This window comes from Amycolatopsis mongoliensis, assembly GCF_030285665.1.
Classification (GTDB): domain Bacteria; phylum Actinomycetota; class Actinomycetes; order Mycobacteriales; family Pseudonocardiaceae; genus Amycolatopsis; species Amycolatopsis mongoliensis.
On record NZ_CP127295.1, the window covers coordinates 4437267 to 4550561 of the forward strand.

Here is a 113295-nt window from a genome sequence, read left to right on the forward strand (position 1 = left end):
GCCGAACGCGACGCTGGTCGCGCCGAGCGGGCCGCCGGACACCGGTTCCGGGCCGGCCGGCGGCGGTCCGGGTGCCGGTCCGGACTCCGGCCGCGCGGGGGACGGTTCCGGCCCGTCGGCGTCCTCGAAGGCCGCCGTGCTGTGGTTGCGCTTGGGCGCGGCGGCGGCCGCGATCGTGCTGGTGGTCCTCGCGCTGCTGAACCCGGAGCGGCTGCCGCACCAGGCGTCCCCGACGTTGCTCCTCGGCACCAAGCCCGTCACGACGCCGGTCGAGGTGGACCTCAGCAAGCCGCTGACGCTGGCCGGCACCGGCAACCCGGGTCCCGTCGCGCTCACGCTGTCCGCGGCCGGGATCCCGCTGAGCTCGGCCGAAACCGACGCGAAAGCGGCCGGCAACGGCTTCACCGCGCAGCTCACCCTGCCGGCGATCGCGCGGTGGGTGGTCGGCGGCGCGGTCACGGCGACCGTGCGGACCGGGCCGGTCACGCAGACGTTCACGCTGCTCACCAGCCAGCACCCGCTGGCGAGCGCGATGGGCGCGGGCAGCCTCATCCTGGCGCTGTTCGCGCTCGCCTACCTCGAATCCGGGCTGCGGACCATCCGCAACGGCCACCGCTGGCGTGGTGCGTCGGTCGGCGGGCCGGTGCTGGGCCTGCTGTTCGGCGCCGTGGCGTGGCTGTGCTTGTCGGTGCTGCGCGAGCACGAACCGGCGCCGGGGTTCGGCGCCGGCTGTGCGGTGGCGGGCGCGGTCGCGGCCGGGCTCGTGGTCGCGGCGGCGCGGCGCCGGGCGTCCACAGTGGTCAGTCGACCATCCGGACGGTGACGTGCGGGCTGTAGCTCTTGCGCCGGCTCCACCCGGTTTCGGCGCAGAGGCTCAGCTGGATGGCGCGGTCGGCCGGCGCCCAGTAGCCGGTGCGGACGAAGTAGCCCTCCATCGTGGTCAGCGCGCCGAGGCGCTTGCGGGCCGAACACATCTCCCAGCCCCACTGGCGTCCGGTCTTCTCGACGCCGTTGCGCCGCACGGACAGGCACGGGTTGCCGACCGCGCGGATGTCGGCGTCGCCCTCGGTGACGTAGACGACGCCGTCGATCTTGTAGAACCGGTTGTTGTCGAGCAGCGAGACCTGCCCGGAGAGCGTGACCCCGACCCGGCCGCCTTCGTCGCCGGTGAGCGTCCAATCGAGACAGAATTCCTGGACCGGGAGTTCCAGCGACTGGGTCATGGCGAGTTCCCCTGTTCTAGCAGTGCGTCCTTCCAGAAGATAGGGAAAATCCGGACGCCGGGAAGGGGTGCGGACGATCTTCACCCGAAGCGGTTCCGGAGCCATGAATGCCTTGCCGTGCATGGGTTTTCAGGCGAGTGGGTGACTTCGGGCACGAGAGGTGACATCGGGGCGTCTCTCCGGGTGGCGTCGGCCGCACGGTCGGGTCTGCGTCGGTCTCGATCACTCTCCGTGAGGTAAAGGTAAAGGAACCATTACCTTCGGCGGGGCGTTGACGGGGCATGAGCGAGACCACGGTGATCGAGCTCGGGCCCCGCGACCTGCTCGTGGTGGCGGGCCTGCCCGGCGCGGGCAAGACGACGATGCTCCGCCACGCCGCGCCCGGCCTGGTGGTGCTGGACTCCGACCAGGTCCGCGCCCGGCTGGCGGCGGTGCCCTTGCCGTACCGGTGCTACCGGCCGGTGGTCCACGCGTGGCACCGCGCGCGAGTGGTCCGGCGGGCGATGGCGGCGGGGCCGATCGTGGTCCACGAGCCGTCGACGCGGGCTTCCACCCGGGCGTTGCTGGCGCTGGTGGGAGCGGTCAGCGGGCGGCCGGTGCGGTTGCTGTTCCTGGACGTGACGGCTGCGCAGGCGCTGGCCGGCCAGCGCAGCCGCGGGCGGGTCGTGCGGCCGCGGTCGTTCGCCCGGCACGTCCGGCGGGCGGGGAAGTGGCGGGAGGCGCTGCTGGCCTCGCGGGTTCCGGTGGGGTGGAGCAGCGTCCAGGTGATCGACCGGGCTCGGGCGGGGCGGACGCGGGTGGTGGTGAAGCAGCTGGTGGAGTGCTGACGGGGGCGCGTACCTGGGCGGTCGGCTCGCGTGCCTGGAGGGTCGGTTCGCGCGGTGGTGGATGTAGTGAATGACTCATTCCTGTCGTCTGGCGACAGGAATGAGTCATTCACTACGTTGCGGGCCGGGCAGGCGTCCGGGAGGTAGGCGGCGCGGGGCCGGTCGTCACCCTCGGTTGGTCTGGACATTTTACATATTGGTCTAGACAATATCGGTATCTCCCCGACTGGAGGACCCGATGAGGCGTTCCAGACTGTCCGCAACCCTCGCCGCCTTCGTCCTGGCGCTCTCCGGTCTCGCGGCCGGTCCCGCCGGTTCCGCCGAGGCGGCCAACCTCCTCGCCAACCCCGGTTTCGAGGCCGGCTCGCTCTCCGGCTGGACCTGCGCCAACGCCACCACCGTCAGCACTCCCGTGCACGGCGGGAGCCACGCCCTCGCCGGCACCCCCGTCGGTGCCGACTACGCCCAGTGCTCGCAGACCGTGTCCGTTCAGCCGAACACCACCTACACCGTCTCCGCCTGGGTGCGCGGGAACCCCGTCTACCTCGGCATCACCGGCGGCGCCTCGACCTGGTCGGGCAACGCGAGCGCCTACAACCAGCTGTCCCTCACCTTCACCACCGGCAACCAGACCTCCGCCCAGCTCTACCTCCACGGCTGGTACGGCGCCGGCACCTACTACGCCGACGACGTCGTCCTCGACGGCCCCGGCGGCAGCACCCCCGGGACTCCCGGTGCGCCAGGCACCCCGGCCACCGGCGCCGTCACGAACTCCTCCATCGCCCTGAGCTGGGGTGCCGCCGCCGGGGCCGTCACCGGGTACCGCGTCTACGAAGGCAGCAGCGTCGTCGCCACCGTCACCGGGACCAGCGCCACGATCTCCGGCCTGAAAGCCTGCGAAACCCACAGCTACGCCGTCGCCGCCTACAACAGCGCCGGTGAGTCCCCGAAGAGCGCGACCACCAGCGTGACCACCACCGGCTGCGTCGACACCGGCCTGCCGAAGCACTCGCTCATCGGCTACCTGCACTCCAGCTTCGCGAACGGCTCCGGCTACGTCCGGATGGCCGACGTCCCCGCGGCCTGGGACATCATCGACCTCGCGTTCGGCGAACCGACGTCCGTCACCTCCGGGGACATCCGCTTCACCCGCTGCGCCGCCACCGAGTGCCCGAACGTCGAGAGCGACGCGGACTTCACCGCCGCGATCAAAGCCAAGCAGGCGCAGGGCAAGAAGGTCCTGATCTCCATCGGCGGGCAGAACGGCCAGGTCCAGCTGACGACGACCGCCGCGCGCGACAAGTTCGTCAGCTCCGTCTCGGCGATCATCGACAAGTACGGCCTCAACGGCCTCGACGTCGACTTCGAGGGCCACTCGCTCTCGCTCAACGCCGGCGACACCGACTTCCGCAACCCGACCACGCCGGTGATCGTCAACCTGATCTCCGCGCTGAAGTCGCTCAAGGCCAAGTACGGCTCGGGCTTCGTGCTCACCATGGCGCCGGAGACGTTCTTCGTGCAGGTCGGCTACCAGTTCTACGGCGGCTCGGGTACCGGCGACGCGCGGACCGGCGCCTACCTGCCGGTGATCCACGCGCTGCGGGACTCCCTGACCGTGCTGCACGTCCAGGACTACAACTCCGGCCCGGTCATGGGCCTGGACAACCAGTACCACAACATGGGTGGCGCGGAGTTCCACATCGCGATGACCGACATGCTCAAGGCCGGCTTCACCGTGGCGAACACCGGGCAGTTCTTCCCCGGGCTGCGGCCCGACCAGATCGCGGTCGGGCTGCCGGCGGCGGTCAGCGCGGGCAACGGCTACACGTCGCCCACGGACGTCCAGACGGCGGTGAACTGCCTGGTCGAGGGCAGCGGCTGCGGCTCGTACACGCTGCGCGGCGGGACGTCGCCGGCGCTGCGCGGGCTGATGACCTGGTCGATCAACTGGGACAAGTACTACAACTGGGAGTTCCAGAACAGCCACGAGCCGTTCCTGAACTCGCTGCCGTGACGCCGGGCGGTGTGCCCCGCTCCGGTGGGGCACACTGCCTGACGTGGTGAAACGCGACTCCGTGCTGACGCGCGTCGTCCGGATCTTCGAGACGTTCGAACCGGACGCGCCCGCGTTGCGCGTCACCGACATCGCGCGGCGGGCCGGGCTGCACGTCGCGACGGCGTCCCGGCTGATCGACGAGCTGGTCGGGCACGGCTGGCTGCGCCGCGACCCCGATCGGAGGATCCGCGTGGGCGTGCGGTTGTGGGAGCTGGCGTCGCGCGCGTCGCCGACGCTCGGGCTGCGCGAAGCCGCGATGCCGTTCATGGAGGACCTGCACGCCGTCGTCGGGCACCACACCCAGCTCGCGGTGCTCGAGGACCGCGAGGTGCTGTTCGTCGAGCGGCTTTCCGCGCCCGGCGCGGTCGTCAACGTGACGCGGGTGGCCGGGCGGCTGCCGCTGCACGCGTCGTCGTCCGGGCTCGTGCTGCTCGCCCATGCGCCCGCCGACCTGCAGGAACAGGTGCTGGCCGGCCCCCTCGGCCCGTTCCGCCGGACCACGCTGACCGACCCGGCGCGGCTGCGGCGCTTCCTCGCCGACGTGCGGCGGGACGGCTACGCGTACTGCGCGGGCTTCATCGACGAAGAGACCACCGGGATCGCCGTCCCGCTGCGGGGCCGCGGTGGCGACGTGGTCGCGGCGCTGTCGGTGATCGTGCCCAACGACGACTCCGCGCGGATGCAGATCCCGGCGTTGCGCGCGGCGGCGCGTGGAATCTCGCGGACGCTCTCTCAGTGAATGAGAATGTCGTAGTGGCCGCCACGGTCGGTGGCCCATGCTCGGACTCTCCGCGTGAAAGGACGTTGCCGTGCGCACCCAGGTCGTCATCGTCGGCGCCGGCCCGGCCGGGCTGCTGCTGTCCCACCTGCTCGGCCTCGAGGGAATCGACTCGGTGCTGGTCGAACGGCAGACCGCCGAGCACGTCCAGGCACGCATCCGCGCGGGCATGCTCGAGGCGGGCACGGTCGAGCTGCTGCGCTCGGTGGGGCTCGGCGACCGGCTCGACGCGGAAGGCATGGAACACCGCGGGATCCACCTGCAGTGGCCGGGGGAGCGCCACCACCTGGACTTCGTCGACCTCGTCGGCCGGTCGGTCACCATCTACGGGCAGACCGAGATCACCAAGGACCTCATGGTGGCGCGGGAAAAGGCGGGCCGCCCGGCGTACTACTCGGCTTCGGACGTCTCCCTGCACGACGTGACGGACTCGCCGTACGTGACTTTCGTGGACGCCGACGGTGCGGCGCAGCGGGTCGACGCGGACGTGGTCGTCGGCTGCGACGGGTTCCACGGGCCGAGCCGGCTGTCCATTCCGGACGCTCAGGTGCGGGAGCGGGCGTACCCGTTCGCGTGGCTGGGGGTGCTGGCCGACGTCGCGCCGTCGGCGGACGAGCTGATCTACGCCTGGCACCCGGACGGCTTCGCGATGCACAGCATGCGCTCGCCGCGGGTGAGCCGGTTCTACCTGCAGGTGGCGCCGGACGAGGACATCGCCGAGTGGAGCGACGACCGGATCTGGACGGCGCTGTCCACGCGGCTCGCGTTTTCCGGCTGGACGCTGGAGACGGGCACGATCACGGAGAAGAGCGTGCTGCCGATGCGCAGTTTCGTGTCGACGCCGATGCGGCACGGGAACCTCTACCTGGCCGGGGACGCCGCGCACATCGTGCCGCCGACGGGGGCGAAGGGGCTGAACCTGGCGGTCGCGGACGTCTCGCTGCTGGCACGCGCGTTGACGGCGTCGTTCCGCGGCGACGACTCGCTCGCTTCGGCGTACTCGGAGACGGCGTTGCGGCGGGTCTGGCGCTGCACGCACTTCTCGTGGTGGATGACGTCGATGCTGCACCGCCACGGTGACGACTTCGACGCCCAGCTCCAGCTGTCCCAGCTCCGCCGCACGGTGAGTTCGGTGTCCGCGGCCACGGAGCTGGCCGACAACTACTCGGGCATCCCGCTCTGACGACGTGAATGACTCATTCCTGTCGTCAGGCGACAGGAATGAGTCATTCACTACATCCACTCTTGACGTCCGGACCCTGCCCAGCGCACCCTACCCGCGTAGTAATTCGAATTATCAGCGCCGGGAAGGCTTCATGAGGGAACTGGACACGGAGATTCTGGTGGTCGGCGGGGGACTCGGCGGGGTCGCCGCCGCGCTGGCCGCGGCGTCCCACGGCCGGCGGGTCGTGCTCACCGAGGAGACCGGCTGGCTCGGTGGGCAGCTCACCGCCCAGGCCGTGCCGCCGGACGAGAACCCGTGGATCGAGCGGTTCGGCTCCACCCGCACCTACCGCGACCTGCGCACGGGTATCCGCGACCACTACCGCCGCCACTACCCGCTTCGCGCCGAAGCCGCGAAGCGCCCGGAACTGAACCCCGGCGCGGGGCGAGTCAGCAAGCTCTGCGGTGAACCCCGGGTGGCCCTGGCCGTCATCGAGGCCATGCTCGCGCCGCACGTCAGCGCCGGGCGGATCCACGTCCTGCGCCACCACCGCCCGGTCGAGGCGCACACCACCGGTGACCGCGTCGACGCCGTGGTCCTCGAAAGCGGCCAAGACAAAGTCACCGTCCAAGCCCGGTACGTCCTCGACGCCACCGAGAACGGCGACCTCCTGCCGCTCACCGGCACCGAGCACGTGACCGGCGCCGAAGCCCGAAGCGAACACGACGAACCGCACGCGCCCGAAGAAGCCGCCCCGGCGAACCTCCAAGGCATCACCTACTGCTTCGCGGTTTCCCACCACGAAGGGGAAAACCACGTCATCGACAAGCCGGAGACGTACGGCTTCTGGCGCGACTACCAGCCGGACTTCTGGCCCGGCCCGCTGCTCGGTTTCGCCGCGCCCGACCCCCGGACGCTCGAGCCCGTCAAGCGCACCTTCGTCCCGAACCCGCCCGGCGACCCCCTGGCCGTTTCCGCCGACCAGAGCGCCGACGCCGGCGACAAGGAACTGTGGGCCTTCCGCCGCATCCTCGCCCGGAACCTCCACGCCGACGGCGCCTTCGACTCCGACATCACGCTCGTCAACTGGCCGCTCAACGACTACTGGCTCAAGCCCGCCCTCGCGATCCCCGGCCACACCACCGAAGCGGACGTGGCGACCGCCCACCACGAAGCCAAGCAGCTGAGCCTGTCCGTCCTGTACTGGCTGCAGACCGAAGCGCCCCGCGCGGACGGCGGCACCGGCTTCCCCGGCCTCAAGCTCCGCCCCGACGTCACCGACACGAAGGACGGCCTCGCGAAGTCGGCGTACGTGCGGGAAGCCCGGCGCATCAAGGCCGTCACGACCGTCACCGAGCACGACGTCTCGGCCGAGATCCTCGGCGTCGACGGCCGCGTCCGCCGCGAGGACGCCGCCGGGGTCGGGAGCTACCGGATCGACCTGCACCCCTCGACCGGCGGGGACAACTACATCGACGTCGCCAGTGTCCCGTACGAGATCCCGCTCGGCGCGCTGCTGCCTGTCCGCACGGCGAACCTGCTGCCCGCCGGCAAGAACATCGGCACCACGCACATCACCAACGGCTGCTTCCGGCTGCACCCGGTGGAGTGGAACATCGGCGAGGTCGCCGGGCTGCTCGCCGCGTTCGCCATCGGCGAGGACGTGGAACCGCGGGACGTCAAGACCGACAGCCGGCTCTTCGAGGACTTCGCGCGCGTGCTGGACGCCGCCGGGGTGGAACGCCGGTGGCCGGAAGTGCGGGGGTACTGACGTGCCGCCGGTAAGGTCTCACGGAGACGAGCGGGAGGGAGCCAGGGATGACGGCGGGTTCGGGCCGGGTCACGCAGGCCCAGGTGGCGCGCCTGGCCGGCGTCTCGCAGGCCGTCGTGTCGATGGTGCTGAACGGCTCCGACAGCCTGCGCATCACCCCGGAGACCCGCGACCGCGTGCAGCAGGTGCTCCGCGAAACCGGGTACACCGTGGACATCATGGGCCGCCGGCTGCGCGGCGGGACCAACCAGATCCTCGGCGTCTTCACCTACGAGTCGGTGTTCCCGTCCGGCGTGGCCGACTTCTACCGGCCGTTCCTGCTCGGCATCGAGGAGGAGGCCGAGGCGCAGGGCTTCGACCTGCTGCTGTTCACCAGCGGTGGCCGCCGCGACGGGCGCCGCCGCATCTACGAGGCGGGCACGAACCGGCTGCGCATCGCCGACGGCTCGATCCTGCTCGGCCGGCACAACGACCCGCAGGAGCTCGCGCAGCTCGTCGAGGAGCAGTTCCCGTTCGTGTTCGTCGGCCGCCGCGAGTCGCCGACCGGGCCGATCAGCTACGTCGGCGCGGACTACGTCGCGGCCACCCGTGAGGTCCACGACCGGCTGTGGGGCCTCGGGCACCGCCGGATCGGCCTGCTCAGCGTGACCGAAGAGAACGAGCCGACCCTCGACCGCCGCGCCGGCTACGAAGCCGCGGTGCGCAAGTACCGCCGTCCGCCGTTGGTCTTCCTCGAGGAGGACCCGGCGCTCGCGCTGCGGCAGGCGCTCGACGAGGGCGTCACGGCGTTGCTCGTCGAGAGCTCGGCGATGGCCGACGGCATCCTGGCCCGCGCGCACGAGCTCGGCCTGGGCGTGCCCGGCGACCTGTCGATCGTGGTGCTCGGGGACGCCGACCCGTCGCAGCAGCCGCACGCGCACGCCGTGCCGAGCACCGGCACGGACTGGTCGATGTTCCGCATCCCGCGCCACGAAATGGGCGCGCACGCCGTGCGCGTGCTCGTCGGGCTGCTGAAGGACCCCCAGCCCCGCCAGCTGCTCCTGCCGTGCACGATCCACGAGGGCGCCACCACGGCCGGACCCTCCACACCAGACTCCCGCTGAGGCCGAACGGCCTGTTGACAGCGCTGGCGGCGGAACCTACCGTCGCTGCTAATTCGAATAACCAGGAGGCATCGTGGCCTACCGTAGAACCCGGCTGCTCGCCGCCGCGGCCCTGTCCGCCGTCGCACTGGCTTCGACCGCCTGCTCCGGCGGCGCCGGCGACGACAAGAACATCGCGCTGCGCATGACGGTCTGGACGACCGACAAGAACCAGCTGGCCCTCTTCGACTCCATCGCCGCCGAGTACCGCACGGCCCACCCGGAGGTCGCGTCGGTCAAGTTCGACGTCGTCCCGGGGGACACCAGCGCCTACTCGGCCGCGCTCACCACCCAGCTCTCCGGCGGCAACCCGCCCGACCTGGCGTGGATCCTCGAACGCGACGCCCCCGACTTCGTCCAGTCCGGTGCGCTCACCGACCTGAAGCCCACTTTGGACGCGGCGGCCGGCTACAACGCCGGTGAGCTGGTTCCGTCGGCGACGAAGCTGTGGACCAAGGACAGCGGCCTCTACGCCTACCCGTTCTCGACGTCGCCGTTCGGCATGTTCTACAACAAGAACCTGCTCACCCAGGCCGGCATCACCGAGACACCGGACCAGCTCCTCGCGAGTGGACGGTGGACCTGGGACGCGGCCAGGCAGATCGCCACCCAGGTCGCCGCGAAGGACACCGGCAAGGCCGGCCTGGTCATCCGCGAGTTCGAGTACAAGCAGTGGGTGCTGCTCGCCTCGGTCTGGCGCGGCTTCGGCGCCGACGCGTGGGGCCCGGACGGCAAGACCTGCGGGTTCTCCACGCCGGAGATGACGTCCGCGATGACGTTCCTGCACCAGGCGATCTTCACCGACAAGGCGCTCCCGGGCCCGGGCACGACGGCGGACTTCTTCGCCGGCGAATCCGGCCTCACCATCGCGCAGATCAGCCGCGCCGGCCTGCTCAAGGCCAAGCCGTTCGAGTGGGGCATCGTCCCGCTGCCCGCCGGGCCGAAGGCGAACGCGCAAGTCATCGGGCAGGCCGGGATCGGCGTCCCGGTGAAGGGCAAGCACGCCAAGGCCGCCGCGGACTTCCTGGCGTTCTTCACCGACCCGGCCAACTCGGCGAAGCTCGGGCAGTACTTCCCGCCGGCCCGCGACAGCCTGCTCAACGCGGCCACCCTCGCCAAGGCGAACCCGCTGTTCAGCCAGGAGCAGCTGCAGAACGTCGTGGTGAACGGGATCAAGACGGGTGCCGTCCTGCCGTCGCACACCGGGAGCGCGCGGATCGCGTCGCTCGTCCAGTCCGCTTTGGACCCGATGTGGAAGCCGGACGCGGACGTGCCCGCCGCGCTGGCCGGCGTCTGCCAGGCCATCGACCCCGCGCTGAGCCAGTGACGCTGACTTCGAAGAAGCGCGACGAGCTCGCGGGGTGGCTCTTCATCGCCCCGCAGGCTCTCGGCTTCCTCGCCTTCGTGGTGGCGCCGCTGGCCGCGGTCGTCTGGTACAGCGTCCAGGACGTCAACCTGCTGGCCGGCACGTCGACGTTCGCCGGTGCGGACAACTACGCGAAGCTCTTCGACGACCCGACCGCGCCGAAGGTCGCCCGCGCCACGGCGATCTTCTGCGTCGGCCTGGTCGTGCTGAACCTGGCGCTCGCGCTTTCCCTCGCGTTGCTGCTGAACCTGAAGCTGCGCGGCACCACGGTGTTCCGGACGATCTTCTTCTCGCCGGTGGTCGTCACGCTCGTCGCGTGGACGATCGTGTGGAACTTCCTGCTGCAGGACAACGGCGGGATCAACGCACTGCTGCAGGCGATCGGCGTCGACGGCCCGAACTGGCTGCGCGGCAACGGCACCGCGATGCTGTCGGTGATCGTGGTGCAGGTGCTGAAGAACGTCGGGCTCAACATGGTGCTGTTCTTGGCCGCGCTGCAAGGCATTCCGACGTCCATCATGGAGGCGTCCCAATTGGACGGTGCCGGCCCGTGGCGGCGGTTCCGCTCGGTGATCCTGCCGATGATCAGCCCGACCACGCTGCTGACGGCGATCATCACGGTGGCCGGCGCGCTGCAGGTGTTCGCGCAGATCCAGGTGCTGACCCTCGGCGGGCCCGCCGACAGCACCAACGTGCTGGTGTTCTACTTCTACCAGCAGGCCTTCGCCAACCACGACCTCGGCTACGGCTCCGCGCTGGCCGCCGTGCTGTTCCTCGTCATCCTCGTGCTCACGCTGCTGCAGTGGCGGATGCGGAGGCGGTGGGTGTTCCATGAGGCGTAGGGCCAAGATCGCCTGCTACGTCGTGATGGGCGTGCTGGCCGTGCCGTTCGTGTTCCCCACGTGGTGGATGATCACGGCGTCGCTGCTGCCGGCCAACGAGGTGCTCGCGTACCCGCCGAAGCTGTTCCCGGCGTCGCCGCAGTGGGAGAACTACAAGACGGCGTTCACGGACTTCCCGTTGGCGCAGCAGTACTTCAACAGCCTGTACATCGCCGTGCTCGTCACGCTCGGCACGATGTTCTTCTCTTCGCTCGCCGGGTACGCGTTCGCCCGCATCCGGTTCCGCGGCGAGAAGGTGTTCGGATTGATCCTGATCGGGCTGATGGTGCCGAGCGAGGTCACGATCATCCCGCTGTTCCGGCTGGTCGACGACCTCGGGCTGACCAACACGCACTGGCCGTTGATCGTCGTCCCGATCTTCGGCGCGCCGAGCGTGCTGGCGACGTTCGTGATGCGGCAGTTCTTCATCACCATCCCCGGCGAACTGGAGGAGGCCGGCCGGCTCGACGGGCTTTCGCGGTTCGGGCTCTACCGGCGCGTCGCCCTGCCGATCGCCAAGCCCGCGCTGGCCGCGGTCGCCATCTTCACGTTCCTGAACACGTGGAACTTCTTCCTGGAACCGCTGGTCTACCTGACCGACAAGAGCATGTTCACGCTGCCGGTGGCGCTGACGCAGTACGTCGACGTCTACGGCGGCCACCTCTGGAACGTCCAGCTCGCCGCCGCGACCACGACGGTCGTGCCGGTTCTGGTCGTGTTCATCATCGCGCAGCGCCAGTTCGTCGAAGGGCTCGCCCAGAGCGGCCTCAAAGGCTAGGAGAGGTCGTGAGTGAGAAACAGGGTTAGAACACTGTTTCTCACTCACGACCTCCCACCGGCAACCCTTAGGAGGCCGCACGGTGATCACGCTCGGCTGGGGCACGTCCCTGAGCGCGACCGCCACCGCCACCGCCGTCACCTTCCTCCGCGACGGCGCCCGGCGGCTGCACGTCCTGCGCGTCCCGCACCCCGGCATCCTCACCACGGAGATCCGGCTTCGGTAGCCGGACGGTGAACGTCGACCCGGTGTCCACTTCGGACTCCGCGGCGACGGTGCCGCCGTGCGCCTCGACCAGGTGCCGCACGATGGCGAGGCCGAGCCCGCTGCCGCCGGTCTGGCGGTTGCGGGACTTCTCGGCCCGCCAGAACCGGTCGAACACGTGCGGCAGGTCCTCGGCGGCGATGCCGGTGCCGGTGTCCGCGACGGCGATCACCACCTCGTCCACAGTGGACGAGACGTGGATCGTCACGCGGCCACCGGGCGGCGTGTGCCGGACCGCGTTGGTCACCAGGTTGGAGACGACCTGGCGCACCCGCACCGGGTCGGCCTCGAAGCCCGTCTCGCCGCGCGCGGAGACGGTGAGCGTGACGCCGGCCGCGGCCGCCCGGTCGGCGTGCGCGGCGGCGACGTGGCCGGCCAGCTCGGCCGCGTCCACCGGCTCCGGGTGCAGCCGCAGCCAGCCGGCGTCGGCGGCGGCGAGGTCCTGCAGGTCCTCGACGATGTGCTGCAGCAGCACGGTCTCCTCGAGCAGCGACGCCGTCAGCGCGTGGTCGAACGGCAGGTGGCCGTCCTCGGCGGCCTCCAGGCGGCCGCGGATGACGTTGAGCGGGTTGCGCAGCTCGTGGGCGATGTCGCCGACCATCGCCTTGCGCTGCTCCTCGATGCGTTCGCGGCGGGCGGTGAGGTCGTTGAAGGCGGCGGCGAGGTAGCCGACCTCGTCGCGGGACTTCACCGGCGCCGGCCGGTCCTGCTTCGCCGCTTCGGTCAGTGCGCGCAGCGGCCGGGACAGCCGGCGCGCGACGAGCACCGTGATCGCGGCCGCCAAGACCAGCACGCCGCCGGTCACCGCGAGGATCCGGGTGAGGTTCTCCCGCGACAGCGTGAACGTCGGCAGCGGCGACCCGCCCGGGCCGAGCGTGAAGAGCAACGCGGGTGGCGCGACGAACGGCGTGAGCTGTTCGCGGCGGGCCGAGTCGAGGCAGCCCTGGGTCGGCCGCTGGTCGGTGGTGCCGAGGACCTCCAGGTCGAGGTCCAGCTTCACCGGCTCCGCGCCCTGGCCTTGCAGGCAGCGGTTGACGGCTTCGTTGAGGCTGTCGAGCGCCGCCTGCTCGGTCGGCGTCGGCTCGGCCAGCTCGTAGAGCCCGCACTTGCTCGCGAAGTAGCGGGCGGACAGCGGATCGAGGCCGGTGAGCTGTGCCCGCCCGCTCGGCGAATCGCGCACCTGGCTGGGGAGACCGACCGTGGCCAGGCAGCCGGCGACCTTCGTGGCCAGCGTCGTGAGGTCCTCGCGTTCGGGCGGCGGCAGCCGGAACGGGCCCACCGCCCGCGGGTCGATGCCGCTGGTCCCCGCCTGGGGCAGCAGGACCGGGTCGACGTGCAGCGGGTCGACCGACGCGGTCGCCTTCACCGGCAGCGTGACCGGCGCGCCGCCGGAGTCGCCGAGGACGTGGCGGTCGAGGGTGGTCAGCACGATCCGCCGGCCGGTCTGGTCCGACAGAGTCTTGAGCTTCGGCCCGACCTGGCTCCAGGTGTGGTTGGCCGCCGCGAAGCCGAGCACTTCGGTGTAGATGGTCGCGTCGCCGGAGAGCGCCTGGCCCTGCTCCTGCTGGATGGCGCGGGTGGTGGTCTGCACGGCGAGCCACGCGGTCGCGGCGATCGAGCCCAGCGCGATCAGCAGGGAGACGGCGGTCAGCCGGACGACGAGACTGCGCCTGAGCGGGAAGCTACGTGTCATCGTCCGCCGTCAGCTTGTACCCGACCCCGAACACGGTCCGCAGGTAGACCGGGCTCTGCGGGTCGGGCTCGAGCTTCTTGCGCAGGTTGAGCACGTGGACGTCGATGATCCGGGTGCTGACGAACCGGTCGTCGCCGCGGGTGAGCTCCAGCAGCTGCCGGCGGGTGAACACCCGGCCCGGCTGCCGGATCAGCGTTTCCAGGAGCTGGAACTCGCCCGGCGTCGTCTCGACCGGCCGGCCGCCGACGGACACCTCGTGCCGCACCGGGTCGAGCCGCAGCGCGCCTGCACGCAACGCCGTGTCCGGCGGTTCGCTGCGCGTGGCCGTCCGGCGCAGCAGTGTCCGGACGCGGGCCATCAGCTCGCGCGGGCTGTACGGCTTGGTCAGGTAGTCGTCGGCGCCGAGGTCGAGGCCGAGCAGCAGGTCGTCCTCGGTCGCGCGGGCGGTGAGCATCAGCACCGCGACGTCGGACTCGCCGCGCAGGATCCGGCAGACGTCGAGGCCGTCGACCTTGGGCATCATCACGTCGAGGACCAGCAGGTCGGGGCGCTCGCGGCGGGCCTCGTCGAGTGCTGCCCGGCCGTCCGGGGCCAGCACGACGGTGTGGCCCTCGCTTTCGAGGTAGAGCCGGAGGACCTCGGCCTGCTTCTCGTCGTCCTCGGCGACCAGTACACGTGCGCACACGGCGTCGAGGTTAGGCGCCCTGACACCGTTGCCACCCGATCCTGACCGGATCTTCATACCTCCGGGCACGAGCCAGGTCTTTGTCAAAGTGTTGACCCCGAGCCCGTCCGCAGGCAAAGGTCGGATGAAATGGTCGGCGTCGATCGGGAGGCACCCGGTGCGGTTCAGGTTCATGGCGGCCCTCGTGACGACGGCGGTGATCGGGGCACCCGCCGTCGCTTCGGCGGCTCCGACAACGATGTCACCCGGGTCTCCGCTGGTCAGTGATCCCTCGGCGTACGTCGATCCGCTGATCGGGACCGGCCGGGGCGGCAGCTCGGTCGGCGAGATCAACAACTTCCCCGGGCCGGCGGCGCCGTTCGGGATGATGCAGTTCTCGCCGGACACGCAGGGCGCGTACGCCGGCTACCAGTACCACTCCGACCAGATCCGAGGTTTCAGCCTCGACCACGCCTCGGTCGGCTGCAACGCGTTCGGCGACGTGCCGATCCTGCCGGTCACCGGCGACGTCGGCAGCGCGCCCTGGAACCGCGTCGAGCACTTCGCCCACGACGACGAGAAGGCCGAGCCGGGCTACTACGCCGTGACGCTCGCCGACTCGAAGGTCCGGGCCGAGCTGACCGCGACCACCCGGACCGGGCTGGCGACGTTCACCTACCCCGCCGGGTCGACGCCGCAGGTGCTGGTCAAGGGCGGCGCGAGCCTCGCCGGGAACTCCGCCGCCACGGTGAAGATCACCGGTGACCGCGAGGTCAGCGGGTCGGCCACCACCGGCAACTTCTGCGGCAAGCCGAACAAGTACACGGTGTACTACGACATCACCTTCGACCAGCCGTTCACCGCGCACGGTACGTGGGACGGCTCTTCGGTGAAGCCGGACACCGACAGCGTCGACTCGCCCAAGGCGGGCGCCTACCTGACCTTCGGGTCGCAGAGCGTCGTGCACGCCAAGGTGTCGATGTCCTACGTGGGTGTGGACGGTGCGAAGGCCAACATGGCCGCGGAGGTCCCGGGCTTCGACTTCGCCGCCGTCCGGAAGTCCACCCGGGACAAGTGGACGCAGGCGCTGGGCAAGATCCGGGTCGCGGGCAAGGACACCGCGCAGCTCAAGACGTTCTACACCTCGCTTTACCACTCGCTGATGCACCCCAACACGTTCGACGACGCGGACGGGCGGTACATCGGCTTCGACGACCGGATCCGGACCCTGCCGAAGGGGCGGCACCAGTACGCGAACTTCTCCGACTGGGACACCTACCGCTCGCTCGCGCCGCTGCACGCCATGCTCTTCCCGAAGGAAGCCAGCGACATGGCGCAGTCGCTGACGAACGACGCCGTGCAGGGCGGCTGGTGGCCGCGCTGGCCGATGGCGAACGACTACACCGGCCAGATGACCGGCGACAGCTCGGTCGCGCTGATCTCCAACCTGTACGCGTTCGGCGCCCGCGACTTCGACGTCAAGACCGCGCTGAAGTACCTGGTCAAGGGCGCGACCTCGGTCGACGACACGCCCGGCGCATACCAGGAGCGCCGGGGTATCGCGGACTACGTCGCGCGCGGGTACCTGCCGAACAACGACGCCTCCCGCGGCGACCACGCCCGTGTCGGCGCGTCGATCACGCTGGAATGGGCCATCGACGACTTCGCCATCGCGCAGTTCGCGCAGGGCATCGGCGACCGCGACGTCGCCCGCGAGTTCACCAAGCGCGGCCAGAACTGGCAGAACATCTTCAACCCCTTGACGGGGTACCTCCAGCCGCGGGCGCAGGACGGCCGCTTCCCGGACGGCCCGGCGTACGTCCCGCCGCCGCCCGGCAAGTTCGGCCAGGACGGCTTCGACGAGGGCAACGCCGCGCAGTACACCTGGCTGGTGCCGCAGGACCCGGCCGGGCTGGTGACGGCGATGGGCGGGCCCGCGGCGGTGTCACAACGGCTGGACACCTTCTTCGAGAAGCTGAACGTCGGCCCGAACGAGCCGAACATGTGGGCCGGCAACGAGCCCGACTTCGGCGTCCCGTTCCTGTACAACCACGTCGGGCAGCCGTGGAAGACCCAGCAGGTGGTCCGCGAGATCGCCACGACGCTGTTCAGCGCGACCCCGGACGGCGAGCCGGGCAACGACGACCTCGGCGCGCAGTCGTCGTGGTACGTCTGGGCGGCGCTCGGCATCTACCCGGCGACCCCGGGGACGCCGGACCTGGTCGTGGCCAGTCCGCTGTTCGAGCGCGCGGTGCTCTCCCTGCCCACCGGCCGGACGATCGACCTCCGCGCGCCCCAGGCGTCGGCGACCACGCCGTACGTCCACGACCTGGCGCTGAACGGGCGGGACTGGGACCGCACGTACCTGCCCGCGAACACCGTGCGCGACGGCGGGCGGCTGGACTTCTCGCTGGCGTCCACTCCGGACCGGCGGTGGGCGGCGAACGCGGCCCCACCGTCCTACCGGGACAGTGAGAAGCCGTTCTTGGCCTCGGTGACCAACCAGGTCGTCGTCGAGCCGGGCACCAGCGGCGAGTTCACGGTGAGCGGGCAGCGGCTCGGCGGGCACGACCGGGTGCTGGACGTGTCCACGCAGGCCCCGGCCGGACTGACGGTCAGCGGGCCGCGGCAGCTGCGGCTCGACGACCGGACCGGCAGCGGCACCGCGAAGCTGACGGTCGCGGTGGCCGCCGGGACGCCCGAGGGCTACTACCAGGTGCCGGTGACGGTCCGCGGCGGCGGGACGTCCGTTCCCGGCTCGGTGATCGTGCTGGTCGCGCCGAAGAACGGCCTCGCGGCGGCGTACTCGAACGTCGGCATCTCCGACGACGGCGACGCCGGCTCGGCCGACATCGACGGCGCCGGGAACAGCCTGTCGCGGCAGGCCCTGGCCGCGGCCGGACTGGTCGGCGGTCAGCGGGCTTCGGCCGTCGGAACGTCGTTCGTCTGGCCCGCCGCGCCGGCCGGACGTCCGGACAACGTCGTCCCGGCCGGGCAGACGATCCGGCTGTCCGGCACGCGGCTGTCGTTCGTCGGCACGGCGTCGAACGGCGACCACCGGGCTTCGGCGACGGTGACGTTCACCGACGGCACCACCGGCCAGGCGGACCTGTCGTTCGGCGACTGGGTGTTCCCGGGCGGCGGCACGGACCCGGTGTTCGGCAACACCCTGGTGGCCCGCACGGACCACCGCAACCAGCCGGGCGGCCAGGGCGGCGGGGCGTCGGTCTACGCGACGACGCCGTTCGACGCGCCCGCCGGCAAGCAGATCGCCTCGGTGACCCTGCCCTCCGACGCCAACCTGCACGTGTTCGCCATCGGCCTCGCTTAACCCCGTCGTGAGTGTTTAGGGCGGTTCTAACCGCCCTAAACACTCACGAGGTCAGGCAGGAGGAACGAGTGCGGTGGAAGGGGAACGGGCTACGCATCGCGTGGCCGCCCGGTGTGGCGCCAGCGGAACGCGTAGCTGTCCAAAGTGGACGACAGGTCGGCCGGCGGCGTCGCGTGCACGACGACCACGGGTTCGCCGCCGTCCAGCTCGACGGTGATCCGCACGTCGCCGAGTCCCAGCGCGGCGGCTTCGTCCTCGGCCACCCGGCGCAGCGCGTCTTGGCGCAGCGCCGGTTTGTACTGCTTGCCGACCACCGTCAGCGGGATCTCCGGGACCACGTGGACCGCCTTCGGCACGGCCGCACGCTCGGGAACCCGCGACGCGGCCCACTCCAGCAGCTCCGGTTCGGGGGTGGGGGCGTGCAGTGTCACGTACACCACCGGGACCTCCCCGGCGTGCCGGTCCGGGCGGCCCACCGCCGCCGCACCGGACACCGCCGGGTGCGCCAGCATCGCCTCCTCGATCACCGCCGGGTCGATGTTGTGGCCGCCGCGGATGATCAGGTCCTTGGCCCGGCCGGTCAGCCGGACGAACCCCTCGGCGTCGACGCTGCCCAGGTCACCCGTGTCGAGCCAGCCGTCGACGACCTTGCCGGCCGGGTCCGGGACCGCCCCCTCGGCGGTCCGGCGCAGGTAGCCGGGGAAGACGTTCGGGCCGCGGATCACCAGCACGCCGGGCTCGCCGGGCGGCAGGTCGGTCCAGCCGTCGCCGTCGATCCGCACCGCCTTGATCTTCTGGTAGGGCATCCGCTGCCCGACCGTGCCGGGCCGCGGCGCGCCCGGGAAGCCGCGGGCGGACGCGCACGTGCCCTCGGTCAGGCCGTAGCCCTCGACCAGGTCGACGCCGGTGTGCTCGCGCCACTGCCGCCGCACCGCCGCGGGCAGCGGGGCCGCGCCGACGATCGGGAACGTGAGGCTGCTGATGTCCGCGTCGACCGGCACGTGCGCGAGCACGGCGTAGACCGTCGGCACGGCGGACATCCCACCGATCCGGTACCGCTCGACGATCCGCCAGAACGCCGGGTACAGCGCCGGGTCGCGGTAGCCGAGCGGGCCCGCCCAGACGACGTGCCGGCCCCTGAACAGCGGGGCGAGCCCGGTCACCAGCAGCGCGTTGACGTGGAACAGCGGCAGCGCGGCGAGCAGCACGAGGTCGTCGGCGCCGGTGGACGCGGCGAGCGTCCAGGCCATGCCGACCTCGCCCGCGTGGGTGTGCACGGCGATCTTCGGGGTTCCGGTCGAGCCGCCGGTGTGGAAGTAGCCCGCGAAGTCGGTGCTCCGGGGTGGCTCGGCGGCCAGCCGCACCGGATCGGCCCGGTCGGCCCGGGCGGCCAGCTCCGCGAGCGAAAGCACCGGGCGGCCGACGTCGAGGTCCGGGTCCGCCGCGAGCACCACGCGGGCGTCCGACGTCTCCAGCAGCTCCCGCACCTGGTGCGGGGCGAGGCCGGGGTTGACCGGCGCGGCGATGCCGACGGCCTGCGCCGCCAGCGTCGCCGCGAAGACGTCACCGCTGTTCGGGGCGAGGAGCGCGACCGCGTCCCGCCGGGTGACCCCGAGTTCGGTGAGGACGTTCGCGATCCGGTGGACGCGGGCGAGCAGCTCGCCGAACGTCCAGGTCACGGGGTGCTCCCAGGCCTCCCCGGAGGGCAGCAGCGTGACGGCGGGACGGTCGGCGAACCGCGTCCCGGCCTGCCGGAGCAGCTCGTAGGTGCTTTCCGGCAGGCCGCGGTCTTCGAGCGGGACGGCCTCGATCGCCGCGAGGTCCTCGGGGCCGTCGTAGCGGGGCCAGGTCATCCGGGCGAGCCCACGGCGCAGACCTTGATCGGCGCGGCGTGCGCCGGGTCGAGCGCGTTGCGGACCAGGTGCCAGACGTTGAGGTCGTAGGCCTCGCCGATGTGGCCGACCGGGTCGAACGGGCACGAGTCCTGGACGTAGGTGTTGTGCACGCCCGGTTCGCGGATGAACGACGTCTCGGTCGGGGTCACCAGCTCGTCGTAGCGCGAGGTGATGATCGTGTAGTCGATGCCGGGCTGGGCGACCGGGCCGGTGTTGAGCGCGACGATCGCCGCGCCGCCGTCCAGCTCGTCGGCGAAGATCGGCAGGCCGATCGTCTTGACGATGGTGTCCCAGGTGGACTTGCCGAGCAGCGTGTAGGCCAGCGTCAGCAGCCCCGACGCGTTCGCGCCGTGCGTCGGCGGGGCGATCGCGACGACCTTGCCGATCTCGCTCTGGATGCCCTGCATCTTGGCCAGGTAGATCGACTGGAGACCGCCTTCGGAGTGGCCGACGACGTCGACCTTCGCCGCGCCGGTGGCCGCGCGGACCTTCTCGACGAAGTTCTTGATCTCCAGCGACGACTCCGCGACCGGCTTGAGGCCGCCGACGAACGGGAACTGCGGGTAGGCGCCGTAGGTCAGGGAGAACGTGCAGTAGCCGCGGGCGGCCAGGTCGGCCTGGAGGAAGTTGAGGTCCTCGTAGTAGGTGGCGAAGGTGCCGTGGAGCAGCACGACCGGGTTCGGGTGGGCCGCGCTCGGCCGGCAGCCGAAGTCGTTGTTGCCCCCGGCCGTCGTGGCCGCCTGGACCGGTGCCGCCGCGCCCAGCGCGAGCACGCCCGCCAGGCCGATCGCGGCCAGCCATCGTTTGGTTCCCCGCGCCATTGCGAAGTCCTTTCGTCTGGTTGCTATGCACAGCATGCGGCACCCGATCAAGGCTGTCTGCTGGCAAAACGCGCAGAAAGTTGCCGTGGCCGTTTGTGCATGGTGACAATGTGGCATGGATCCCGTGGCCGAGCTGTTCCCTCGATCGAGTGAGATCGCGGCCGCGATGATCACCCGCTGCGCCGCCGAGATCCCCGAATACCGGCTGCTGCCCGAGCGTCCTGGAGGGCGACCTCGTCGCCAACGCGACCGCCGTGTTCGAGCTGTTCCTGACCACGGTCGCCGAGGACCGGCGACCGACCGAGGACGAGCTGGCGCTCCCGATCGCATGGGGTGCCGAGCGCGCGCGGGACGGCCTGCCGCTCGAAGCGGTGCTGAAGATCTACCCCCTCGCGGCCGGTGTCGCGTGGGAGCTGGTCGCCCGCACCGGTGACCCGGCCGTGCTCGGCACGCGGATGCTGGACTTCCTCGGCGAGGTGATGCCGCGCGTCGCGTCGGCGTACCTGCGCGAGCGCGACGACCTCGACTGGGAGCAGCGGGAGGACCGCCAGAACCTCGCGGCCAGCCTGCTCGCCGGCCGTCCGGTGCGGCACCGCGAGCCGGCGCCGGCCTACGACGTCGTGGTGTTCCACCTGCCCCTGCTGCCCACGTCGTCGGGATCCCGTGAGGCGACGGACCTCTTCCGCGCCGTCCGGTCCGATTTGGACGGTCAGGACGGCGTCCTGGTGACGTTCAAGGGCGACGGCGGTGTGCTGCTGGTACCTTCTTCGTCCTCAGTGGACACGGTGGCGGCGCGGGTGGATCGCATCTGCGGCCGTCCCTGCGCCGCCGCGGCGGCGCACGCGCGAACGCCGGCGGACATTCCCGCCGCGCACTCCGAAGCCGTGGAAATCCTTGCGCTGGCGGAGAGCCTGCGCCGTCCGCCGCGGTTGTACCGGCTGGCCGACCTGGCGATCGAATACCAGCTCGCCCAGCCGAGCCCGGCCAGGGAAGCGCTCGCCGCGGTTCTGTCGCCGCTGGAAGACCACCCGCATCTGATCGACGCCTTGCGCGCGTTCGTCACGTCGGGCTACAACCGCGGCGAAGCGGCGACGGCGTTGAACATCCACCGCAACACCCTGACGTACCGCCTGGGCCGGATCCAGCTGATCACGGGTTACGACGCGACGCGGCCCGCGGACGCCCGGCACCTGGCCGCGGCGATGACGGCTTACGACATCAGCCGCCGGAACGGGTGAATTCCACGGGATAACGCTTGCGTCGCGTTCTCGGGAATCCGTTGCGGATCCGGCCGGGCGGCCGATTCCAGGGGGCGGAGACGGAAGAAGGTGATCCCGTGAAAGCCGCCGGAATTCTCGTCGCCGCCCTGATCTCGGCGAGCGTCGCCGCTTGTGGCACGCCGGTCGTCGGCGTGCCGGTGCCGGTCGCCGCGCCGCCGGCCACCAGCACGACCGTGGTCGCCGTACCCGCGGCGCCGCAAACCGTTTACGTGCAGCAGCCACCCGCGTACGTCGCGCCGGGGGACACCGCCGAGGCGCGCACGGTCGTCGCGTACTACGACGCCATCAACCGCCGCGACTTCGCCACGGCGTGGTCGCTCGGCGGCAGCCGCATCGCCGGCGGCGGCGGGTACACCCGGTACGTCGACGGTTTCGCGACGACGTCCTGGGACACGGTGACCGTCACGGACGTCCGGGGCAGCACGGTCTCGGTCGTGCTGTCCGCCGTCCAGACCGACGGCAGCACGCGGACTTTTTCCGGCACCTACACCGTTTCCGGCGGTGTCATCACCGGCAGCCACATGACCCGGACGAAATGAGCCAGCCCATGCGTCCTTTCCGCGCCACCGCCGCGGTTTCCGCCGTGCTCGCCCTCGCCGCGTGCGGGACGCCCGTCGCCGGCCACGCCGTCCCCGCGGGGATCCAGACGGTGGTCACCACGGCACCGGCCACGCCGACCGTCACGGTGCCACCCCCGCCGACGCGGACGGTGGTCGTGCCGACGACCGCCGTGGCTCCACCGCGGGCGGACGTTCCCGCGAGCAGCCAGTGGTACGCCCAGCCGAGCTGGATCCACGCCCAGCCCTGGATCACCATCACCCCCGCGGCCGGGCAGACGCCGTGCCAGTGGCTCTACTCCAGCGGTTACACCTACGCGCAGGCCTTCGCGGCCTGGGCGCAGAACGGCTACCCGGCGAGCTGGTCGGCCACCGGCGACGGCTACCCGTGCCAGAAGTCCTACGGCATGCAGCACTAGCCGCTGTCCCGTCGCTTCGGAGGTCATCGCGGCGATCACCCCCGATCCAGGGGATTGCGCACCGGGGCCAGCGCGAGCGCCGCGGTCCGCACCGCCGGGGCCGGCCGGTCGAGGTCCAGCTTCGCCGCGTTGCCCGTGATGGACAGGGCCGCCGGCACCCGGCGCCGGGCGTCGAACACCGGCGCGGCGACCGCCGACACCCCGACCTCGTACTCCTCGTGGTTGACGCCGTAGCCGCTCACCGCCGCGCGCCAGCCCGGCGACGGCGACCCGGCGGAAGTAGTCGGGGGAGCCGAGCGCCAGGAAGACCTTCCCGGTGGCGGTGCAGTGCAGCGGCAGCTTCCCGCCGACCTCCGACTCGATCGGCATCGACCGGCGCCCGCTGACCTTCTCCAGGAACAGCGTGTGCGGGCCGTCCTGCACCGCGAGGTGGATGTTCTCGTGGGTCGCCTCGTACAGGTCCTCCAGGTACGGCAGCGCGGCCTCGCGCAGGTCACGCCGCCGCGGCACGCGCTGGCCGAGCTCGAACAGCTTCATGCCGAGCCGGTACCGGCCGTCGGTGCGGGGCCGCCCACCCGCCGTCGTGGTCGAGAGCCCGGGTGTCTCCTTCAGCGTGGCGGAGGGCGAGATCGTCGGGCTGGCCGGGCTGCCGGGCGCCGGGCACCTCGACGTCCTGGCCACGCTGTCCGGCCGGGCACCCGCGCCCGGGCGGGTCCGCATCGCCGGGCGCGGCGCGCCGCGGTCGCCCCGCGCCGCCGTCCGCGCCCGGATCGCGTTCGTCCCCAGCGACCGCAAGCGCTACGGGCTGGTGCTCGACAAGCCGGTCTGGGAGAACACGAGCGCCGTCGCCTGGCTCGGCATCGGCCGCGGCGGGTGGTGGCTGCGCTGCCGATCGCACGTCGCGGTCGCCCGGCGGCACATCGAGCGGCTGCGGATCCGCGGCGGCCCGGCCGACCTGGTGTCCGGGCTGAGACGACCCCACCCGCGGCGTCGACGTCGGCGCCCGGGCCGAGATGCACGCGGTGATCGCGGAGCTGGCGGCGGCGGGCAAGCCGGTGCTGCTGGCTTCGACGGACCTGGCGGAGCTGTGCGAACTCTGCGACCGGGTCCTGGTCTTCCGCCGCGGCCGCGTGGTGGCGCGGCTGACCCGCACGGAACTGTCGGAGCAGGCGCTGAGCGTGGCGATGAACGCGGGCTTCACGGACGGCGCCTGAACCGGGCCGGGCCGGGAGCGGAAGTCCGCTCCCGGCCCGGCCGGTGTTCAGGTCAAACTCGAACAGGGTCTCGCGTCCGGATCCTTCGCCCCTTGGGGCACCCACCGCACGTTCGCGAACGAAGCCTGGAACGGGCCGTCGGTGTACACCAGGAACGGGGTGTTGATGTGCTCGAAGTCCAGCCCGTTGTTGAAGCAGGACAACGGGATCTTCACCGTCGTCTTCGCGCCGCCCGCGAGGTCCGTGAACAGCTTCGTCGCGTTCACCTCGGAGAAGCACGGGTAGACGCAGTGCATGCTGATCACCGTCCGGTTGGCCGGTGCCTGCTGCACGGTCGTGTCGAACTCCAGCGCCCCGTCGGCGTTCAGGTAGCTGCGCAGGTCGTTCGTGCCCGCCGGGTTCTGCAGGTACAGCTGGGCCGGGCCGGTGCCCGTCCAGGTCGTCTTCAGGCCGTCGCCCTGCACGTTGACGTCCGTCGGGACGACGGTGATCTCGGGGTGCGCCGCCGTGCCGTCCGGGCCGATCTCCGTGCCGCCCCAGTTCGAAGCCGAGCCGATGAAGCTCTTGTACGGCGCGACGTCCGTGCGGTCGAAGATCGACAGGTCCTCGGTCGCCGTCCCGCCGCCACCGGTGGACCCGCAGGTCGCGGGGCCGGGGGTCTCGTCCAGCTGCCCGATGGTGGTGCGCTGGCCCGACTTCAGGCCGTAGCCCAGCTTGAACAGCGGGTCGTAGTCCGGCGACCACGGGTTGAGCGGCGACTGGCACGCGCTCTTCGGCCACGAGTACGACAGCGTGCCCTGGTAGCCCGTGCCGTCCTTGCCCTTGACCAGCATGTCGGCGACGCCGCCGCCCTCGGTGCCGGGCAGCCAGGCCGCCACGAACGCGTCGGACCGGTTGATCTCCTTGTTCATGTACAGCGGGCGGCCGCCGACGTAGACGGTGACGACCGGGGTGCCCTTGCCGCTGACCTTGTCCAGCACGGCCAGGTCCTCGGGGTAGAGCTTCGACGCCTCGAGGGTCTTGCGGGTCAGGTCGCCGACGCCCTCGGCGTACGGCGTCTCACCGATGACCGCGATGACGGCGTCGTAGCCCGTGGGGTCGACGTCGCCCTTCTCGTCGAAGGTGACGTTCGCGTCGCCCAGGTCCTGCTTGATGCCGGCCAGGATCGAGGTGGCGTTCGGGAAGTCGGCGTTGGTGTTGCCGGTGCCCTGCCAGCTCAGCGTCCAGCCGCCGGTCTGGTTCTGGATGTTGTCGGCGCTCTTGCCGACCACCAGCACCTTGGACTTCGGCTTGAGCGGCAGCACGTTGCCGTTGTTCTTCAGCAGCGTCTGCGACTCGCGGGCGGCGTCGCGGGCCAGCCAGTTGTCCTTCAGCGCCTCGTCGGAGTTCGCGTAGGACCGGTCGGACGGCTTCTGCGACTCGAACAGCCCGTCACGCAGCTTGACGCGCAGGATGCGCGTGACCGCGTCGTCGATGCGCGCCATCGGGATCTGGCCGCTCTGCACCTGGGCGATCGTGTTGGTGATGAACGCCTTCCAGTCGGCGGGCACCATCACGATGTCGATGCCGGCGTTGATCGCCTGCGGGCACGAGGAGTTGGTGCAGCCGGTGACCTGGCCGATGCCGTTCCAGTCGGACACGACGAGGCCGTCGAAGCCCATCTTGCCCTTGAGGATCTGGTTGAGCGCCTTGTCGCTGCCGTGCAGCTTGCCCTCGTTGATGCCGAGGTCGGTGTTCGTCCAGCTGTTGAACGACACCATCACGGTCTGGGTGCCGGCGGCGAGCGCGCCGTAGTAGCCCTGGCCGTGGATGTTGATCATGTCGGCCTCGGACGAGGGGTTGACGCCCTGGTCCTGGCCCTTGATCGTGCCGCCGTCACCGATGAAGTGCTTGGCGGTGGCGATGACGCCGTTGTAGCCGATGCGCTTGGTGGCGCCGTCCTGGAGGCCGTTGATGGCCTCGAAGCCGTAGGAACGCGTGATGCGCGGGTCCTCGGAGAAGCCTTCGTAGGTGCGGCCCCAGCGGTCGTCCTGGACGACGGCGAGGGTGGGCGAGAAGGCCCAGTCCTGGCCGGTGGCGCGGATCTGCCGGGCGGTGGCGCCGGCGACGTCACGGACCAGGCACGGGTCGTGCGCCGCGCCGAGGCCGATGTTGTGCGGGAAGACGGTGGCGCCGTAGACGTTGTTGTTGCCGTGCACGGCGTCGATGCCCCAGATGACGGGGATCTTGGTGCGGCTGGTCTTGGAGGCGTTCCAGTAGGCGTCGGCGAGGTTCAGCCAGTCCTGCTGGGTGGCGTGCTTGTTGCCGCCGGGCCACGCGCCGCCGCCGTTGAGGACGGAGCCGATGGCGTACTGCTTGACCTCGTCGGGGGTGATCGAGGTGATCTCGGGCTGCGTCATCTGCCCGACCTTCTCCTCGAGGGTCATGCCCTTGAGGATCTGGGCGATGCGCGCCTCGTCGTCGGCCTTGCCCTTGAACCGGCTGTCGACCTTGGGCCAGTCCGCGAGCGTGGGCAGGCTGCTCTCGATCTTGGCGCAGCCGTTCTTGTCCTTGGCAGGCTGGCTGATGACGGGCTGAGCCGGTGCGTCTGCTGAGGCCGGCGTCGCTTGGGCGACCCCACCCAGCAGGCTCAGGCTCATCAAGGTGACGAGCGAACTTCGGCGCGCACGGGACCACGCGCGTGATCTTCTGGCCATGGTCTGGTCCATTCTGCGGTGAACGGCGGCGGACCGGCCGATCCTCACCGGGCGAAGGGGACGGCGTCAATAGTTTCGGTCGGTTGGGGCGCAAGTTAATTCTCGACATAAAATAAGAGTCGCCCGGCGAGCGGCACCGGTAGCGCGTGGCGTCCTTGCGGTCAAGGGTGCTGCCGGGCAAAGGTGGTGCCCCATGGACATCCGCCGGGTGGCCGCACTCGAACCGCTCCTGGCGGCCGGGCACCTCTTCGACGACCTCGGCGACCTACCGCGGAGCCGGCGGGCTCGCCGAGGAAGGGCAGACGGTCCTGGCGTGGACCTTCGACCAGACCGAGCCGACCCCCTGATCACGTGTCGACCCTCCAGTCACGCGTGTCGACCCCCTGATCACGCGAGTCGTCCCCCTGATCACGCGAGTCGACCCCTGATCACGCGAGCCGACCCTTGGGGTACACGAGCCGACTCCGCGAGTCGTGATCGGAGCCGGAACTCGCGTGACCGCGCACGGAACTCGCGTGATCAGACGCGCATCTCGCGTGATTGGAGAGTCGACTCGCGTGATTGGAGAGTCGACTCGCGTGATTGGAGAGTCGACTCGCGTGATTGGAGAGTCGACACGGGGTCAGTGCAGGACCGAGCCTGGTAGCTCCTCGAAGATCAGCCACGTGCGCGTCGACCGGACCCCCTCCAGGGCTTGCAGGCGCTCCAGGACCACGTCCCGCAGTGTCGTGTTGTCCGGTGTCCGGACCAGCAGCAGGATGTCGAAGTCGCCGCCCACCAGGGCCACGTGGTCGACGTACGGGATCTCGTGCAGGTCCGTCGCCATCGTGCGCCACGACGTCTGCTCCACCGTCACCATGATGTACGCCGACGTGCCCAGGCCCGCCCGCCGCGGGTCGACGCGCGCGCCGAAGCCCGTGATCACGCCCTCCGCCATCAGGCGCTCCAACCGCGCGTACGCGTTCGTGCGCGAGATGTGCAGCCTCTCGGCCAGTGCCCGGACCGCCAGCCGGCCGTCCGAAGTCAGCTCCGCCAGCATCGCCCGGTCGACCTCGTCGAGGGCCGGGACCGTTCGTCCCGTGAGCCCGTCGAGAGTCACGGAGTCGGAGGACGTTTGGTCCGCAGGTGACGCCGAAGAAGACCGTTTGTCGCTCATTTTTCCGAGACCTTGAACAGACAGCCAGCAAGAACCACCATTCGAGCATCATATGTCTGCGAGAGGTGGTGTGCGCCATGGCCGTGGAGACCCTGCTGCCGTCCGCGTCGCCGGTGCGGTTCGTCGCCGAGGACGGGACGCGCGCCGACCGGCACGGCGGGTACGCCGAGCCCACGGAAACCCGGCTCAAGGAGACCTACCGGCTGATGGTCCTGGGCCGCCGGTTCGACGTCCAGGCGACCGCCCTCACCAAGCAGGGCCGCCTCGCCGTCTACCCCTCCAGCGCCGGCCAGGAGGCCTGCCAGGTCGCGGCCGCGCTCGCGCTCCAGGACAACGACTGGCTCTTCCCCACCTACCGCGACTCGGTCGCCCTCGTCGCGCGCGGCCTGAAGCCCGGCGAAGTCCTGACGCTGCTTCGCGGCGACGCGCACTGCGGCTACAACCCCACCGAGACGCGCGTAGCGCCCCAGTGCACTCCGCTCGCGACGCAGACCCTGCACGCCGCCGGTCTCGCGCACGCCATGCAGCGACGCGGCGAAGATGCCGTCGCGCTCGCCCTCATCGGGGACGGCGCCACCAGCGAAGGCGACTTCCACGAGGCGCTCAACTTCGCCGCCGTCTTCAAGGCGCCCGTGGTGTTCTTCGTGCAGAACAACCGCTACGCCATCTCGGTGCCGTTCGAAAAGCAGAGCGCCGCGCCCGCGTTGGCGTACAAGGGAATCGGCTACGGCATGCGTTCGGAGCAGGTCGACGGCAACGACGCCGTCGCGGTCCTCGCCGTCCTCGACGACGCCGTGAAGCACGCCCGCGAAGGCAAGGGCCCCGTCCTCGTCGAGGCCCACACCTACCGCATCGACGCCCACACCAACGCCGACGACGCCACCCGCTACCGCGACGCGGACGAAGTCGCGAAGTGGCGCGAAGCGGACCCGGTGAAGAGGCTCGAAACGTACCTCAAGGACCGCAACAGCCTGAGCGAGCACGAAATCGAGCTCTGCCACGCCGAAGCCGAGGAGTTCGCCCAGTCCGTCCGCGACACCCTGAACGCCGAGTCCGAGCTCGACCCGATGTCCCTGTTCGACCACGTCTACGCCGAGCCGACCCGCCAGCTGCAGCGCCAGCGGGCCATGGTCGCGGCCGAGCTGGAGGTCTGATGACGACCACGATGGCGCAGGCGCTCAACGCGGCGCTGCGGGACGCGCTCAAGGACGACGACCGCGTGCTCGTGTTCGGCGAGGACGTCGGCGCGCTCGGCGGCGTCTTCCGGGTCACCGACGGCATCACCGCCGACTTCGGCGAGGACCGCTGCTTCGACACCCCGCTGGCCGAGTCCGGCATCGTCGGGTTCGCCGTCGGGATGGCGATGGGCGGGTTCCGCCCGGTCGTCGAGATGCAGTTCGACGCCTTCGCCTACCCGGCGTTCGAGCAGATCACCTCGCACGTGGCGAAGCTGCGCAACCGCACCCGCGGCGCGCTCTCGCTGCCGATGGTGATCCGCATCCCCTACGCCGGCGGCATCGGCGGCGTCGAGCACCACTGCGACTCCAGCGAGGTCTACTACACGCACACGCCGGGCCTGCGCGTCGTCACGCCGGGCACCGCGCAGGACGCCTACGACCTGCTCCGCGACGCCATCGACTCGCCGGACCCGGTCGTCTTCCTCGAGCCGAAGGCCCGCTACTGGTCCGGCGAGGAAGTCGGCTTCACGCGCAGCGGCCCCGCCATGGACAAGGCAGTCGTGCGCAAAACCGGCAAGGACGTCACGCTCATCGCCTACGGCCCGATGGTCGCCACCGCGATGGAAACCGCCGAAGCCGCGAAGGACGAGGGCTGGGACGTCGAGGTCGTCGACCTGCGCTCGCTGAGCCCGTTCGACGACGAGACCGTGACGGCTTCGGTGCGCCGCACCGGCCGCGCCGTCGTGGTCCACGAGGCCGCCGGGTTCGGCGGCTACGGCGCGGAGGTCGTCGCTCGCGTCACGGAGCAGTGCTTCCACCAGCTGCACGCGCCGGTGCTGCGCGTCACCGGCCTGGACATCCCGTACCCGGCGCCGAAGCTCGAGCGGCACACGCTGCCCGACGTCGACCGGATCCTCGACACGATCGCGCGCCTGCAGTGGGCCGACACCCCGGTGGTGGCCGGTGCCTGACTTCCTGCTCCCGGACCTCGGCGAAGGCCTGACCGAGGCGGCGATCCTCAACTGGCACGTCAAGATCGGTGACACGGTCAAGGTGGACCAGATCGTCGTCGAGGTCGAGACGGCGAAGGCCGCCGTCGAGGTCCCGGTGCCGTTCGCCGGCGTGGTGTCCGCGCTGCACGGCGAGCCGGGGCAGCTGCTGCCGGTCGGCGCGCCGCTGCTGTCCGTCGGCGGCTTCGCCGAGCCGGGCGTGACGACCTCTTCGGGCAGCGGCAACGTCCTCATCGGCTACGGCACCGCGCCCACGACCCGGCGCAAGCGCGTCCGTCGCGTCGAAGCTCCCGCCCTGAAGGCGAAGGCGCCCGGCGTGATCTCGCCGTTCGTCCGGAAGCTGGCTTCGGACAACGGGATCGACCTCGCGAAGGTCGCCGCGACCGGCCCGGACGGCATCATCCGCCGCGCCGACGTCGAGGCAGCACTGAAGAAGCCCGTCGAGAAGCCCGCCGCGAAGGGCAAGCGCATCCCGCTCACCGGGGTCCGCAAGGCCGTCGCGGACAAGCTCACGACGTCCCGGCGGGAGATCCCCGAGGCCACGGTCTGGGTGGACGTCGACGCGACCGAGCTGGTCGCCGCCCGCGCGTCGCTCAACGCGAAGCAGCCGGACCGGCCGGTCAGCCTGCTCGGGCTGATCGCGCGGTTCGCCGTCGCGGGCCTCAAGAAGTACCCGGAGCTGAACTCGCGCGTCGACGGCGACGAGATCGTCCTGCTCGACGAGATCCACCTCGGCTTCGCCGCGCAGACCGCGCGCGGGCTGGTCGTGCCGGTGGTGCGCGACGCGGGGGAGCTGTCCACCCGGGACCTCTCGGCGGCGGTCGGCGACCGCGCCCGCACCGCGCGCGAGGGCAAGCTCGCCCCGGCGGACCTCACCGGCGGCACGTTCACGGTGAACAACTACGGCGTCTTCGGCGTCGACGGCTCAGCCGCGATCATCAACCACCCCGAGGCCGCGATCCTCGGCATCGGCCGGATCATCGACCGGCCGTGGGTGGTCGACGGCGCCTTGGCGGTCCGGAAGGTCTGCGAGCTGACGCTGGCCTTCGACCACCGCGTCTGCGACGGCGGCACGGCGGGCGGGTTCCTGCGGTTCGTCGCGGACTGCGTCGAATCGCCGGTCACGGCCCTCGGGGACCTGTAACGACTCACCGGGCGCATTGGCCGGTTGTGACGGCCGTGGCACTTAAAGTGTTCGCGTGACGACTCCAGCCCAGCACGACCGGGACCAGGCGGAAGCACGCGTGGGCCGGCTCAAGCAGGACCTGCGGGACGGGCTGGCGACCCCGCCCGCCGACGTCGAGGCGATGGACGAGCTCGTCGCGACGGCCCACCGGCTGCTCGACTCCGAGGTGGCGCTCGACGAGGCGAAGCACCGGCTCGCGAACGCCGAGCTCGAGTCGCGGCACGCGGCGACGCAGCGCGCGGTCGTGTACTTCGCGGCCGCGCCGGTGCTGGTGCCGCTGGCCGCCGCGGCGCTGGTGCTCTTCGACGTGCTGTCGCCGGTGTGGCTGCTCGCGCTCGTCCCGCTGTTCGCGGCGGGCCTGTGGATCGGCTTCGGCCCGGTCCGGCGGGTCGGCGACGTCATCCGCGAGCGGACGCGGGCGGCGTGGGCGGGCAGCGTCACGGCCGGGGTGCTGGTGGGCGCGCTGGTCCCGTGGCCCGGGGCCGTCGTCTGCACGATCCTGCTGGCGCTGGGTGTCGTGGGCACGTGCGGGCTGCTGTGGCGGGAAAGCCGGATCCCGTGAGCCACGGCTACGCGACCTACGGCGACGACCCCGAGTTCTCGCAGGAGTACGCCGACTACCCGGAGGCGGTCGACGCGACGCGGCGCGACCTCGACGAGCTGTTCGCGGCGGTCGACGGGCTGCGCGCGGCCGTCGAGGAGTCCGACGACCGCGAGCGGGGGCTGCGGCAGGAGCTCGCGGACCTGACCGACCGCGTCGAGCGCGGCGGCGGGCACCGGCAGGAGGACCGGATCGACCTGCTCGGCCGGCAGCTGGAGCGCCTGCAGCAGCAGGTGCAGGCCATGGAGCGCGCGGTGCGCGTGGCCGACGGCGTGCCGCAGATCAACCTCGACGACGTCGGCGCGGAGACCCGGGCGCTCGCGAAGGAGGCGGCGCGCTGGGACGACCTGCACAAGGAGCTCGTGACGAAGGAGCAGCGCGCCCGGCACGAGCAGGAGATCGAGCGGCTGGCTTCGGTGCGTGCGGCTCATGCGCAGTGCGATGCCGACCTGCTCGAGGTGATGCGCGTCCTGGCGTCGACGGATCGTTCTTCGCGCGCCCGCGGCGACGCGGAGTCCCGGTTGCGGGCGTTGTCGACGCGTCGCCGGACGCTGCTGGACGAGGAGATCCCGGCGGCGTCGGCGGCGGCGGAGCAGGCGCGGCTGGCGTTGCGCGAGGCGGACGCGGTCGAGGCGCGGATCGTGCCGCAGCTGGAGCGGGCCGAGCGAGCGTGGCACGACCTGCAGGTGCGGCTGCGGACCCGGATCACCGACGCGCTGGGCTCGAACGCGCTGCTGCCGACGTGGTTCGGCCACGCGCTGGGGGTGGCCCCGCCGGCGGGCGCGTCGGGCGACGCGTGGATCCGCACGGCGGCGTCGGTGCTGGCGTACCGGGTGACGTTCGGGATCAAGGACCCGGCGTTGCCGCTGGGGCCGCCGGCCGGCGAGGACACGGACAAGACCGAGCGCCGCTGGACCTGGCGGGCCAGGCTGGAGTCCGACCTCGACGACCTCTCCCTCTAGCCTCCCGCCCTTTTCAACCACGGAGGGCGGTTTCCAGGCGGCGGTGCAGGTCGCCCGCGCGGGACTTGCCGGGTTTGCCCTCCGGGAAGCGGCGGAGGATGTCGGGCACCGCGGACGGTGCGTGGTCGACGGCCCACCGGATCTCGGCTTCCGCGTCGCCGCCGGCCAGCTCGCTCGCCAGTGCTGCTTGCTGCGCGGGGCCGACGATGTGCTTCACCTGGTGCGGCGACGCCAACGGGTGCAAGTACGCAGCACCCGCCGCGCCGACAGCGGCGCGAGCCGCGGCGGCCGCCACGGCGTCGGAAGTCGAACCGGCCGCCTTCAGCGCCGCCCATGCCACCGTGCGAAGCAGCTTCGTGCGCGGAGCGCCCGAAGCGAACTCCCGCGCCGCCGCGATCGCCGCGGCCGGACGGGGATCGCCGGGAACCCGGGTCTCGTACAACGGCAGCGCTCGCGACGCGCAGTCGGCGGCCCAGCCCGTCAACGCCCGCAGCTCGTCCTGGGTCAGCTCCATGGGGGTGAAGCGTATCTTTGAACCGCCGGTTGAGGCTTTCAGACACCGACCGGTCGCCGAAGCGGACGTCGCAAGCGGTTGAACAGCTTCGCGTTGTTCAACGCGAACACACCCACGGTGGCACCGTCGCGCTGCCACACCGCCACGAACGACGAGGACGACGGATCGCCGTCGACGAACGAAAGCGTGTCGTCCGGACGCGGGTGCCCGGCCAGCTGGATCGTGCCCGAATACTGGTCCGACCAGACGTATCCGCTCGGCGTGTACGTGCGTTCCGTGCGGCCCGCCAGGAGGTTCGCCACCGCGACCGGCGCCTGCTCGGACGCGTTCGTCCAGTGCTCGTGCCGTCGCCCCACGCCGTCGACGTGGTAGTGCGCCACGTCGCCCACCGCCACCACCTGGGGCAGCTCCGTGACCAAGCCCGCGTCCACGTGGACGCCGTTGCCGACCTTCAACCCCGACCCGGCCAGCCACTCCGTCGCCGGGGTCATGCCGACGCCGGTCACGACCACGTCGGCCGGCACGAGCGAACCGTCGGCCAGGCGGACACCGGCCTCGGAAAGGCCCTCGACCCGGACGCCGCAGCGCAGGTCCGTGCCGTGGTCGGCGTGCAACCGGGCGCAGACGGCCGCCAGGCGAGGTCCCAGCGCCGGTGCGAGCGGCGCGTCCAGCGCTTCCAGCACTGTGACGTCGAGGCCCAGGGACCGGCACGTCGAGGCCACCTCGGCCCCGATGAACCCGGCGCCGACGATCACCACACGGACCCCGGGCACCAAAGCGGCTCGCAGCGCCAGCGCATCGTCGAGCGTCCGCAGCGTGTGGGCGCCTTCGAAGCCCGGCAAGGTGCGCGCCCGGCCACCGGTGGCGATGACGACGCCGTCCGCGTGCACCGACCCGCCGTCCGACAGCAGCACCCGACGCGCTGCGGGTTCCAACGCCGTCGCCCGCACGCCCAGCCGGAAGTCCAAAGCCAGCGACGCGAGGTCCCCGGCGTCGAGCAGCTCCAGCGAGGCCTGCGAGGCCGCCCCGGCCAGGAACGCCTTCGACAGCGGCGGCCGGTCGTAGGGCAGGTGCCGTTCCTCGCCGATCAGCACGATGCCGCCGTCGTAGCCCTGCGCGCGCAGCTCCTGCGCGGCGCGGACCCCGGCGAGCGACGCGCCGACGACCGCGACGCGCTTCACGCGGCGTCCTCGCGAGCCGTGCCCTCGACGTAGATGACGCCTTCGTCGACGACGACCGGGTACGTGCGCACCGGGTCCTTCGCCGGCAGGCAGCTCGGCACGCCCGTGCGCAGGTCGAACAGCGCCGCGTGCAGCGGGCACTCGACGAAGCAGCCTTCGAGCCAGCCGTCGGCCAGGGAGGCGTCCTGGTGGGTGCACGTGTCGTCGATGGCGTACAGCTCCCCGGCCTCGGTGTGGAACACCGCGATGGCGGGAGACCCCGGGAGCCGGACGGACTCACCCGGGGGCAGCTCGTCCACCGTGCACGCGCGAATCATGGGTCCTCCGAGACTGTTGCGCATAGGGGAACATCAACTGTGATCCGCAACAAAGTCTGAATCCCCCGGAAGACGTCGTCAAGGGGGTACGCCCCGGTAGTTTTCCGTTCTCCGGTAACGGATGTTCCGGGCATGCCGAGGCGCCCGTACCGGGGATGGCGGTACGGGCGCTGCGGCGTCCGGGAACCTGCGCCATGAGAGCCCGGTCCGTGCAGCCCCGGCGACGCAGTGAATGACTCATTCACCTCGTCCGACGACATGAATGACTCATTCCTGTCGTCGGACCGGCCACCGTCGACGAACCTCAGGCGCGCGACACTAGTTCTCCCCGTGCCGGTAGAACGGCGTCTTGATCGGGGCGAGCGGGGTGTTGCCGAGGATGAGGTCGGCCGCCTTCTCGGCGGTCATCATCACCGGCGCGTAGATGTTGCCGTTGGGGATGTAGGGCATGACCGACGCGTCGACGACGCGCAGGCCCTCGGTGCCGTGCACCCGCATGGTCTGCGGGTCGACGACGGACATGTCGTCCACGCCCATCTTCGTCGTGCACGAGGGGTGCAGCGCGGTCTCGGCGTCCTTGGCGACCCAGTCGAGGATCTCCTCGTCGGACTCCACGGACGGTCCGGGCGAGATCTCCCCGCCGTTGTACCGGTCCATCGCGGACTGGTTGAGGATCTTCCGCGCCACCCGCACGGCCTCGACCCATTCCTTGCGGTCGTTCGCCGTGGACAGGTAGTTGAACTTGAGCGCGGGGTGCTGCCGCGGGTCGGTCGAGGTGATCTTCACCGTGCCGCGGGTGTCGGCGTACATCGGGCCGACGTGCACCTGGTAGCCGTGCCCCTCCGTGGGCGCCGACCCGTCGTAGCGGATCGCCACCGGCAGGAAGTGGAACATCAGGTTCGGGTACTTCACCTCGTCGTTCGACCGGACGAACCCGCCGCCCTCGAAGTGGTTCGTCGCGGCCGGGCCGGAGCGCAGGAACAGCCACTGCGCGCCGATGTAGGGCCGCTTCCACTTGGCCAGCGACGGCTGCATCGAGACCGGTTCCTTGCAGGCGTACTGGATGTACACCTCCAGGTGGTCCTGCAGGTTCTCGCCGACACCCGGCAGGTCCTTCACGACGTCGATGCCGAGCTTCTCCAGTTCGGCCGCGTTGCCGACGCCGGACAGCTGCAGCAGCTGCGGGCTGTTGATCGCGCCGCCGCAGAGGATGATCTCCTTGCCGTACACCTCACCCGGCACGCCGCGGCCTTCGGCGTACTCGACGCCGATCGCGCGGGTGCCGTCGAAGAGGATCTGCGACACGAACGCGTGCGTCTTCACCGTGAGGTTGGGCCGCTTCTCGACCGGGTGCAGGTACGCACCCGCGGCCGACAGCCGCCGTCCTTTCCGGACGTTGCGGTCGAAGGCCGCGAAGCCCTCCTGCCGGTAGCCGTTGACGTCGTCGGTGCGCGGGTAGCCCGCCTGCTCGGCGGCGTCGAAGAAGGCCTGGAACAACGGGTTCGAAGCCGGGCCGCGTTCCAGTTCGAGCGGACCGTCGTGGCCGCGCCACGGCCCGTCCGGCGCGTCCGCGAGGCAGTTCTCCATGCGCTGGAAGTACGGCAGGCAGTGCGCGTAGTCCCAAGTGGACATCCCGGGGTCGCCGGCCCAGCGCTCGTAGTCCATCGGGTTGCCGCGCTGGAAGATCATGCCGTTGATGCTCGACGACCCGCCGAGCACCTTCCCGCGCGCGTGGTAGATGCGGCGGCGGTTCATGTGCGGCTCGGGCTCGCTGCGGTAGCCCCAGTCGTAGAACTTCGACCCGATCGGGAAGGTCAGCGCGGCCGGCATGTGGATGAAGACGTCCCACTTGTAGTCGGACCGCCCCGCTTCCAGCACCAGGACCTTGTTCGACGGGTCCGCGGACAGCCGGTTCGCCAGGGCGCAGCCCGCCGAGCCACCGCCGACGATGACGAAGTCGTAGGTATCGGAACTCATGGGTCCTCCTCAGCCGGGCAGGGTGTCCGGGGCGCTGTCCGGCATGTGCTCGGGGCTGGTGTGGGACGAACCCCAGGTCTGGCGCCGGACGTAGAGCATTATCGCGCCGATGATCACGATCAGCCCGGTGACGATCACCGCGCCCCACTGGAAGTACCAGTGGTCGTTGCCGTAGACCTCGGCGCGCGGCCAGATCAGGTTGACCGTCATCGCGGCGCCGTAGAGCACCGCGACCAGGTTCACGACCGTGCCCCAGCGGCCGAGCTTGAAGTACGGGCCGTGTCCCGGACGCGGCCACTGCCCGCGCAGGCGGCGCAGCAGCATCGGGCCGGTGACCATCAGGTAGGGGATGTAGAACAGGATGATCGCGGTCGAGGTCAGGATGAAGAACGCCCGCTGGTTGCCCAGGTTGATCAGCAGCACCACGACCGTGAGGCCGCCGGTGAGCAGCGCGGGCAGGATCGGCGTCTTCGACCGCGGCGACACCTTCGCCATCGCCTTGCTGAACGGCAGCCGGCCGTCGCGGGCCATCGCCCACGCCATCCGGATCGCCGCGGTCTGCACGGCGAGGCAGCACACGGTGATCGCGATCGCCGAGCAGATCAGGAAGGCGTCGCCGAGCCCCTCGCCGAGCGTGCTCTTCAGCAGGTACGGCATGCCGGACGTGCTCAGCTCGTCGGCGTTGATGTCGCCGACGGCCATCATGCCGACCAGCATCACCAGGCCGCCGACGATGAACGACGCCGTGATCGCCCGCAGGATCGCGCGCGGTGCGTGCTTGCGCGGCTGGGTGGTCTCCTCGGCGAGCGAGCCGGCGGTGTCGAAGCCGTAGAAGACGTACGCGCTCATCAGCGACGCCACCAGGAACGCCCCGAGGTACCCGAGTGAGTGACCGTCACCCGTGGCGTGCGTCTCGAAGACCACCTGCGGGCCGCGTTTGATGTGGATGGCCAGCGCGACGATCAGCAGGATGACCGCGGACAGCTCGACCGCGACGCCGAAGTTGTTGATCTTCGCCATCAGCTTGACGCCGATGACGTTCACGATCGTGGCGAACACGACCAGCACCAGGGCCAGGATGATGGCGTTCTGCGCGCCGCCGGGGGTCGACGTCAGGCCCGCGTCGGAGTCGCTGCCGACGATCTGGAACGCGGTCGAGACCTGCGGCAGGATGATCTGGTAGGCCACCGCGACCGCGCCGGCGGTGACGATGGCGCCGATGATCATGATCCAGCCCGCGAGCCACGACGTCGCCGGCTTCGCGATCTGTTTCGCCCACTGGTAGACCGAACCGGCGAGCGGGAACTGGCCGGCGAGCTCGGCGAAGCACAGTGCGACGGCGAGCTGGCCGAGGAAGACCAGCGGCCAGGTCCAGATGAACGCCGGCCCGCCCGAGGCGAAGCCGAAGAAGAACAGCTGGAACACGCCGGTCATGATCGAGATGTAGGAGAACCCGGCGGCGAAGCTCGAGAAGGAGCCCAGGGAGCGTTCGAGCTCCTGACGGTAGCCGAACTTCTCGAGGTCGGAGCTGTCGTCCGGGGCAGGCCCCCCGCCCGCCGGCTTTTCTTGCGTGGTCATGGCAACGTCCTCACGTGGTGGGGGAGGGGAATTCAGCCCTTGAACCAGTGCTGCGGAACGGGATCGATGTTCTGGTAGACGTGCTTGCTCTCCTGGTACTCCGCCAGCCCGGACGGCCCGAGCTCGCGGCCGATGCCGGACCGGCCGAACCCGCCCCACTCCGCCTGCGGCAGGTAGGGGTGGTAGTCGTTGATCCACACGGTGCCGTGGCGCAGGGCCCCGGCGACCCGCTGGGCGCGGGACGCGTCCGACGTCCACACGGCCCCGGCGAGCCCGTACTCGGTGTCGTTGGCCAGCGCGATCGCGTCGGCCTCTTCGGTGAAGCGTTCCACGGTGACGACCGGGCCGAAGACCTCTTCCCGGACGATCGCCATGTCCCTGGTGCAGTCGCTGAACACGGTCGGCCGGAGGAAGAAACCGCTTTCGTACTGCGGTCCCTCCGGGCGTCCGCCGCCCGCCCGGAGCGTCGCGCCCGCTTCGATCGCGTCTTCGATGTAGCGCTCGACCTTGGCGCGGTGCTGCGCCGAGACGAGCGGGCCCGTCTCGGTGGCGGGATCGAGGCCGTCGCCGACCCGGATCCGGTCGGCGCGCGCCGCGAGGTCCGCGACGAACCGGTCATGGATCTCATCCTGGACGATCAAGCGCGCGCCCGCTGAGCAGACCTGTCCCGAATGGACGAACGCGGCCATCAGCGCGTAGTCGAGGGCGGTGTCGTAGTCGGTGTCGGCGAAGACCACGTTCGGGTTCTTGCCGCCGAGTTCGAGGGCGACCCGGCGGACGCCCTTCGCGGCGGCCGTCATGATCTTCTCGCCGGTCGCGTAGCCGCCGGTGAAGGAGACGAGGTCGACGGCCGGGTGCTCGACCATCGCCGCGCCGACGTGGCCCGGCCCGAGCAGCAGGTTGACGACGCCGTGCGGCGCGCCGGCCTCTTCGAGGAGGGCGACCAGCTTGATCGTGGTCAGTGGCGTGACCTCGCTGGGCTTGAGCACGACGGTGTTGCCCGCGGCCAGGGCCGGCGCGACCTTCCAGGACATCTGGAGCAGCGGGTAGTTCCACGGCGCGATCAGGGCGCAGACACCGACCGGCTCGTGCACGATCCGGCTGACGACGGTCGCGCTCCCCGCGTCGACCACGCGTCCGGCGTCCTTTCCGGCGAGGTCGGCGTAGTAGCGGAAGACGTTCGTGACGTCGTCGATGTCGATGCGGCCTTCGTCGAGCGTCTTGCCGGTGTCGAGGCTCTCGGTGCGGGCCAGTTCTTCGCGGTCGCGGACGAGCAGGTCGGCCGTCCTGCGCAGCAGCGTGCCGCGCTCGGCGGCTGTGGTCCTGCGCCACGGACCCTGGTCGAAGGCCCTTTCGGCGGCTCTGACCGCGGCGTCGACCTCCTCGCGGCCCGCTTCGGCGACGGTCGCGATGACTTCGCCGGTCGAGGGGTTCAGCACGTCGGAGTGTGTCCCGGCGGACGCGTCCGCCCAGATCCCGTCGATGTGGAGGTCCTTCACGGGCGCCCCTTCCGGATCGGTAGTGGCTGCTCGGTGCGTGGAGTGCGTACATTTGTACGCGAAGCGTGTACAGATGTCCACAAGGGGGCTTCGATGGCGAAGACCGAACCCGGCGCGACCCGGCGTCGTGGCCCGAACGATCCCGAGCGGCGGGCCCGGATCGCCAAGGCGGCGATCGAGGTGGTCGCCCAGCGGGGCATCGACGGGGTCACGCACCGTTCGGTCGCGGCGGCGGCGGGGGTGCCGCTGGGCTCGACGACCTACCACTTCGCGACCCTGGACGACCTCCTGGAGGTCGCGCTGGTCGAGGCGGCCGAGAAGAACGTCCACGCGCTGAAGGAGTGGGAGGCGGCCCTCCCGGCCGACGCCGACTTCGCCCGGGCGCTCGCCGACCTGGTCATGGGGTACATCAACGAGCAGTACCGGGACACGGTCGTCGAGTACGACCTGTACGTCGCCGCGCTGCACCGCCCCCGGCTCCGCAAGGCGAGCGCGGCCTGGGACGAAGCACTGACCGAGCTGTACGGCCTCCGCACGGACCCGCTCACCGGCCGCCTGCTGGCCGGCCTGTTCTGCGGCCTGCTGATGCAGGCGGCCCTGGCCGACCCCCGCCCGACCCGGGAAGAGATCGAAACCCTCTTCCGCCGCGCCATCCACGGCCCGGCCAACCCGTAACTCGCGTGATCGGAGAGGCATCACGCGTGATTGAAGGGGCATCACACGTGATTGGAGAGGCATCGCGCTGATGCCCGCTCAATCACGTGTGATGCCCGAAACGTGCCGGAAATCTTGGCGGGCGTTGAAAAACTTGGGTTGACAGCGCTTCGGGGCGGCAGTCACTCTGTTCCGGAGTGAGCAACAAGACGCGTTCTGCGCAACTCCCGTACTGATCCGCGGAGAGGACCACGCCGGTGACCACTACCGATCTCCCGCCGAGCCTGCTGGCCACGCTGCCGGGCTCGTCCTACACCGATCCGGCGGTCTTCGCGCTGGAGCAGGCGAAGATCTTCGAGGCCGACTGGTTCTGCGCCGTGCGCAGCGCCGACCTCGCCGGGCCCGGCTCGTTCGAGACCGTGCAGATCGGCAAGGAGAGCGTCCTCGTCTCGCGGGGCCGGGACGGGAAGCTGAACGCGTTCCTCAACGTCTGCCGCCACCGCGGCGCCCGGCTCTGCACCGACGACTCCGGCACCGTCAAGCGCGCCTTCCAGTGCCCGTACCACGCCTGGACGTACGGCCTCGACGGCAAGCTCGTCGCCGCGCCCAACCTCACCGGGATGCCGGACGTCGACCGGACCGAGTTCGGCCTCACCAGGCTGCACCTGCGCGAGTGGCTCGGCTACGCCTGGGTCTGCCTGGCCGACGAGCCGCCGTCGTTCGAAGACACGGTCGTCGGCGCGGTCACCGAACGCCTCGGCAACGCCGAAGTGATCGACGCCTACGGCATCGAGGGCCTGGCTCTGGGCAAGCGCATCGAGTACGACGTGAAGGCGAACTGGAAGCAGATCATCGAGAACTTCATGGAGTGCTACCACTGCGCGACGATCCACCCGGAGCTCACCGAGGTCCTCCCGGAGTTCGCCGACGGGTACGCCGCGCAGTACTACGTCGGTCACGGCGCCGAGTTCGGCGGCGAGATCCAGGGCTTCACCATCGACGGCAGCGCAGGCGTCGACCGGCTCCCCGGCGTCACCGAGGCCCAGGACCGCAAGTACTACGCCATCACCATCAAGCCGGGTGTGTTCGTCAACCTCGTCCCGGACCACGTGATCTTCCACCGCATGTTCCCGCTGGCCCCCGACCGGACGCTGGTGCGCTGCGACTGGCTGTACCTGCCCGAGGTCGTCGAGTCGGGCCGGGACCTGAGCCGTTCGGTCGAGCTGTTCCACCGCGTCAACCTGCAGGACTTCGAAGCCTGCGAACGCTGCCAGCTCGCCATGGACTCGCGCTCGTACGCCAACGGCGGTGTCCTCGTGCCCAGCGAGCACCACATCGGCGCGTTCCACGACTGGGTCCGCGCCCGCTTGTCGTGAGTGGTAATTCGGGTTAGAACCCGAATTACCACTCACGACGGCGGTCTAGATCAACGCCCGGATGGCGGCCTCGAACCCGGTGACGTGCTCGAGCGTCAACGCGGCCGCCTTCTCGGCGTCGCCCTCGATGATCGCGGTGAGGAGCGGGACGTGTTCGTCGACGTGGCCGGCCATCCCGGACAGCCGGGGCACGAACACGCACCAGATCCGGGTCGCGAGGTTGTCGTACCGGATCAGCGTGTCTTCGAGGAACGGGTTGTGCACGCACCGGTAGATCGCCCGGTGCAGGGCGAGGTCGGTGCGCAGCAGCTCGGCGTTGTCCCCGGTGGGGACCCCGGCGTCGAGCTGGGCGCGCAGTTCGGTCAGCGTCGCCCGGTCGGCCGTGGTCGCGCGCTCGGCCGCGGTGGCCGTGGCCATCGGCTCCAGCGTCCGCCGCACCTCGGAGATGTGCGCGAGGTCGGAGATGTGGACGTCGGTGGCGAACGTCCCCCGCCGCGGGTAGGCGACGACCAGTCGTTCGGACTCGAGGCGCTTCAGCGCTTCGCGGATCGGCGTGCGGCCCATGCCGAGCGTGCTGCCGAGCCACTCCTCGTTGATGGGGGAGCCGGGCCGGATGTCGAGCATGACGAGCTGGTCGCGGATGAACAGGTACGCCTGCTCCGCGAGTGAGGGGGGATTGACCTGGGGATGCACGCCGCTTAGCCTACATCGACGATTGATATATCAGAAGTCGACCACGGAAGGTTCGTGATGACCTCGACGATCGACCCAGTGCTCAACCGCTCCCTGGCCGACTACGACCCGGCGGTCGCCGCGGCGATCGACGCCGAGCTGCACCGGCAGCAGTCGATGCTGGAGATGATCGCTTCCGAGAACTTCGCCCCGCTGAGCGTGTTGCAGGCGCAGGGCTCGGTGCTCACGAACAAGTACGCCGAGGGCTACCCCGGCCGTCGCTACTACGGCGGCTGCGAGCACGTCGACGTCCTCGAGCGGCTCGCCATCGACCGCGTCAAGGCGCTGTTCGGCGCGGGGTTCGCCAACGTCCAGCCGCACTCGGGTGCCCAGGCCAACGCCGCCGCGATGGCCGCGCTCGTCAAGCCCGATGACAAGATCCTCGGCCTGTCGCTCGCCCACGGCGGCCACCTGACGCACGGCATGCGGATCAACTTCTCCGGCCTGCTCTACGACGTCGCCGCGTATGAAGTGTCCGAAAAGGACTTCCGGGTCGACATGGCCGAGGTCGAACGCCTGGCGAAGGAACACCGGCCGAAGCTGATCATCGCCGGCTGGTCGGCCTACCCGCGTCAGCTCGACTTCGCCCGCTTCCGCGCGATCGCCGACGAGGTCGGCGCGTACCTGCTGGTCGACATGGCCCACTTCGCCGGCCTGGTCGCCACCGGCCTGCACCCGTCGCCGGTGCCGCACGCGCACGTCACGACGACCACCACGCACAAGACCCTCGGCGGCCCGCGCGGCGGCGTGATCCTGACGAACGACCCTGCCCTGGCCAAGAAGGTCAACTCCGCGGTGTTCCCCGGCCAGCAGGGCGGCCCGCTGGAACACGTCATCGCCGCCAAGGCCGTCGCGTTCAAGATGGCGTCCGAACCGGAGTTCGCCGAACGCCAGCAGCGGACCCTGCGCGGCGCGAAGCTCCTGGCTGAGCGGCTGGTGCGCGAGGACGACATCTCCGTGTTGACCGGCGGCACCGACGTCCACCTGGTGCTCGTCGACCTGCGCGACTCCGAGCTGGACGGCAAGCAGGCCGAGGACCGGCTGCACGACGTCGGCATCACGGTGAACCGCAACGCCGTCCCGTTCGACCCCCGCCCGCCGATGGTCACCTCCGGCCTGCGGATCGGCACGCCGGCCCTGGCCACCCGCGGGTTCGGCGACGCCGAGTTCCGCGAAGCCGCCGACGTCATCGCCGAAGCGTTGAGGCCCGGCTTCGACGCCGTGAAGCTGCGCACCCGCGTCACCGCCCTCGCCGAGGCTTTCCCGCTTTACCCGAAGGAGGAGGTCCGATGACCGACCTGCCGGACCACCCCGACTTCCTCTGGGCCGACCCGGAGCCGAAGAAGGCCTACGACGTGATCGTCGTGGGCGGCGGCGGGCACGGCCTCGCCACCGCCTACTACCTGGCCAAGGTGCACGGCATCACCAACGTCGCCGTGCTGGAGAAGGGCTGGCTCGCGGGCGGCAACATGGCCCGCAACACCACGATCATCCGCTCCAACTACCTCTGGGACGAGAGCTCCGGTATCTACGAGCACTCCCTCAAGCTGTGGGAAGGCCTCGAAGAGGACCTCGGCTACCCGATCCTGTTCAGCCAGCGCGGGGTGCTGAACCTGGCGCACAGCCTGCAGGACGTCCGCGACAGCGTCCGCCGCGTCGAGGCCAACAAGCTCAACGGCATCGACGCCGAATGGGTGGACGCCGACGGCGTCAAGGAGATCTGCCCGATCGTCAACACCTCGCCGGACGTCCGCTACCCGGTGCTCGGCGCGACCTTCCAGCCGCGCGCCGGCATCGCGAAGCACGACTACGTGGCCTGGGGCTTCGCCCGCGCCGCGCACGAGCGGGGCGTCGACCTCATCCAGAACTGCGAGGTCACCGGCATCTCCACCACGGACGGGCGGGTCACCGGCGTCGAGACGTCGAGGGGCCGGATCGCCGCGGGCAAGGTCGCGCTGTGCGCTGCCGGGCACTCTTCGGTGCTGGCCCGCATGGTGGGGCTCGACCTGCCGCTGATGTCGCATCCGTTGCAGGCGCTGGTGTCCGAGCTGCTGGAGCCGATCCACCCGACGGTCGTCATGTCGAACGCCGTGCACGTCTACGTTTCCCAGGCGCACAAGGGCGAGCTGGTCATGGGCGCGGGCATCGACAGCTACAACGGCTACGGCCAGCGCGGCTCGTTCCACATCATCGAGCAGCAGATGGCCGCCGCGCTGGAGCTGTTCCCGGTGTTCGCACGGGCGCACCTGCTGCGGACGTGGGCGGGCATCGTCGACGTCAGCCCGGACGCGTCGCCGATCATCGGCCTGACCCCGGTCGAGAACCTGTTCCTCAACTGCGGCTGGGGCACCGGCGGCTTCAAGGCCACGCCCGGAGTCGGTGACGTCTTCGCGGCCACCATCGCGCGGGGCAAGCCGCACGAGTACGCCGAGCCGTTCAGCTTGGACCGGTTCACCACCGGTGCCCTCGTCGACGAGCACGGCGCCGCCGCCGTGGCCCACTAGGAGAATCCGTGCAACTCATTCCCTGCCCGTGGTGCGGGCCGCGCGAAGAGGCCGAGTTCCACTACGGCGGCCAAGCCCACGTCGCCTACCCGTCGGATCCGTCGGCGTTGTCGGACGAGGAGTGGGCGAAGTTCGTCTTCTTCCGCGCCAACCCGAGCGGGCCGTTCGCCGAGCGCTGGAGCCACTCCGCGGGGTGCCGCCGGTGGTTCAACGCCGTCCGCGACACCCGCACCCACGACCTCCTGGCGGTCTACCGCCTCGACGAGCCGAAGCCGGTGATCCCGTGACCCGACTGCCCGACCGCGGCCGCGTCGACCGCGGCGCCCCGCTCAAGTTCACCTTCGACGGCCGCGAGCTGACCGGCTTCCGCGGCGACACCCTCGCGTCGGCGTTGCTCGCCAACGGCATCCACCAGGTCACGACCAGCATCAAGTACGGACGGCCGCGCGGCATCGTCGCGGCCGGCGTCGAAGACTCGAACGCGCTGGTGCAGATCGAGGCGCCGTTCCCGGAGCCGATGCTGAGCGCGACCACCGTCGAGCTGTACGACGGTCTCGAAGCGCGCGGCCTCCCCGGGCGAGGTCGCCTGGCCACCGGGCCGGACCCGGCCCGGTACGACGCCAAGCACGTCCACTGCGACGTCCTGGTCGTCGGCGCCGGACCCGCCGGCCTCGCCGCGGCGGCCGAAGCCGAAGGCCGGGTGCTGCTGGTCGACGACCAGCCCGACGGCGAAGCTCCCGAGGGAGTCCGGTTCCTCTCGCGCACGACGGCGTTCGGGATCTACGACGACGGATTCGTGCTGGCCCTGGAACGCCGGGGCGAGCCCGCGGCCCCCGAAAAGATCTCGCGGCAACGGGTCTGGCGGATCCGGGCGAAGCGGATCGTCCTCGCGACCGGCGCGCACGAGCGGCCGATCGTGTTCCCGGACAACGACCGTCCCGGCATCATGCTCGCCGGCGCCGCCCGCACCTACCTGAACCGCTACGGAGTCCTGGCCGGGCAGCGGGTCGTCGTGTTCACCACCAACGACAGCGCGTACGACGCCGCCTCCGAACTGGCCGAGGCCGGGGCCGAGATCGTGCGGATCGTCGACGCCCGGGAGGGCCACGGCGTCATCGGCACCGACGGCGACACGCACGTCACCGCCGCCCACGTGGCAAAACTGGGCGAGACGCAGGGGGAGCGGGTGCCGTGCGACCTGCTGCTCGTGTCCGGCGGCTGGAACCCGGCGGTGCACCTGTTCAGCCAGGCCCGCGGCAAGCTCCGGTACGCGCCGGAACTGGGCGCGTACGTCCCGGATGGCGACCTGCCGACGGTGAGCGTCGTCGGGGCCGCCGCGGGCGGAGGCCTGCCGGAAGCGAAGATCCTTTGGCAGGTGCCCACACCGGGGTCCGAAGTGGACACCCGGTTCGTCGACCAGCAGCGCGACGCGACCGTGTCCGACGTCCTGCGCGCCACCGGCGCCGGACTGCGCTCGCTGGAGCACATCAAGCGCTACACGACCATCGGTACCGCCCACGACCAGGGCAAGACGTCCGGCCTGCTCGCCGCGGGCATCACTGCGGAGGCGCTCGGTGTCGACCTGTCGACGCAGCGCCCGACGACGTTCCGGCCGCCGTACACGCCGGTTTCGTTCGCCGCGCTGGCCGGACGGAACCGCGGCGACCTGCACGATCCCGTGCGCGTCACCACGATCCACCCGTGGCACATCGAGCACGGCGCCGAGTTCGAGAACGTCGGCCAGTGGAAGCGGCCGTGGTACTACCCGCGACCCGGCGAGTCGATGCACGACGCCGTCCGGCGGGAGTGCCGCGCGGCCCGGAACGACGTCGCCGTGATGGACGGATCCACGCTCGGCAAGATCGACGTCCAGGGCCCGGACGCCGGCTGGTTCCTCGACATGCTCTACACGAACATGATGAGCACCCTGAAAGTCGGCCGGATCCGCTATGGCGTCATGTGCGGCGTCGACGGCATGGTGATCGACGACGGCACGGTCATCCGCGTCGCCGAAGACCGGTTCCTGGTCACCACCACGACCGGCAACGCGGCGATGGTCCTCGAGTGGATGGAGGAGTGGCTGCAGACGGAGTGGCCGCACCTGAGCGTCTTCGCGACGTCGGTCACCGAGCACTGGGCCACGATCCCGCTGGTCGGGCCGCGTTCGCGCGAAGTGCTCAGCCACTTGGCGCCGGACCTCGACGTGTCCAACGAAGCCTTCGGGTTCATGACCTGGCAGGACGCCGAGGTCGCTGGCCTCCAGGCGCGGGTCTGCCGGATCAGCTTCTCCGGCGAACTGGCCTACGAGATCAACGTCCCCTCGTGGCACGGGATCGCGCTGTGGGAGTCCATAGTGGACGCCGGTGCCACGCCGTACGGCACCGAAACCATGCACGTCCTGCGCGCCGAGAAGGGCTACCCGATCATCGGCCAGGACACCGACGGCACGGTGACCCCGCAGGACCTCGGGATGTCCTGGGTGGTGTCGAAGAAGAAGGCCGACTTCCTCGGCAAACGCTCCTTCGCCCGCGCCGAGAACACCCGGCCCGACCGCAAGCACCTGGTCGGACTGCTGCCGGTCGACCCCTCGGTGCTGCTGCCCGAAGGCGGGCAGATCATCGAGTCCGACGTCGTGCCCGAACCGCCGGTGCGGATGCTCGGCCACGTCACCTCCAGCTACGACAGCGCCGCGCTCGGCCGGACGTTCGCGCTGGCCCTGGTGCGCTCCGGACGCGAGCGCATCGGGGAAACGCTGTACGTCCCCGTCGGCGACCAGGTGGTGCCGGTGACCGTGACCGAGTCCGTGCTCTTCGACAAGGAAGGAGCCCGCCGTGACGGTTGACGCGGTCGAAGAACCGTTCCGCAGCCAGCTCACCGTGCGCCTCCGCGACGGGCACGCCCTGCTCGGCGTCGACCTGCCGGGGCCGTGCACGTTCACCAGCGGCCACGGTGTGGACATCCTGTGGATGGGTCCGGACGAGTACCTCGTGCTCGCCGAACCCGGCCGCCAGGTCGAGCTGGAAACCAGGCTGCGTGACGAGGGCGCGTTGGCGGTGGTCGATGTCTCGGCGCAGCGCAACGCCGTGCGGCTCACCGGGGAGCACGCGCGGGACGTCCTGGCCCACGGGTGCTCGATCGACCTCGACCCGTCGGTGTCGCCGCCCGGCACGTGCGTGCAGACGCTGTTCGCGCGCACCGGGATCGTGCTCATGGTCCGGGAAGAGGGCTTCACGATCCTCGTCCGCCAGTCGTTCTCGAACTACTTCACGGCCTGGCTGGCCGACGCGAGTCCGGAGTACGCCCGATGACCTTCACCCTGACCCTGAAGTGCCCCGAACGCTCGGGCATCGTGCACGCCGTCACGACGTTCCTCGTCGGGCAGGGCTGCGACATCGTCGAGCACCAGCAGTTCGACGACGACGTCCGCGGCTCGCTGTTCCTCCGCACGTCGTTCACCGCCCCCGAACCGACCACAGCGGACGATCTGCGCCGCGACTTCGCGCCGGTGGCGGGCGACTTCGGGATGGAGTTCGGGTTCGCCGACGGCACCCCGGACCGCCTGCTGGTGATGGTCTCGAAGTTCGGGCACTGCCTCAACGACCTGCTCTTCCGCTGGCGCGCGGGCGGCCTCGGCGCGGACATCGCCGTGGTCGTGTCGAACCACGAGGACCTGCGGCCGATGGCGGAGGCGGCCGGCGTGCCGTTCGAGTACGTCCCGGTCACGCCGGAGACCAAGCCGGAGGCCGAGCAGCGGCTGCTCGACCTGGTCGGGGAGTACCAGGCCGATCTCGTCGTGCTCGCGCGGTACATGCAGGTGCTGTCCAACGAGCTGTGCCAGAAGCTCGAAGGCCGCGCGATCAACATCCACCACTCGTTCCTGCCCGGGTTCAAGGGCGCCAAGCCCTACCACCAGGCCTACGACCGCGGCGTCAAGTACGTGGGCGCGACCGCGCACTACGTCACGCCCGACCTCGACGAGGGCCCGATCATCGAGCAGGAGGTCCAGCGCGTCGACCACACCTACTCGCCGCGTGAGCTGGTGACCGTCGGCCGCGACGCCGAAGCCCTCGCCCTGTCCCGCGCGGTCCGCTGGCACTGCGAACGCCGCGTCCTGCTCAACGGCAACAGCACTGTCGTCTTCCGATAGGAGTTCCGCCATGACCGCACCGAAAGTCGTGATCATCGGCGCCGGCATCGTCGGCGCGAACCTGGCCGACGAGCTGACCGCCCGCGGCTGGGCCGACGTCACCGTGCTCGACCAGGGCCCGCTGCCGCGCACCGGCGGGTCGACGTCGCACGCGCCCGGTCTGGTGTTCCAGACGAACGCGTCCAAGAGCATGACGGAGTTCGCGAAGTACACGGTCTCGAAGTTCCTGGAGCTGGACTGTTTCCTGCAGGTCGGCGGCATGGAGGTCGCGACGACCCCGGCGCGCTGGGAAGACCTGAAGCGCAAGCACGGCTGGGCGACGTCGTGGGGTGTGCCCGGCTCGCTCATCGACGCCGACGAATGCGTCCGCCGCTGGCCGCTGCTCGACGGTTCGCAGGTCTTCGGGGCGCTGCACACGCCGACCGACGGACTGGCGCGGGCCGCGAAGGCCGTGGCGGTGCTCGCCGACCGGGCCACCGCGCGAGGCGCTCGCTTCGTCGGGGCCACCAAGGTCACCGACGTCCTGCAGGAAGGCGGGCGCGTCACCGGCGTCCGGACCGACCAGGGCGACTTCCCGGCCGACATCGTCGTGTCCTGTGCCGGGTTCTGGGGCCGCGAGATCGGGGCGATGGTGGGCATGGACGTCCCGCTGCTGCCGCTCGCGCACCAGTACGTCAAAACCGGGCGGGTCGACGAGCTGGTCGGGCGCAACACCGAAGCGGTCGAAGCGAGCCTGCCGATCCTGCGGCACCAGGACCAGGACCTCTACTTCCGCGAGCACGTCGACCGGATCGGCATCGGCTCCTACGCGCACCGGCCGATGCCGGTCGACGAGTCCACTTTGGACCCGTCGGTGACCGAGACCGCCATGCCGTCGATGCTGCCCTTCACCGAGGACGACTTCGCGCCGTCGTGGGAAGAGAGCAAGCTGCTGCTGCCCGCGCTGCGGCAGACCAAGGTCGAGGAGGGCTTCAACGGCATCTTCTCGTTCACCCCCGACGGCCAGTCGCTGGTAGGCGAGTCGGCCGACGTCCGCGGGTTCTGGCTGGCGGAGGCGATCTGGGTGACGCACTCCGCGGGCATCGCCAAGGCCGTCGCGGAGCTGCTCGTCGACGGGCATGCGCAAGTCGACGTGCACGACATCGACGTCCACCGCTTCGAAGAGGTCCAGCTCGCGCCGTCCTACGTGCACGAGACGGCGCAGCAGAACTTCGTCGAGGTCTACGACATCCTGCACCCGTTGCAGCCCAAGCTTTCCCCGCGGGACCTGCGCGTGACGCCGTTCCACGTCCGGCAGCGCGAGCTGGGCGCGGTGTTCCTGGAGGCGGGCGGCTGGGAGCGGCCGCACTGGTTCGAGGCCAACGCGCCGCTGCTGAAGAAGCTGCCGCACGACGCGCTGCCGCCGGCGCGGGACGCGTGGTCGGCGCAGTTCCACTCGCCGATCGCGGCGGCCGAAGCGTGGCACACGCGCAACGGGGTCGCTCTCTACGACATGACGCCGTTGAAGCGCGTGGAGATCAGCGGCCCGGGCGCGCTGGAGTTCCTGCAGTCGCTGACCACGAACCAGCTGGCCAAGTCCGTCGGCTCGGTGACCTACACGCTGATGCTCGATTCCGCCGGTGGTGTCCGGAGTGACGTCACGGTCGCCCGGCTCGGCCAGGAAGAGTTCCAGGTCGGCATCAACGGGAACATCGACGTCGACCACTTCGTGAAGCACGCGCCGGCCGGCGTGCGGGTCCGGGACATCACCGGCGGGACGTGCTGCATCGGCGCCTGGGGCCCGCTCGCGCGGGACCTCGTGCAGCCGCTGAGCCGGGACGACTTCTCGCACCCGGGCTTGAAGTACTTCCGGGCCCGCAAGGCGCGGATCGCCGGGGTGCCGGTGGTCGCGATGCGGCTGTCCTACGTGGGCGAACTCGGCTGGGAGATCTACACGAGCGCGGACAACGGCCTGCGGCTGTGGGACGCGCTGTGGACGGCCGGGCAGCCCCTCGGCGTCATCGCGGCCGGGCGCGCGGCGTTCACCAGCCTGCGGCTGGAGAAGGGCTACCGGCTGTGGGGCACCGACATGACGACCGAGCACGACCCGTACGAAGCCGGCGTGGGGTTCGCGGTGCGTCCGGCCAAGGGCGACTTCCTCGGGCGGGCGGCGATCGAGGGACGCAGTGAGGACACCGCGTCCCGGCGGCTGCGGTGCCTCACGATCGACGACGGCCGCACGGTCGTGCTGGGCAAGGAACCGGTGTTCGTCGACGGGGCCGCCGCGGGCTACGTCACGAGCGCGGCGTACGGCTACACGATCGGCCGGCCGATCGCCTACGCCTGGCTCCCGGCGTCGGCGGACGTCGGCAGCAGCGTCGAAATCGAGTACTTCGGCCGCCGGGTCGCGGCCACCGTGGCCGCCGAGCCGCTGGTCGACCCCGGCATGGAACGAATCCGGCGCTGAGTTGCCCATCCGGCCGAAAGCAGGCGGAGACGTTCCGTGACCGATCAGCTCGAGGCGCCGGTTTCCGCCGTGGCTGCCGTCGGATCGGCAACGAAAGGCACAGCATGCGTGACCAGATCCTGAGCGACTTCCTCAAGACCCTCGCGTCCGACGCCTCTCCGGGCGGCGGCGCGACGGCGGCACTGCACGTCGCCCAGGCCGCGGCGCTGGTCGGCAAGGCGTCGCCCGACGGGCGCGAAGCCGGGGCGCTGAGCATGCACGCGTTGCGGCTGGCGGAGAAGGAGGCACACGCGGCGGCCATCCTCGGCCGGGCGCGCCGGCTGCCGCCCGGTGAAGCGCGGGACTCCGCGGTGGCCGAAGCCCGCCGCCGCGCGTGCGAACCGGCGGCGGAGGTGATCAGGGCCGCGGCGGCGGTGCTGGACCTGGCGGACCGGGTGCCACCGGACCCGCTGGTGGCCACGGACCTGACGGCGGTGGCGGAGACGGCCAGGGCCGCCGCGACGACGGCCGGGGTGAGCATCGAGATCCACTCCGGCGCCGTCGCCGGGCCCGAAGTGGCCGCGGTGTGCGAGCACGCGGACCGCTTGACGGCCGCGGCCAGGGAGGTGGTGGTCCCGGCGTAACGTCGATCACGGCGGCATGCCGGCCGGTCGTCTCGGGTACATCCACAGCATCTCCATGGAACCGCGCCAGGTAATTCTCAGGAACGCGGGGTTTCCTGGAACGGCCGGAGGCTTGTCGAGGGCTGGAGCTGTGCATGAGCGAGTACGACCGAGGACCGCGGGGCGGCGGCGAGTACCCGTACGGCTACGGCCAGGGCGAGTACCCGCAGGGTCAGGGCTACTACGACCAGCAGCCCTACGACCAGCAGCAGTACTACGGGCAGCAGCCGTACAACCACCAGTACGGCCAGGCCCGCGACCAGTGGGGCCGCCCGTACCCGCCCCAGTACACCCAGCCCCAGGGCTTCCACGGCCCCGACGGGTACGGCTACCCGCCGCCCGTTCCGGCACCGCCGCGCCGGCGTCCGCTGCGGGCCCTGACCGTCGTCGCGGTCGCCCTCGCCGTGGTCGCCGGGCTCGGCATCGGCCACCTCATCTCCGCCTCGAACAGCCCCTCCGCGAGCGGCAACCAGAACTTCGGGTTCTCCGGGCAGCCCAGCGCGTCCAACACCACGCTCGACGCCGACGCCGTGGCCGCGAAGGTCAACCCGGCCATCGTCAACGTCAACACCGAGCTCGGCCTGCAGGGCGCGGCCGCCGCCGGCACCGGCATCGTGCTCACCGCGGACGGCGAGGTGCTCACGAACAACCACGTCGTCGCCGGCGCGACCAGCATCAAGGTCACCAGCATCGGCACCGGGGACACGTACCAGGCCCACGTCGTGGGGTACGACCGCAGCGAGGACATCGCGGTCATCCAGCTCGAGGACGCGTCCGGCCTGCCCACCGCGAGCATCGGCGACTCCTCGACGGTCAAGGTCGGCGACCAGATCCTCGGCCTCGGCAACGCCGGCGGCCGCGGCGGCGACCCCGTGCCGGCGCCCGGCACGGTGACCGCGCTGGACCAGTCGATCACCGCCTCCGACGAGTCCAGCGGGTCGTCCGAGCAGCTCACCGGGCTCATCCAGGTCCGCGCGAACATCGAGTCCGGCGACTCCGGTGGCCCGCTCGTCAACGCGAACGCGCAGGTCGTCGGCGTCGACACCGCCGCGTCCACCGGGTACCAGCTCAACGGCCGCCGCAGCGGCGCCGGTGGCCAGGGCTTCGCCATCCCGATCAACCAGGCCATCGACATCGCGCACCGGATCGTCGCGGGCACCGCGTCGGACAAGATCCACATCGGCAAGACGGCGTTCATCGGCGTCTCGGTGTCGGACGCGCCGGGCCAGGGCGCCCGGGTCCGCGAGGTCGTCTCCCGCGGCCCGGCGCAGCAGGCGGGCCTCGCGGCCGGGGACGTGATCACCGCCATCGACGGCAAGGCGATCGACTCGGCGACGACCCTGACGAGCGTGATGGACACCCACCACCCGGGCGACAAGCTGACGCTGACCGTGTCGGACGCTTCCGGCGGGCAGCAGCAGGTTCAGGTGACGGCGGCCGAGGGGCCCGTGGGCTGACGCGTCAGCGCAGCGTCTCGTTGAGCACCTCGCGGTGCGTCCGCTTCGCCGCGAGGTACCGCTCCCGGCCGGCGTCGGTGAGGGTGACGAAGATGCCGCGCCGGTCCACCTCGCACAGCGCGCGCTCGACCAGGCCTTCCCTCTCGAGGCGGGCGACCAGCCGCGAAGTGGCGCTCTGGCTGAGGTGGATGGCTCCGGTGAGGTCGGCCGAGCGGCACTTGAAGTCGCAGGTCGCGAGCCGTTCCAGGGCCTCGAACTCGTTCGCGCCGATCCCGTGGCGCTCCTGCAGGCGGCACTCGAGCGTGGTGAACACGGCCGAGTAGCGGGCCAGCAACTCGTGCCACTCCTGGACCAGACCCTGTTCAGCGACGTCGCTCACGGCGACCAAATTAGCATGCGCGGACATCAGATGCAAACACATTAAATGCATCGACATTAGATGCGTGTGCATGTAGTGTCGCCGGCATGAGCTCTTCCGTGTCCTTGTCCACCACCTCGACCCGGTGGGACGCACGTCTCTGGGGTGTCCTGCTCACCGTTTCGATCGTCATCGGCCTCGACGCGCTCGACGTGTCGATGGTCGGGGTCGCGCTCCCCGCCATCCAGGCCGACCTCGGCCTGTCCACCAACGCGCTGCAATGGGTCGTCAGCGGCTACGTCCTGGGCTACGGCGGGCTGCTGCTGCTCGGCGGGCGCACCGCCGACCTGCTCGGCCGCCGCCGTGTGTTCCTCGTGGCCGTCGCCGTGTTCGCGCTGGCCTCGCTGCTCGGCGGGCTCGTCGACGACGGCGCGCTGCTCATCGCGAGCCGCTTCATCAAGGGGCTGGCCGCCGCGTTCACCGCGCCGGCCGCGCTGTCCATCATCACCACGACGTTCCAGGAGGGCCCGGCCCGCAACAAGGCGATCAGCATCTTCGCCGTGTTCGGCGCCAGCGGGTACTCCGCCGGGCTCGTGTTCTCCGGCCTGCTGACCGAGGTCGGCTGGCGCTGGACGTTCCTGCTGCCCGCGCCGATCGCGCTGGTCGCCCTGGTGGCGGCGGGGAAGCTGATTCCGGCCTACGCCCGGGAAGAGGGCCGCGGCTACGACTTCCCGGGCGCCATCACCGGCGCCGCCGGTTCGCTGCTGCTGGTGTTCGGCGTCGTCGAGGCGCCCGAGATCGGCTGGGCCGCGCCGCGCACGCTGATCACCTTCGCCGTCGCGCTCGCGTTGCTGGTGACGTTCGTGGTCATCGAGAAGCGCAGCAGCCACCCGTTGCTGCGCCTGGGGATCCTTCGCTCGGGACCGCTGGCGAGGGCGAACCTCGGCGGTGCGCTGTTCTTCGGCGCGTACATCGGGTTCCAGTTCGTCGTGATGCTGTACTTGCAGCGGGTGCTCGGCTGGTCGGCGCTGCAGACCGCGCTCGGCTTCCTGCCAGCGGCGCTGATCGTGGCGTTCGGCTCCCCGCGCATCGAGCCGCTGATCGACCGGGTCGGCACGCCGCGCACGATCTTCGCGGGCGTCGTCGCGCACGTCATCGGCTACGCGTTGTTCCTGCGGATCGACGAGCACTCGGGCTACGCGGGCAGCGTCCTGCCGAGCATGATCCTGCTCGGCATCGGCTTCACGCTGGCGTTCTCCTCGCTCAACATCCAGGCCACGGCCGGGATTCCGGACAGCGAGCAGGGGCTGGCGGGCGGCCTGCTGAACACGTCGCTGCAGGTGGGCGGCGCGATCGGGCTCGCGGTGGTGACGGCGGTCCTGACCGCGAACGGCGGCCGCGAGGCCTCCCCGGCGGCGCTGCTCACCGGCCTGACGCCGGCGCTGAGCGTGGTCACCGGCATCGCGGTCCTGGGCCTGCTGATCGCGATCAGCGGCCTGGTGGCCCGCAAGCAGCCGGTCGAAGAACCGGTCGCGGAGCCGGCGGACCTGCTGGCCCTCGCCGACTGACCCAGCGCCCCAAGGTGGCCTTCGGTGCGTTCAACGCACCGAAGGCCGCCTTGGGTGCGTTGAACGCAACCAAGGCCACCTTGGGGCGCTCAGGCCGGGACCTTCGTGACCGGCCGGGAGCCGCTGAAGCGGAGGGCGGCCAAGGCCGTCAGCGCGATTCCGGCGGCCGCCAGCAGGACCGCCGTGCGGAGACCGTCCACTGTGGCCGCTCGCAACGCCTCGCCGGTGAGCCCCGCGGTGCCCGCGTTGGCCACCGCGACGAACACCGCCAGGCCCACCGTCCCGCCGACCTGCTGGGCCGTCGACGCCACCCCGGACGCGATTCCCTGCGCGGACTGCGGAATCCCGGCCGCCGCCGCGCCGAACATCAGCGTGTACCCCGCTCCCTGGCCCAGCCCCAGCACCACCAGCGCCGGGACCAGCGCCACGTAGGACGCCGACGAAGTCATCGACAGCCCCAGCAGCACCGCGCCCGCGCCGCCGATGCCCAGGGAAACCACCAGCGTCGGACGCGTGCCGTAGCGGGTGGCCAAGCGGCCGGCCGCCTGCGAACCCGCCGCGATCGCGACCATCGGCACGCCGAACGCCAGCCCGGTCGCCAGCGCGCCGTAGCCCTGCACGCCCTGGAAGTACCCGGTCAGGAAGTACAGCAGCGTCCCGAACGTGCCCATGTAGAGGAACGCCACGACCACGCCGGTGCCGAGGTTGCGCTCCCGCAGCAGCCGCGGGGGCAGTAGCGGGTCGCGGCCCCGGCGCTCGATCACGGCGAACGCGGCCAGCAACGCGGCACCCGCCCCGGCCGCACCCAGGACCACCCCCGAAGTCCAGCCCAGCTCCGGGCCCTCGACCAGGGCGAACACCGCCGACGTCGTCCCGAGGGTCGCCGTCAGCGCGCCGGCGAGGTCGAACCGGCGGCCGGGTGCCCGCGCCGGGGCGACGGGCAGGAGCGCGAAGGCGAGCACCACGGCCGCCGCGGCCAGCGGGACGTTCACGAAGAACACCGCCGCCCAGCCGAACGCCTGCGTCAGCACGCCGCCGAGCAGGGAGCCGAGGATCATCCCGCTGCCGCCCGCGGTGCCCCAGACCGCGAACGCGCGGTTGCGGTCACGGCCGGCCGCGAACACCGTGCCGACCAGGGTCAGCGTCGCGGGGAAGAGCAGCGCCCCGCCCAGGCCCTGCCCGGCCCGGGCGCCGACGAGCAGGCCGGGGCCGGCGGCCAGCCCGCCCGCCAGCGACGACCCGGCGTAGAGCACGCACCCGACGGCGAACACCCGGCGCGGGCCGAACAGGTCGCACGCCCGGCCGCCCAGCAGGAGGAACCCGCCGAACGCCACGGCGTACGCGCTCACCACCCACTGCAGGCTCTGGGCGGAGAAGCCGAGTTCGCGGCCGATGTCCGGCAGTGCCACGTACACGATGTTGTAGTCGAGGGAGATGATCAGCTGCGCGAACGCCAGCAGCGCCAGCACCGCGCCCGGACGGCGGATCACCGGGCCACCCGCTCGTCCGTGCCGGGCACCTTCGCCGTGGTGACGGCGATGCGGTTCCACGTGTTGATCGTGAAGATCAGCGCGAGGAGCTGCGCCAGCTCTTCCTCGCCGAACTGGCCGGCGGCCCGGGCGTAGACGTCGTCGGGGACGCCCCCGGCGATCAGCGTGACCGCTTCGGTCAGGGCCAGCGCCGCCTGCTCCTTCTCACTGAAGAAGTGACCGGCTTCGTGCCACACCGCGACCATGTGCAGCCGCTCCTCGCTCTCGCCGGCCTTGCGGGCGTCCGAGGTGTGCATGTGCAGGCAGTAGGCGCAGCGGTTGAGCTGCGACGCGCGGATCTGGACCAGCTCGACGAGCGCGGGGTCGAGCCCGGCGCGGGCGGCGGCGTCGAAGCCGATCAGGGCCTTGAAGGCCTTGGGGGCGGACTGGGCGAAGGTGATGCGGGAGTTCGTCATGACCAGAAACCTAGGGCGCGGTTGACCGCCGGGTAGGGGGCACTTCCGTGCCGGAATCGTGGGTCAATCTGGGGGAGCGGCTCGGTGCCGACCTGCACCTGGAGCTGGCGGGCACCGGCGGCAAGCGGGCCGCGCTCATCACCGCGCTGCGTGCGGCCGTCCGCACCGGACGGCTCGCTCCGGGCACCCGGCTCCCGCCGTACCGGTCGCTGGCCGCCGACCTCGGGCTGGCGCGCAACACCGTCGCGGACGCCTACGCCGAGCTGGTCGCCGAAGGCTGGCTGACCGCGGTTCAGGGCTCCGGCACCCGCGTCGCGTCGCGGGCCGAGCCGCTTCCGGCGGCCCGGACACCGAAGAAAGCGCCGGGTGTCCCGGCGCCGCGGCACAACCTGCGGCAGGGCCAGCCGGACGCGACGTCGTTCCCGCGTGCCGAGTGGCTCGCCGCCGCGCGCCGCGCGCTGAACGTCGCCCCGCACGACGCCTTCGGCCCCGGCGACCCGCGCGGCCGGCGCGAACTCCGGGAGGCCTTGGCCGGCTACCTCGCGCGGGCCCGCGGCGTGCGGACGTCCCCGGAGCGGATCGTCGTGTGCTCGGGGTTCGCGCACGCGCTGCGGGTGCTGTTCCCGGCGGTGCTGCCCGGCCCGCTCGCCGTCGAGGCGTACGGGCTCGCGTTCCACCGCGCGATCTTCGCCGCGGCCGGCGTCGGCACGATTCCCCTTGCCCTGGACGAAAACGGCGCACGCGTCGACGACCTCGGCGTGCCCACCGTGCTGCTGACGCCCGCGCACCAGTTCCCGACCGGCGGCCCGCTGCACCACGACCGTCGCGCCGCGGTGCTCGACCACGTCCGCACCAGCGGCGGCCTGCTCGTCGAAGACGACTACGACGGCGAGTTCCGCTACGACCGCAAGCCGGTCGGCGCGGTCCAGGGTCTCGACCCCGAGCACGTCGTCTACGTCGGTTCGGTGAGCAAAAGCCTTTCCCCCGCGCTGCGGCTCGGGTGGCTGGTGCTGCCGGACCACCTCGTCGACGCCGTGCTGGCCGCGAAGGGCGAGCGGGAAGCGTGGGCGGGGGTGGTCGACCAGCTCACCTTGGCGGAGTTCGTGAGTTCGGGCGCCTACGACAGGCACATCCGGCGCATGCGCCAGCGGTACCGGCGCCGCCGCGATCTCCTCGTCCGGGCACTCGCCGAGCGGGCACCGCACGTCGTGCCGACCGGCATCGCCGCCGGCCTGCACGCGGTGCTGCGGTTGCCGCCCGGCACCGAGCGGTCCGCGGTGAAAGGCGCGGCGTGGCAAGGACTCGCGCTGGACGGCCTGGCCGCGTTCCGCCACCCGGCCAGTACGATGTCCACAATGGACGGACTGGTGGTCGGCTACGCGACGCCGCCCGAACACGCCTACCCGGCGGCGCTGGACGCGCTGTGCCGCGCGCTGCCGCCCGCGTCATAGCAGCGAACGGGTGAGCCAGACGACCTCGCCGTTGTGTTCCGTGGAGACGTGATCCCGTGCGAACCCGAGCTTCTCGAGGACGCGGAGCGACGCTGTGTTCCCCGCCCCGACGGTCGACCAGAGCCGTTTCCGGCCGGTCGCTTTCGCGGCCTCGAGCACCGCGCCGGCCGCCTCGGTGGCGTAGCCGCGCCCGTGCGCGCGCCGGAACAGCTCGTACGCGATCTCGGGCTCTTCGGCGGTGCACCGGCCGATGATCAACCCGCAATAGCCGATGAAGTCGCCTTCGTCCCGGCGCAGGACGGGCAGCAGCGCGATCCCGGTTTTCGCCGTCGCGGCGAGCTGCTTCGCGATGAGTTCCCGGGTGTGCTCGACCGGGGGCGTCCCGTTCCCGCGCTCGGCGTGCAGGGCGCTGAGCGCACCGGCGTCCGATGCGGCCCACGGTCGCAGGATCAGCCGCGCGGTCTCGAGGGGGACCGGCATCGGCCCGTACCCGGGCACGACTAGGCCGGCTGCCAGAGTTCGACGCGGTTGCCTTCGGGGTCGGTGACCCAGCCGAACCGGCCGACGCCGGCCATGTCCTGGGTCTCCTCGGCCACCTCGGCGCCCTTCTCGCGGAGCTGGGCGAGCATGGCGTCGAGGTCGCGGACCCGGAAGTTGAGCATGGTCTGCTGGGAGCGGGAGCCGAAGTAGTCCGTCCCGGCCTCGAACGGCGCGAAGACCGTGGGCCCCGGCTCCTGCTGCCACGAGCCGTGCTCGTCGGCGCCGAGGCCGAGGGCGTCCCGGTACCAGGCACCCAGTGCCGCCGGGTCCGCCGCGCGGATGAAGTACCCCCCGATGCCGAGCACGCGTTCCATGCCGCGATCCTGTCAGCGCGGCGGGGAGCCCGGGGCCGCCGACACGCGGAAGGAGCCCCGGACCCGCACTACCCGACGATGTCGATCTCGAACGGGCTGGCCGCGCTGTAGTTGATGTCGGCCCACAGTGCACCCGGCAGGTCGTAGCGCCGGTGGGACGTCAGCTTGTTGTCGTAGCCGGCGACCTGCGTGGGGTTGTGGCCGACGCCCTGGTGGTCGCTGCCCCAGGCGTAGATGTCGCCGACCCACATCGCCTCCGAGTAGCCGTCACCGCCGAGCCGCGGCCGGATGATGACCGCCGCGCCGGGGCTGCCGGACAGGAACACCCGCACCACGTTCTGGTCGGCGTTCGGCGGGGTGACGGTGATGCGCTCCATGATCTCCACTCCAGTCGAGACGGATCGGTTTCCGTCCACTCCGGGCCAGTAGTCGACGACGGACGAGACGTCGTAGCCGGGGGCGACGTTCCCGCGGTACTGCTTGGCGACCGCACCGTCGGGGATGGTGGGATCGCCGTTGTAGTGCGCGATCCAGTAGTGCGGCTCGGCGACGCCTGCCGACGAGAACGCCGACCGCACCGCCGGCCAGGTCGAGAGGTTGCAGTAGACCGTGGGGTCCGCGCCGGCCGCGCGGCGCATCCGGACCCAGCCCGGGGCCTCGCCCGGCGTGGCGTCGCCGGGTTCGACGTCCAGGACGTGGCCGTCGTTCGTGCTCGCTTTCTTGACGATGGTGACCTTGACCGCGCTGGGGAAGCGCGCCCAGTCGGCGGCCGACCAGGGTTCGAGTTTGATCTTGTCGATGTATCCCGCGACCATCTCCGCGCCGGCGGGGATGTTCGCGGCCGTGACCGCGTCGTACATCGTGCGCACGGGTGGGGTCTCCGTTCGATGCCATTCGCCTTTTCGGGGACGGCGAAATCGTCTCCGCGATCCGCCATCGTGGTGTTACCCATGTGGGACGGGCGTCAAGCGCAAATGTTACGCAGTTCCGGTCCGTCACCGAGACGGCCGCATCGCGCAATTCCTTCACCACGGGCTCACGCGGCGATGGTGACTTTCCGCTATCGGTACTGGCTTCCCGCTCACCCGGCTGGCAAGCTGCCAGGACTTCACGACGGAAGGGACGTGCATGGCGGCACACCCGGCGCGGGCGCGGCGCATCGACGCGCGGGTCGTCGTCCTGAGCGTGCTGCTCGTGGTCGCCCTGCTCGCCTGGTTCGGCGTCGACTACCTGCGCGACCGCCTCGCCTCGGGGGGCTGCGACACCACGACCCCGGTCCGCATCACGGCGGCGCCGGACGTCGCGCCGGTGCTCACCGCGCTGGCCCGGTCCGTGCCGGAGCCGGACTGCTACACGGTCGAGGTCACGGCGTCCGCGTCGGCGGCCACCGCGGCGGCGCTGGAAGCCAACGGCGCGAACGGCCCCGACGTCTGGGTGCCGGAGTCGAGCAGCTGGCTGCTGCAGGCCCGTGACGGCGGTGCGTGGAACCTGCCCGAATCCGGCCAGTCGGTGGCGAGCTCGCCGGTCGTGCTGGCCCTGACCGACGAGGTCGCCAAGCAGGCCGGCTGGCCGGGTAAGTCACTGTCGTGGTCGGACGTCCTCGCGGGAAGCCCGGTCGGGTTGCCCGACCCGAGCCGCGACCCGGCCGGCATCGCCGCGCTGATCGGCCTGCAGCAGCTGACCAAGGACGCGCCCGACCCCGCCGCGGCGTTCACCGAGGAGATCCGCAAGGTGTCCGCGGTGAAGGAGCCGTTCACGGCGTCGCCGGCGTCGGAGCAGTCCGTGCTGGCGCGCAAGCTCGTCGCCGCGTACCCGGCGGTGGGTGTGCCGAGCTTCGACTACCCGTACGTCGTGCTGCCGCGCGCGTCGGAGGCTTCACGGTCGGCGGCCGAGCGGTTCCTGCGGCTGGTGCTCGACCAGACCGCCACGAAGACGTTCGCCGACGCCGGCTTCCGGACGCCGGCCGGGCAGCTGCTCGGCGACCGGCCGCGCGACACCCGGACGAACGCCGCGCCGCGCCCGGCCGGGCCGCCCGCGGCGGACGCGATGTACGGCGTGCTGCAGGCGTGGGCCGGGGCCAACCTCAGCGCCCGCGTCCAGGTGCTGCTCGACGTGTCGGGCTCGATGGCCGCCACCGTCCCCGGTACCGGCCGCAGCCGCATGGCGCTCACCCTGGAAGCCGCGACGCAGGGCCTCGGGCTGTTCAAGCCGACGACGGAGATCGGCCTGTGGCTGTTTTCGACCCGGCTCGACGGCGACAAGGACTACAAGGAACTGCTGCCGATGCGGTCCATCTCGGAACAGCTCGCCGGGGGCGGGGTGGCGACGCTGCAGGCGGTCAAGCCGAAGCCCGGCGGGGCGACCGGGCTGTACGACTCGATCCTCGCCGCGTACCAGAACGCGCGCCAGAACTGGCAGCTCGGCCGGATCAACGTCGTCGTCGTGCTCACCGACGGCCGCAACGAGGACAGCGACTCCGTCGGGCTGCCCGGCCTGCTCGCGGAGCTGGGCCGGCTGCAGGACCCGCGGAAACCGTTGCCGGTGATCGGGATCGGCATCGGCCCGGACATCGACGCGAGCGAGCTGAAGCAGGTTTCGGCGGCCACCGGGGGCGAGTCGTTCACCACGCCGGACCCGCGCAAGATCTCCGACGTCTTCTACCAGGCGCTGAGCACGCTCATGTGCCAGCCGCCGGCCTGCAAGAAGTGAGGACACCCGTGTTGGTGGAGACCGAGAAGCCCGCCCCCCGGGTGGCGCGAAGACCGTCCACTCTCGTCGTGGCCGCGTTCGTCGCGGGTGTCGTGCCGTTGGCGCTTCACTCCTGGGCCGCGCTGCACGGGAATTTCGCGCAGGACGACTTCGTGATGACCTACCGGGCCGCCGTGGCGGGGCCGTTCGACCTCGGCTACCTCTTCCAGGACTACCACGGGCACCTGACACCCGGCGGGTTCTTCCTCGCGGCGGTGATGACGTGGTGGGCGCCGCTGAACTTCCCGCTCATGGTGGCGCCGCTGCTGCTGATGCGGGCCGTCGCGACGGTGCTGTTCTGGTGCCTGCTGGTGCGCTGCTTCGGCCACCGCTGGGCGATCCTGGTGCCGTTCACCGTGTTCACGGCCTCGACGCTGCTGCTGGTCCCGACGCTGTGGTGGGCCTACGGGGTCCAGATCGTCCCGGTGGTGCTCGCAGCCGCCGGGGCGGTGTACTGGCACGTCCGCTACCTGCGCGAGGGCGGCCGGTGGTGGATCGGCACGTTCGCGTGGACGCTCTTCGGCTTGGCGTTCTACGAGAAGGCCGTGGTGGTCCCGGTGCTGCTGGCCGGGGTGACCGTCCTGCTCGGACAGTCCTTCCGGGAGCGGTGGCGCTATTGGGCGGGGCACGCGGTGCTGCTCGCCGCGTTCGTCGTGGGCTACCTCGCGCTGACGTCGAGCCAGGTTTCCCCCGGCGGCACGCCGATGACCGCCGGGACCGTCGCCGACCTGACCGGCCGGATGCTCGGCGACACCTTCCTGCCCGGGCTGGCCGGCGGGCCGTGGTCCGGGCCCGGCCCGGGCGCGACCTGGGCGCCGTCGCCGTTCGTGGTGGTGGTCCTGCTGTTCGCCGCGGCACTGGCACTGCTGCTCGCCGGCGCTCGCGTGGGCGGGCGGCGGGCGTGGCGGGCGTGGGCGCTGCTCGGGCTGCTGTTCGCGGTGGACGTCGGCCTGCTGGCGCTGACCCGGCTGCGCGAAGTCGGCCCGGCCGCCGGCGACGACCCGCGCTACCTCGCCGAGCTGGCGTTCGTGGCCGCCCTTTGCGGAGCGTTCGCGTTCCTGTCACCGGACGGAATTGCGCCGTCCGGCGGAAAGCGGGAACGGCCGATCGCGCTCATCGCGTGCGTGCTTTTGCTCGTAAGTTCCGTCGTGGGATTTTCACAGCTGGCCCCGGCATTGCGGTTCGGGCATTCCGCGCAGTACCTCGGGAACGTCCGGGCGGCCGTCGCGGCGGACCCGGATCTGGTCTTCTTCGACACGTTCGTGCCGTCCGATGTGGTCCACGAGTGGTTCGGCGCGGACTCCCAGGCGTCCCGGGTGGCCGGCCTGGTGCCCGGCACGCACTTCGACCAGCCGACGAACCGGATGCACCTGCTCGACGCGACCGGCACACCCCGCCTGATCACCGGTGTGGACGCGGAGTCCCGCGAAGTGACCGGGCCGGTGCCGAACTGCGGCTACACGGTCGGCGAAACGCTGGTGAGCGTTCCGCTGGACAAACCGGTGCTCGGCCGGCACCTGCTGAAGATCGACTACTTCACCTCCGACGGCGGCGAAGGCCTGGTGGACCGCACGCCGGTGTGGTTCCAGGCCGGGCTGCACTCGCTGTACCTGCCGGTGGACGGCCTGTTCGACCACATCGGCGTGCAGCTGTCGAGCCCGGGCGCGCCGGTGTGCGTCGCGAAGGTCGAGATCGGGAAGCCGGTGACTCAGTAGGGGTCGTACGGGCTGTCGTGCCCGAAGAGCCGGGCCACCGGCCGCAGCCGCAGGCGCAGCAGCACCTTGATCCCGACGTTGCGCAGGAACCACGGCAGCTGGGCCAGCACGCGCACGCGGTCCGCCGTGGACGGTGGCGCCAGCCGGAACCGCGCCAGCGACGTCGCCCGGTCCACGTAGGCGTACCGGCGTCCGAAGAGGACCTTCGCGATCGTGCCGAGGGTGACGCCGATCGAGGAAAAGCAGTCGTGGACCAGGATTTCCGCACCCGGCGGCAGGTGGGCCGACCAGCGCAGGTCGTCGGTGTAGGTCCAGTAGTCGTGCTTGCCGTCGATGTAAAGCAGCTGTATGGGCCGGTCCCAGTCAGGGCGCAGTTCCGTGCTGTAACCGGCGACGAGCTCGACGACGTCGTCCAGCCCGGCCTGCCGGATGTTGCGTTCGAACAGCTGCCGCGTCGGCGATCCGCCGAACAGCCTGCCGTCCACGAAGGGGTCCACGGCGATCACCGTGGCGCCGACCGTGCGGGCCGCCGCGCCGAGGACGATCGTGGATCTGCCCTGGTGGCTGCCGATTTCCAGGATGACGTCGCCCTTTTCGAGGCGGCGCGCGGCCTGCCACAGCGCCTCGCCCTGGGCGCGCGTCATCCAGCCCTTGACCGGTTCGGCCATGGCCCATGCGTCGGCGAAGCCGTCCGCCACCAGTTCGTCCGGAATGGCGCACCTGCCAGGAGTTCGGGGGACTCGGGAAAATCGTCGGCACATGGTAGCCAGGTTTCGGCCTAGTATCTACCGGATGGTAACCGCCACCCGCGAACGGTCCCGGGACGACGCCCCGCCCTCCGGCGGCGCCCGGAAGTTCTCGGTGGGTGCGCTCCTGCGCCGGCCCGGCACGTGGATCGTGCTGGCGCTGACCACGTTGTCGTTCCTGCAGATGCCGGGGAAGACGACGTTCGACACGAAGCTCGACCTCGCCGTCGACCCGCTCGCCTTCCTCGGCCGCGCGCTGCACCTGTGGAACCCGCAGGCGACGGCGGGGGAGCTGCAGAACCAGGCGTACGGCTACCTCTTCCCGATGGGCCCGTTCTTCGCGCTGTGCCAGGCCGTCGGCATGCCGGCGTGGATCGCGCAGCGGCTGTGGGGCGCGATCCTGCTCTCGGCCGCGTTCGGCGGCGCGCTGCTGCTGGCGCGGGCGATGAAGCTCGGCACCGAACGCACGCGGCTGATCGGCGCGCTCGGGTACGCGCTCGCGCCGCGCATGCTGACCGAAATCGGCGGTCTGTCCGCGGAAATGCTGCCCGCGGTGCTGCTGCCGTGGGTCCTGGTGCCGCTGGTCCGGGCCGGGACGATCGGGTCGCCGCGGCGCGCCGCCGGGCTGTCCGCCGTCGCCGTGCTGTGCATGGGCGGGGTCAACGGCGCGATGGTCGTGATGGCGCTGGTCCTGCCGGGACTGTGGCTGCTGACGCGCAAGTGGACGCGCCACCACGTCGAACTGGTCCTGTGGTGGTTCGTCTTCGTCGTCGGCGCGACGCTGTGGTGGATCCTGCCGCTGCTGCTGCTCGGCGAGTACAGCCTGCCGTTCCTGGACTACATCGAGTCCGCGACGAACACGACCGCGCCGATGTCGCTGTTCGAGGTGCTGCGCGGGACGAACCAGTGGGTCGCCTACGTCGTGCAGGGCACGCCGTGGTGGCCGGGCGGCTGGTCGCTGATCGACAACCCCGTGCTGATGCTGGCGACCGGGCTCGTCGCCGGCGTCGGCCTGCTCGGCCTGACCCGCCGGGGCCTGCCGGAGCGGCGGTTCCTGGTGCTCGGCGTCGTCACCGGCCTGACCCTGCTGACCATCGGCTACGTCGGCACGCTCGACAGCCCGCTGGCCGAGCAGGTCCGGCACCTGCTCGACGGGCCGCTCGCCCCGCTGCGCAACGTGCACAAGTTCGAGCCGGTGCTGCGGCTGCCGCTGATGCTGGCGTTCGTGCACGGCATCTCGAGCCCGGTCCGGGTGAAGTCCGCGCGCCGGTTCCTCCGGCCGGCCCTGGGCCTGCTGCTGGTGCTGGTGATGGCCGCGCCCGCGTGGCTGCTGAACCTGCGGTCCGGGCCGGGCTGGGACGAGGTGCCCGGCTACTGGTACGACGCGATGGGCTACGTCGCCAAGGCCGACCCGAACGCCCGGACGCTGCTGCTGCCGGCCACCGGCTTCGGCGAGTACGACTGGGGCCGCACGGTCGACGAGCCCGCGCAGGCGATCGCGAAGAGCCCGTGGGCGGTGCGCAACCAGGTACCGCTGGGGTCGGAAGGCAACACCCGGCTGATGGACTCGGTCGACGCCGCGCTCGCCGACGGCCGCGGCGACCCGGGGCTCGCCGCGTTGCTCGCCCGGTCCGGGTACCGGTTCCTGCTGCTGCGCAACGACATCGACCGCGAGCGGAACACCGCTCCGCCGATCGCGACGCTGCGGGCCGGGCTGGCCGGCTCGCCCGGCATCGGCAAGGCGGCGGAGTTCGGGCCGCTCGAGGTCTACGAGGTCCGCCGCCAGGTGCCACTGGCCACGGCGACGTCTGCGAAGGACGTCCCGACGGTGAGCGGCGGCCCGGAGAACCTGCTCCCGCTGATCGACTCCGGCCAGCTCGACCCGGCGACGCCGACCGTGCTGACCGGCGACGGCGGTTCGCCCGGTGGCCCGCGGCTGGTGACCGACGGCCTGCGCCGCGCCGAACGGAACGTCGGCGGCGTGCGGGACAACCTCAGCCAGACCCTGACCGCCGGGGAGGCGTTCCGCCAGCAGCGTGCGGCCGGTGATGTCCTGCCGTTCCCGGGCGAGGAGCACCAGACCGTCGCCGCCTACCGGGGCATCCGTGCGGTGACGGCGTCGACGGCCGCGTCGTTCGCCGACGCGTTCGGTGGGTCCGACCCGGGGCACCAGCCCTTCGCGGCGATCGACGGCGACCCGCGCACCGCGTGGCACTCGTCGTCGTTCACCGGGCCGGTCGGCCAGTGGCTCGAGGTGGAGCTGGACACGCCGAGGCTGGTGAACTCGGTGGACCTGCAGATGGTGGACGACATCCGGGTGGGCTGGCCGCCGACCCGGATCCGGATCACCACCGACAACGGCTCGGTCGACCAGCAGGTGATCCGCGGCGCGGGGTCGCACACCTACTCCGTCGCCGCCGGGGTCACCCGCAAGGTGCGGATCACGCTGCTGTCGCTGGTGGTCGGGCGGCAGGACGGGAACGTCGGCATCGCGGAGCTGAAGATCCCCGGCACCGAGCCGCAGCGCGCGCTGGAGGTGCCCGCAGACCTGCCCGCCGGGCCGGCGCCCGGGTTCGCGTTCACGCGCGGCGCGCAGCCGCGTTACGCGTGCCTGCCCGCGGCCGGCGCGGTGCGCTGCGACGCCTCGACCGCGCGGGACGGCGAAGAGCCCGACGGCATCCGGCGGCTGTTCAGCACCCCGGCCGAGCAGACGTTCCTCGTCGGTGGCTCGGTGCTGCCCGCGGGCGGCGGGAAGAACCCGGTGCAGCTGCCGGGGGTCACGGTGGCGTCGACGTCGCAGCTGGCCGGCGACCCGGCGGCGGGCGGGTTCGCGGCGGTGGACGGCGACGCCGGCACGACGTGGCGCCCCGACGCCACCGACCTGCGCCCGGCGCTCACCCTGGGCTGGACCGGCCCGAAGCGGATTTCCGGGCTGCACATCGGAGTTTCGCCCTCGAGCGGGGCCCGTGCGCCCCGGCAAGTGGAGCTCGTGGGTCGCTCGGGCTCGCGCACGGTGCAGCTCGACGAGGGCGGGTCGGCGTCGTTCGAGCCTCTGGACACCGACCAGCTGCAGATCGTGCTGCCGGGGGATGACGACGACCCCGCCGCGCGTGCCGTGGTCGGCATCGGGAGCCTGGAGCTCTCCGGCACCGACGGCCTCCTGCCCGGGCCGGACCCGGCGTTCGCCGTGCCGTGCGGCTCGGGGCCGAACGTCCACCTCGACGGGCTCGACTACCGGACCTCGGTGCAGGGGACGCTGTCGGACATCACCGCGCACCGGCCGCTGGCCCTGCGGATGTGCCGGGATTCGGAGGGCGGGATCTCCCTGCCCGCCGGCGGGCACGAGCTGCGGACGGACCGGTCGGAGTCGTTCGTCGTCCAGGACCTGTGGCTGCGTCCTTCGGTGGCCTCCTCGCCGCCGGTGCACCGCGCGGTGCAGGTGGAGAAGTGGGACGCGGCGTCGCGGTCGGTGAAGGTGGCGCCGGGCGCGGAGGCGGTGCTGGCGGTCCCGGAGAACGCGAACGCCGGCTGGCTGGCCACTTTGGACGGTCGTGAGCTGGCCCGCACCCGGGTCGACGGCTGGCAGCAGGCGTGGATCGTCCCGGCCGGCGCGGGCGGGGTGGTGTCGCTCTCCTTCACGCCGGACTCGGCGTACCGGATCGCGTTGCTGATCGGCGCTTTCGCGGTGCTGGTGCTGCTGGTGGGGGTGTTCTGGCCGGCCCGGCGGCGGCCGTTCCGCGTGGTCGCCGGGGGTTCGCTCGTCCCGGTGGCGCTGATCGTGCTGCTGGTGGCGCTGGGCGGGATGCTGCCGGTGGTGCTGCTGATCGCGTGCCTGCTGGCCCGCCAGTTCTGGGACCACGCCCCGCGCTACCTGGCGTTCGGCGGCATGGTCGTGGCGGCGGTGGTGTCGGTGACGGGCCGGATCCTGGGCCACGGCCAGGAGTGGGCGTACGGCCCGGTGACCCAGGCGGCCCTGCTGCTGGCGGCGGCCGCGATGGTGGCCACGTGCGTGGACTGGTTCACCCGCAAGGAGCCGGCTTCTTGAGGCAGGCGGGGTGCCGATGGAGGATTTTGGGCGTTGGGCGGCCAGGATCTTCCTCCGGCGGTCAGCGGACGTGGACGTCCGGCCGTGGCCGGCCGCGAGCGATCTCGTAGCCGGCGCGGAGCTCGTCGAGCACCACCTCGGGTTCGGTCCGCAGGCGTACGGGCAGCGTCTGCAGCACCAGCACGCCCGCCGTCAGGTATCGCGTGTTCCTGGCCAGGGTCCGGGCGTGATCGTGCGGATCGGCGTGGTGGCTGCGGGAGTCGATTTCCCAGGCGAAACCGACGTCGTCCCACCAGGCGTCGGGCGAAGCGACATAGCGGCCGCCGGAATCGAAGAGCTGGACGTTCCAGCCACAATCGGGAAGCCCCGAACGCTTGCGCAGCCGCCAAGCGTCCGCTTCGGCCACCGACCGCGCGCCGTCGAGGAGGGGAGCGAGGGCCCTGGTCGGCAGCGCCTTGCCCGCTCGGCTGCCCGCGGCCAGCTCGTGGGCGAGTGCCGAGGGTGTGCAGAAGCGACGCTGGATCGCCTCGGCCATCATCGCGAGCACGGTGTCGTGGTCTCGCAGCCGCCGTGCGGCGTCGACCACCGCGCGGTGCGCCGGGGCCACGGGGAGGCCGTCGAGGAGCCTGGCTCGGGGCAGGCGCGTGGTCCGTTCGATGTGGACGAAGCTCGAGCTGGAAACCCGGCGCCCGGCGGGGATGAGCACGTGAACGTCGCGGGGGACGGGTACCTTGCGGAGCCCGTGCCGGTGCAGCGCGTGGATCCCGGTCAGCACGGCCCCGTCGCGACCGTGCAGCAGGGCAGCCCGAATCCGGTGCTCGTCAGTCGGTTCACCGCTCCCGAGCAGCACTATGCCGGGCAGCAGGCGTTGCCACGGTCCGGGCGGCTCGCACCGTCGCGACACCGTTCGCCGCGGGACGCCCATGGACTCCAGCAGGTTCGCCCGGACGACCTGCGGGCGTCCGGCGTTCAGCAGCGGGTGCCGGGTCCAGTCTCCTCTTCGCACCCTCCCACCATGAAACGATCTTCGCCCGGAGGGAAGCGAACAGCACGAACGGACCGTTCGCGCCCCGCCGGCGAGCTCGGATCACGGCTGGGCGGTGCGGCGGGCTCGGAGCTCCAGGACCGCTCCGGCCACCGCCAGGCCGCCGGCGCTGCACGCTGCCACCGTCACCACCTGGGCTGCCGACGCGTGCAGCCACGCCGTGATCAGCAGGGCCTCCACGCCCACCGCCGCCCACATCAGCACCGCGACCCGGCGATCACCGTCGGCCAGCCGCGCGTACAGCAGGATCTGGACCAGCGCCAGCATCGACCCGGCCAGCGCGAACGGCCACACCGGCATCGTGCTCCCGGCGTACCGCGCACCGCCGATCAGCGACAGCAACGACGGCCCCAGCACGACCGAAGCCAGCAGCACGAAAGCGTCCAGAAACGCACAGACGGCCAGCGCCACCGGCAGCACGCGCCGCCGGCCGGAAGCGGCGGCGAACCGGGGGAGCACCAGGACCCCCACCGCCTGCGGCAGCCAGTACGCGATCTTCGTGATGATCGCCCCCAACGCGTACTCGCCCGCCTCCGAAGCCGGCAACGTGTGCCGCGCCAGCACCAGGTCCAGGTTCACCAGCAGCACCAGCGCCAGCATCGCCTGCGCCGTATGGAGTACTTCGACGCCGTGGCGGTCGGCCCAGCGCGGACGCGGGCGGCCGCAGATCCGCCAGCCCGCCGCGACCACCACCAGCGACCCGAGCGCGGTCCCCACCAGTGCGCCGGTCGTCGAGCCCGCCACCAGCAGGCCCACCAGGGACCCGCCGACCTTGCCGGCGCCCTCCAAGGCGATCAGCCCGGCCAGCGTCGCGAACCGGCGGGCGCCCTGCAGCAGCCCGTGGAACATCCCGAGCAGCGTCAACGGCCCGAGCGCGGCCGTCACCAGCAGCGCCGGCGCCAGCGAGCCCAGGTGCAGCAGGAGCACCAGCAACGGGCTGAGCGTCAACGCCGCGGTCGCGACGATGGCGCTCGTCACCAGGCCGAGCGCGAACAACGACCCGGTGTGCTGCGGTGAGCGCGCGACCCGCAGCGCCACCACCGTCTGCAGCCCCATCGCCGGGACGACGCCGATCACCAGCACCGCCAGCAGCGAGCTCAGCTCCCCGAACGCCCCGGGCGCGAGGATCCGCGCGGCCACGAGGCTCAGCACGTAACTGCCCGCGTTGTTGCCCGCGAGCGCGAGCGAGACGAGGATCGCCGCGACCCGGTTGCCGGTCCGGGCCGGCACTTCGGTGTCTACGCTCAACGGCGGGCTCCCATTACCGGCGGGTAATTTCCAGGGACCCTAACCGCGCGGGCACCGGAAAGGAAGGGCAGTGGACGCACCGAGCAAGCGGCTCGCGCTGCCCGTCGTGTCCGCCCTGCTGGCGTTCGCCGTCTGCGCACCCCTGCTCGGCCGCGGGTTCGTCCTGTCCTACGACATGGTGTTCGCGCCCCGGCAGTACTTCGTGCCGGACGCCTTCGGGATCGGCAGCACGCTGCCCCGGTCCGTCCCGGCCGACGCCGCCGTCGCGCTGGCGACCACCGTGCTGCCCGGCGACATCGTCCAGAAGATCGTCCTGCTGGCGGCCGTCTTCTTCGCCGCGTACGGTGCCGGCCGGCTGGTCCCGACCGAGCACCTGGGCACGCGGCTCGTCGCCGCGACCGCGTACGCCTGGACGCCGTACCTCGCGGAGCGGCTGCTCATCGGGCACTGGCCGCTGCTGCTGACCTACGCCTGCCTGCCGTGGATCGTCAGCGCCGGGCTCGCCGCGCGGAAGCACGAGCCGAACGCGCTGCCGAAGCTGGTGATCGCGTGCGCCCCCGCGGTCCTGACCCCGCCGGGCGGCGTGCTCGCCGCCGTCGTCATGGCCGTGGCGGCCGGGTCACGCCGTCTCTGGCAGACCCTCGCCATCGCGATCGTGCTCAACCTGCCGTGGCTGGTCCCGACCTTCCTCAACGCCGGCGGCACCTTTTCCGACCCGGCCGGCGTCACGGCGTTCAGCGCCCGTCCCGAAAGCTGGGGTCCCGCGCTGCTCAGCGTGCTCGGCCTGGGCGGCATCTGGAACGCCGAAACGGTTCCCGGCAGCCGGGCCATGCCGCTGATCCCGGTGCTGACGCTGCTCGTCGCCGCCATCGCGGTCGCCGGGCTCCGGCCCCTCACGCAACGGTGGGGGAAGGCGCCGGCCCGCTCGCTGTTCGGTCTCGGCGCCGCGGGCGTGCTCCTGGCGTCGCTGGCGACGTTGCCGGGCGGCGACGCGCTGCTGACCGCCGCCACGCGGCACCTGCCCGGCGCCGGACTCCTGCGCGACGCCCAGAAATGGGTCGCCTGGTGGGCGTTGCCGCTCGCGCTGGGCTTCGCGCTGGCCATCGAGGTCGCCGCGGCCAAGCTGAAGACCGAGCGAGGCCGCATCGCGCTCGTGACGGCGGCGGCCGTCTTCCCCCTGCTCACCATGCCGGACCTGGCCTGGGGTGGCTGGGGACGGCTCGGCACCGCGCAGTACCCGGCCGACTGGCGGGCAGTGTCCGAAGTGCTCGGTGACCGCCCCGGCGACGTGCTGACGTTGCCGCTTTCGACGTTCCGCGGGTTCGCGTGGAACGACGACCGCACGCAGCTCGACCCGGCGCCGCGGGTCCTCCCGAAACCCGTGCTGATGGACGACACCCTCCTGGTGGGACCGGATCGCATCACCGGGGAGGACCCGCGCATCGGCGACGTCCGCGCCGCGACGTCCGCCCGTGAGCTCACCGCCGCGGGCATCGGCTGGATCCTCGTCGAGCACGGGACACCCGGTTCCGTCGACTCGCGGTTGCTCGCCGACGCGACTCCGGTGTGGTCGGGTGAGTGGCTGACGCTCTACCGGACCCCGGGTGTGCCCGCGGTGAAAGCGATCTCGTGGACGCCCGTGCTGGTGGCGAACGGAGTAGCGCTCGCGTCGCTGTGCGTCGCACTGTTGTGCCGCATGTTACCGATGCGTACATTGGGCCGCGGCAGGAATTCCCCGCCGCGGAAGGAGTGACACGTGGGCACGGTCATCGGCGTGGTCGCCGCCGTCATCATCGGAGGCGGTCTGGCGACCGGAGCCGGGTTCGCCCTCACGCAGGGTGCCGACCCGGACACCTCCGCCCAGGTGCAGGAAAAGCTCAACGCGCAGGTGAAGTACAACCCGGCCGACCACCCGAACAAGCTCTACGGGAACCGCTGACGCGGTGACCCCGCTCGCCTCCGACCACGCGCACCGCGTCGTCGGGTTCTACGGCGACCCCACCGTTTCCTGGAGCATCCTCCTCGAAGCGGACCTCGGCACGGCCGCTCCCGAACCGGAGAAGCTGCGGGCCCGGCTCGCGGCCGCCGTCCAGCAGTACCCGCACCTCGGTGCTGTGCCGGAAATCGAGTGCACGACCGACCTATCGGCCACTCGCGACCGCTTCGCTTCGGCGCCCTACGAACGATCCGCGCCGCTCCTGCGCGTCGCCGTCCGCGCCGAGGAGCCCACCCTGCTCGTCGCCGCGCACCACGGCGCCCTCGACGGCCTGGGGCTGCTCTCGCTGCTCGGCATCCTGCTCGACGTCCCGGTTTCCTCGGCGGCGACCGGGATCGGCGAACGCACCGGCGGCAAACCCTTTGCCCTTTCAGCAGTCCAGCGGCTCGCTGAGGCGCTTTTCGCGCCCCCGGGCCGGATCGCACCCGACCGGGACGCGCCGGCCGTTGGTGACGTCTTCTGCGCTGGGCACGAGCCGCGGTTGCGCTTGGGCGCGGCGGGGTTCGTCGCGGCCGCCGTCCGCGCGACGGAAAGCTGGAACCGCGCGCACGGCGCCCGCACCGCCCGCGTGGTGGCCGCGCTGGGCGCGTCGTGGCGCTCCGGGGCCGCGCCGGAACCGGTGCACGACAGCGCTTTCTTCCGGCTGCGGCTCGGTCCCGGCGCGGACGTCGCCGCGGTACTGGCGGCCCAGGCGCCGGAGCCGGACTTCCCCGCCCGCAGCAGCAGGCTCGCCCGGCTGGGCACGCGGCTGCTGGCGAGCCGGCTCGGCTCGACGTTCCTGGTGTCCAACCTCGGCGTGGTGTCCACCGGGGACACCGTGCGTTCGCTGGCGTTCTACCCGGCCGCGAGCGGCCGGTCCGGTGTGGCGTTCGGCGCGGCGACCACGGGAGAGGTCACCACGGTGACCGTGCGGGCCCGCCGCAAGGACTTCGACGCGTCGGCCGCCGCCCGGCTGCTCGACGAGTTCCGGGACGCGGTCCGCGACCAGGCGCCGCGGCGATGACGTGAATGACTCATTCCTGTCGTCCGACGACAGGAATGAGTCATTCACGTCGTCCGGTCACGATGCCAGAGCCCGGCCACGGGCCACCTTGCCCAGCACCCGCGGCCGGGGCGCGGGGAGCCCGGAGACGTCCCGGACCAGGGACTCGAACTGCCCGACGCTCGCGTCCCAGCTGAACTTCCCGGCCCGTTCGGCCCCGGCCAGGCCCATTTCCGCGCGCCGCAGGCCGTCGGCGAGCAGGCCGTCGACCTGGGCGGTGAAGTCGTCGAAGTCCTCGGCGAGCAGGCCCGTGCGACCCTCCACGATGGACTCGGCCACGCCGCCCGCGGCGCGGTAGGCGACCGACGGCACGCCGTGCGCCGCGGCCTCCATGATGACGATGCCCCAGCCTTCCTTGACCGACGGGCACAGGTGCAGCCACGACCGCTCGAGGATCTCGTGCTTGGCCTGCTCGTCGACCCAGCCGTGCAGGACCACGCGGTCGGCCACGCCGCGCGAAGCCGCGTGCGCGCGCAGCACTTCGTCCCACGGTCCCTGGCCCACCACCTCGAGCTTCAGCGAAGGCCAGCGCCGCGCGAGCCGCGCGACGACGTCGATGGCGTGCTCGATCCGCTTGTGCGGCACCAGCCTGCTCACCGCGACCAGGGTCGGCGACGCGTCCCGCCCGGACACACAGGGTGGCGGCGCATCCAGCCCGTTCGGCACCACCGTCACCCGCGAACGCTCGATCCCGAGGCCCGCCAGCTCCGCCTTGGTGACCTCGGAAACCGTGGCGTAGCGGCACTTCCGGAACAGCCACGGCGCCAGCCGCGACTCGATCCACCAGCCGACCCGGCCCAGCGTCTCGCCGAGCGCGCTGATCCACTGTTCCTTGTGGACGTGGTGCACGAGCACCAGCACGGGGCAGCCGGCGACCAGCCGGGCGAAGAACGGCATCCCGTTCTGCACGTCGACCACGAGGTCCGCGCGGGCCCGGCGGATGGCGCGCAGCGCGTGCGCGTACACGCCGAACTTGTTGCCCCGCCGCCGGTATCGGACGCCGTCGCGCCATTCCCCGGCGGTCGCGCCCGGGTAGGCGGCGCACTGGATTTCGACCCGGTACCCGGCTCTCGCGAGCCCTTCGGCCATCCGCTCGACGTACCGCTCGGACCCGCCGCCTTCGGGGTGGCCGGTGTCGCGCCAGTTGACGAGGAGCACTCGAGGTCGTTCCATCGGGTTATCCAAACTGTAGCGACGATGCTAGGTTACCGGTGCGTACACAGTAGAGGAACGTATTCGGGAAAGCGACGGTTCAATGGTAGGTAATCCGGTGCTCGACCGACCTCATCGGGCCACGCTGAGTCGCTCCGTGACACTGTTCCGCACGTTCCTCACCGAGCAGACGGATCCGGACGGCTTCTATTCCGCGCTGGCCGCCGACTCGGTCCGGCAACTGGCCGCGCACACTCCGCTGTCCGGCCGCACGATCCTCGACGTCGGCGGCGGGCCGGGTTACTTCTCCGACGCGTTCCGCGCGGCCGGTGCGGTCTACCTCGGCCTCGACCCGGACGTCGGCGAGCTGTCCGCGCGCGGCGAGCCCGGCGAGAACATGATCCGCGCCAGCGGCACGGAACTGCCCGTACGCAGCGGTTCCGTCGACGTCTGCTACTCGTCGAACGTGCTCGAACACGTCGCCGAGCCGTGGGTGATGCTCGACGAGATGTGCCGGGTGACCAAGCCCGGCGGCACGGTCTTCGCGTCCTTCACGCCGTGGTACTCGCCGTGGGGTGGCCACGAGACCGCGCCGTGGCATTTCCTCGGCGGGTACTACGCCCGGCAGCGGTATTCCCGGAAACTGGGGAAGCAGCCGAAGAACAAATTCGGGGAAAGCCTGTTCCCGGTTTCGGTCGGCGCCGCGCTCCGCTGGGCGAAGGCGACGCCGCTCGCCGATTTCGTGGCCGGGTATCCGCGGTACCACCCGAGCTGGGCGATGTGGATCGTGCGGATTCCCGGCCTTCGCGAAATCGCGTCCTGGAATCTGGTCCTGGTCCTGCGGAGGCGCTGAGCCTCAGCGGTCGGCGCCGACCGGAACCCGGTGCCGCCGCTGCGGCGGGGCCGGCGGCTCGGCCGGGCGACGGCGGACCAGCAGAACGATCGCGACGATGATCAGCACGCCGCCGCCGATGCCGAGCCAGAGCGGGCCGGTGCTCGACAGGAACTCCAGCCTGCCCTTGTTCTCGTTCACCTGGTCGACCATCTGCGAGATGGTCTTGCCGTTGTAGGCGAGCGTCCCGTCGAACACGACCGTCGAGCTGCCGCTGGTGCCGACGCGCAGCTCCTGGTGCTGCTGTTGCTGCTGCTTGACCTGGATCCCGGTGACCGGCTCCACCCACATCGTGTTGACGCCGCGGTAGTAGAGGTCGGCGTCCACGCTGGACTGGTCGGAGCCGACCAGCGAGCCGGGCACCTTCTTCGAGTCGAGCTTCGTGTCCGGGATGTCCTGGACGAACTTGTAGGTCTCGATCCCGTTCACCGTCTCGGTGCCGGTGTACCGGGCGGTGACGGCCGCGCCGGTGTTGTCGTCGTAGACCTTGTAGTCCTTCTGCTCGGTGCCGAAGGGGAACTTGAAGTTCAGGCCGGGCTGCGCCTTCTCGATGTTCGCCTCGGGCGGCTTCTGGCCGTCCTGGTCGGCCTTGTCCTTCAATTCGGTGACGTAGCTGCTCCGGGCGTCGCACTGCGGGTCCGTCGCGCCGCGCGGGTCGTAGCCCTCGCCGGAGCGCCGGTCGAAGCAGACCTGCCGCTTGGTCGCGCTGAGCACCGTGCCGTCGCCGTCGTCGGTGACCTGCACCGCCAGCAGCCAGACCGCGTAGTCGGTGTCCTCGCGCATCTCGGGTGCGCTGAAGTTGGCCTGGACGTGCGCCGTCGCGGTCAGCTTGGCGTTGTCGCGGATGTTCGACACCGGGCCGGACCCGTTGTCGGTCACGGCGAGGACCTTGCTTGCGGTGCCTTCGAGCACCGACGTGGAGTCCTGGTCGAGCGGCACCTTGGCGAGCTTGGGGTAGACGTACGTGGGGAGGAGCACCGCCCCGGCCACCGCGAAAACGCCCAGTGCCAGCAAGATCAGGCCGAAAGCACGTCGCAACGGTCCTCCTGGGTCGGTCTTCGTCGACACGCAAATTACCCGGCGGTAATCAGGTGGGAGGGATAGTGGCCTGCGCCACGCCGCGCGTCAAAGTGTGACCGGCGGTCACAGACATCCGGTGCGACCGGAAGGTCGCATGTGCGCCGCCGTTCGGACCAAGCGACCAAACATGTTTGTTCCCGGGCACAACGGGCACGGGCCCAGGATCGGACGATCCTCCCTCCGCCGCGCCGTACCGCAAAGGAGAAGACCCCTTTTGCTCCAGGATCCCTCGATGGTCGCCATCGCGGCCACCGCGCGCTGGCGGGCCCGGATCGTGGCGGCGGCCGCGAGCGCGGGAATCACGCTGACCGACCCGCTGGCCGGTGTGCCCGGCATCCGCGTGCTCGCCTGCACCCCGGGCGACCTCGGCGTGATCGTGCCGCGGCTCGGCGGTGGGCCCTCGCGCGCGGCGATCGGCGCGCATTCGGACTCGATCGCCGACCGCGAGCTGCGCGACGCCGTCGCCGACGTCGCGGCGCTGCTTTCCTTGCACGGCAACGTGGTGCTCGACCTCGACGCCGGCGGCCGCCGGCGCGCGGCGACCCGGCCGGACGTGGTCGTCTCGGCCGGTGTGGACCGTCCCCAGTGGACGGAGCCGGCGGTGACGCTCCCGGTGGGCACGGACCGGCGCGGGGGTCCGCTCACGGTGGCGCTCACCGCCGGTCCCGGCTTCGAGGAGACGCTGCTGGAACTGGCGAGACTGGTCGAAGCGGACGCGGCCCAGCCGGTCTGCCGCGGCTGGTCGTGAGTGGGAAACAGGGCTAGAACACTGTTCCCGCTCACGACTCCTGTGCGACGAACCGGCTGAGCAGGTCGTGCAGGCGGCGCCGGTCCGCGTCGTCGAACACCTCCAGCAGGCCGGTCATCGCCTCGGCGAACAGCTCGTCCGCTTCGGCGAGCCGTCGCTCGCCCTCCTCGGTGATCACGATCTCGTAGGCCCGCCGGTCGGCCGCGGATCGCTCTCGCCGCACGAGGTTCCGGCGTTCCAGGTCGTCGACGATCCGCACCAGGGTGGACTTGTCGACCCCGAGTGCCGCGCCGAGCTCGCGCTGGCTGTGGATCCCGCCGGCCCGGACCGCCGACAGCACACCCGCGTGCTGCAGCTCGATGCCGGTCGGCCGCGCCGCGTCGTTGGCGTGCGCGCGGGCCAGCCGGTGCGCGCGGTAGAGCAGCATCCCGAACGTGCTCGGTTCGGCCGGTTGAGCCTCCATGGCGGCAATGCTAGCATACGAGACATTCTCAGATGAGATCGTCTCACGATGGGGGTAATCGTGCGAGTACTGATCAGCGGCGCCGGCCTGGCCGGGCCGTGCCTGGCCCACGGCCTGCGCCGGCACGGCATCGACGTCCTGCTCTTCGAACGGGACGCCGCGGTCGACGCCCGCTCGCAGGGCTACCGGATCCACATCGGCGGCGACGGCGACGCGGCGTTGCGCGAGTGGCTGCCCGCCGAGGCCTACGAGCAGGCCGTTGCGACGTCCTGCCGCCCCGGCGGCGGGGTCACGGTGGCCGGACCCGACCTGGCGGCGTTCACCGCGGTCCCGGTGCCGCCGGACGCCGCGGGGATCACCGTCGACCGGCTGACGCTGCGCCGGATCATGCTGCGCGACCTGGCCGGCTGCACGCGGTTCGGCGCCGGATTCGCCGGCTACGGCCTGCTCGACGACGGCCGGGTCCGGGTCCGGTTCGCCGACGGCACCACCGAAGACGGCGACCTGCTGGTCGCCGCCGACGGGGCAGGCTCCGGCATCCGGTGCCGGCTGCTGCCGGACTTCCCGGTGACCGTCGACGACACCCGGCTGATCTACGGCCGCACGCCGCTGACCGACGAGGCCCGCCGCCTGACCCCGGACTCGGCGCTCGAAGGATTCCTCGGGGTGGCCGGCCCGGACGGCCGCCGCCTCGCGCTGGCCGCCCAGCGCTTCCGGCGCGACCCGGCCGAGTTCGGTCTTCCGCCGGCCGGCGACTACGTCATGTGGTGCGCGGCCGCACCGTCGAGCGCGTACGGTCCGGACTTCTTCCGGCTGGGTGCGGAAGAGCTGATCGACCTGGCGACGGGGGCGCTCGCCGGCTGGCACCCGTCACTGGGCGCGCTGGTCCGGCTGGGCGACCCGGCCTACGTCGTGCCGTCGGGCGTCTACCTCTCCGAGCGGCCCGAGCCGTGGGCGCCGGGTCCGGTGACCCTCGCCGGCGACGCGGCGCACCCGATGCCGCCGGCCGGCATCAGCGCGGGGGTGGCGCTGTACGACGCGGGCCTGCTCGCGGGCCGGCTGGTCTCGGGCGCGCCGCTGCTCGACGCCGTCGGGGAGTACGAGAAGGAGATGCTCGACCACGGGTTCGCCGCGGCCGCCGTCGCCACCCGGAGCCACCGGGGCGAGCACTAGTCGTCGACCCACTCCAGGAGGTCGCCGGGCTGGCAGCCGAGCACGCGGCACATGGCTTCGAGGGTGCTGAAGCGCACCGCCTTCGCGCGGCCGTTCTTCAACACCGCGACGTTGGCCGGCGTCAGCCCGACCTTCTCGGCGAACTCCCCGACGCTCATCTTGCGCTTGGCCAGTTCGACGTCGATGCGCACGACGATCGGCATCAGATGACCGCTTCCAGGTCGGACCGCAGCGTGGTGGCCTGGCGCAGCAGGGCCCGCATGACCACCATCAGCAGCCCGATCACGGTGATGCCGACGGTGACCAGGAACAGCAGCATCGGCATCCCCGGGTCGTCCGCGTTGAAGCCGACGAAGATCAGCATGCCGACGAAGACGAGCCACGCGGCCGCCACGGCCCAGACGATCGCGTCGACCCACTTCAGGGACGCGGTGGTGAAGATCCGGTCCTTCTTGACCAGCGTCAGCAGCTTCCAGGTCGCGACGAGCACCACCTGGACGCACAGCACCAGGAACACCGCGATGGCGGTCAGCGGCCAGCGCAGGTTCGCGTCGTGCGGGTTCTGGCTCGTCGTGTAGGCGATCCCGCCCGGCAGCGAGAGCATCTGGAAGACGAGGAGGACGCCGAACAGCACGACGAGGAAGACCCGGAGCGCGGCGACGGCGCGTCTTTCGGTGAGCATGAGACGACTATCGCCGCCAGTCTATCGAAAGTCAATCGGTAGCTGTCGATCTACGATGGTTCTGGATCAAGCCGCACCGATTCGAGGGCGACGTACAGCTCGCCGATGTCGACGGGGTCGGTCAGGTCGCGCTTGGTCAGGTCCTGCACGCGGCGCAGCCGGTAGCGGACCGTGTTGGGGTGCACGAACAGCCGGTCCGCGGCCTCCTTCGCCGAGCCGTGGCCGGCGTACCACGCGAGCAGCGTGTCGAGCAGGACCTTGCGTTCCGCGCCGGGCAGGGCGAGCACGCCGGCCAGCGCGGACCGCACGACGTCCCGGGCCATCCCCGGCGCGGCGGCGACCAGCGTCGTCACCGGCGAGTCGCCGAACACCACCACGCCGGCCGTCCCCGACGGCAGCGAGCGGCGGGCGATCCGGGCCCGGTGCAGCGCGTCCGGGACGTCCGGGAACCCGCTGAACGGCTTGCTCATCCCGGCCGCCACCGGCAGCGAGCCCAGCACTTCGCGCAGCCGCCGGACGTCCTCGATGCGGTCGATCGCGACCAGGCCCGCCTCGCCGCCCGGCCGCCAGGCCGAGCGCCAGCGGCGCGCCCGCAGCAGCGCCTCGACGGTGTCCTGCTCGTCGGGCTCGACGCGCTCGGTGACCACGACGACGAACATGCCCGCGGTCGGCAGGCCCAGGTCCCGGGCGGCGGCCTCCATGTCGGCCTGGCTCATCAGCCTGCCGCGCAGCAGGTCGTCCAGCCGGCGCGCGTCGGCGTGCGACGGCTCGGCGGCGACCTGTTCGTACGCCGTGGTCAGGGCGTCGGAGTAGAGGTCGATCGCCTTCCAGACGTAGGAGTTGATCTCGATCGTCCGGGTGGGGTTGAGGAACTCCGGGCCGGCGAGCTCGAGGAGGGCTTCGTAGACGAAGGTGCCGCCGATGCGGAAGGCGCGCAGCACCGCGGGCAGCGGGATGCCCTGGCGGGCCTGGACGAGTCCGGTCTTGCGGGCGGCGTCGAGGGCGAGGCCACGGCCCTCGACGAGCGCCGTCAGCGCGCGCTCGAGGTTGGCCTGGCAGACCTGCCGCAGCTCACCGGGCGCGACGTGCTCCACCTGGCGGTAGAACTCGTCTTCTTCGCTGAGCAGGCGGGCGAGGCGGTCGGCGAACTCGGGCAGTCTGGCCAGCATCTCGCGCACCAGTTCGCGGTGCTCGCGAGGCACTGGCCTGGCGAGAGCTTCGATGCCCATTCCTCACTTTAGCTCGGGTCCGCGGCCCGGGACATGCACGAACTTGAGCAAAATTCATGTCCACCGAGTGATCGTCCCGGTGAGGGGTTGACGCGACGATCGACCCACTAACGCTTGCGCGCGGTGAGGTAGACGTGCGGTTCGGGGCCGGCCGCGGGGTGGTCGGGCACGAACAGCGCCTGCTCTTCGCGGACGATCTCCAGGCCGGCCGCGCGGAGTTTTCCCGTCAGGGCCTCGGCGGTGAAGCTGCTCGCGCGGACCGGGTGTCCCATGAAGACGATGTCGACGCCGTCCACGTCGGCGGGCACGGTGGCGAAGACGAGCAGGCCGCCGGGCTTCAGCCAGTCCGCGAACCGGCCGAGCATCGTCTCCTGGTCGGCCCGGGGGAGCTGCAGCATCGAGAAGAACGCCGTGACCGCGTCCCACGTGGCGGTTTCGAAGGACAGTTCGCGCATGTCGCCGACCTCGAACCGCGCCGCGGGCACCCGGGCCCGCGCGAGGTCGACCATCTTCGGCGCGACGTCGTACCCGGTCACCGCGCAGCCGGCCGCGGTGAGCAGGTCCGCGGCCGGGCGCCCGGTTCCCGAACCGACGTCGAGCACCGCGGCGCCGGCCGGCAGCCGTTCGGCCAGCGCGGTGATCGCGGCCCGCTGCTCGGCCAGGTTCCGGAAGGCGTGTTCGTAGTCCTCGCCGAGCGCGTCGAAGACTTCGGCGGCGGTTTCGGGACGCGTCATGAGCCCACCCTGTCAGACGTTCGGTTGCGCAACTTCCGAACCGATGCGTGCAATTACAGAGTAAGTTCCAGCAAAACCTTGTGTAGGGGGCGAGTGGCGACCTACTCTTCCGCGGCACTCCACTCGAGAATCGAGGTTCGTGATGGCGCGCCGCACCCTCGCCACCGTGTTCGTCGCCGTCGTCACCCTGCTTTCGGTGGCCGCGCCCGCGTCGGCCGCCGGGAGGCCGGTCGTGACGCGGGCCGCGCTCGATCCCGCGCTCGTCGCCGGGCGGGGCGCCGATGTCGGCTTCCTCGAGCAGGAGGCGGAGAACGCGCGCACCGACGGCGTGGTGATCGGCCCGGACCGCGCCGCCTACACGCTGCCCGCCGAGGCGTCCGGGCGGCGTGCCGTCAAGCTGACGGCCGGTCAGTACGTCGAGTTCACGCTGCCCGCCGCCGCGAACGCGATCACCGTCCGGTACAGCATCCCGGACGCGCCGCACGGCGGCGGGATCACCGCGCCGCTCGACGTCACCGTGAACGGGGCCCACCGGCAGCGGATGACGCTGACCTCGCAGTACTCCTGGCTGTACAACCAGTACCCGTTCACCAACGATCCCGGCGCGGACCTGCTGCACCCGGACTGGTGGATCACCGAGTGCTCGTGCGTGCCCGCGGCGACCACCCCGGCGCCGGTGATCACGAAACCGTTCCGCCCCAGCCACTTCTACGACGAGCAGCGGCTCCTGCTCGGCCGGTCCTACCGCGCGGGGGACCGGGTCCGGCTCGCCGTCCCGGCCGGGACCGCCGCCGCGTGGACGGTCGTCGACCTGCTCGACTCCGAGCTCGTCGCGCCGCCGCGGTTCGTTCCCTTCGCGGCCGACGCGGTGCTCTTCGGCGCCGACCCGACCGGCCGCCGCGACTCGGCCGACGCCCTCGACCGAGCCATCTCCTTCGCGCGGCGCGCTCACCTCGAGGTGTACCTGCCGCCCGGGACGTACCAGGTCAACCGGCACATCATGGTCGACGACGTCACGATCGAAGGCGCGGGCAGCTGGTACACGATCGTCAAAGGGCACGAAGTGACCCTGGACAAGCCGGCGCCGGACGGTTCGGTCCACACGGGAGTCGGCTTCTACGGCGAGCACGCCTCGAACGTCCACCTTGCGGGGTTCGCGATCGAAGGCGACGTGCGGGAACGCATCGACACCGACCAGGTCAACGCGATCGGCGGGGCGCTCAGCGACTCCACCGTGGACTCCCTGTACCTCCACCACACGAAGGTCGGCCTGTGGTTCGACGGGCCGATGCGGAACACCAGCGTCACGAACACCGTCATCGCCGACCAGATCGCGGACGGCCTGAACTTCCACACGGGCGTGACGGATTCGGTGGTGGCGAACAACTTCGTGCGCAACACCGGCGACGACGCGCTGGCGATGTGGTCGGAGAAGACGCAGGACGCGCGGAACACGTTCGACCACAACACGATCCAGACGCCGGTGCTGGCCAACGGGATCGCGCTGTACGGCGGCGCGGACAACACCGTTTCGGGCAACCTGGTCGCCGACCCGGTCCGCGAGGGCAGCGCGATCCAGCTGGGCTCGCGGTTCGGGGCCGAAGCGTTCGCCGGGAAGCAGCGGATCGCGGGCAACACCACCGTGCGGGCGGGGACGTTCGAGCTGAACTGGAAGATCGGGCTCGGCGCGATCTGGTTCTACGCGCTGGACCGGGACATCGCCGCGGACATCGAGGTGACCGGCGACCACTTCCTCGACACCACGTACAACGCGATCATGCTGGTCAGCGACTTCCCGGTGAAGGACAAGTACTCGATCACCGGGCTGGAGTTCGCCGACCTGCGGGTCGACGGCACCGGGACGTCCGTCCTCAGTGCCCGGTCGGCCGGCTCGGCGTCGTTCCGGAACGTCGACGCGCGCAACGTCGGCGCGGTCGGCGTCAACAACTGCGGCTCGTTCTCCTTCCCGCCGACCGGGTCGGAGTTCTCGCTGACCGACCTCGGCGGCAACGACGGAGGCTGGCTCGCGCCGTGGCTGCTGCCGAACACGATCACCTGCGACGACCGGCCGCCGGTCGTGCCGCCCCCGGCGCCGTCGGGGTGGTGACCTAGGGTTCGGTCGTGGCCGGTTTGCGCGGGGTGTTCGCGGGGTTCGGGAAGAGCAGGGCGTTCGCGGTGCTCGGGCGGGCGCTCGTGCCCGCGGACCGGGTGCTGCTGCGGATCAGCGGCGGCCGGGTCGGGGTCGGCGCGGCCGTCGGCCTCCGGACCCTGCTGCTCACCACGGTCGGGCGCCGCAGCGGTGAGGCGCGGCAGGTGCCGCTGCTGTACGTCGAGCGCGGTGGCGGGTACGTCGTCATCGGCTCCAACTGGGGCGGCGAGGCCCACCCGGCGTGGTCGGCGAACCTGCTGGCCCGGCCGGAGGCGACGGTCGCCATCGGCGGCCGCACCGCCGAGGTCGCCGGACGGCTCCTCACCGGCACCGAACGGCAGGAGATGTGGGACGCCGTCGCGGCGTACTGGCCGGCCTACGACCGCTACGCCGTGCGCGCCGGCGACCGCGAAATCCGCGTCTTCCTGCTGGAGCCGGTCAGCCGATGAGGTCGGTGTGCCGGATCCGGTACACCTGCAGCCGCAGGTTGTAGTACTTGTCCGTCTCGCCGACCCACTGCATGCCGAGCCGTTTCGCGACGGCGATCGCGCGCGTGTTGTTCGGCCGCGCGACGGCGAACAGCTCCTCGGTGTCCTGGGTGAACGCCCACTCGATCAGCGCGGTCGCCGCCTCCGACGCGTAACCCCGGCCCCACACGGCGGGGCTGACCTGCCAGCTCAGCTCGAGGTCCTCTTCGAACGGCGGCAGCAGCCGGATGCCGAGGCCGCCGACCACCACGCCGTCCTCCTTGCGCACGACGGCCCACCGTCCCCGCGGTGGCGGCAGGTTCGGCTGCGTCTCCTGCCAGGCGTGCAGCACCGAACGCATCGCGCCGACGTCGCCGACGCGCTCCATGGCCGGGGTCAGCCAGTGAGTCACGTCCTCCGCGCCGTAGATCCCGAACGCGGCTTCGGCGTCGTCCACCGTCCAGTCCCGGATCACGAGGCGGTCGGTGCTCAACGGAGTCTCCATACCAGGACGCTACGCCGCGCGGGCCCCGATTGTTCCCGCGTGGAGCGACTGGGAAAAGGAACACAGCACCCCCGGGTGCGGCGCCTACAGTCGGCTTGTGGACGAACTGCGTGACCTCCTGGCCCGCGCCGCCGAGCTGGCCGCCGAGCACCGGGCTTCCCTGGCCGGCCGGCCCGTCGCCCGGGCCGTCGATCCCGAAGCCCTGCGTGCGGCCTTCGGTGGCATCCTCCCGGCCGGACCGACCCCTCCCGGCACCGTCCTCGAAGAACTCGCGCGAGCCGCCGAACCCGGGCTCGTCGCCACCGCCGGCCCGCGGTTCTTCGGCTTCGTCGTCGGCGGGGCGCTCCCCGCCGCCAGCGCCGCCGACGTGCTGGCCACCGGCTGGGACCAGAACGGCTTCAACGCCGTCCTCTCCCCGGCGGCGGCCGCCGCCGAAGAGGCCGCCGGAGCCTGGCTGAAGGAGCTGCTCGGCATCCCCGCCACCGCCTCGGCCGGCTTCGTCACCGGCGGGCAGGCCGCGAACACCGTCGGGCTGGCCGCCGCCCGGCACCACGTGCTGGCCGAGGCCGGCTGGGACGTCGAGCGCGACGGGCTCGCCGGCGCCCCGCGCGTCCGCGTCGTCGCGAGCGAGGAGCGCCACGCCACCGTCGACCGCGCCCTGCGGCTGCTCGGGTTCGGCACCCGGGCCGTCGAGCCGGTGGCCGCCGGACCGCAGGGCGCCATCGACATCGACGACCTCGCGAGGAAGACCGCGGGCGATGGGCCCACCATCGTCTGCCTGCAGGCGGGGAACGTGAACACCGGCGCCTGCGACGACCTCCGAGCCGCCCGCGAAGTGGCCCCCGGCGCCTGGATCCACGTCGACGGCGCCTTCGGCCTCTGGGCCGCCGCCAACCCCGGGACGGCGAGGCTCCTCGACGGTGTCGAGCTGGCCGATTCCTGGGCCTGCGACGGGCACAAGTGGCTGAACGTCCCCTACGACTCGGGGTTCGTCTTCTGCGCGCGCCCCGAGGTCCACGCCGAGGCGATCGCCTACCGCGCCGCCTACCTGACCGGCGCCGGGGAGGTGTCCGGCATGGGCGACCTCACGCTGGAGTCGTCGCGCCGCGCCCGCGGCTTCGCGGTCTGGGCGGCGCTGCGGGAACTGGGCCGTGACGGTGTCGCCGAGCTGGTCGACCGCTGCTGCCGCCTGGCCCGGCGCTTCGCCGCGGCGCTGGCGGAAGGCGGTGCCGAGATCGGCAACGACGTCGTCCTCAACCAGGTCCTGGTGGCCTTCGGGGACGACGCCCGGACCGACGCGATCGTCCGGGGCGTCCAGCTCGACGGGACGTGCTGGCTCGGCGGAACCACTTGGCGCGGCCGCCGCTACTTGCGGATTTCGGTGTCCAACTGGACGACGACGGAGGAAGACGTCGACCGGTCGGCGGAAGCGATCCTCCGGCTGGCGGCTCAGTAGCCAACGCGCACGGAAAGCGTGTCCCTCCGCCAGGCGATCCGCTTCTCCTTGCCGGTCGGCCAGCTCGAGGAGAGCCGCCGCCGGACGCTGCCGAGCGCGCCCAGCCGCACGAGGTCGACCCGGGATCCCTGTGCCGCCAACGATGTCACCTCGGCGGCGGTGAGCGGGACGAAGTCGAAGTACTGCGCGTCCTCGCCGCCGGTCCCGTCGACGAACTCCGTGAAGATCGCGGCGAACGCCTGACGGCATTCCGGACATTCGCGCAGTGCGATGCTGAAGTGCGACTGCTCGACCAGGCGGTGGGTCTCGCGCAGGCGGGTCGTGCAGAACGCCAGCGCGGTCAGGGCGTCTTCGCCGGAGCAGCGCGCGCAGCCGAACTCGGTCATCGCTTGATCCTCCCACGCGTGAATCCGCACCCGGCTCCGGGGGTACTGGGAAACCCTTTGACCACAACGATTGGCTCTGGTCCGAAGTGGTCTGGACCTGTTAGCCTCGGCGCGTCCGACCGGCCGGCTCGCCGAAAGGGCTGTGACACCGAAAGGAATCCCTTGCTTCGCATGAGAAAACGCATCGCTGTCGCAGCGCTGGCGCTGGCCGGTGCCGCCGTCGTCGCCCCGCCCGCCGCCGAGGCCGGGCAGTCCCAGGGCAAGGTGATGGCCTACTTCGCCGACTGGGACGTCTACGCCCGCAACTACCACGTCAAGGACATCGAAACGTCCGGTTCGGCCGCGAAGCTGACCCATGTCAACTACGCGTTCGGCAACGTGACGGGCGGCGGGTGCGCCGTCGGCGACCCGTGGGCCGACCACGACATGCCCTACGACGCCGCGACGAGTGTCAGCGGCCAGGCCGACAGCACCGAGCCCGGCGCCCTGCACGGCAGCTTCAACCAGATCCTCGAGCTGAAGAAGCTGCACCCGAAGCTCAAGGTGCTGTGGTCCTTCGGCGGCTGGACCTGGTCGGCCGGCTTCACCGAGGCGGCGAAGAACCCGGCCGCGTTCGCCGAGTCCTGCTACGCACTGGTCAACGACCCGCGCTGGGCCGGCGTCTTCGACGGCATCGACATCGACTGGGAGTACCCGAACGCCTGCGGCAACACCTGCGACACCAGCGGCCTGAAGGCGTTCACGGCGCTGGTCAAGGCGCTGCGCGCGAAGTTCGGGCACCAGCTCGTCACCGCCGCGATCACCGCCGACGGGTCGAAGAACGGCAAGATCGACGCCACCGACTACGCCGGGGCGAGCCGGTACCTCGACTGGTACAACGTGATGACCTACGACTACTTCGTCGCCGGGGCCAGCCCGACCGGGCCCACCGCGCCGCACTCGCCGCTGCGCGCCTACCCGGGCATCCCGACCGCCGGGTTCTACGCCGACGCGGCGATCCAGAAGCTGCGCCACCAGGGCGTGCCGTCGTCGAAGATGCTGCTGGGGCTGGGGTTCTACGGTCGCGGCTGGGACGGCGTGACGCAGAAGCAGCCCGGCGGCGCCGCGACCGGCCCGGCTCCCGGAACCTACGAAGCGGGCGTCGAGGACTACAAGGTCCTCAAGACGACGTGCCCGGCGAACGGCAAGGTCGCCGGTACGGCGTACGCGAAGTGCGGCTCGCAGTGGTGGAGCTACGACACGCCCGAGACCGCGTCGGCCAAGGCCGGCTACGCGAAGTCGCAGGGGCTGGGCGGCGTGTTCGCCTGGGAACTGTCCGGTGACACCGCGAACGCGGAACTGCTGCGGGCCGTCGCCGGCCGCTGCTGACCAGAGCTGGAGGGCCCGGGCGCGAACCCGCCCGGGCCCTTCGTCCACTCAGGACCGCTGCGGGAACCCGTTGCGCCGCGCACCGAGCACCACGGCGAGCACCGGCAGCAGGAGCACCAGCAGCGTCCAGGGGAACGACGCCGGTCCGGCGGCGTCGAGCAGGACACCGCCGAGCACGCCACCCGCGGCCATCGCCGCGTTCCACAGCGTGACGAGCATGGCCTGCGCGTTGTCCGCGGCCTCGCCACCCGCGTTCCCGGCCGCGGTCTGCAGGAGCGTGGGGACGCCGCCCCAGCCGAGACCCCACAGCGCGACGGCGGCGTAGACGAGCGCCGGGCTGCCCGCGAACACCGCCAGGAGCGTCGCGGCCACCGCGACCAGGATCGTGCTGAGGACCGTCAGCGTGCGCAGCGCGCGGTCGATGCGAGCGCCGACGACCCAGATCCCGGCCATCGACGCGACGCCGAACACGAGCAGGACGACGTCCACCGCGTCGCCCATCCCGGCGTGGCCGAGGAACGCGGCGACGTAGGTGTAGAGCACGGTGTGGGCCAGGACGAACACCAGCGTCACGGCCAGCACGGGCACGACGCCCGGCACGCCGAGCGTGCGCAGGACCGGCACGCGGCCGCCCGTCCGCCCGGGCTGGTCCGGGACGGCGGCGGTGATCCAGGCCAGCAGCACGACCGCGATCGCCGACATGACGCCGAACGCCGAGCGCCAGCCGAGCAGGCCGCCGAGGAACGTCCCGGCCGGGATGCCCAGCGACAGGGCCAGGGGAATGCCCGCCATCACGATCGCGATGGCCCGGCCCTGGTTTTCCGGGGAGGCGAGCCGGCGCGCGTACCCGGCCAGCAGCGCCCAGACGACGCCCGCGGCCACCCCGGCGACGAACCGGGCGACCATGGTGAGCGGGTAGGCGGGAGACAACGCCGTGACGGTGTTGGCGACGGCGAACCCGGCCACCCCGGCCAGCAGCAAGCGCTTGCGGGGCCAGGCCGCGGTGGCCGCGGCGAGGGGGATCGCGGTGAGGGCCGTGCCGAGGGCGTAGACCGTCACGGCCTGGCCCGCCGCGGACTCGCCGACGCCGAGACCGGCGCTCATCCCGGGCAGCACGCCGGCGGGCAGCGCTTCGGTGAGCACGGTGACGAACGCGGCGGTGGTGAGGGCGAGGAGGGCGGCGTGGTTGCGGAGCCGGACTTCGGTGCTCGTCATGCCGCTATGCTCGAACCCTCACATACGTGTGAAGGTCTACGTGAGGTGGCACACATGCGGATCGGCGAGCTCGCGGAGCGCACCGGCACGTCCCGCCGGCTGCTCCGGTACTACGAGGAGCAGGGGCTGATCGTCGCTTCGCGCGGGGCGAACGGGTACCGCGACTACGACTCCGCCACGGTCGACCGCGTGATCCAGGTGCGCGGGCTGCTCGACGCCGGGCTGCCCACCCGGATCATCAAACAGATCCTGCCCTGCCTCGACAAGCCCCGCGCGATCTACTTCCCCGACGCGACCCCGGAGATGATCGCGACCCTGGAGGAGGAGCGCGACCGGATGGCGCGGCGCGCGGAGTGCCTGCTGCGCAACCGGGACGCGATCGCCGAGTACCTCGACGCGGTGCGCGAGTACAACCGCGTCTGACGCGGCGCCCGCCGTGCCGCCGCTGACGCTCCGGCTCCAGCGCCCCAATGTGGCATTGGGTGCGTCCAGCGCACCGAAGGGCCCATTGGGTGCGTCCAGCGCACCGAACGCCACATTGGGTGCGTGGGACGCACCGAACGCCACATTGGGGCGCTAGTTGGGCCGGGTGCGCTAGCCCCCGGGTCGTCGTCGCCGGGGTGGCGGACCTGGACCCAGTGCAGCGTGTCGGCCTCGGGCCACCAGCCCGTCGGCTCCGGCCGGGGCCGCGCGCCCTCCTCGGCCCACCAGCGCGGGGGCGCCTCCTCACCCATGCCCCGACGGTAGGAGCGAAGGGCGACGAGCACACCGGTCGAGGGCGGCCAACGTCCGGTTCCGGCCGGGTGGCCGGTGGCCGGAAGCGGACAGTGGCCGAAGCCGCCCCTGCCGGTGCGCGGTGCCGCGGCCGTAGGTTGGCGGAAGAAGATCACCGCGCGGGAGGACGAACATGATCAAGCGAGCCCTGACGGGCCTGGCGACGGCAGTGGTCGCGGCGGCGACGTTCGGCGCGCTGACGGCCCCGCCCGCCCAGGCCGAGGTCGCGGGCGGCCCGACCGGCAAGCCGAAGACCGACTGCATCTGGCTGTGGACGACGAAGGGCCCGACCTGCCAGTGGCAGTAGGCCCGGCGGTGGAGTTCGGCTGGGCGCGGCACACGCCCCGCCCACCCGGGCACGGACCGGCCACCGCCGCAGCCGAGCCGGCCGGGCAGGGACTGACTCGTGCGGTCAGCGAGCCGACCGGTGTCAGCTCAGTCCGGACACCGAGCCAACTGGTGTCAGCCCGGCCGGGCGCGGGCTGACTCGTGCGGGCAGCGAGCCAACCGGTGTCAGCCCCGGCCGGCCCGCGCCTCCAGCGAGCCGGCCGGTGTCAGCTCAGCCCGGGCGCGGACCGGCCCGTGCCGCCCGCCCAGCAGGCCGGTCTCAGCCCAGCCAGCCGAGCCGGGTCGCCGCGAAGACCGCCGCCACCCGGTTGTCCGCCTGCAGTGCCTCCAGCAGCCCCTGGACGTGCCGCCGGACCGTCCTTTCGCTCACTTCCAGGTGGCGCGCGATCGCGCCGTCCGTCATGCCGGTCGCCAGCAGGTCCAGGACCTTCGCCTGGGTCGGCGTCAGCCCGTGCCGCGGCTGGGACGCCTGGCCGTCGACCGCCACCGCCTGGCTCCAGACCAGCTCGAACAGCATCCGCAACGACGCCACGATCGTCGGGCTGCGGATGAACAGCGCGCCCTCCATCCCGCTCGGGTCGAGCGGGACCAGCGCCGAATGGCGGTCGGCGATCACCATCTTCATCGGCAGCTCCGGCGCCACCCGCATGGTCCAGCCGGCCGCCACGCTCGCGTCGACGACCTCCTTCGCGCCGTCGAACTCCAGGGCCGCGCGCTCGTAGACGTTGCGCAGGCTCACCCCGCGCTCGGTCACCGCTTCCGGCAGCCGCATCACGGTGCTCGCGTCCGGCTTGCGCTTGAAGTGGCGCGTCGTGAACGTCAGGAACTCCTCGCGCGCGGACAGGCACAGCTCCAGCGACAGCGAGCCGATGCGCCGCGGGTCGGTCAGCACCTCGACGGCCGAGTCGCCGCCCGAACCGTTCGCCGCCCGGTACACCGCCTGCAGCATGTCGAGCTGCTGGCGCGCGGCGACGATCTGCCGCTGCTGCTCCAGCAGCTGCTGCTGGGCGCCGAGAATGGCGTGGTCGACCGCGCGCACCGGCTCCATCGGCGCGATCACCGGGTCGTCGCGGTAGTCGCGGCGCACGAACCCGCGGTCGAACAGCTCCCGCATCTCCGGGCTCTCGGCCCGCGGGTCGTCCAGCGGTAGCGGCCCGGTGCGCACCATCGCGTCGTACAGCGCGCCCGCGCCGGGTGTCAGCAGCCCCTCGAGCATCCCGTGTCCCCTTCCGGCAGCGCGGGCGGGCCCGGCCGGATCCGGACATGACCGCTCTGCCGCCTACCCCACGCGCCGGACGGGGGAAAGGATTAGGCCGCTCGCGAAATCGGGGCCGGACCCGGCGAGGGGGCGGGTCCGGCCCCGGGGCTCACCGGGACGAACTCGCGTCCAGGGCGAGCAGGCAGGCCTCGAGCTCGGGGAACCGCGCCTCTTCGGGGTGGGTGGCGACCAGCGCGCCGGGAAGGCTTTCGAACGCGAGCCCGCGCGCGAGCGGCCGGGCGAGGACGTCGCCGAGCTGTTCGCCGCGGCGAGGGCGCCCCGGCCTCCCGCTCGGGCGGCGGGCCCTGGCGGACGCCGGGTGCCCGTCCCTCACCAGCGCCGGGACGGGTCGATCACGTGGACGGCCGCTTCCTCCGCCGAAGCCGCGCCGCCGTCGATGCCCGCGTCGGACGCGTACAGCTCTTCGTCGGTGTCCGCGCCGAATCCTTCGTCCGTCGCGACCAGGCGGCCCGCGCGGACGTCGCCGACCTCGTCGTCGATCAGCTCGCCGTCGGTGTCTTCGCTGTCGCCCAGGCCGTCGCCGTCCTCGGTCGCGACGTCCGGTTCTTCGCGGGCCAGCCGGCCTTCCCAGCTCTCGCCTTCGGCGGTCTCGCGCGCGGTGGTGCCCCATCCTTCGGTGCCCTGCGGGCGTTCCGGCGGTGAATAACCCTCCGCCAGCTCGTCGCGGTCGTCCAAAGTGTCTTCGGGGTCGAGGATGCCTTCGTCGGCGTGGTCTTCGATGTCGTCGTCCATGCGTCCATCCTCGCGCAACTCCTTGGCCCCGCGCGGCTCGGGTGATATCACCGTGCAGCACACCGCACGGGCGGTGTTCCGGTGAAAGGTGATCCCCATGCCGATGAGACGCAGGGTGCTGGCCGCGGGGCTGGCCGGGGTGTTCGGCGCCGCGCTGTCCGGGCGGACGGCCCAGGCCGCCCAGCCCGCCGCGCCGCCGGTGCGGCTGGACCAGCTGACCCTGGTGAACTTGTCGCACGTCAACGACCCCGCCACGACCAACGTGTTCCCCGGCGACCCGGCCTTCTCGCTGGAAACCATCGCCACGATCCCCGACGACGGCTACTACCTCCAGTTCGTCCGCGAGGGCGAGCACACCGGAACGCACTGGGGCGCACCCGGCCACTTCAACACCGGCCAGCCCCTGGCCGACGACATGGATCCCGCGGATCTATTCCGGCCCGCCGTGAAGATCGACATAAGAGCGAAGGCCGCGGCCGACCCCGACTACGGCGTCACGATCGACGACCTGAAGGCGTGGGAGAAGCGCCACGGCCGGATCCCCGACGAGTCCGTCGTCGTGCTCTGGACCGGCTGGGACGGCAAGTGGGGCACCCCGGCCTACCCGAACACCGACGCGGACGGCGTGCTGCACCAGCCCGGGTTCTCCATCCCGGCGGTCAAGTGGCTGATCGACACCGGGCGGCTCGGGCGGCGGGGCGGAACGGGGACCGACACGTTCAGCCCGGACGTCGGCACCGACGAGACCTACACGGTGTCGAAGCTGGTGTACCAGCGACACCGGATCAGCCTGGAGATCCTGGCGAACCTGAAGGCCCTGCCGACGACGGGGGCGTGGGTGCTGGCGGGCGGCCCGATCAACCGGAAGGGCGCCGGTTCGACGGCGACGATCTTCGGCGTCCTGCCGCCAGGCGTACACGCGGACTGAGCGCCCGGCCGGCCCCCAGCGCCCCAATGTGGCGTTCGGTGCGTCCCACGCACCGAACGCCACATTGGGGCGCTGTCAGCCCGCCGGGATCGCCGACAGGCGGAGGGCGGAGAGCGGAGCGGGGCGGCCGTAGAGGTAGCCCTGGGCGGTCGTGCATCCGGCCCGGGTGACCAGGGACGCCTGCTCGGCCGTCTCGATTCCTTCGGCGACCACGTCCAGCTCGAGATCGGCGCACAGCCCGACCAGGGACCGGCACAACGCCGCGTCCCGCTCGGGCTGCACGCCCGTCGTCAGCGCCCGGTCCAGCTTGATCAGGTCGACCGGCAGCGCGTGCAGCACCGTCAGCGAGCTGTACCCCGCCCCGAAGTCGTCCAGCGCCACCCGCACGCCCAGCTCCTGCAGCCGCCGGATCGCGGCCGCCCCCGCCGCCAGGTCCGGGACCGGCACGGTCTCGGTGATCTCGACGACGAGCCGGGACGCCGGCAGCCGGTAGCGGTCCAGCGCGGCACCGACGCTCCGCTCCAGCGCGGCCGCGCCGAGGCGGCTCGCGCACACGTTCACGTGCACCGTCAGGTCGAGCCCGGCCGTCGTGATCTCGCGGCACGCCAGGTCCAGCACCAGCGCGTCCAGCTCGGCGCCGAGGCCCGCGCCCTCGGCCGCGCGGACGAACGTCTCGGGCGAGACCACCGTGCCGTCGCGCGTGGTCCAGCGGGCCAGCGCCTCGAGGGCCACCGGGGTCTCGTCGGCCAGCCGGACGATCGGCTGGAACACCAGGCCGAAGCCCTCCGGGATGCCGCCCGCGGCCCGGCGCAAGGCGGCCGGGAAGTCCGGCGGGCCGTCCTGGGACGGGCGGTAGACCACGGTCGTGTCCTTGCCCAGCCGCTTGCCCGCGTACATCGACGTGTCCGCGCGGCCGAGCAGCACGTCCGAGGTGACCAGCGGCTCGGCCGGGTCCGGCACCACCAGGCCCATGCTCGCGCGGACCGAGACGAGCGTGCCGTGCACCGCGAACGGCCGCCGCAGCGCGCCCTGGATCCGGTCGGCGACCGCCTGCGGCGCGTCCAGCTCGCCCTCCAGCAGGATCGCGAACTCGTCGCCGCCCAGGCGCGCGACCGTGTCGCCCGCGCGCACGCAGCTCAGCAGCCGCTGGGCGACGGCGTGCAGCAGGACGTCGCCGCCCGCGTGCCCGAACCGGTCGTTGACCTCCTTGAAGTCGTCCAGGTCGACGAAGATCAGCACGAGCGGCCGGTCGGTGGACTCGACGGCCCGGTCCAGCCGGTCGGCGAACAGCGCGCGGTTGGCCAGCCCGGTCAGCGGGTCGTGGTAGGCCTGGTGGGTCAGCTGTTGTTGTCCGTCGTAGACCCGGCGCAGCAGCAACCTGTTGTCCAGCAGGGAAAGCAGCTGCCGGGCGAGCACGAGGAACACCACCAGCACGCCGACGAACACCTCGACGCCGTCCGGTCCGGCGCCGGCCAGCAGCTGCGCGGTGATCAGCAGCGCCACGGCCGTCACCGGGACGTACGGCAGCGCCAGCTGCCACCAGTCGACCCCGCCCGGCGAGCCGGTGTCGTCGCGCCGCCGCTGGCCGGGCGTCACCAGCAATGCGAAGGCGATGAACAGCGGCCCGAGCACGAACCCGCCGTCCGACCACGGCTTCATGCTCTCCGCGCCGATGCTGACGAGGTAGGCGAACACGCTGTCGGAGCAGGCCAGCGCGACGATCCCGACGGCGGCCAGCAGCAGGTTCGTGCGGTAGGGCCGGTCCACCCGGTCGAACACGACCAGCAGCACCGCGACGACCACGATCACCAGGTCCGACAGCGGGTAGGAGATGGCGACGGCCCAGGTGAGCTTGTCCGGCGCGGTCGCCCGGACCAGCTGGCCGAGCGCCGCGGTCCAGGTGAGGATGAACAGCGAGCCGGTGACGATCAGGCCGTCGAGCACCACCGCGACGCCGAAGTGCGCGGTCCACTGGGCGGGCTGCCAGCGTTCGCGGTCCGGCCGGACCCGCGCCCGGGCCAGGACGAACAGGGCGGCGAGCGCGAACACCGGGAAACTCAGGTAGCCGACGTCGGCCGGCGACGGTGACGGCAGCCCGCGCCCGTCCACCAGCTGGTACCACGACCAGGCGCACTGGCCGAGCGACCAGCCGGCCATCCCGGTCGCGACGAGCACGCGCCACCAGCGCTGGTGCCCGTGGACCCGGCGGGCCACCAGGACCCCGCAGACGACCGCGCCGACCCCGGCGGCGAGCTGCATGGTGTCGTCGACCCACAGGGCGAAGGTGTCGCCCCAGAACGCGAAACCGTTGACCACGACCAGGGCCACCGTGACGACGACGAGCACGGCCGCCACTGGGTACCGCCGCACTGTCATGGCACCTCACGTGGGTCACCCGCCGGTCGGACCGGCAAACACTACACCGCGCACACGGCGGTACCGGCTCACCGCACCGGTGGCCGGTACCCCCTCATCAGGCGATGTCACGGCGGTGCAGCAGCCAGCCGCCGAGCACCCCGAAGGCGATCAGGTAGGCGGCCAGCACGGCGGCGGCCTGCCCCGCCCCGACGACCGGGTCGACGCCCGGGGCGCTCGCCCCGAACGCGGCCGCGAGCGCACCCGCGTTCGGCCCGGGCAGGGCCTTCTGCAGCTGCGCGACCCAGTCCAGCAGCGGCGCGGCGATCGACGCGAGGAGGTTCTGCACGGCCAGCAGCCACACCAGGCCGAGCCCGATCGGCAGCGCGACCGAGCGCAGGCCGACGGCGAGCAGCACGCCGAGCGCGCCCCACATCGTCGTGACGAGCCAGCCGGCGCCGAGGCCCAGCAGGACGTCGGAGACCGCGGGCCAGACCAGGGCCCGGTCCTGCAGCGACGCGACGAGCACGCTGGCGCCCGCGGTCGCCGCGAACAGCGCGAGCACCACGGTCAGCGCCCCGATCGCGACGGTGACCAGTTTCGCGGTGAAGACGGCGACGCGCGACGGGTGCTGCACCAGCACCGTCTTCCACGTGCCGTAGCCGTATTCGCTCCCCGCCACCAGCACGCCGAAGATCAGCGCGAGGGCCCCGACGAAGATCGGCAGGCCGCCCAGCGCGCTGCCGACGAACGCGCCGGGCAGCATCGCGTCCAGCCCGCGGCCGGAGCCCGGGGGACCGGCGGCCCCGCTCAACCCCGCGTACGGGACGGCGTAGCCGAACGTCAGCGACAGCACGACGGCGACGGCCGGCAGCAGCCGGCTCGCGGGGCGGCGGGCCTGCTTGGTCAGCTCGGCTCGGATGTCACGCGGCATGGTCGGTCCCTCCGGTCAGGGCGAGGAAGGTCTGTTCCAGGTCGGGTTCGCGCCAGCGCAGCTCGGTGACGGTGAACCCGGCGCCGACCAGCTCGGCGTTGACCCGCCCGGCCTGGCCCGGTTCGACGTCGAGTTCCAGCGCGGTGCCGTCGAGGCGGACGCGGTCCGCGCCGAAGAGCCGGCCGAGGTGGTCGCGGGCGGCGGCCACCGGGTCGGCGACGACGCGCAGCGCGCCGTCCGCCCGCAGGTCCTCGACCGTGGTTTCGGTGACGAGCCGGCCGTGGTCGAGGACGCCGACGCGGTCGCAGATCTGCTCGACCTCGCCCAGCAGGTGGCTCGACAGCAGCACGGTGCAGCCCTCGGCGGCGAGCTTGCGGAGGGTCACGCGCATGTCGGCCATGCCGGCCGGGTCGAGGCCGTTGGTCGGCTCGTCGAGCACGACCAGCTCCGGGTCCTTCAGCAGCGCCGCGGCGAGGCCGAGCCGCTGCTTCATGCCGAGCGAGTACGCCGAGTACCGGTCCTTCGCGCGGTCGGCGAGGCTGACGACGTCGAGCACGGCGTCGACGCGGGTGCGCCGCACGCCGGCGTGGTCGGCGAGGATCCGCAGGTTGGCCCGGCCGGACAGGTACGGGTAGAAGGCCGGCCCTTCGATCAGCGCGCCGACGCGGGCGAGGCTGCCGGGACCCGGTTCGGCGCCGAGCACCCGGACGCGGCCGGCGGTCGGCCGGATCAGGCCGAGCAGCATCCGCAGCGTCGTCGTCTTGCCGGCGCCGTTCGGGCCGAGGAAGCCGTACACCTCACCGGCGTGCACCGACAGGTTCAGGTCCTCGACCGCGGCGGCCGTTCCGTAGCGCTTGGTCAGGGCGGTTGTTTGAACGGGCAGAGCCACGGGCTGGGTCATGGGATTCCTTCCGGATGCGGCCCCACGGCTTGAAGACCGAGAGGACGCCGGCGAACAGCAGGAGCGCCGGGGCGACGACGACGGGGTAAAGCAGGCCCTCGGGGTGTGCGGTGGCTTCGGCGATCCCCGGCCGCAGCGCGACGAGGATCAGCAGCGCCGTCAGGACGTTGACGGCCAGCTTCACCGCCACCCACCAGAACCGGACCAGGCCGTACCTGGTGCCGAGGCCGAGCACGACGCCGGTGGCGAGCGTGAGGACGGCGGCGGTCAGCATCGGCCAGACGGCGAACAGCGGGAGCGCCCGCAGGCTGGTGGCGACGACGGTGGCGTCGTCCGAGAGCAGTGCGGTGCAGACCAGGATGCCGAGCACGGCGTCGATCCCGATCCACGCGCCCGCCGAGACGATGTGCGCCACCAGGTACCACTTCCGGGTCCGCGGCTTGACGGTCATGGAGCCTCCTTCACGGTGGCTCCCATGGTGGCGATCCGGGCGGCCCCGGTCGTCCGCCGGCGGACGGCACTTGCGGCTACGCCGGGGTGCGTACGCCGCTGTCACAAGTGCCCGCCCGCATTCGTCATAGCCGCGTGAGCGAGAACGACGTGACGACCGAGCGGCCGCAGCTGATCGCGATCGCCTACCGGCTGCTGGGTTCCCTGAGCGACGCCGAGGACGTGGTCCAGGAGGCGTACGGCCGGTGGTACGCCCTGTCCGAGCGGCAGCGGGACGCGATCGGCAGGCCGGGCGCGTGGCTGACGACGGTCGCGAGCCGCATCTGCCTGGACGTGCTGGGATCGGCGCGGGCCCGCCGGGAGCGGTACCCGGGCGAATGGATCCCGGAGCCGGTGCCGTCGGAGTGCCTCACCGACCCGGCGGAGCTGCTGCTGCGCGACGAGTCGATCACGATGGCGTTCCTGGTCGTGTGCGAGTCGATGACCCCGGCGGAGCGGGTGGCGTTCGTCCTGCACGACGTGTTCGGCTACCCGTTCGCCGAGGTGGCTTCGGTCCTGGGACGCACTCCGGCGGCGTGCCGCCAGCTGGCGACGTCGGCCCGGCGCCGCGTCCGTCCCGCACCGGCGCCTTCTCCCGCGCGGAGCGCGTCCGTCGTCCGGGCGTTCAAGGAAGCCTGGGAGGCCAAGGACATCCCGGGCCTGGTCGGGCTCCTGGACCCGTCGGTGGTCGCGGTCGCCGACGGGGGCGGTCTCGCCAGTACGGTGGCGCACCCGGTCGAGGGCGGGGAGCAAGTGGCGCGCTACACCGTGCGGATCACCGAGCGGGTCCCGGCCATGACACTGGTGGAGCGGCTGGTGAACGGCCGGCCCGGGCTGGTGGCCGAGCGCGACGGCGTGGTCGGGACGGTGCTGGCGTTCGACGTCGCGGACGGGGTGATCAGGCGGATCTGGGCGGTGCGGAACCCGGAGAAGCTCCGGCCCTGGCGGGCGGCGTAGCGATCAGGTGCCCAGGCCGCTGTCGACCGGCAGGCCGGCGCCGGTGACGAAGCGGGCGGCGTCGGAGGCGAGGAACACGACGGCGTCGGCCATGTCGGTGACCTCGCCGGAGCCGGGCCGGGGGCCCGGCTCCGGCGAGGTCAGGCCGGGGTAGACGCAGTTGACGCGCACGTCGTAGCCGAGCTTCCCGGCCTCCGTCGCGGCCACCCGGGTCAGCCGGTCGACCGCGGACTTCGTCGCGGAGTAGCCGGCGATGCCGGGGAGGGCGACGGTCGCGGCGACCGACGCGATGTTGACGACCGCGCCGCCCTTGCCGGCCGCGCCGCCCGGGCGCATCGCGCGGAAGGCGTGCTTGATGCCGAGCGCGGTGCCGAGGACGTTGACGTCGAGCATCCGCCGGAAGTCGGCCGGGTCGAGGTCGGCGAGCGGGCCGGGGATTTCGACACCCGCGTTGTTGACCACGATGTCCAGGCCGCCGAGCTCGGCGACGGTCTCGCCGACCGCCTGCTCCCAGCTCGCGTCGTCGGTGACGTCGAGCCGGACGAACGCGGCGGCGGCGCCGGTCTGCTTCAGCGCGTCCGCGGTCGCGCGGCCCAGGTCCTCCCGGATGTCGGCGATCACCACCGCGGCGCCGGCGGCCGCCAGCGCTTCGGCCATGCCGGCGCCGAGACCCCGCGCGCCGCCGGTGACCAGCGCCGCGCGCCCGGACAGGTCGTGCCGCCCCATGGACACCTCCTCCTCGAGCCGGTCGGCGCCCAGCATCTCCGGGGTCTGGACGGTCGTCAAGAGTCTTTTGGACACTTGTCCAGTAAAAGCTGGTCAAACGATCGATAGACTGGACCCCGCAACCACCAAGTGACGGACGGTGCACGTGACAGAGGCGAAGGAGCGGGCCCGGGACCGGATCTCGCGCCGCCAGGTCGACAAGTTCGCCGACCGGCGGGCCCAGCTCGCCGCGTCGGCGCTGCGGACGCTGGCCGAGCTCGGCTACGCGCGCACCAGCCTGCGGGAGATCGCGCAGAACTCGGAGTTCTCGCACGGCGTGCTGCACTACTACTTCACCGACAAGGTCGACCTGCTGACCCACTGCGTGCGGCAGTTCGAGGAGGTGTGCGTCACCCGGTACGACGAAATCGTCGCCCGCGCGCGGACGGCGGCGGAGCTGGAACGCGACTTCGCGGCGGCGATGGCCGCGACGCTGCGCGCGGACGCCAAGATGCACCGGCTCTGGTACGACCTGCGCAACCAGAGCCTGTTCGAGGAGTCCTTCCGCGCCGACGTGCTCGAGATCGACCGGCGCCGCGAGGAGATGATCCACCACGTCGTCGCGCGCTACGCCGAGCTGGCCTCCGCGCCGGCCGCCGTCTCGCAGGCCGTCGCGTACGCGCTGCTCGACGGCCTGTTCCAGCAGGCCCTGCTCCGGCACCTGGCCGGCGAGGAGGACGCCGCGGCCGAGCTCGAACGGGCCGTCCCGGCCGTGCTGGCGCGCGTCGTGGTGGTCTAGGGGCCCAGGCGTTCGTGCGGGGTGCGCGGCGCCGGCACGACGAATGCGATCGCCGTCGCCACCACTCCGGCGAACAGCGACAGGTGCGCCGCGGCCGGCACGGCGCCGACCAGGAACAGCCGCAGCGACCCCGAGATCAGCAGGCGCCACATCTTCGGGCTCATGATCGACAAGTACCCCCGCCCGTCCGCGGCCACGCCGTGATCACCCGCCGGAGTGGCGGCGTCATTCGACTGTTTCGACGCGAAGTGGGGCCGCCCTGCCTGCCCGTGGTATTTCGCTGCGGAATCGGTGCGGCCACCAAGAATGTGGTCACCGGGAAGGGTTTTCCCGTTTCGCGTGGCGGCGGGCCCGAAACCGCGGGATAACGATCCGTTTGCCGCGCCATGATCGACTGGACAGCGGCGTCGGCACTGACGAATATTGATGCCCGTGCGGGAACGGCGAGGGAGGAACGGTGGACTTCAGTGCGGCGGACGTGGTCGGCGAGCTGAAGGTCCTGCGCAAAGGGAGGGGAATTTTCACCACACCGCTCGCGGATCGTGTCGGGCCCGCTTTGCGCGCCACATGTGGCATTTTGGAAGATGACGACTCCGTGGAGATCCGGCGTAAACTCGCGGACCGATTGCGGCCGCTCGTCGAGTCGTTGCCGGACGATCTGAAGATCGCGCTGCGGGCCGCGTTCGCACTGGACGAGCGGGCGCGGAAGCCGTTCTACCAGGAACGGGTGCACTGGGCGGCGATCACGCTCGACCGCGACGACCGGACGGTGCGGCGGCGGATCGACGAAGGAATCGAGCAGGTCGCCGCAATGGCCGTCGCGGCCGGTCCGCCGGATCTGCGGCCGCGCTATCCGAGCCGGAGTTGGCACACCGAAGAACTGCGCGTCACGCTCGCACTCGACCAGCCGGTGGCCGAGGCGTTCGAATTCCGCCGGGTGGTCGCCGACGCCGACGAAATCGCCGAGCTGGACCTGGCACTGACGCTCACCGCGGCCGGGGAATCCGGCGTTTCGGTGCGCGAGTCCGATCTGGTGGTCGACGTGTTCCACGGTGGTGTGCTGGCCGGCCGGGCGATGGAGTCGAGCGACCGGGTCGGGCTGGCGTTGCGGTTGCCGGAGCCGCTGCGGCGCGGTGAACGGCACGACATCGGACTGCGATTCCGGGCGAACATGCGGGAACCGCATTACATCTGCGTGCCGCGGCACCCGTGCGATCTGTTCGACCTGCACGTGCGGTTCGGTGACCGGGTGCCGGACCGGATCGTGCGGCTGGAGAAGGCGTTCCAGAACGACACGCGCTCGCCGCGCGGTGCGGTGCTGGAGACCGACGACGCGGGCGAGGTGCACGTCCGGTTCCGGCATCTGGCGCCGGGTTTCGCGTACGGGATCCGCTGGCTGCCGGCGGGCGCCGGGTGAGCGTCAGGGCCAGACCAGCCGTTCGAGCGCGTGGAGCGCGGACACGAACGGCTCGGGCAGCCGGACGACCTGCTTGGCGGCCCGCGCCTTGGCGGACAGTGCGGGGCTGACGCCGGGCGCGGTTTCGGCGTCGCGGGCGGCGTCGTCGACGAGTCCCGTCGCGCGCTCGAGCGGGCCGCGGCCGCCGAGGGCGAGCGCGAGCCCGAGATCGAGGCAGGTTTCGAGGGTTTCCGGGTGGGTCCGGCCCAGCAGGCGGAGCTGCGGTGCCCGGATGGTCTCGAGCAGGTCGGCCTGGCGGTCGAACTCGTGGAGCCGGGCGTGGGCGAGGCCCATGGCGTGGCGGATCCGGTGGTGCAGCCGGTGGTCGTCGCCCAGCACCCGGCGGACGGCCAGTTCGGTTTCGGCCAGCGCGGCCAGCGCCTCGCGGGGGTGGCCGCGCGCCAGCGCCGCCCGGCCGGCGTGGACGGACGCCGTGAGGGTCAGGGGACTCTTGACGCCGTGCCGGCGGGCGTAGTCCGCCGCGAGGTCGGCCGGGTCCCGGTCGGTGACGGCGGCGTCGGCCTGGATCAGGTCCGCTTCGGGGCAGTCTTCGACTTCGGCGGCGACGTCTCGGGCTCGCTTCGGCTGCCCGGCCTGGAGGAGGTTCCGGGCGTACTCGAGGTTCAGCTCGTCGCGGATCGGGCCCGGGGCCGCGAGCGCGGGTCCGAGGAGCGCGACGGCCTCCCGCGGGCGGCCGCGCAGCCGCCGGGCTTTCGCGGCCCGGTAGCGCTCTTCGCTGGTGGTGGGGAGGTGGGCGTGCCAGTACGTCCGGTCGGCTTCGGCGTAGTCGCCCTGGCCGTCGAGGGCCTGGGCCGCGATCAGGGCGGCTTCGGGGTGGCCGGGGGCCAGGACGAGGGCCTGCCGGGCGTGCCCGGCGGCTTCGGCGTCGAGCCCGCAGGCGAGTTCGACCCGGGCTGCCGCGGTGAAGTCCGCGGCGGTGGCTTCGCCGGTCGAGAGGATGGTGGCGTGGATTTCCCCGGCGGTGCCGGGATCACCGTGGGCTTCGTGCGCGGCCGCGACGGGACGCAGGAGAGCGACCCGGTGGGCCGTGCTGTGCTCGGCAAGCACGCGGGCGTGCTGAAGCAGCAGATGACGGCGCCCGGCGACGGTGGTGCCGATGGGTGGCGACGGGGGGTCGCTGCCGACGGCCGGGCCAGTTGCGCTCGCGCGATCGGGCGGAGCATTGCGGACTGCTCCGGCGCCGGGCGAGGTTCTGTTGCCGGTCGGGTCGGTGCTGGGTGAGGTTGTGTTGTCGGCCGAATAGCCGCTGGGCGAGGTACTGCCGCCGGTCGGGTCGCTGCTGGGCGAGGTACTGCTGCCGCCCGAGTCGCTGCTGGGTGAGGTGCTGCTGCTTGCCGACTCGCCGTCGGCCAGGCCGCCGAGCACCGCTTCCGCCGCCCGGCCGGGGGCCGGTTCCCCGAACTCGCCGCAGGCCACTTCCACCGCGAGGGCCTGCAGCCGCAGGTTTTCCCCTGCCCACACCGCGAAGCCCTGCTCGACCAGCTCCTCCGTCGCCGCCCCGAACGAGGCACGATCCCCCGCCACCCGCGCCACCTCCGGCGGGATCGGTGCCGGTGCCAGTACCGCGCCCAGCCGCAGCAGCTCCCGGGCCGGCCGGCCGAGCCGGACGAGCACGTCGCGGATCGCGTGGGGTGCCGTGTCCGGCAGCGCGTCCGGCGACGAGCCGGGCCGGTGCCGTGTGGTGAACGCCGTCGCCCGCAGCGTCATCGGATGGCCGCCGCAGCGGGCGACGAACCGGGCGTCCGGTGACCCGAGCAGCCGCAGGCCCTCCTCGAGCGGGAGACCCGGCACGTCCACCGTCGCCGTGGGCCGGCCGGTGCCTCGGCCGGTGAGCAGCGTGCGGACCCGGCCGGCCGGCAGCACGACCCGCTCGAGGACCGCCGGTGGCAGCCCGGCCGGGACGTCGTCGACCAGCACCAGCACCCGCTCGCCCGCGGCCTCGATCGCGCGCGCCAGCCGCGCGCGCAACCGGTCGAAGCCGAGCCCGGACGTGCCCGCCGCCGTCGCGAGGGCGAGGTGGAACTGGGGGAGGAAGTCGTCCGGGTCGAGGTGGCCGAACGGGCCCGTCCGCAGCACCCGGCCCCCGAACCGGCCGAAGAGGCACGCGTACTGCTCGGCCAGCGTCGTCTTGCCGATGCCCGCCGGCCCGCCGAGCAGCACCGCCCGGCTCGCGACGAGCTCCCGGTGGACCGGCCACAACGAGGAAAGCCCGGGCCCCAGGGCGACCGCGGACCGAACCCGCCGGAGGAGCTCCGGCGGCGATTCTTCCGCGACGATCGGCAGAACGCGGTCCGTGCGCAGACCGGGCGGGAAATCGGCGAGCAGGACGCGGGACGCCGCCAGTTCCCGCGCGCTCATGTCGAAATCGTCGAAGGGATGACCGCGGAAAACGCGCAGCCCGCCGGCTCGCAACGCTTTCTCCACCCGGTCCGCCGCCGCGGAACACAGGAAGACGTCGAACCGGTCGGCGGCCGTCACGGGCGTCCCGGTGGCGTTCAATGGGTGATCATGGCTTCGGTTCCTGACAGTCGGGTCGAGTCACGCGCCAAGGATCGGAACGGAGCCGGAATTCGCTACCGGACACCCCGGAACGGCAGGATCTGTCCACTATCTGACCCGTGTGCCGGGGATGACCGCCGGGTAACGCCACTGGGCCGTTTCTGGTTAACGGACAATATCTGGACAAGAACCACGCTGGTGCAACGTTGCTGGTCAGCGCCTCGATTACTCCGGTTGTCGGACCGGGAATCGTGGGATGCGAACAGGAGAATCGTCCCAGGACCAGTGTGGTCTTTTGTGGGCGACGGGTTACCCGAGAGCGGTCCGGTGGACGATGCGAGGAGGGAAACCCGTGGACACCATGACGGCGGAGACGGCGGTCGAAGGCTACGTCGTGCTCGACGAGCTACCGCGTCCGGACGGCAAGCTGACGAAGGAGCAGCTCGACCCGGTCGTGGCGGCCGCGCGCGCCGGCGACCCGGACGCGGTGCAGGCGCTGCTGCGGCTGATCAAGCCGACGGTCGTGCGCTACTGCCGCGCCCGGATCGGCGGGCGCGACCTGTCGTACCTGTCGGCCGACGACGTCGCGCAGGAGGTCTGCCTGGCGGTGCTGAAGGTGCTGCCGGGCTACCAGGACCGCGGCGGCTCGTTCCTGTACCTCGTGCGCGCCATCGCCGCGAACAAGGTCGCCGACGCGTTCCGCTCGGTCGCGCGGGACCGGTCCAAGCCCGTGCCGGAGCTGCCGGACCGGCCACTGGGCGGCAACGAGCCGGAGAGCTACGTGCTGGAGATGGACCTCGGGGCGCGGCTGGGGCGGCTGATGGCGTCGCTGCCGCCGCTGCACCAGGAGATCCTCTCGCTGCGGATCGTCGTCGGCCTCTCGGCGAACGAGACCGCGGAGGCGCTGGGCATCTCCGCGGGCAACGTCCGCATCACCCAGTACCGCGCGCTGACGAAGCTGCGCGCCATGATCCCCGACGGCGGGCTCTGAGCGTCACTCCAGCCATTCGGTGATGAAGTGATCGCTTTCGTGGATGTGCACGGCCTCGTAGACTCCGGGGCCGAGCACGGCGAACTTGTGCGGGGTGCCGGCCGGGACGACCAGCACGTCCCCGGCGCCGCCGTCGCGTTCGGAGTCGCCGACGGTGAACCGGGCCCGCCCCCGGATGATGACGAACGTTTCGGGGTAGGGGTGCCGGTGCAGGCGCGGCCCGGAGCCGACGACGTCGGTGCTTTCGCGGATGACCGAGATCCCGGACCCGACGTCGCGTCCTTCGAAGTTCTCGCTGTCGCTCACCCGGCCAGCGTAGCGCCGGAAAACTCCGCCGTGAGCGGTTCGGTGCAGACGCCGAACGAGCCCCGCCGGCGCCGGTCAGCCCCCGACGACCTTCCGCAGCTGGCTGAGCGCCCGGTGCTGGGCGACCCGGACCGCACCCGGCGTCGACCCGACCCTCTCCGCCGTCTCCTCCGCCGACATGCCGACCGCCACGCGCAGCACCACGATCTCCCGCTGCTTCTCCGGCAGGACCTGCAGCAGCTTCGCCATGCGCTCGCCCAGTTCGCGGCGCAGCGCGTGGCGCTCCGGGTCCAGTGAGGTGTCGATCTCCTCGGGCAGCTCGGCGACCGGCTCGTCCCACACCCGCGCCGCCGCCTTGCGGGCCGCCTCGACCTTGTGCCGGGCGATGCCGCAGACGAAGTTCGGGAACGGGCGGTCCGGCGGCCGGCCGGGCAGCGCCTTGAACAGCGCGACGCAGACGTCCTGCGCGACGTCGTCGGCCGACTCCGCGTCGAGGCGGGCGCGGCAGTACCGCACCACCGATGGCCGCGCCGCGGCCAGCAAGCGATGCGGGGCTTCTTCAACCGTGGTCATGGGTCCCCTCCCTCCGGGAGGGGAACTACCCGTTTTCCCCCGGAACCGACCCGGCCCGGGCGGATTCCCCGCTATGTCCGGGAAATCCGTGCCGGTGACGTCGATCCCGAGGCCGGCGCGACGGATGACCATCGGCGTGCCACGCCGGGCGCATGACCGTCGGCCTGCCCCCGTCCGGCGGGGGTTCCTCAGTCCGGCGTGACCGTGCGGTGGTGGCCGAACACCCGCCGTTCCCGCCGTGTCACGCTCGCCATCACGGCGGAGCGCGCCGGGGTGCTCGTCGCCTCCCGGTACTCCGGCGTGCCGAACAACCCCACGTCCGAGAGCTCGTGGAACGCCAGCAGCGCCGGGCCGTCGCCTTCGGCCAGCCGGTAGCGGCGGGTGCGGTACCAGCCCGGCAGCCGGTGCAGCAGCGGGACGTGCTCCTCGCGGTACCAGGCGTCGAGGCCGGGCTCGTCGTCCGTGGACAGCGCGACGCACACGACGACCGGCGCGGCGGGCACGACGGTCCCGGTGTCGTCGACCTGCGAGTAGACCCGGCGGTCCAGCGTCGCCAGCCGCCGGACGACGTCCTGCTCGCGCGGGCTGCGGCGGCGCGCCACCTCGTAGGCGGGGCTGCGCAGCGCGTCGGTGTCCAGCTCGTACCAGGCCAGCCACGCCGGCACCGCGCCGTCGAGCGCCCGGTAGCGGTGGCCGGTGCGGATGCCGGGGACGCGCAGGCGGGCCGGGGCGTGCTCGTGGTCGTACCAGTCGTGGAACTCCGCTTCGGGCACCTCGCCCGGCTCGGCGAACACGAACAGTAGTCCTTCGGTCATCGGGTAGTGTCCTGGGAAAGCGAGGAGGGGCAGTGTCGCGCGAGGACCCGGACGTCATCGACTCGGTGGAGAAGGCGTTGCGCCTGCTGCAGAGCTTCTCCGGTGAGGCACCGGCGATGAGCGTCAGCGAGGCCGCCGCGGCCACCGGCCTGACCCGCGCCACGGCGCGCCGGCTCCTGCTGACCTTCGAACGGCTCGGGTTCGCCGAGACCGACGGCCGCCGCTTCCGGCTCACCGCCCGCGTCCTGCGGCTCGGCTACGGCTACCTGGCCGCGCTGCCGTTCTGGGAACACGCCCAGTCGCACATGCGCGCCCTCTCCGACGAGGTCCGCGAGTCCAGCTCGCTCGCCACGCTCGACGGCGGCGAGATCGTCTACGTCGCCCGCGTGCCCGCGTCGCGGATGATGACGATCACCTTCAACGTCGGCTCGCGGCTGCCCGCCTACCCGACGTCGATGGGCCGCGTGCTGCTCGCCGCCCTGCCGGCGGCCGATCTGGAGTCCTATTTGGACCGTACCGAGCTGAAGCGGCTCACGGCGAACACCATCACCGACCGCGCCGCCCTCGAGGCCGAGCTGGCGCGGGTCGCCGAGCAGGGGTACGCGCTGGTGGACGGCGAACGCGAGGAGGGCGTCCGGTCGGCCGCCGCGCCGGTCCGCAACGCCGGCGGCGGGGTGATCGCCGCGCTCAACGTGTCGGCCAACGCCGCGCGCGTCTCCGTCGAGAAGCTGCGCGCGGAGTTCGTGCCCCGGCTGCTCGAAACGGCCGACGCGATCACCAAGGACATCGCGGGCCTGCACTAGGACCCGAACCCGAAGCAGCGGACGGGATTCTCGACCAGCAACCGGTGCCGGTCCGCCTCGGTGAAGGAAGCCAGCACGGTCACCAGGTCGGCGTCGTCGGGATCGAACCCGTGGGTGTTCGGGTGCGGGAAGTCGGTGCCCCACAGGACGCGCTCGGGCGCGTGCGCGGTCAGCAGGTGCATCAGGGCGGCGGAGTCGGCCAGCGACGGCGGCGACGTCGCGATCCGGTCCGCGCCGCTCAGCTTGACCCAGACGTCCCCGCTGTCGAGCAGCCGCCGCAGCGCCGTCACCGCGGCGCTTTCGAGCCCCTCGCGCAGGTCGACGCGGGCCATGTGGTCGACCACGACGGTCAGCCCGAGCCCGTGCACCAGCTCCTCGTGCTCGGCGATGCCGGTCCCGGCCACGTGCAGCGCGATGTGCCAGCCGTGCGGCGCGATCTTGGCGACGATCGCACGGATCGTCTCCGCCGACGGCGCCGGGCCGAGGTGCGGCATGAAGTGCAGCCGCGCGCCGCGGACCCCGGCTTCGTGCAGCCGGGCGATCTCGGCGTCCGGCGTTTCCGGCGTCACGAGCGCGACACCGCGGTGGTCGCCGGAGGCGAGGGCGTCCAGCAACGCCGAGTGGTCCGTGCCGTGGCACGCCGACTGGACGATCACCGCCCGCTCGAAGCCGAAGGACCGGTGCAGGCGCTGGAGATCCTCCTTCGGCGCCTCGGGCGGGGTGAACGTCCGGTCCGGCGCGTAGGGGAAGCGGTCCGTGGGCCCGAAGACGTGGCAGTGCGCGTCGCAGCTGCCCGGCGGCAGGATCATCAGTCGCACCTCGCCGTCATGCCGCCGTCGACCACGAGCTCGGTCCCGGTGACGAACCGCGCCTCGTCGGAGGCCAGGAACAGCGCGGCGTACGCGGTGTCCCGCCCGTCGCCGGCGAACCCGAGCGGGATCCGGGCCTGCCGCCGCGCCAGCAGCGCCTCGACGTCGCCGCCTTCGCGCTGGTTCGCCAGCCGCGTCTCGACCATCGGCGTGTGCAGCTGCCCGGGGACGACGGTGTTCGCGCGGATCCCGTCGGGCGCGTGCTGCACCGCGAGCACCCGCGACAGCTGGATGACGCCCGCCTTCGCCGACGCGTACCCGACCTGGGCCGAGCCGGTCCACCGGATCCCCGACGTCGACGCGGTGTTCACAATGGACCCGCCGCCCTGCTCCCGCATCACCGGGATGACGTGCCGGCAGGTGAGGTAGACGCTGGTGAGGTTGTAGTCCAGCTGCGCGGCCCAGTCCTCTTCGGACAGCTCGGCGGGACCGCCGGGGCGGGAGCCGCCGACGTTGTTCACCAGGATGTCGACCCGCCCGAACGTCTCCCGGCACGCCGCGACCGCACCGGCGACCGACGCGCTGTCGGTGACGTCGCAGGTGTGCGTGTGGACGGTGCCGCCTTCGTCGCCGATCAGGGCGACGGTCTCGGTGAGGGCGTCCGGCTTCAGGTCCACAGCGAACACCTTCGCACCTTCACGCGCGAACAGCACCGCGGCGGCGCGCCCGTTGCCCCAGCCGGGCCCGACGCTGCCCGCACCGGTGATCAGCGCGACCTTGCCCGCCAGCCGCCCGGTCATTCCCGCCCCACCTCCAGGGCGACGAGGAACCGCGAAACCATGTTGTACGCGGCGACCGTCACGCTCAGCTCCACGACCTGCTGCTCGTCGAAGTGCGCCGCCAGCGCCTCGAAGACCGGCTGCTCGACGGCGATCTTCTCGGTCATGGCGTCGGTGTAGGCGAGCGCGGCGCGCTGCCGGTCGTCCAACGCGGACGGATCGCCGCCGCGCAGCGCCGCGAGCTGGTCGTCGGTCATCCCGGCGTCCCGGGCGACGGGCTCGTGCGCCGTCCACTCGTAGGCCGCGCCGTTGAGCTCGGCGACGCGCAGGACGGCGAGCTCACGGACGTCCGCGGGCAGGGTCGAGGCGCCGCGGACCGCGCCGAGCAGGCTGTTCCAGCCGTCGGCGAGGGCCGGGCTGTGCAGCAGCACGCCGTCCAGCGGGGTGAGCCGCCCGCCGCGCCGCTGCCGGATGCGGTCGGCGACTTCGCCGCCGTCGTGCACGTAGCCGAGCCTGGCCAAGGTGTCTCCCTTCTCAGACCGCGACGGACTTCGCGGGTTCGATGGTGGTGGGTCCGGGGGTTTCCCCGGCCAGTACCGCGCGGGCCCGGGCGAGGTCGAGCACGCCTTCCCAGCGGCTCACCACGATGCTGCCGAGCAGCTGCCCGCACAGGCTGACGATGCCGCGCATGGTGGACAGGAACCGGTCGACGCCGAGCACGAGCATGATGCCCGCGACCGGGACGACGCCGGTGGTGGAGAGCGTGGCCGCGAGGATGACGAAGCCGGCGCCCGCCACCCCGGCACTGCCCTTCGAGGTGATCATGAAGACCGCGAGCAGCGCGATCTGCTGCCACAGCGACAGGTTCACGTCGAAGGCCTGGGCGATGTAGAGGGATGCGAAGCCGAGGTAGAGGCAGACGCCGTCGCCGTTGAAGGCGTAGCCCGACGGCACGACCAGCCCGACGATCCGTTGGGGGCAGCCCAGGTTCTCCAGCTTCTTCATCAGCTGCGGCATCACGACCTCGTAGTTCGCGGTGCCGAGCGTGATCAGCAGCTCGTCCTTGAAGTACCGGTACAGGCGCAGGACCCGGATCCCGCAGAGCCGGGCGACCGCGCCGAAGACCAGCAGGCAGAACAGGATCCCGGTGGCCCAGAACAGCAGCACGACGCCGCCGAGGCTGGCCAGGGTGGCCGCGCCGAACTTGCCGGTGGTGTAGGCCATCGCGCCGAACGCGCCGAGCGGGGCCAGGTACATCACCAGCCGCACGATGCCGAACGTCGCTTCGCCGACGCGCTCGATCCCGCGCAGCAGCGGCGCGCCGCGTTCGCCGAGCGCCTTCACCGCGACCGCGAACAGGATCGAGATCAGCAGCACCTGCAGGACGTTGCCCTCGGTGAACGCGCTGACCACGGTCTTCGGGATCACGTTGATCAGGAAGTCGTACCAGTGCTGGGACTCCCCGGTCCGGACGTACTGCTGCGCGCTGCCGGAGAGCTTCAGCACGGCCGGGTCGGCGTGGATGCCGGCGCCGGGGCGCAGCACGTCCATCACGACCAGCCCGATGAGCAGCGCGATCGTGGTCAGCACCTCGAAGTAGACGAGGGCCTTGACCCCGACCCGGCCGACGCTGGCCAGCTCGCCCGCCGACGCGATGCCGGTGACGATCGTGCAGAACACCACCGGGGCGATGAGCATCTGGATGAGCGCGATGAACCCGGTGCCGACCGGCTGGAGGGCGGCGCCGACGCCGGGCGCGGCGAAGCCGAGCGCCGCTCCGAGCACGATCGCGACCAGCACGGTGACGTAGAGCTTGGTGGTGAAGGCACTGCGCAGGATCGATCGCGTCGACATCGTCGTCTCCGTCTGTTCGTCTGGCGTACATTTGCGCGACTGACGAACATATCCTGGGTGAAGAAGTCCCTCGGGTCAACCCCCGCGCGGTACGCCACGCGGACAGCTGTCCGGTTGGCTAGGCTGGGGCGGTGACCCCCATGCGAGCCGACGCCGAGCAGAACCGGGAGCGGATCCTCGAGGTCGCGCGCACGGCGCTCAAGGCGTCGAGTGCCGCCACGCTGCAGTCGATCGCGAAGGCGGCCGGCGTCGGCCAGGGCACGCTCTACCGTCATTTCCCCAGCCGGGAAGCGCTCTTGCTGGCCGTCTACCGGCACGACGTCGGCGAGTTGATCGACGCGGCGCCGTCACTGCTGGCCGAACACCCGCCGGCCGAGGCGCTCCGGCGGTGGTTCGAGCGGCTGGCGGCCTACGGCCGGATCAAGCACGGCGTCGGCGAGGCCGTCGAAGCCGCGACGCGTGCCGACCTCTCGAGTGAGTACTACGAGCCGGTGTGCGCGGCGATCACGCTGCTGCTGGACGCGGGGAAGCGGGCGGGGACCCTGCGGCCGGACGTCGACGCCGAAGAAATCCTGCAGCTCGTGGGTTTTCTCTGGCGTTCCGATTTCGGGGCGGACCGGGAAGCGCGCACCGCGCATTTGCTGACGCTGGTAATGGACGGCCTGAAAGCGCAGTAGTGGTGCGATCGACCCCATTCCGGCGCACGGGTCAGAGTTCCTGCTGCCGGAACGCGTCCAGTACGCGGCGCTCCCTTTTGGTCGGCCGGCCCG

Annotated in this window: 107 protein-coding genes and 1 pseudogene (2 of these 108 running past the window's edge); 55 read left to right on the forward strand and 53 right to left on the reverse strand. The window is 71.8% G+C overall.

All coding sequences use genetic code 11. From position 1 onward, the window contains the following. A protein-coding gene (locus QRX60_RS21695; RefSeq protein ID WP_286002590.1) for a serine/threonine-protein kinase crosses the window boundary here: on the forward strand, nucleotides 1–823 show its 3' portion. The gene continues 962 nt to the left of window position 1, outside the view; only the last 823 of its 1785 coding nucleotides appear in the window; the start codon falls outside the window, past its left edge; the stop codon is at nucleotides 821–823. Here QRX60_RS21695 and QRX60_RS21700 read toward each other — a convergent pair. After that, nucleotides 801–1223, reverse strand: a complete 423-nt coding sequence (locus tag QRX60_RS21700; RefSeq protein WP_286002591.1) for a hypothetical protein — start codon at nucleotides 1221–1223, stop codon at nucleotides 801–803. The genes QRX60_RS21695 and QRX60_RS21700 overlap by 23 nt on opposite strands. 281 nt (nucleotides 1224–1504) lie before the next feature. On the opposite strand from QRX60_RS21700, the gene QRX60_RS21705 reads away from it, so the two are divergent. The 9 genes from QRX60_RS21705 (at nucleotide 1505) to QRX60_RS21745 (ending at nucleotide 11987) form a co-directional block, all read left to right on the forward strand. Then, nucleotides 1505–2050, forward strand: coding sequence for an AAA family ATPase (locus tag QRX60_RS21705; protein ID WP_286002592.1), 546 nt, complete (start codon nucleotides 1505–1507; stop codon nucleotides 2048–2050). A 238-nt stretch (nucleotides 2051–2288) separates the two neighbouring features. Beyond that, entirely contained in the window at nucleotides 2289–4064 is a 1776-nt protein-coding gene (locus QRX60_RS21710; RefSeq protein ID WP_286002593.1) for a chitinase, read from the forward strand. 43 nt (nucleotides 4065–4107) lie between these two features. Continuing rightward, complete coding sequence (locus QRX60_RS21715; RefSeq protein WP_408630244.1) at nucleotides 4108–4845, forward strand: IclR family transcriptional regulator; 738 nt, start codon at nucleotides 4108–4110, stop codon at nucleotides 4843–4845. Nucleotides 4846–4915: 70 nt separating this feature from the next. Further along, nucleotides 4916–6067, forward strand: a complete 1152-nt coding sequence (locus QRX60_RS21720) for a 4-hydroxybenzoate 3-monooxygenase (RefSeq protein WP_286002594.1) — start codon at nucleotides 4916–4918, stop codon at nucleotides 6065–6067. 133 nt (nucleotides 6068–6200) lie between these two features. Further along, nucleotides 6201–7820, forward strand: coding sequence for an FAD-dependent oxidoreductase (locus QRX60_RS21725; protein ID WP_286002595.1), 1620 nt, complete (start codon nucleotides 6201–6203; stop codon nucleotides 7818–7820). A gap of 47 nt (nucleotides 7821–7867) precedes the next feature. Beyond that, nucleotides 7868–8923, forward strand: coding sequence for a LacI family DNA-binding transcriptional regulator (locus QRX60_RS21730; RefSeq protein ID WP_286002596.1), 1056 nt, complete (start codon nucleotides 7868–7870; stop codon nucleotides 8921–8923). Nucleotides 8924–8996: 73 nt separating this feature from the next. Next, nucleotides 8997–10289, forward strand: a complete 1293-nt coding sequence (locus QRX60_RS21735; protein ID WP_286002597.1) for an ABC transporter substrate-binding protein — start codon at nucleotides 8997–8999, stop codon at nucleotides 10287–10289. After that, entirely contained in the window at nucleotides 10286–11170 is an 885-nt protein-coding gene (locus QRX60_RS21740; protein ID WP_286002598.1) for a carbohydrate ABC transporter permease, read from the forward strand. The genes QRX60_RS21735 and QRX60_RS21740 overlap by 4 nt, the downstream gene beginning before the upstream one ends. After that, nucleotides 11160–11987, forward strand: coding sequence for a carbohydrate ABC transporter permease (locus QRX60_RS21745; RefSeq protein WP_286002599.1), 828 nt, complete (start codon nucleotides 11160–11162; stop codon nucleotides 11985–11987). The genes QRX60_RS21740 and QRX60_RS21745 overlap by 11 nt, the downstream gene beginning before the upstream one ends. Nucleotides 11988–12054: 67 nt before the next feature. Here QRX60_RS21745 and QRX60_RS21750 read toward each other — a convergent pair whose 3' ends face one another. Both QRX60_RS21750 and QRX60_RS21755 read right to left on the reverse strand, forming a co-directional pair. After that, a complete protein-coding gene (locus QRX60_RS21750) occupies nucleotides 12055–13944 on the reverse strand; it encodes a sensor histidine kinase (RefSeq protein WP_286002600.1) in 1890 nt (629 codons plus the stop codon). Beyond that, nucleotides 13934–14629 (reverse strand): response regulator transcription factor, encoded by a 696-nt coding sequence (locus QRX60_RS21755; protein ID WP_286002601.1) that lies wholly within the window; start codon nucleotides 14627–14629, stop codon nucleotides 13934–13936. Before QRX60_RS21755 ends, QRX60_RS21750 begins: the two co-directional genes overlap by 11 nt. Before the next feature lie 157 nt (nucleotides 14630–14786). Here QRX60_RS21755 and QRX60_RS21760 point away from each other — a divergent pair, with 157 nt between their 5' ends. Next, nucleotides 14787–17939 carry a GH92 family glycosyl hydrolase gene (locus QRX60_RS21760; protein ID WP_286002602.1) on the forward strand — a complete coding sequence of 1051 codons (3153 nt, stop codon included), beginning with the start codon at nucleotides 14787–14789 and terminating at the stop codon, nucleotides 17937–17939. 89 nt (nucleotides 17940–18028) lie between these two features. Here the strand turns inward: QRX60_RS21760 and QRX60_RS21765 are convergent, their stop codons facing one another. Both QRX60_RS21765 and QRX60_RS21770 read right to left on the reverse strand, forming a co-directional pair. Beyond that, entirely contained in the window at nucleotides 18029–19792 is a 1764-nt protein-coding gene (locus QRX60_RS21765; RefSeq protein ID WP_286002603.1) for an AMP-binding protein, read from the reverse strand. Then, nucleotides 19789–20655: an esterase/lipase family protein gene (locus QRX60_RS21770; RefSeq protein WP_286002604.1), complete on the reverse strand. Its 867-nt coding sequence runs from the start codon at nucleotides 20653–20655 to the stop codon at nucleotides 19789–19791. Before QRX60_RS21770 ends, QRX60_RS21765 begins: the two co-directional genes overlap by 4 nt. A gap of 254 nt (nucleotides 20656–20909) precedes the next feature. On the opposite strand from QRX60_RS21770, the gene QRX60_RS21775 reads away from it, so the two are divergent. The 3 genes from QRX60_RS21775 (at nucleotide 20910) to QRX60_RS21785 (ending at nucleotide 22911) form a co-directional block, all read left to right on the forward strand. After that, complete coding sequence (locus QRX60_RS21775) at nucleotides 20910–21893, forward strand: PucR family transcriptional regulator (protein ID WP_286002605.1); 984 nt, start codon at nucleotides 20910–20912, stop codon at nucleotides 21891–21893. Between the two features lie 98 nt (nucleotides 21894–21991). Then, nucleotides 21992–22474 carry a hypothetical protein gene (locus QRX60_RS21780; RefSeq protein WP_286002606.1) on the forward strand — a complete coding sequence of 161 codons (483 nt, stop codon included), beginning with the start codon at nucleotides 21992–21994 and terminating at the stop codon, nucleotides 22472–22474. Nucleotides 22475–22482: 8 nt separating this feature from the next. Beyond that, nucleotides 22483–22911, forward strand: a complete 429-nt coding sequence (locus QRX60_RS21785) for a hypothetical protein (protein WP_286002607.1) — start codon at nucleotides 22483–22485, stop codon at nucleotides 22909–22911. Between the two features lie 35 nt (nucleotides 22912–22946). Here QRX60_RS21785 and QRX60_RS21790 read toward each other — a convergent pair whose 3' ends face one another. Together QRX60_RS21790 and QRX60_RS51795 are read right to left on the reverse strand one after the other, a co-directional pair. Then, entirely contained in the window at nucleotides 22947–23153 is a 207-nt protein-coding gene (locus QRX60_RS21790) for an IclR family transcriptional regulator domain-containing protein (RefSeq protein WP_286002608.1), read from the reverse strand. 88 nt (nucleotides 23154–23241) lie between these two features. Further along, nucleotides 23242–23631: pseudogene (locus tag QRX60_RS51795) on the reverse strand (IclR family transcriptional regulator domain-containing protein); the annotation flags it as partial. Between the two features lie 302 nt (nucleotides 23632–23933). Between QRX60_RS51795 and QRX60_RS21800 the strand changes: the two are divergent. Further along, nucleotides 23934–24125 (forward strand): hypothetical protein, encoded by a 192-nt coding sequence (locus tag QRX60_RS21800; RefSeq protein WP_286002609.1) that lies wholly within the window; start codon nucleotides 23934–23936, stop codon nucleotides 24123–24125. 47 nt (nucleotides 24126–24172) lie between these two features. On the opposite strand, the gene QRX60_RS21805 is transcribed toward QRX60_RS21800, so the two are convergent. Next, complete coding sequence (locus QRX60_RS21805; protein ID WP_286002610.1) at nucleotides 24173–26764, reverse strand: glycoside hydrolase family 3 protein; 2592 nt, start codon at nucleotides 26762–26764, stop codon at nucleotides 24173–24175. A gap of 679 nt (nucleotides 26765–27443) precedes the next feature. Further along, complete coding sequence (locus QRX60_RS21810; RefSeq protein WP_332845836.1) at nucleotides 27444–27920, reverse strand: Lrp/AsnC family transcriptional regulator; 477 nt, start codon at nucleotides 27918–27920, stop codon at nucleotides 27444–27446. A 134-nt stretch (nucleotides 27921–28054) separates the two neighbouring features. Between QRX60_RS21810 and pdhA the strand changes: the two genes are divergently transcribed. The 5 genes from pdhA to QRX60_RS21835 are packed head-to-tail and all read left to right on the forward strand — an operon-like array spanning nucleotide 28055 to nucleotide 32914. After that, nucleotides 28055–29131, forward strand: coding sequence for a pyruvate dehydrogenase (acetyl-transferring) E1 component subunit alpha (pdhA, locus tag QRX60_RS21815; RefSeq protein ID WP_286002612.1), 1077 nt, complete (start codon nucleotides 28055–28057; stop codon nucleotides 29129–29131). Continuing rightward, a complete protein-coding gene (locus tag QRX60_RS21820; RefSeq protein WP_286002613.1) occupies nucleotides 29131–30126 on the forward strand; it encodes an alpha-ketoacid dehydrogenase subunit beta in 996 nt (331 codons plus the stop codon). Before pdhA ends, QRX60_RS21820 begins: the two co-directional genes overlap by 1 nt. Further along, entirely contained in the window at nucleotides 30119–31309 is a 1191-nt protein-coding gene (locus tag QRX60_RS21825; protein ID WP_286002614.1) for a dihydrolipoamide acetyltransferase family protein, read from the forward strand. Before QRX60_RS21820 ends, QRX60_RS21825 begins: the two co-directional genes overlap by 8 nt. 55 nt (nucleotides 31310–31364) lie before the next feature. Beyond that, nucleotides 31365–31913: a hypothetical protein gene (locus tag QRX60_RS21830; protein WP_286002615.1), complete on the forward strand. Its 549-nt coding sequence runs from the start codon at nucleotides 31365–31367 to the stop codon at nucleotides 31911–31913. Then, the gene (locus tag QRX60_RS21835; RefSeq protein ID WP_286002616.1) at nucleotides 31877–32914 is read left to right on the forward strand and encodes a coiled-coil domain-containing protein; all 1038 of its coding nucleotides are present in this window, start codon (nucleotides 31877–31879) and stop codon (nucleotides 32912–32914) included. The genes QRX60_RS21830 and QRX60_RS21835 overlap by 37 nt, the downstream gene beginning before the upstream one ends. A 13-nt stretch (nucleotides 32915–32927) precedes the next feature. Here QRX60_RS21835 and QRX60_RS21840 read toward each other — a convergent pair whose 3' ends face one another. From QRX60_RS21840 to QRX60_RS21865, 6 genes are all read right to left on the reverse strand, one after another. Beyond that, nucleotides 32928–33428, reverse strand: coding sequence for a putative immunity protein (locus tag QRX60_RS21840; protein WP_286002617.1), 501 nt, complete (start codon nucleotides 33426–33428; stop codon nucleotides 32928–32930). 38 nt (nucleotides 33429–33466) lie between these two features. After that, nucleotides 33467–34609 carry an NAD(P)/FAD-dependent oxidoreductase gene (locus QRX60_RS21845; protein WP_286002618.1) on the reverse strand — a complete coding sequence of 381 codons (1143 nt, stop codon included), beginning with the start codon at nucleotides 34607–34609 and terminating at the stop codon, nucleotides 33467–33469. Next, the gene (locus QRX60_RS21850) at nucleotides 34606–34926 is read right to left on the reverse strand and encodes a bifunctional 3-phenylpropionate/cinnamic acid dioxygenase ferredoxin subunit (protein ID WP_286002619.1); all 321 of its coding nucleotides are present in this window, start codon (nucleotides 34924–34926) and stop codon (nucleotides 34606–34608) included. The genes QRX60_RS21845 and QRX60_RS21850 overlap by 4 nt, the downstream gene beginning before the upstream one ends. Before the next feature lie 318 nt (nucleotides 34927–35244). After that, nucleotides 35245–36903 (reverse strand): choline dehydrogenase, encoded by a 1659-nt coding sequence (gene betA / locus QRX60_RS21855; RefSeq protein WP_286002620.1) that lies wholly within the window; start codon nucleotides 36901–36903, stop codon nucleotides 35245–35247. Between the two features lie 9 nt (nucleotides 36904–36912). Next, nucleotides 36913–38481: an amino acid permease gene (locus tag QRX60_RS21860; protein WP_286002621.1), complete on the reverse strand. Its 1569-nt coding sequence runs from the start codon at nucleotides 38479–38481 to the stop codon at nucleotides 36913–36915. Nucleotides 38482–38513: 32 nt separating this feature from the next. Next, nucleotides 38514–39980: an aldehyde dehydrogenase family protein gene (locus tag QRX60_RS21865; protein WP_286002622.1), complete on the reverse strand. Its 1467-nt coding sequence runs from the start codon at nucleotides 39978–39980 to the stop codon at nucleotides 38514–38516. A gap of 93 nt (nucleotides 39981–40073) precedes the next feature. Between QRX60_RS21865 and QRX60_RS21870 the strand changes: the two genes are divergently transcribed. Both QRX60_RS21870 and QRX60_RS21875 read left to right on the forward strand, forming a co-directional pair. Further along, entirely contained in the window at nucleotides 40074–40655 is a 582-nt protein-coding gene (locus tag QRX60_RS21870) for a TetR/AcrR family transcriptional regulator (RefSeq protein ID WP_286002623.1), read from the forward strand. 236 nt (nucleotides 40656–40891) lie between these two features. Continuing rightward, a complete protein-coding gene (locus QRX60_RS21875; protein ID WP_286002624.1) occupies nucleotides 40892–42010 on the forward strand; it encodes an aromatic ring-hydroxylating oxygenase subunit alpha in 1119 nt (372 codons plus the stop codon). A gap of 45 nt (nucleotides 42011–42055) precedes the next feature. Here the strand turns inward: QRX60_RS21875 and QRX60_RS21880 are convergent, their stop codons facing one another. Continuing rightward, on the reverse strand, nucleotides 42056–42703 hold the full coding sequence (locus QRX60_RS21880) for a GntR family transcriptional regulator (RefSeq protein WP_286002625.1): 648 nt from the start codon (nucleotides 42701–42703) through the stop codon (nucleotides 42056–42058). Nucleotides 42704–42760: 57 nt separating this feature from the next. On the opposite strand from QRX60_RS21880, the gene glyA reads away from it, so the two are divergent. The 9 genes from glyA to QRX60_RS21925 all read left to right on the forward strand — a co-directional run bounded on the left by glyA (nucleotide 42761) and on the right by QRX60_RS21925 (nucleotide 53958). Next, nucleotides 42761–44035 carry a serine hydroxymethyltransferase gene (glyA, locus tag QRX60_RS21885; RefSeq protein WP_286002626.1) on the forward strand — a complete coding sequence of 425 codons (1275 nt, stop codon included), beginning with the start codon at nucleotides 42761–42763 and terminating at the stop codon, nucleotides 44033–44035. Then, nucleotides 44032–45246 (forward strand): sarcosine oxidase subunit beta family protein, encoded by a 1215-nt coding sequence (locus tag QRX60_RS21890; RefSeq protein WP_286002627.1) that lies wholly within the window; start codon nucleotides 44032–44034, stop codon nucleotides 45244–45246. Before glyA ends, QRX60_RS21890 begins: the two co-directional genes overlap by 4 nt. 8 nt (nucleotides 45247–45254) lie before the next feature. After that, nucleotides 45255–45533: a sarcosine oxidase subunit delta gene (locus QRX60_RS21895; protein ID WP_286002628.1), complete on the forward strand. Its 279-nt coding sequence runs from the start codon at nucleotides 45255–45257 to the stop codon at nucleotides 45531–45533. Beyond that, nucleotides 45530–48088: a 2Fe-2S iron-sulfur cluster-binding protein gene (locus QRX60_RS21900; protein WP_286002629.1), complete on the forward strand. Its 2559-nt coding sequence runs from the start codon at nucleotides 45530–45532 to the stop codon at nucleotides 48086–48088. The genes QRX60_RS21895 and QRX60_RS21900 overlap by 4 nt, the downstream gene beginning before the upstream one ends. After that, nucleotides 48078–48554 carry a sarcosine oxidase subunit gamma gene (locus tag QRX60_RS21905; RefSeq protein WP_286002630.1) on the forward strand — a complete coding sequence of 159 codons (477 nt, stop codon included), beginning with the start codon at nucleotides 48078–48080 and terminating at the stop codon, nucleotides 48552–48554. Before QRX60_RS21900 ends, QRX60_RS21905 begins: the two co-directional genes overlap by 11 nt. Continuing rightward, nucleotides 48551–49393, forward strand: a complete 843-nt coding sequence (gene purU, locus QRX60_RS21910; protein WP_286002631.1) for a formyltetrahydrofolate deformylase — start codon at nucleotides 48551–48553, stop codon at nucleotides 49391–49393. Before QRX60_RS21905 ends, purU begins: the two co-directional genes overlap by 4 nt. A gap of 10 nt (nucleotides 49394–49403) precedes the next feature. Beyond that, entirely contained in the window at nucleotides 49404–51839 is a 2436-nt protein-coding gene (locus QRX60_RS21915) for a GcvT family protein (RefSeq protein WP_286002632.1), read from the forward strand. 104 nt (nucleotides 51840–51943) lie between these two features. Further along, nucleotides 51944–52462, forward strand: coding sequence for a cyclodeaminase/cyclohydrolase family protein (locus tag QRX60_RS21920; protein ID WP_286002633.1), 519 nt, complete (start codon nucleotides 51944–51946; stop codon nucleotides 52460–52462). Nucleotides 52463–52596: 134 nt separating this feature from the next. Next, nucleotides 52597–53958: a S1C family serine protease gene (locus tag QRX60_RS21925; RefSeq protein WP_286002634.1), complete on the forward strand. Its 1362-nt coding sequence runs from the start codon at nucleotides 52597–52599 to the stop codon at nucleotides 53956–53958. 4 nt (nucleotides 53959–53962) lie between these two features. On the opposite strand, the gene QRX60_RS21930 is transcribed toward QRX60_RS21925, so the two are convergent. Then, nucleotides 53963–54337, reverse strand: a complete 375-nt coding sequence (locus QRX60_RS21930; protein ID WP_286002635.1) for a MarR family winged helix-turn-helix transcriptional regulator — start codon at nucleotides 54335–54337, stop codon at nucleotides 53963–53965. A gap of 86 nt (nucleotides 54338–54423) precedes the next feature. Between QRX60_RS21930 and QRX60_RS21935 the strand changes: the two genes are divergently transcribed. After that, entirely contained in the window at nucleotides 54424–55884 is a 1461-nt protein-coding gene (locus QRX60_RS21935) for an MFS transporter (protein ID WP_286002636.1), read from the forward strand. A gap of 89 nt (nucleotides 55885–55973) precedes the next feature. Here the strand turns inward: QRX60_RS21935 and QRX60_RS21940 are convergent, their stop codons facing one another. Both QRX60_RS21940 and QRX60_RS21945 read right to left on the reverse strand, forming a co-directional pair. Continuing rightward, the gene (locus QRX60_RS21940; RefSeq protein ID WP_286002637.1) at nucleotides 55974–57374 is read right to left on the reverse strand and encodes an MFS transporter; all 1401 of its coding nucleotides are present in this window, start codon (nucleotides 57372–57374) and stop codon (nucleotides 55974–55976) included. Further along, a complete protein-coding gene (locus QRX60_RS21945; RefSeq protein ID WP_286002638.1) occupies nucleotides 57371–57829 on the reverse strand; it encodes a carboxymuconolactone decarboxylase family protein in 459 nt (152 codons plus the stop codon). The genes QRX60_RS21940 and QRX60_RS21945 overlap by 4 nt, the downstream gene beginning before the upstream one ends. A 47-nt stretch (nucleotides 57830–57876) precedes the next feature. On the opposite strand from QRX60_RS21945, the gene pdxR reads away from it, so the two are divergent. Continuing rightward, nucleotides 57877–59280, forward strand: a complete 1404-nt coding sequence (gene pdxR / locus QRX60_RS21950; RefSeq protein WP_286002639.1) for a MocR-like pyridoxine biosynthesis transcription factor PdxR — start codon at nucleotides 57877–57879, stop codon at nucleotides 59278–59280. Here pdxR and QRX60_RS21955 read toward each other — a convergent pair. The 3 genes from QRX60_RS21955 to QRX60_RS21965 all read right to left on the reverse strand — a co-directional run bounded on the left by QRX60_RS21955 (nucleotide 59275) and on the right by QRX60_RS21965 (nucleotide 61003). Then, nucleotides 59275–59760 (reverse strand): GNAT family N-acetyltransferase, encoded by a 486-nt coding sequence (locus QRX60_RS21955; RefSeq protein WP_286002640.1) that lies wholly within the window; start codon nucleotides 59758–59760, stop codon nucleotides 59275–59277. The two genes, pdxR and QRX60_RS21955, sit on opposite strands and share 6 nt — an antisense overlap. Before the next feature lie 20 nt (nucleotides 59761–59780). Continuing rightward, complete coding sequence (locus QRX60_RS21960; RefSeq protein WP_286002641.1) at nucleotides 59781–60134, reverse strand: VOC family protein; 354 nt, start codon at nucleotides 60132–60134, stop codon at nucleotides 59781–59783. A gap of 68 nt (nucleotides 60135–60202) precedes the next feature. Next, nucleotides 60203–61003, reverse strand: a complete 801-nt coding sequence (locus tag QRX60_RS21965) for a glycoside hydrolase family 25 domain-containing protein (RefSeq protein ID WP_332845837.1) — start codon at nucleotides 61001–61003, stop codon at nucleotides 60203–60205. Between the two features lie 259 nt (nucleotides 61004–61262). Here QRX60_RS21965 and QRX60_RS21970 point away from each other — a divergent pair, with 259 nt between their 5' ends. Next, nucleotides 61263–62843, forward strand: a complete 1581-nt coding sequence (locus tag QRX60_RS21970) for a substrate-binding and VWA domain-containing protein (RefSeq protein ID WP_286002642.1) — start codon at nucleotides 61263–61265, stop codon at nucleotides 62841–62843. Between the two features lie 11 nt (nucleotides 62844–62854). Next, nucleotides 62855–64597 (forward strand): glycosyltransferase family protein, encoded by a 1743-nt coding sequence (locus QRX60_RS21975; RefSeq protein WP_286003664.1) that lies wholly within the window; start codon nucleotides 62855–62857, stop codon nucleotides 64595–64597. Here QRX60_RS21975 and QRX60_RS21980 read toward each other — a convergent pair. After that, a complete protein-coding gene (locus QRX60_RS21980) occupies nucleotides 64591–65265 on the reverse strand; it encodes a class I SAM-dependent methyltransferase (protein ID WP_286002643.1) in 675 nt (224 codons plus the stop codon). The genes QRX60_RS21975 and QRX60_RS21980 overlap by 7 nt on opposite strands. Nucleotides 65266–65389: 124 nt before the next feature. On the opposite strand from QRX60_RS21980, the gene QRX60_RS21985 reads away from it, so the two are divergent. Then, nucleotides 65390–69388: an alpha-(1->3)-arabinofuranosyltransferase gene (locus QRX60_RS21985; protein ID WP_286002644.1), complete on the forward strand. Its 3999-nt coding sequence runs from the start codon at nucleotides 65390–65392 to the stop codon at nucleotides 69386–69388. Nucleotides 69389–69449: 61 nt separating this feature from the next. Here the strand turns inward: QRX60_RS21985 and QRX60_RS21990 are convergent, their stop codons facing one another. Further along, nucleotides 69450–70394 carry a hypothetical protein gene (locus QRX60_RS21990; RefSeq protein ID WP_286002645.1) on the reverse strand — a complete coding sequence of 315 codons (945 nt, stop codon included), beginning with the start codon at nucleotides 70392–70394 and terminating at the stop codon, nucleotides 69450–69452. 81 nt (nucleotides 70395–70475) lie between these two features. Continuing rightward, nucleotides 70476–71681, reverse strand: a complete 1206-nt coding sequence (locus QRX60_RS21995) for a lipopolysaccharide biosynthesis protein (RefSeq protein ID WP_286002646.1) — start codon at nucleotides 71679–71681, stop codon at nucleotides 70476–70478. Nucleotides 71682–71751: 70 nt separating this feature from the next. On the opposite strand from QRX60_RS21995, the gene QRX60_RS22000 reads away from it, so the two are divergent. The 3 genes from QRX60_RS22000 to QRX60_RS22010 are packed head-to-tail and all read left to right on the forward strand — an operon-like array spanning nucleotide 71752 to nucleotide 74680. After that, a complete protein-coding gene (locus QRX60_RS22000; RefSeq protein ID WP_286002647.1) occupies nucleotides 71752–73434 on the forward strand; it encodes a hypothetical protein in 1683 nt (560 codons plus the stop codon). 3 nt (nucleotides 73435–73437) lie between these two features. After that, on the forward strand, nucleotides 73438–73620 hold the full coding sequence (locus QRX60_RS22005) for a hypothetical protein (RefSeq protein WP_286002648.1): 183 nt from the start codon (nucleotides 73438–73440) through the stop codon (nucleotides 73618–73620). A gap of 4 nt (nucleotides 73621–73624) precedes the next feature. After that, nucleotides 73625–74680, forward strand: coding sequence for a hypothetical protein (locus tag QRX60_RS22010; protein WP_286002649.1), 1056 nt, complete (start codon nucleotides 73625–73627; stop codon nucleotides 74678–74680). Nucleotides 74681–74737: 57 nt separating this feature from the next. On the opposite strand, the gene QRX60_RS22015 is transcribed toward QRX60_RS22010, so the two are convergent. Continuing rightward, a complete protein-coding gene (locus QRX60_RS22015; RefSeq protein WP_332845866.1) occupies nucleotides 74738–75877 on the reverse strand; it encodes a glycosyltransferase family 4 protein in 1140 nt (379 codons plus the stop codon). Between the two features lie 151 nt (nucleotides 75878–76028). Here QRX60_RS22015 and QRX60_RS22020 point away from each other — a divergent pair, with 151 nt between their 5' ends. Beyond that, entirely contained in the window at nucleotides 76029–76724 is a 696-nt protein-coding gene (locus QRX60_RS22020; protein ID WP_286002651.1) for a class I SAM-dependent methyltransferase, read from the forward strand. Between the two features lie 3 nt (nucleotides 76725–76727). On the opposite strand, the gene QRX60_RS22025 is transcribed toward QRX60_RS22020, so the two are convergent. Continuing rightward, nucleotides 76728–77801, reverse strand: a complete 1074-nt coding sequence (locus QRX60_RS22025; protein ID WP_286002652.1) for a DUF3068 domain-containing protein — start codon at nucleotides 77799–77801, stop codon at nucleotides 76728–76730. 274 nt (nucleotides 77802–78075) lie between these two features. On the opposite strand from QRX60_RS22025, the gene QRX60_RS22030 reads away from it, so the two are divergent. Continuing rightward, nucleotides 78076–78591, forward strand: coding sequence for a hypothetical protein (locus QRX60_RS22030; RefSeq protein ID WP_286002653.1), 516 nt, complete (start codon nucleotides 78076–78078; stop codon nucleotides 78589–78591). 31 nt (nucleotides 78592–78622) lie between these two features. Here QRX60_RS22030 and QRX60_RS22035 read toward each other — a convergent pair whose 3' ends face one another. Next, entirely contained in the window at nucleotides 78623–79054 is a 432-nt protein-coding gene (locus QRX60_RS22035) for a MarR family winged helix-turn-helix transcriptional regulator (protein ID WP_286002654.1), read from the reverse strand. A gap of 60 nt (nucleotides 79055–79114) precedes the next feature. Here QRX60_RS22035 and QRX60_RS22040 point away from each other — a divergent pair, with 60 nt between their 5' ends. Next, nucleotides 79115–80227 carry an FAD-dependent oxidoreductase gene (locus QRX60_RS22040; protein WP_286002655.1) on the forward strand — a complete coding sequence of 371 codons (1113 nt, stop codon included), beginning with the start codon at nucleotides 79115–79117 and terminating at the stop codon, nucleotides 80225–80227. On the opposite strand, the gene QRX60_RS22045 is transcribed toward QRX60_RS22040, so the two are convergent. The 4 genes from QRX60_RS22045 to QRX60_RS22060 all read right to left on the reverse strand — a co-directional run bounded on the left by QRX60_RS22045 (nucleotide 80224) and on the right by QRX60_RS22060 (nucleotide 82872). Beyond that, nucleotides 80224–80430: a helix-turn-helix domain-containing protein gene (locus tag QRX60_RS22045; RefSeq protein ID WP_072476895.1), complete on the reverse strand. Its 207-nt coding sequence runs from the start codon at nucleotides 80428–80430 to the stop codon at nucleotides 80224–80226. The two genes, QRX60_RS22040 and QRX60_RS22045, sit on opposite strands and share 4 nt — an antisense overlap. Next, nucleotides 80430–80909: a DUF2975 domain-containing protein gene (locus QRX60_RS22050; protein WP_286002656.1), complete on the reverse strand. Its 480-nt coding sequence runs from the start codon at nucleotides 80907–80909 to the stop codon at nucleotides 80430–80432. The genes QRX60_RS22045 and QRX60_RS22050 overlap by 1 nt, the downstream gene beginning before the upstream one ends. A 50-nt stretch (nucleotides 80910–80959) precedes the next feature. After that, nucleotides 80960–82138: a PucR family transcriptional regulator gene (locus QRX60_RS22055; RefSeq protein WP_286002657.1), complete on the reverse strand. Its 1179-nt coding sequence runs from the start codon at nucleotides 82136–82138 to the stop codon at nucleotides 80960–80962. 107 nt (nucleotides 82139–82245) lie between these two features. Then, nucleotides 82246–82872 (reverse strand): class I SAM-dependent methyltransferase, encoded by a 627-nt coding sequence (locus QRX60_RS22060; protein WP_286002658.1) that lies wholly within the window; start codon nucleotides 82870–82872, stop codon nucleotides 82246–82248. A 142-nt stretch (nucleotides 82873–83014) separates the two neighbouring features. Between QRX60_RS22060 and QRX60_RS22065 the strand changes: the two genes are divergently transcribed. Then, nucleotides 83015–84979, forward strand: a complete 1965-nt coding sequence (locus tag QRX60_RS22065; RefSeq protein ID WP_286002659.1) for a glycosyl hydrolase family 28-related protein — start codon at nucleotides 83015–83017, stop codon at nucleotides 84977–84979. 23 nt (nucleotides 84980–85002) lie between these two features. After that, complete coding sequence (locus QRX60_RS22070) at nucleotides 85003–85470, forward strand: nitroreductase family deazaflavin-dependent oxidoreductase (protein ID WP_286003665.1); 468 nt, start codon at nucleotides 85003–85005, stop codon at nucleotides 85468–85470. Here the strand turns inward: QRX60_RS22070 and QRX60_RS22075 are convergent. After that, the gene (locus QRX60_RS22075) at nucleotides 85460–85993 is read right to left on the reverse strand and encodes a GNAT family N-acetyltransferase (protein ID WP_286002660.1); all 534 of its coding nucleotides are present in this window, start codon (nucleotides 85991–85993) and stop codon (nucleotides 85460–85462) included. The two genes, QRX60_RS22070 and QRX60_RS22075, sit on opposite strands and share 11 nt — an antisense overlap. A 106-nt stretch (nucleotides 85994–86099) precedes the next feature. Here QRX60_RS22075 and QRX60_RS22080 point away from each other — a divergent pair, with 106 nt between their 5' ends. Next, entirely contained in the window at nucleotides 86100–87449 is a 1350-nt protein-coding gene (locus QRX60_RS22080) for a pyridoxal phosphate-dependent decarboxylase family protein (protein ID WP_286003666.1), read from the forward strand. Here QRX60_RS22080 and QRX60_RS22085 read toward each other — a convergent pair. After that, nucleotides 87443–87835, reverse strand: coding sequence for a hypothetical protein (locus tag QRX60_RS22085; RefSeq protein ID WP_286002661.1), 393 nt, complete (start codon nucleotides 87833–87835; stop codon nucleotides 87443–87445). The genes QRX60_RS22080 and QRX60_RS22085 overlap by 7 nt on opposite strands. A 171-nt stretch (nucleotides 87836–88006) precedes the next feature. On the opposite strand from QRX60_RS22085, the gene QRX60_RS22090 reads away from it, so the two are divergent. After that, nucleotides 88007–89203: a glycoside hydrolase family 18 protein gene (locus QRX60_RS22090; protein WP_286002662.1), complete on the forward strand. Its 1197-nt coding sequence runs from the start codon at nucleotides 88007–88009 to the stop codon at nucleotides 89201–89203. 48 nt (nucleotides 89204–89251) lie between these two features. On the opposite strand, the gene QRX60_RS22095 is transcribed toward QRX60_RS22090, so the two are convergent. Next, nucleotides 89252–90418: an MFS transporter gene (locus QRX60_RS22095; RefSeq protein WP_286002663.1), complete on the reverse strand. Its 1167-nt coding sequence runs from the start codon at nucleotides 90416–90418 to the stop codon at nucleotides 89252–89254. A 54-nt stretch (nucleotides 90419–90472) separates the two neighbouring features. Here QRX60_RS22095 and QRX60_RS22100 point away from each other — a divergent pair, with 54 nt between their 5' ends. Then, nucleotides 90473–90841 carry a MerR family transcriptional regulator gene (locus QRX60_RS22100; protein ID WP_286002664.1) on the forward strand — a complete coding sequence of 123 codons (369 nt, stop codon included), beginning with the start codon at nucleotides 90473–90475 and terminating at the stop codon, nucleotides 90839–90841. Between the two features lie 484 nt (nucleotides 90842–91325). After that, complete coding sequence (locus QRX60_RS22105) at nucleotides 91326–91499, forward strand: hypothetical protein (protein ID WP_286002665.1); 174 nt, start codon at nucleotides 91326–91328, stop codon at nucleotides 91497–91499. 300 nt (nucleotides 91500–91799) lie between these two features. Here QRX60_RS22105 and QRX60_RS22110 read toward each other — a convergent pair whose 3' ends face one another. From QRX60_RS22110 to QRX60_RS22120, 3 genes are all read right to left on the reverse strand, one after another. Further along, on the reverse strand, nucleotides 91800–92756 hold the full coding sequence (locus QRX60_RS22110; RefSeq protein WP_286002666.1) for a LuxR C-terminal-related transcriptional regulator: 957 nt from the start codon (nucleotides 92754–92756) through the stop codon (nucleotides 91800–91802). Between the two features lie 151 nt (nucleotides 92757–92907). After that, a complete protein-coding gene (locus tag QRX60_RS22115; RefSeq protein WP_286002667.1) occupies nucleotides 92908–93132 on the reverse strand; it encodes a hypothetical protein in 225 nt (74 codons plus the stop codon). After that, entirely contained in the window at nucleotides 93129–93551 is a 423-nt protein-coding gene (locus QRX60_RS22120) for a DUF5709 domain-containing protein (RefSeq protein ID WP_286002668.1), read from the reverse strand. The genes QRX60_RS22115 and QRX60_RS22120 overlap by 4 nt, the downstream gene beginning before the upstream one ends. A gap of 97 nt (nucleotides 93552–93648) precedes the next feature. On the opposite strand from QRX60_RS22120, the gene QRX60_RS22125 reads away from it, so the two are divergent. Then, nucleotides 93649–94479, forward strand: coding sequence for a cyclase family protein (locus tag QRX60_RS22125; protein WP_286002669.1), 831 nt, complete (start codon nucleotides 93649–93651; stop codon nucleotides 94477–94479). 75 nt (nucleotides 94480–94554) lie between these two features. Here the strand turns inward: QRX60_RS22125 and QRX60_RS22130 are convergent, their stop codons facing one another. The 4 genes from QRX60_RS22130 to QRX60_RS22145 form a co-directional block, all read right to left on the reverse strand. Continuing rightward, entirely contained in the window at nucleotides 94555–96855 is a 2301-nt protein-coding gene (locus tag QRX60_RS22130) for a putative bifunctional diguanylate cyclase/phosphodiesterase (RefSeq protein WP_286002670.1), read from the reverse strand. Between the two features lie 97 nt (nucleotides 96856–96952). Next, nucleotides 96953–97768 (reverse strand): ABC-2 family transporter permease, encoded by an 816-nt coding sequence (locus QRX60_RS22135; RefSeq protein WP_286002671.1) that lies wholly within the window; start codon nucleotides 97766–97768, stop codon nucleotides 96953–96955. Continuing rightward, entirely contained in the window at nucleotides 97758–98669 is a 912-nt protein-coding gene (locus QRX60_RS22140) for an ABC transporter ATP-binding protein (protein ID WP_286002672.1), read from the reverse strand. The genes QRX60_RS22135 and QRX60_RS22140 overlap by 11 nt, the downstream gene beginning before the upstream one ends. Further along, entirely contained in the window at nucleotides 98566–99120 is a 555-nt protein-coding gene (locus QRX60_RS22145; RefSeq protein ID WP_286002673.1) for a hypothetical protein, read from the reverse strand. Before QRX60_RS22145 ends, QRX60_RS22140 begins: the two co-directional genes overlap by 104 nt. A 134-nt stretch (nucleotides 99121–99254) precedes the next feature. Here QRX60_RS22145 and sigJ point away from each other — a divergent pair, with 134 nt between their 5' ends. Next, nucleotides 99255–100115, forward strand: a complete 861-nt coding sequence (gene sigJ / locus QRX60_RS22150) for an RNA polymerase sigma factor SigJ (protein ID WP_286002674.1) — start codon at nucleotides 99255–99257, stop codon at nucleotides 100113–100115. 3 nt (nucleotides 100116–100118) lie between these two features. Here the strand turns inward: sigJ and QRX60_RS22155 are convergent, their stop codons facing one another. Continuing rightward, nucleotides 100119–100916: an SDR family NAD(P)-dependent oxidoreductase gene (locus tag QRX60_RS22155; protein ID WP_286002675.1), complete on the reverse strand. Its 798-nt coding sequence runs from the start codon at nucleotides 100914–100916 to the stop codon at nucleotides 100119–100121. Between the two features lie 70 nt (nucleotides 100917–100986). On the opposite strand from QRX60_RS22155, the gene QRX60_RS22160 reads away from it, so the two are divergent. After that, on the forward strand, nucleotides 100987–101619 hold the full coding sequence (locus QRX60_RS22160) for a TetR/AcrR family transcriptional regulator (protein WP_286002676.1): 633 nt from the start codon (nucleotides 100987–100989) through the stop codon (nucleotides 101617–101619). Here the strand turns inward: QRX60_RS22160 and QRX60_RS22165 are convergent. Next, the gene (locus QRX60_RS22165) at nucleotides 101616–101783 is read right to left on the reverse strand and encodes a hypothetical protein (protein ID WP_286002677.1); all 168 of its coding nucleotides are present in this window, start codon (nucleotides 101781–101783) and stop codon (nucleotides 101616–101618) included. The genes QRX60_RS22160 and QRX60_RS22165 overlap by 4 nt on opposite strands. Before the next feature lie 293 nt (nucleotides 101784–102076). Here QRX60_RS22165 and QRX60_RS22170 point away from each other — a divergent pair, with 293 nt between their 5' ends. Continuing rightward, nucleotides 102077–103036 carry a hypothetical protein gene (locus QRX60_RS22170; protein WP_286002678.1) on the forward strand — a complete coding sequence of 320 codons (960 nt, stop codon included), beginning with the start codon at nucleotides 102077–102079 and terminating at the stop codon, nucleotides 103034–103036. A gap of 3 nt (nucleotides 103037–103039) precedes the next feature. On the opposite strand, the gene QRX60_RS22175 is transcribed toward QRX60_RS22170, so the two are convergent. Further along, nucleotides 103040–105595, reverse strand: coding sequence for a hypothetical protein (locus QRX60_RS22175; protein WP_286002679.1), 2556 nt, complete (start codon nucleotides 105593–105595; stop codon nucleotides 103040–103042). A 361-nt stretch (nucleotides 105596–105956) separates the two neighbouring features. Between QRX60_RS22175 and shbA the strand changes: the two genes are divergently transcribed. Beyond that, nucleotides 105957–106586: an RNA polymerase sigma factor ShbA gene (gene shbA / locus QRX60_RS22180; RefSeq protein WP_286003667.1), complete on the forward strand. Its 630-nt coding sequence runs from the start codon at nucleotides 105957–105959 to the stop codon at nucleotides 106584–106586. 3 nt (nucleotides 106587–106589) lie between these two features. Here shbA and QRX60_RS22185 read toward each other — a convergent pair whose 3' ends face one another. The 3 genes from QRX60_RS22185 to QRX60_RS22195 form a co-directional block, all read right to left on the reverse strand. Then, the gene (locus QRX60_RS22185) at nucleotides 106590–106892 is read right to left on the reverse strand and encodes a cupin domain-containing protein (protein ID WP_286002680.1); all 303 of its coding nucleotides are present in this window, start codon (nucleotides 106890–106892) and stop codon (nucleotides 106590–106592) included. A gap of 75 nt (nucleotides 106893–106967) precedes the next feature. Beyond that, a complete protein-coding gene (locus QRX60_RS22190; RefSeq protein ID WP_286002681.1) occupies nucleotides 106968–107465 on the reverse strand; it encodes a sigma-70 family RNA polymerase sigma factor in 498 nt (165 codons plus the stop codon). A 188-nt stretch (nucleotides 107466–107653) separates the two neighbouring features. Next, nucleotides 107654–108280, reverse strand: coding sequence for a hypothetical protein (locus QRX60_RS22195; RefSeq protein ID WP_286002682.1), 627 nt, complete (start codon nucleotides 108278–108280; stop codon nucleotides 107654–107656). Between the two features lie 32 nt (nucleotides 108281–108312). On the opposite strand from QRX60_RS22195, the gene QRX60_RS22200 reads away from it, so the two are divergent. Beyond that, nucleotides 108313–109083 (forward strand): IclR family transcriptional regulator domain-containing protein, encoded by a 771-nt coding sequence (locus tag QRX60_RS22200; RefSeq protein WP_286002683.1) that lies wholly within the window; start codon nucleotides 108313–108315, stop codon nucleotides 109081–109083. Here the strand turns inward: QRX60_RS22200 and QRX60_RS22205 are convergent. The 4 genes from QRX60_RS22205 to QRX60_RS22220 are packed head-to-tail and all read right to left on the reverse strand — an operon-like array spanning nucleotide 109080 to nucleotide 112525. Next, on the reverse strand, nucleotides 109080–109892 hold the full coding sequence (locus QRX60_RS22205) for an amidohydrolase family protein (protein WP_286002684.1): 813 nt from the start codon (nucleotides 109890–109892) through the stop codon (nucleotides 109080–109082). The genes QRX60_RS22200 and QRX60_RS22205 overlap by 4 nt on opposite strands. Continuing rightward, on the reverse strand, nucleotides 109892–110692 hold the full coding sequence (locus tag QRX60_RS22210) for an SDR family NAD(P)-dependent oxidoreductase (RefSeq protein ID WP_286002685.1): 801 nt from the start codon (nucleotides 110690–110692) through the stop codon (nucleotides 109892–109894). Before QRX60_RS22210 ends, QRX60_RS22205 begins: the two co-directional genes overlap by 1 nt. Then, the gene (locus tag QRX60_RS22215; RefSeq protein WP_286002686.1) at nucleotides 110689–111192 is read right to left on the reverse strand and encodes a carboxymuconolactone decarboxylase family protein; all 504 of its coding nucleotides are present in this window, start codon (nucleotides 111190–111192) and stop codon (nucleotides 110689–110691) included. Before QRX60_RS22215 ends, QRX60_RS22210 begins: the two co-directional genes overlap by 4 nt. A gap of 13 nt (nucleotides 111193–111205) precedes the next feature. After that, complete coding sequence (locus QRX60_RS22220) at nucleotides 111206–112525, reverse strand: cation:dicarboxylate symporter family transporter (protein ID WP_286002687.1); 1320 nt, start codon at nucleotides 112523–112525, stop codon at nucleotides 111206–111208. 140 nt (nucleotides 112526–112665) lie between these two features. Here QRX60_RS22220 and QRX60_RS22225 point away from each other — a divergent pair, with 140 nt between their 5' ends. Continuing rightward, a complete protein-coding gene (locus tag QRX60_RS22225; RefSeq protein ID WP_286003668.1) occupies nucleotides 112666–113202 on the forward strand; it encodes a TetR/AcrR family transcriptional regulator in 537 nt (178 codons plus the stop codon). A 31-nt stretch (nucleotides 113203–113233) separates the two neighbouring features. On the opposite strand, the gene QRX60_RS22230 is transcribed toward QRX60_RS22225, so the two are convergent. Continuing rightward, nucleotides 113234–113295, reverse strand: partial view of an RNA-binding S4 domain-containing protein gene (locus tag QRX60_RS22230; RefSeq protein ID WP_286002688.1) — the 3' portion only. Its footprint extends 304 nt past the window's final position; only the last 62 of its 366 coding nucleotides appear in the window; its start codon lies off the right edge, out of view; the stop codon is at nucleotides 113234–113236.

Coding starts and splice junctions, on each gene's coding strand:
- QRX60_RS22105 (WP_286002665.1), top strand. CDS start 91,326: ATGATCAAGCGAGCCCTGACGGGCCTGGCGACGGCAGTGGTCGCGGCG.
- QRX60_RS22205 (WP_286002684.1), bottom strand. CDS start 109,892: ATGATCCTGCCGCCGGGCAGCTGCGACGCGCACTGCCACGTCTTCGGG.
- QRX60_RS21925 (WP_286002634.1), top strand. CDS start 52,597: ATGAGCGAGTACGACCGAGGACCGCGGGGCGGCGGCGAGTACCCGTAC.
- purU (WP_286002631.1), top strand. CDS start 48,551: ATGACCTTCACCCTGACCCTGAAGTGCCCCGAACGCTCGGGCATCGTG.
- QRX60_RS22035 (WP_286002654.1), bottom strand. CDS start 79,054: ATGGAGGCTCAACCGGCCGAACCGAGCACGTTCGGGATGCTGCTCTAC.
- betA (WP_286002620.1), bottom strand. CDS start 36,903: ATGAGTTCCGATACCTACGACTTCGTCATCGTCGGCGGTGGCTCGGCG.
- QRX60_RS21870 (WP_286002623.1), top strand. CDS start 40,074: ATGGCGAAGACCGAACCCGGCGCGACCCGGCGTCGTGGCCCGAACGAT.
- QRX60_RS21705 (WP_286002592.1), top strand. CDS start 1,505: ATGAGCGAGACCACGGTGATCGAGCTCGGGCCCCGCGACCTGCTCGTG.
- QRX60_RS21700 (WP_286002591.1), bottom strand. CDS start 1,223: ATGACCCAGTCGCTGGAACTCCCGGTCCAGGAATTCTGTCTCGATTGG.
- QRX60_RS22225 (WP_286003668.1), top strand. CDS start 112,666: ATGCGAGCCGACGCCGAGCAGAACCGGGAGCGGATCCTCGAGGTCGCG.
- QRX60_RS22060 (WP_286002658.1), bottom strand. CDS start 82,872: ATGACGCGTCCCGAAACCGCCGCCGAAGTCTTCGACGCGCTCGGCGAG.
- QRX60_RS21955 (WP_286002640.1), bottom strand. CDS start 59,760: ATGCCGGTCCCCCTCGAGACCGCGCGGCTGATCCTGCGACCGTGGGCC.
- QRX60_RS21915 (WP_286002632.1), top strand. CDS start 49,404: ATGACCGCACCGAAAGTCGTGATCATCGGCGCCGGCATCGTCGGCGCG.
- QRX60_RS22125 (WP_286002669.1), top strand. CDS start 93,649: ATGCCGATGAGACGCAGGGTGCTGGCCGCGGGGCTGGCCGGGGTGTTC.
- QRX60_RS21945 (WP_286002638.1), bottom strand. CDS start 57,829: ATGACGAACTCCCGCATCACCTTCGCCCAGTCCGCCCCCAAGGCCTTC.
- QRX60_RS22090 (WP_286002662.1), top strand. CDS start 88,007: ATGAGAAAACGCATCGCTGTCGCAGCGCTGGCGCTGGCCGGTGCCGCC.
- QRX60_RS21730 (WP_286002596.1), top strand. CDS start 7,868: ATGACGGCGGGTTCGGGCCGGGTCACGCAGGCCCAGGTGGCGCGCCTG.
- QRX60_RS21890 (WP_286002627.1), top strand. CDS start 44,032: ATGACCGACCTGCCGGACCACCCCGACTTCCTCTGGGCCGACCCGGAG.
- QRX60_RS21920 (WP_286002633.1), top strand. CDS start 51,944: ATGCGTGACCAGATCCTGAGCGACTTCCTCAAGACCCTCGCGTCCGAC.
- QRX60_RS22050 (WP_286002656.1), bottom strand. CDS start 80,909: ATGCTCACCGAAAGACGCGCCGTCGCCGCGCTCCGGGTCTTCCTCGTC.
- QRX60_RS21770 (WP_286002604.1), bottom strand. CDS start 20,655: ATGGCGCGGGGAACCAAACGATGGCTGGCCGCGATCGGCCTGGCGGGC.
- QRX60_RS22055 (WP_286002657.1), bottom strand. CDS start 82,138: ATGGGCATCGAAGCTCTCGCCAGGCCAGTGCCTCGCGAGCACCGCGAA.
- glyA (WP_286002626.1), top strand. CDS start 42,761: ATGACCTCGACGATCGACCCAGTGCTCAACCGCTCCCTGGCCGACTAC.
- QRX60_RS21960 (WP_286002641.1), bottom strand. CDS start 60,134: ATGGAACGCGTGCTCGGCATCGGGGGGTACTTCATCCGCGCGGCGGAC.
- QRX60_RS22120 (WP_286002668.1), bottom strand. CDS start 93,551: ATGGACGACGACATCGAAGACCACGCCGACGAAGGCATCCTCGACCCC.
- QRX60_RS22095 (WP_286002663.1), bottom strand. CDS start 90,418: ATGACGAGCACCGAAGTCCGGCTCCGCAACCACGCCGCCCTCCTCGCC.
- QRX60_RS21970 (WP_286002642.1), top strand. CDS start 61,263: ATGGCGGCACACCCGGCGCGGGCGCGGCGCATCGACGCGCGGGTCGTC.
- QRX60_RS21785 (WP_286002607.1), top strand. CDS start 22,483: ATGCGTCCTTTCCGCGCCACCGCCGCGGTTTCCGCCGTGCTCGCCCTC.
- QRX60_RS22045 (WP_072476895.1), bottom strand. CDS start 80,430: ATGCCGATCGTCGTGCGCATCGACGTCGAACTGGCCAAGCGCAAGATG.
- QRX60_RS22075 (WP_286002660.1), bottom strand. CDS start 85,993: ATGGAGACTCCGTTGAGCACCGACCGCCTCGTGATCCGGGACTGGACG.
- QRX60_RS21725 (WP_286002595.1), top strand. CDS start 6,201: ATGAGGGAACTGGACACGGAGATTCTGGTGGTCGGCGGGGGACTCGGC.
- QRX60_RS22110 (WP_286002666.1), bottom strand. CDS start 92,756: ATGCTCGAGGGGCTGCTGACACCCGGCGCGGGCGCGCTGTACGACGCG.
- QRX60_RS22165 (WP_286002677.1), bottom strand. CDS start 101,783: ATGAGCCCGAAGATGTGGCGCCTGCTGATCTCGGGGTCGCTGCGGCTG.
- QRX60_RS22135 (WP_286002671.1), bottom strand. CDS start 97,768: ATGCCGCGTGACATCCGAGCCGAGCTGACCAAGCAGGCCCGCCGCCCC.
- QRX60_RS22140 (WP_286002672.1), bottom strand. CDS start 98,669: ATGACCCAGCCCGTGGCTCTGCCCGTTCAAACAACCGCCCTGACCAAG.
- QRX60_RS22065 (WP_286002659.1), top strand. CDS start 83,015: ATGGCGCGCCGCACCCTCGCCACCGTGTTCGTCGCCGTCGTCACCCTG.
- QRX60_RS21985 (WP_286002644.1), top strand. CDS start 65,390: ATGGTAACCGCCACCCGCGAACGGTCCCGGGACGACGCCCCGCCCTCC.
- QRX60_RS21765 (WP_286002603.1), bottom strand. CDS start 19,792: ATGACCTGGCCCCGCTACGACGGCCCCGAGGACCTCGCGGCGATCGAG.
- QRX60_RS21805 (WP_286002610.1), bottom strand. CDS start 26,764: ATGAGCCTGAGCCTGCTGGGTGGGGTCGCCCAAGCGACGCCGGCCTCA.
- QRX60_RS22220 (WP_286002687.1), bottom strand. CDS start 112,525: ATGTCGACGCGATCGATCCTGCGCAGTGCCTTCACCACCAAGCTCTAC.
- QRX60_RS21820 (WP_286002613.1), top strand. CDS start 29,131: ATGACGACCACGATGGCGCAGGCGCTCAACGCGGCGCTGCGGGACGCG.
- QRX60_RS22190 (WP_286002681.1), bottom strand. CDS start 107,465: ATGACCACGGTTGAAGAAGCCCCGCATCGCTTGCTGGCCGCGGCGCGG.
- QRX60_RS22145 (WP_286002673.1), bottom strand. CDS start 99,120: ATGACCGTCAAGCCGCGGACCCGGAAGTGGTACCTGGTGGCGCACATC.
- QRX60_RS22210 (WP_286002685.1), bottom strand. CDS start 110,692: ATGACCGGGCGGCTGGCGGGCAAGGTCGCGCTGATCACCGGTGCGGGC.
- QRX60_RS22030 (WP_286002653.1), top strand. CDS start 78,076: ATGGTCGCCATCGCGGCCACCGCGCGCTGGCGGGCCCGGATCGTGGCG.
- QRX60_RS21750 (WP_286002600.1), bottom strand. CDS start 13,944: ATGACACGTAGCTTCCCGCTCAGGCGCAGTCTCGTCGTCCGGCTGACC.
- QRX60_RS21840 (WP_286002617.1), bottom strand. CDS start 33,428: ATGGAGCTGACCCAGGACGAGCTGCGGGCGTTGACGGGCTGGGCCGCC.
- QRX60_RS22130 (WP_286002670.1), bottom strand. CDS start 96,855: ATGACAGTGCGGCGGTACCCAGTGGCGGCCGTGCTCGTCGTCGTCACG.
- QRX60_RS22195 (WP_286002682.1), bottom strand. CDS start 108,280: ATGACCGAAGGACTACTGTTCGTGTTCGCCGAGCCGGGCGAGGTGCCC.
- QRX60_RS21860 (WP_286002621.1), bottom strand. CDS start 38,481: ATGACCACGCAAGAAAAGCCGGCGGGCGGGGGGCCTGCCCCGGACGAC.
- QRX60_RS21745 (WP_286002599.1), top strand. CDS start 11,160: ATGAGGCGTAGGGCCAAGATCGCCTGCTACGTCGTGATGGGCGTGCTG.
- QRX60_RS21850 (WP_286002619.1), bottom strand. CDS start 34,926: ATGATTCGCGCGTGCACGGTGGACGAGCTGCCCCCGGGTGAGTCCGTC.
- QRX60_RS21935 (WP_286002636.1), top strand. CDS start 54,424: ATGAGCTCTTCCGTGTCCTTGTCCACCACCTCGACCCGGTGGGACGCA.
- shbA (WP_286003667.1), top strand. CDS start 105,957: ATGACGGCGGAGACGGCGGTCGAAGGCTACGTCGTGCTCGACGAGCTA.
- QRX60_RS22100 (WP_286002664.1), top strand. CDS start 90,473: ATGCGGATCGGCGAGCTCGCGGAGCGCACCGGCACGTCCCGCCGGCTG.
- QRX60_RS21980 (WP_286002643.1), bottom strand. CDS start 65,265: ATGGCCGAACCGGTCAAGGGCTGGATGACGCGCGCCCAGGGCGAGGCG.
- QRX60_RS21710 (WP_286002593.1), top strand. CDS start 2,289: ATGAGGCGTTCCAGACTGTCCGCAACCCTCGCCGCCTTCGTCCTGGCG.
- pdhA (WP_286002612.1), top strand. CDS start 28,055: ATGGCCGTGGAGACCCTGCTGCCGTCCGCGTCGCCGGTGCGGTTCGTC.
- QRX60_RS22085 (WP_286002661.1), bottom strand. CDS start 87,835: ATGACCGAGTTCGGCTGCGCGCGCTGCTCCGGCGAAGACGCCCTGACC.